This is a genomic window from Sphaerisporangium rubeum, from assembly GCF_014207705.1.
Lineage (GTDB): Bacteria > Actinomycetota > Actinomycetes > Streptosporangiales > Streptosporangiaceae > Sphaerisporangium > Sphaerisporangium rubeum.
Genome location: NZ_JACHIU010000001.1, coordinates 285,515 through 400,857, shown reverse-complemented (window position 1 = coordinate 400,857; position 115,343 = coordinate 285,515). Strand labels below are relative to the sequence as shown.

General features: G+C 70.3%; 83 protein-coding genes and 1 riboswitch (1 of these 84 cut by a window edge). Of the genes, 39 read left to right on the top strand and 44 right to left on the bottom strand.

The genetic code is table 11. From position 1 onward, the window contains the following. The 3 genes in view from BJ992_RS01655 to BJ992_RS01645 are tightly spaced (each overlapping or abutting the next) and all read left to right on the top strand, a layout consistent with a single transcriptional unit that may run on beyond the window. Positions 1-685 carry the 3' portion of an NADH-quinone oxidoreductase subunit B family protein gene (locus BJ992_RS01655; RefSeq protein ID WP_184978197.1) on the top strand. The gene continues 98 nt to the left of window position 1, outside the view, so only the last 685 of its 783 coding nucleotides appear in the window; its start codon lies beyond the left edge, outside the window; the stop codon is at positions 683-685. Continuing rightward, positions 675-1,964 carry a nickel-dependent hydrogenase large subunit gene (locus BJ992_RS01650; protein WP_184978196.1) on the top strand — a complete coding sequence of 430 codons (1,290 nt, stop codon included), beginning with the start codon at positions 675-677 and terminating at the stop codon, positions 1,962-1,964. Before BJ992_RS01655 ends, BJ992_RS01650 begins: the two co-directional genes overlap by 11 nt. Further along, on the top strand, positions 1,954-2,403 hold the full coding sequence (locus BJ992_RS01645) for a hydrogenase maturation protease (protein ID WP_184978195.1): 450 nt from the start codon (positions 1,954-1,956) through the stop codon (positions 2,401-2,403). Before BJ992_RS01650 ends, BJ992_RS01645 begins: the two co-directional genes overlap by 11 nt. Before the next feature lie 33 nt (positions 2,404-2,436). Here the strand turns inward: BJ992_RS01645 and BJ992_RS01640 are convergent, their stop codons facing one another. Together BJ992_RS01640 and BJ992_RS01635 are read right to left on the bottom strand one after the other, a co-directional pair. Next, complete coding sequence (locus tag BJ992_RS01640) at positions 2,437-3,723, bottom strand: SLC13 family permease (RefSeq protein WP_184978194.1); 1,287 nt, start codon at positions 3,721-3,723, stop codon at positions 2,437-2,439. Beyond that, on the bottom strand, positions 3,720-4,163 hold the full coding sequence (locus tag BJ992_RS01635) for a CBS domain-containing protein (RefSeq protein ID WP_184978193.1): 444 nt from the start codon (positions 4,161-4,163) through the stop codon (positions 3,720-3,722). The genes BJ992_RS01640 and BJ992_RS01635 overlap by 4 nt, the downstream gene beginning before the upstream one ends. A 313-nt stretch (positions 4,164-4,476) precedes the next feature. Here BJ992_RS01635 and nhaA point away from each other — a divergent pair, with 313 nt between their 5' ends. Beyond that, a complete protein-coding gene (gene nhaA / locus BJ992_RS01630; protein WP_184978192.1) occupies positions 4,477-5,751 on the top strand; it encodes a Na+/H+ antiporter NhaA in 1,275 nt (424 codons plus the stop codon). On the opposite strand, the gene BJ992_RS01625 is transcribed toward nhaA, so the two are convergent. The 6 genes from BJ992_RS01625 to BJ992_RS01600 form a co-directional block, all read right to left on the bottom strand. Beyond that, on the bottom strand, positions 5,708-6,925 hold the full coding sequence (locus BJ992_RS01625) for a PP2C family protein-serine/threonine phosphatase (protein WP_343072451.1): 1,218 nt from the start codon (positions 6,923-6,925) through the stop codon (positions 5,708-5,710). The two genes, nhaA and BJ992_RS01625, sit on opposite strands and share 44 nt — an antisense overlap. Positions 6,926-7,132: 207 nt before the next feature. Further along, the gene (locus tag BJ992_RS01620) at positions 7,133-7,504 is read right to left on the bottom strand and encodes a nuclear transport factor 2 family protein (RefSeq protein ID WP_343072450.1); all 372 of its coding nucleotides are present in this window, start codon (positions 7,502-7,504) and stop codon (positions 7,133-7,135) included. Positions 7,505-7,557: 53 nt separating this feature from the next. Then, positions 7,558-8,514 carry a TIGR03885 family FMN-dependent LLM class oxidoreductase gene (locus BJ992_RS01615; RefSeq protein ID WP_184978191.1) on the bottom strand — a complete coding sequence of 319 codons (957 nt, stop codon included), beginning with the start codon at positions 8,512-8,514 and terminating at the stop codon, positions 7,558-7,560. Positions 8,515-8,567: 53 nt separating this feature from the next. Beyond that, positions 8,568-11,441 carry a DUF4153 domain-containing protein gene (locus BJ992_RS01610; RefSeq protein ID WP_184978190.1) on the bottom strand — a complete coding sequence of 958 codons (2,874 nt, stop codon included), beginning with the start codon at positions 11,439-11,441 and terminating at the stop codon, positions 8,568-8,570. Between the two features lie 25 nt (positions 11,442-11,466). Then, positions 11,467-12,156, bottom strand: a complete 690-nt coding sequence (locus BJ992_RS01605; RefSeq protein ID WP_184978189.1) for a response regulator transcription factor — start codon at positions 12,154-12,156, stop codon at positions 11,467-11,469. Between the two features lie 115 nt (positions 12,157-12,271). Further along, on the bottom strand, positions 12,272-13,375 hold the full coding sequence (locus tag BJ992_RS01600) for a DUF3103 family protein (protein WP_184978188.1): 1,104 nt from the start codon (positions 13,373-13,375) through the stop codon (positions 12,272-12,274). Positions 13,376-13,848: 473 nt separating this feature from the next. Between BJ992_RS01600 and BJ992_RS01595 the strand changes: the two genes are divergently transcribed. Genes BJ992_RS01595 through BJ992_RS01585 form a run of 3 tightly spaced genes read left to right on the top strand, consistent with a single transcriptional unit; the run spans position 13,849 to position 16,422 of the window. Continuing rightward, on the top strand, positions 13,849-14,703 hold the full coding sequence (locus tag BJ992_RS01595; RefSeq protein ID WP_184978187.1) for a copper resistance protein CopC: 855 nt from the start codon (positions 13,849-13,851) through the stop codon (positions 14,701-14,703). 25 nt (positions 14,704-14,728) lie between these two features. After that, complete coding sequence (locus BJ992_RS01590; RefSeq protein ID WP_184978186.1) at positions 14,729-15,103, top strand: cupredoxin domain-containing protein; 375 nt, start codon at positions 14,729-14,731, stop codon at positions 15,101-15,103. Then, positions 15,100-16,422 (top strand): hypothetical protein, encoded by a 1,323-nt coding sequence (locus BJ992_RS01585; protein WP_184978185.1) that lies wholly within the window; start codon positions 15,100-15,102, stop codon positions 16,420-16,422. The genes BJ992_RS01590 and BJ992_RS01585 overlap by 4 nt, the downstream gene beginning before the upstream one ends. Before the next feature lie 44 nt (positions 16,423-16,466). Here BJ992_RS01585 and BJ992_RS01580 read toward each other — a convergent pair whose 3' ends face one another. The 6 genes from BJ992_RS01580 to BJ992_RS01555 form a co-directional block, all read right to left on the bottom strand. After that, positions 16,467-17,486 carry a ribonucleotide-diphosphate reductase subunit beta gene (locus BJ992_RS01580; protein WP_343072449.1) on the bottom strand — a complete coding sequence of 340 codons (1,020 nt, stop codon included), beginning with the start codon at positions 17,484-17,486 and terminating at the stop codon, positions 16,467-16,469. Next, the gene (locus BJ992_RS01575; protein ID WP_343072448.1) at positions 17,483-19,765 is read right to left on the bottom strand and encodes a ribonucleoside-diphosphate reductase subunit alpha; all 2,283 of its coding nucleotides are present in this window, start codon (positions 19,763-19,765) and stop codon (positions 17,483-17,485) included. The genes BJ992_RS01580 and BJ992_RS01575 overlap by 4 nt, the downstream gene beginning before the upstream one ends. Before the next feature lie 127 nt (positions 19,766-19,892). Then, positions 19,893-20,099, bottom strand: a riboswitch (cobalamin riboswitch). 60 nt (positions 20,100-20,159) lie between these two features. Then, a complete protein-coding gene (locus BJ992_RS01570; protein ID WP_184978183.1) occupies positions 20,160-21,014 on the bottom strand; it encodes an ABC transporter permease subunit in 855 nt (284 codons plus the stop codon). Then, positions 21,011-22,345 carry an ABC transporter ATP-binding protein gene (locus tag BJ992_RS01565; protein WP_221474638.1) on the bottom strand — a complete coding sequence of 445 codons (1,335 nt, stop codon included), beginning with the start codon at positions 22,343-22,345 and terminating at the stop codon, positions 21,011-21,013. Before BJ992_RS01565 ends, BJ992_RS01570 begins: the two co-directional genes overlap by 4 nt. Continuing rightward, positions 22,342-23,445, bottom strand: a complete 1,104-nt coding sequence (locus tag BJ992_RS01560) for a hypothetical protein (protein WP_184978182.1) — start codon at positions 23,443-23,445, stop codon at positions 22,342-22,344. The genes BJ992_RS01565 and BJ992_RS01560 overlap by 4 nt, the downstream gene beginning before the upstream one ends. Then, the gene (locus BJ992_RS01555; RefSeq protein ID WP_221474637.1) at positions 23,429-24,055 is read right to left on the bottom strand and encodes a sigma-70 family RNA polymerase sigma factor; all 627 of its coding nucleotides are present in this window, start codon (positions 24,053-24,055) and stop codon (positions 23,429-23,431) included. Before BJ992_RS01555 ends, BJ992_RS01560 begins: the two co-directional genes overlap by 17 nt. Positions 24,056-24,411: 356 nt before the next feature. Here BJ992_RS01555 and BJ992_RS01550 point away from each other — a divergent pair, with 356 nt between their 5' ends. After that, positions 24,412-25,356, top strand: coding sequence for a GNAT family N-acetyltransferase (locus tag BJ992_RS01550; protein ID WP_184978180.1), 945 nt, complete (start codon positions 24,412-24,414; stop codon positions 25,354-25,356). Between the two features lie 183 nt (positions 25,357-25,539). Here BJ992_RS01550 and BJ992_RS01545 read toward each other — a convergent pair whose 3' ends face one another. The 3 genes from BJ992_RS01545 to chrA all read right to left on the bottom strand — a co-directional run bounded on the left by BJ992_RS01545 (position 25,540) and on the right by chrA (position 28,699). Further along, positions 25,540-26,907, bottom strand: coding sequence for a YncE family protein (locus tag BJ992_RS01545; protein WP_184978179.1), 1,368 nt, complete (start codon positions 26,905-26,907; stop codon positions 25,540-25,542). Next, on the bottom strand, positions 26,904-27,443 hold the full coding sequence (locus BJ992_RS01540; protein ID WP_343072447.1) for a SigE family RNA polymerase sigma factor: 540 nt from the start codon (positions 27,441-27,443) through the stop codon (positions 26,904-26,906). Before BJ992_RS01540 ends, BJ992_RS01545 begins: the two co-directional genes overlap by 4 nt. A 113-nt stretch (positions 27,444-27,556) precedes the next feature. Continuing rightward, on the bottom strand, positions 27,557-28,699 hold the full coding sequence (chrA, locus tag BJ992_RS01535) for a chromate efflux transporter (protein WP_343072446.1): 1,143 nt from the start codon (positions 28,697-28,699) through the stop codon (positions 27,557-27,559). A gap of 99 nt (positions 28,700-28,798) precedes the next feature. Here chrA and BJ992_RS01530 point away from each other — a divergent pair, with 99 nt between their 5' ends. The 11 genes from BJ992_RS01530 to BJ992_RS01480 all read left to right on the top strand — a co-directional run bounded on the left by BJ992_RS01530 (position 28,799) and on the right by BJ992_RS01480 (position 39,017). After that, on the top strand, positions 28,799-29,692 hold the full coding sequence (locus BJ992_RS01530) for a diacylglycerol/lipid kinase family protein (RefSeq protein WP_184978177.1): 894 nt from the start codon (positions 28,799-28,801) through the stop codon (positions 29,690-29,692). Positions 29,693-29,875: 183 nt separating this feature from the next. Then, the gene (locus BJ992_RS01525) at positions 29,876-30,352 is read left to right on the top strand and encodes a hypothetical protein (RefSeq protein ID WP_184978176.1); all 477 of its coding nucleotides are present in this window, start codon (positions 29,876-29,878) and stop codon (positions 30,350-30,352) included. Between the two features lie 118 nt (positions 30,353-30,470). Further along, entirely contained in the window at positions 30,471-30,893 is a 423-nt protein-coding gene (locus BJ992_RS01520) for a cellulose binding domain-containing protein (protein WP_184978175.1), read from the top strand. Positions 30,894-31,137: 244 nt separating this feature from the next. Continuing rightward, complete coding sequence (locus BJ992_RS01515; RefSeq protein ID WP_184978174.1) at positions 31,138-31,683, top strand: snapalysin family zinc-dependent metalloprotease; 546 nt, start codon at positions 31,138-31,140, stop codon at positions 31,681-31,683. A gap of 152 nt (positions 31,684-31,835) precedes the next feature. Further along, positions 31,836-32,378, top strand: a complete 543-nt coding sequence (locus tag BJ992_RS01510; protein ID WP_184978173.1) for an SRPBCC family protein — start codon at positions 31,836-31,838, stop codon at positions 32,376-32,378. Next, positions 32,375-33,550 (top strand): zinc-dependent alcohol dehydrogenase, encoded by a 1,176-nt coding sequence (locus BJ992_RS01505; protein WP_184978172.1) that lies wholly within the window; start codon positions 32,375-32,377, stop codon positions 33,548-33,550. The genes BJ992_RS01510 and BJ992_RS01505 overlap by 4 nt, the downstream gene beginning before the upstream one ends. 198 nt (positions 33,551-33,748) lie before the next feature. After that, positions 33,749-34,576, top strand: coding sequence for an SAM-dependent methyltransferase (locus BJ992_RS01500; protein WP_184978171.1), 828 nt, complete (start codon positions 33,749-33,751; stop codon positions 34,574-34,576). A gap of 334 nt (positions 34,577-34,910) precedes the next feature. Beyond that, positions 34,911-37,631: a nitrate- and nitrite sensing domain-containing protein gene (locus BJ992_RS33570; RefSeq protein WP_184978170.1), complete on the top strand. Its 2,721-nt coding sequence runs from the start codon at positions 34,911-34,913 to the stop codon at positions 37,629-37,631. 39 nt (positions 37,632-37,670) lie between these two features. Beyond that, positions 37,671-38,096 carry a roadblock/LC7 domain-containing protein gene (locus BJ992_RS01490; protein ID WP_184978169.1) on the top strand — a complete coding sequence of 142 codons (426 nt, stop codon included), beginning with the start codon at positions 37,671-37,673 and terminating at the stop codon, positions 38,094-38,096. Beyond that, on the top strand, positions 38,093-38,443 hold the full coding sequence (locus BJ992_RS01485; protein WP_221474636.1) for a DUF742 domain-containing protein: 351 nt from the start codon (positions 38,093-38,095) through the stop codon (positions 38,441-38,443). The genes BJ992_RS01490 and BJ992_RS01485 overlap by 4 nt, the downstream gene beginning before the upstream one ends. Beyond that, on the top strand, positions 38,424-39,017 hold the full coding sequence (locus tag BJ992_RS01480; RefSeq protein ID WP_184978168.1) for a GTP-binding protein: 594 nt from the start codon (positions 38,424-38,426) through the stop codon (positions 39,015-39,017). Before BJ992_RS01485 ends, BJ992_RS01480 begins: the two co-directional genes overlap by 20 nt. 123 nt (positions 39,018-39,140) lie before the next feature. Here the strand turns inward: BJ992_RS01480 and BJ992_RS32020 are convergent, their stop codons facing one another. Further along, positions 39,141-39,971, bottom strand: a complete 831-nt coding sequence (locus BJ992_RS32020; RefSeq protein WP_221474635.1) for an NlpC/P60 family protein — start codon at positions 39,969-39,971, stop codon at positions 39,141-39,143. Between the two features lie 578 nt (positions 39,972-40,549). On the opposite strand from BJ992_RS32020, the gene BJ992_RS01470 reads away from it, so the two are divergent. Then, complete coding sequence (locus tag BJ992_RS01470; protein ID WP_184978167.1) at positions 40,550-42,031, top strand: arabinofuranosidase catalytic domain-containing protein; 1,482 nt, start codon at positions 40,550-40,552, stop codon at positions 42,029-42,031. Positions 42,032-42,143: 112 nt separating this feature from the next. On the opposite strand, the gene BJ992_RS01465 is transcribed toward BJ992_RS01470, so the two are convergent. Further along, entirely contained in the window at positions 42,144-42,755 is a 612-nt protein-coding gene (locus tag BJ992_RS01465; protein ID WP_184978166.1) for a TetR/AcrR family transcriptional regulator, read from the bottom strand. Positions 42,756-42,966: 211 nt separating this feature from the next. Between BJ992_RS01465 and groL the strand changes: the two genes are divergently transcribed. Next, positions 42,967-44,592 carry a chaperonin GroEL gene (gene groL / locus BJ992_RS01460; RefSeq protein ID WP_184978165.1) on the top strand — a complete coding sequence of 542 codons (1,626 nt, stop codon included), beginning with the start codon at positions 42,967-42,969 and terminating at the stop codon, positions 44,590-44,592. On the opposite strand, the gene BJ992_RS01455 is transcribed toward groL, so the two are convergent. Both BJ992_RS01455 and BJ992_RS34100 read right to left on the bottom strand, forming a co-directional pair. Continuing rightward, positions 44,589-45,320 (bottom strand): response regulator transcription factor, encoded by a 732-nt coding sequence (locus BJ992_RS01455; protein ID WP_343072445.1) that lies wholly within the window; start codon positions 45,318-45,320, stop codon positions 44,589-44,591. The genes groL and BJ992_RS01455 overlap by 4 nt on opposite strands. Next, entirely contained in the window at positions 45,313-47,337 is a 2,025-nt protein-coding gene (locus tag BJ992_RS34100; protein WP_184978164.1) for a histidine kinase, read from the bottom strand. The genes BJ992_RS01455 and BJ992_RS34100 overlap by 8 nt, the downstream gene beginning before the upstream one ends. A 156-nt stretch (positions 47,338-47,493) precedes the next feature. On the opposite strand from BJ992_RS34100, the gene BJ992_RS01445 reads away from it, so the two are divergent. After that, complete coding sequence (locus BJ992_RS01445; protein WP_184978163.1) at positions 47,494-48,153, top strand: hypothetical protein; 660 nt, start codon at positions 47,494-47,496, stop codon at positions 48,151-48,153. A 62-nt stretch (positions 48,154-48,215) separates the two neighbouring features. Here the strand turns inward: BJ992_RS01445 and BJ992_RS01440 are convergent, their stop codons facing one another. From BJ992_RS01440 to BJ992_RS01415, 6 genes are all read right to left on the bottom strand, one after another. Beyond that, entirely contained in the window at positions 48,216-48,830 is a 615-nt protein-coding gene (locus BJ992_RS01440; RefSeq protein ID WP_184978162.1) for a hypothetical protein, read from the bottom strand. Further along, positions 48,827-49,504 carry a hypothetical protein gene (locus tag BJ992_RS01435; RefSeq protein ID WP_184978161.1) on the bottom strand — a complete coding sequence of 226 codons (678 nt, stop codon included), beginning with the start codon at positions 49,502-49,504 and terminating at the stop codon, positions 48,827-48,829. The genes BJ992_RS01440 and BJ992_RS01435 overlap by 4 nt, the downstream gene beginning before the upstream one ends. 79 nt (positions 49,505-49,583) lie before the next feature. Further along, on the bottom strand, positions 49,584-50,624 hold the full coding sequence (locus BJ992_RS01430; protein WP_184978160.1) for a WxL protein peptidoglycan domain-containing protein: 1,041 nt from the start codon (positions 50,622-50,624) through the stop codon (positions 49,584-49,586). A 101-nt stretch (positions 50,625-50,725) separates the two neighbouring features. After that, entirely contained in the window at positions 50,726-51,367 is a 642-nt protein-coding gene (locus BJ992_RS01425; RefSeq protein WP_184978159.1) for a hypothetical protein, read from the bottom strand. Between the two features lie 114 nt (positions 51,368-51,481). Next, positions 51,482-56,725, bottom strand: a complete 5,244-nt coding sequence (locus tag BJ992_RS01420) for a ThuA domain-containing protein (RefSeq protein WP_184978158.1) — start codon at positions 56,723-56,725, stop codon at positions 51,482-51,484. Positions 56,726-56,908: 183 nt separating this feature from the next. Further along, complete coding sequence (locus BJ992_RS01415; RefSeq protein ID WP_184978157.1) at positions 56,909-58,177, bottom strand: ROK family protein; 1,269 nt, start codon at positions 58,175-58,177, stop codon at positions 56,909-56,911. 440 nt (positions 58,178-58,617) lie between these two features. Here BJ992_RS01415 and BJ992_RS01410 point away from each other — a divergent pair, with 440 nt between their 5' ends. The 4 genes from BJ992_RS01410 (at position 58,618) to BJ992_RS01395 (ending at position 64,819) form a co-directional block, all read left to right on the top strand. Beyond that, positions 58,618-59,700: an ROK family protein gene (locus BJ992_RS01410; RefSeq protein WP_343072444.1), complete on the top strand. Its 1,083-nt coding sequence runs from the start codon at positions 58,618-58,620 to the stop codon at positions 59,698-59,700. 175 nt (positions 59,701-59,875) lie between these two features. Beyond that, complete coding sequence (locus BJ992_RS01405; protein WP_184978155.1) at positions 59,876-60,934, top strand: ABC transporter substrate-binding protein; 1,059 nt, start codon at positions 59,876-59,878, stop codon at positions 60,932-60,934. A 397-nt stretch (positions 60,935-61,331) separates the two neighbouring features. Then, entirely contained in the window at positions 61,332-62,696 is a 1,365-nt protein-coding gene (locus tag BJ992_RS01400) for a pectate lyase family protein (RefSeq protein WP_184978154.1), read from the top strand. Between the two features lie 869 nt (positions 62,697-63,565). Next, positions 63,566-64,819 carry a zinc metalloprotease gene (locus BJ992_RS01395; protein ID WP_184978153.1) on the top strand — a complete coding sequence of 418 codons (1,254 nt, stop codon included), beginning with the start codon at positions 63,566-63,568 and terminating at the stop codon, positions 64,817-64,819. 55 nt (positions 64,820-64,874) lie between these two features. Here BJ992_RS01395 and BJ992_RS01390 read toward each other — a convergent pair whose 3' ends face one another. From BJ992_RS01390 to BJ992_RS01355, 8 genes are all read right to left on the bottom strand, one after another. After that, positions 64,875-66,662, bottom strand: a complete 1,788-nt coding sequence (locus BJ992_RS01390; protein ID WP_184978152.1) for a hypothetical protein — start codon at positions 66,660-66,662, stop codon at positions 64,875-64,877. After that, a complete protein-coding gene (locus tag BJ992_RS01385; protein ID WP_184978151.1) occupies positions 66,655-70,995 on the bottom strand; it encodes a DUF6603 domain-containing protein in 4,341 nt (1,446 codons plus the stop codon). Before BJ992_RS01385 ends, BJ992_RS01390 begins: the two co-directional genes overlap by 8 nt. Further along, a complete protein-coding gene (locus tag BJ992_RS01380; protein WP_184978150.1) occupies positions 70,992-72,284 on the bottom strand; it encodes a ComEC/Rec2 family competence protein in 1,293 nt (430 codons plus the stop codon). The genes BJ992_RS01385 and BJ992_RS01380 overlap by 4 nt, the downstream gene beginning before the upstream one ends. Positions 72,285-72,313: 29 nt before the next feature. Further along, on the bottom strand, positions 72,314-74,914 hold the full coding sequence (locus BJ992_RS01375; RefSeq protein WP_184978149.1) for a LamG domain-containing protein: 2,601 nt from the start codon (positions 74,912-74,914) through the stop codon (positions 72,314-72,316). Next, entirely contained in the window at positions 74,911-75,081 is a 171-nt protein-coding gene (locus BJ992_RS01370; RefSeq protein WP_184978148.1) for a hypothetical protein, read from the bottom strand. Before BJ992_RS01370 ends, BJ992_RS01375 begins: the two co-directional genes overlap by 4 nt. A 30-nt stretch (positions 75,082-75,111) precedes the next feature. Beyond that, a complete protein-coding gene (locus BJ992_RS01365; protein ID WP_184978147.1) occupies positions 75,112-78,519 on the bottom strand; it encodes a hypothetical protein in 3,408 nt (1,135 codons plus the stop codon). Positions 78,520-78,617: 98 nt separating this feature from the next. Continuing rightward, positions 78,618-79,859, bottom strand: a complete 1,242-nt coding sequence (locus BJ992_RS01360) for an FAD-dependent oxidoreductase (protein ID WP_184978146.1) — start codon at positions 79,857-79,859, stop codon at positions 78,618-78,620. A gap of 167 nt (positions 79,860-80,026) precedes the next feature. After that, complete coding sequence (locus BJ992_RS01355) at positions 80,027-80,674, bottom strand: helix-turn-helix transcriptional regulator (RefSeq protein WP_184978145.1); 648 nt, start codon at positions 80,672-80,674, stop codon at positions 80,027-80,029. 196 nt (positions 80,675-80,870) lie between these two features. Here BJ992_RS01355 and BJ992_RS01350 point away from each other — a divergent pair, with 196 nt between their 5' ends. Genes BJ992_RS01350 through BJ992_RS01340 form a run of 3 tightly spaced genes read left to right on the top strand, consistent with a single transcriptional unit; the run spans position 80,871 to position 86,466 of the window. Then, complete coding sequence (locus BJ992_RS01350; RefSeq protein ID WP_246496490.1) at positions 80,871-81,518, top strand: CBS domain-containing protein; 648 nt, start codon at positions 80,871-80,873, stop codon at positions 81,516-81,518. 10 nt (positions 81,519-81,528) lie between these two features. Beyond that, the gene (locus BJ992_RS01345) at positions 81,529-84,564 is read left to right on the top strand and encodes a pyridoxamine 5'-phosphate oxidase family protein (RefSeq protein ID WP_184978143.1); all 3,036 of its coding nucleotides are present in this window, start codon (positions 81,529-81,531) and stop codon (positions 84,562-84,564) included. A 30-nt stretch (positions 84,565-84,594) separates the two neighbouring features. Continuing rightward, the gene (locus BJ992_RS01340) at positions 84,595-86,466 is read left to right on the top strand and encodes a multicopper oxidase family protein (protein WP_184978142.1); all 1,872 of its coding nucleotides are present in this window, start codon (positions 84,595-84,597) and stop codon (positions 86,464-86,466) included. A gap of 86 nt (positions 86,467-86,552) precedes the next feature. On the opposite strand, the gene BJ992_RS01335 is transcribed toward BJ992_RS01340, so the two are convergent. The 3 genes from BJ992_RS01335 to BJ992_RS32420 all read right to left on the bottom strand — a co-directional run bounded on the left by BJ992_RS01335 (position 86,553) and on the right by BJ992_RS32420 (position 91,419). Next, complete coding sequence (locus BJ992_RS01335) at positions 86,553-88,016, bottom strand: non-reducing end alpha-L-arabinofuranosidase family hydrolase (protein ID WP_246496899.1); 1,464 nt, start codon at positions 88,014-88,016, stop codon at positions 86,553-86,555. A gap of 175 nt (positions 88,017-88,191) precedes the next feature. Continuing rightward, on the bottom strand, positions 88,192-90,240 hold the full coding sequence (locus BJ992_RS01330; RefSeq protein ID WP_221474634.1) for a family 43 glycosylhydrolase: 2,049 nt from the start codon (positions 90,238-90,240) through the stop codon (positions 88,192-88,194). A 27-nt stretch (positions 90,241-90,267) separates the two neighbouring features. Further along, positions 90,268-91,419, bottom strand: coding sequence for a cellulose binding domain-containing protein (locus BJ992_RS32420; protein ID WP_343072443.1), 1,152 nt, complete (start codon positions 91,417-91,419; stop codon positions 90,268-90,270). Between the two features lie 775 nt (positions 91,420-92,194). Between BJ992_RS32420 and BJ992_RS01320 the strand changes: the two genes are divergently transcribed. Both BJ992_RS01320 and BJ992_RS01315 read left to right on the top strand, forming a co-directional pair. After that, positions 92,195-93,655, top strand: coding sequence for a glycoside hydrolase family 10 protein (locus BJ992_RS01320; protein ID WP_184978139.1), 1,461 nt, complete (start codon positions 92,195-92,197; stop codon positions 93,653-93,655). A 203-nt stretch (positions 93,656-93,858) separates the two neighbouring features. Further along, the gene (locus BJ992_RS01315; RefSeq protein ID WP_246496489.1) at positions 93,859-95,571 is read left to right on the top strand and encodes a glycoside hydrolase family 27 protein; all 1,713 of its coding nucleotides are present in this window, start codon (positions 93,859-93,861) and stop codon (positions 95,569-95,571) included. Between the two features lie 54 nt (positions 95,572-95,625). Here the strand turns inward: BJ992_RS01315 and BJ992_RS01310 are convergent, their stop codons facing one another. Beyond that, the gene (locus BJ992_RS01310; RefSeq protein WP_184978138.1) at positions 95,626-98,367 is read right to left on the bottom strand and encodes a beta-L-arabinofuranosidase domain-containing protein; all 2,742 of its coding nucleotides are present in this window, start codon (positions 98,365-98,367) and stop codon (positions 95,626-95,628) included. 632 nt (positions 98,368-98,999) lie between these two features. On the opposite strand from BJ992_RS01310, the gene BJ992_RS01305 reads away from it, so the two are divergent. Continuing rightward, the gene (locus BJ992_RS01305) at positions 99,000-99,998 is read left to right on the top strand and encodes an ABC transporter substrate-binding protein (protein WP_184978137.1); all 999 of its coding nucleotides are present in this window, start codon (positions 99,000-99,002) and stop codon (positions 99,996-99,998) included. Positions 99,999-100,121: 123 nt separating this feature from the next. Here the strand turns inward: BJ992_RS01305 and BJ992_RS01300 are convergent, their stop codons facing one another. After that, positions 100,122-101,183 carry a substrate-binding domain-containing protein gene (locus tag BJ992_RS01300; RefSeq protein ID WP_184978136.1) on the bottom strand — a complete coding sequence of 354 codons (1,062 nt, stop codon included), beginning with the start codon at positions 101,181-101,183 and terminating at the stop codon, positions 100,122-100,124. A gap of 189 nt (positions 101,184-101,372) precedes the next feature. Here BJ992_RS01300 and BJ992_RS01295 point away from each other — a divergent pair, with 189 nt between their 5' ends. From BJ992_RS01295 to BJ992_RS01275, 5 genes are read left to right on the top strand one after another with little or no spacing between them, the layout of a single operon-like run. After that, positions 101,373-102,695, top strand: a complete 1,323-nt coding sequence (locus BJ992_RS01295; RefSeq protein WP_221474633.1) for an extracellular solute-binding protein — start codon at positions 101,373-101,375, stop codon at positions 102,693-102,695. A 6-nt stretch (positions 102,696-102,701) separates the two neighbouring features. Next, on the top strand, positions 102,702-103,652 hold the full coding sequence (locus BJ992_RS01290; protein ID WP_184978134.1) for a carbohydrate ABC transporter permease: 951 nt from the start codon (positions 102,702-102,704) through the stop codon (positions 103,650-103,652). A gap of 5 nt (positions 103,653-103,657) precedes the next feature. Further along, positions 103,658-104,482, top strand: a complete 825-nt coding sequence (locus tag BJ992_RS01285) for a carbohydrate ABC transporter permease (protein WP_184978133.1) — start codon at positions 103,658-103,660, stop codon at positions 104,480-104,482. Beyond that, positions 104,482-105,372: an ROK family protein gene (locus tag BJ992_RS01280; protein ID WP_184978132.1), complete on the top strand. Its 891-nt coding sequence runs from the start codon at positions 104,482-104,484 to the stop codon at positions 105,370-105,372. Before BJ992_RS01285 ends, BJ992_RS01280 begins: the two co-directional genes overlap by 1 nt. Next, positions 105,369-106,496, top strand: a complete 1,128-nt coding sequence (locus tag BJ992_RS01275) for a glycoside hydrolase family 68 protein (protein WP_184978131.1) — start codon at positions 105,369-105,371, stop codon at positions 106,494-106,496. The genes BJ992_RS01280 and BJ992_RS01275 overlap by 4 nt, the downstream gene beginning before the upstream one ends. 52 nt (positions 106,497-106,548) lie before the next feature. On the opposite strand, the gene BJ992_RS01270 is transcribed toward BJ992_RS01275, so the two are convergent. After that, positions 106,549-108,648: a family 43 glycosylhydrolase gene (locus tag BJ992_RS01270; RefSeq protein WP_221474632.1), complete on the bottom strand. Its 2,100-nt coding sequence runs from the start codon at positions 108,646-108,648 to the stop codon at positions 106,549-106,551. A gap of 312 nt (positions 108,649-108,960) precedes the next feature. On the opposite strand from BJ992_RS01270, the gene BJ992_RS01265 reads away from it, so the two are divergent. Next, the gene (locus tag BJ992_RS01265) at positions 108,961-110,331 is read left to right on the top strand and encodes a glycoside hydrolase family 43 protein (protein ID WP_184978129.1); all 1,371 of its coding nucleotides are present in this window, start codon (positions 108,961-108,963) and stop codon (positions 110,329-110,331) included. Positions 110,332-110,352: 21 nt separating this feature from the next. Here the strand turns inward: BJ992_RS01265 and BJ992_RS01260 are convergent, their stop codons facing one another. Beyond that, a complete protein-coding gene (locus BJ992_RS01260) occupies positions 110,353-111,567 on the bottom strand; it encodes an acyltransferase family protein (protein WP_184978128.1) in 1,215 nt (404 codons plus the stop codon). Positions 111,568-111,868: 301 nt separating this feature from the next. On the opposite strand from BJ992_RS01260, the gene BJ992_RS01255 reads away from it, so the two are divergent. Continuing rightward, complete coding sequence (locus BJ992_RS01255; protein ID WP_184978127.1) at positions 111,869-113,419, top strand: glycosyl hydrolase family 18 protein; 1,551 nt, start codon at positions 111,869-111,871, stop codon at positions 113,417-113,419. A gap of 41 nt (positions 113,420-113,460) precedes the next feature. On the opposite strand, the gene BJ992_RS01250 is transcribed toward BJ992_RS01255, so the two are convergent. Both BJ992_RS01250 and BJ992_RS01245 read right to left on the bottom strand, forming a co-directional pair. Then, the gene (locus BJ992_RS01250) at positions 113,461-114,630 is read right to left on the bottom strand and encodes a zinc-dependent alcohol dehydrogenase (protein ID WP_184978126.1); all 1,170 of its coding nucleotides are present in this window, start codon (positions 114,628-114,630) and stop codon (positions 113,461-113,463) included. Between the two features lie 42 nt (positions 114,631-114,672). Continuing rightward, complete coding sequence (locus BJ992_RS01245; RefSeq protein WP_184978125.1) at positions 114,673-115,302, bottom strand: SRPBCC family protein; 630 nt, start codon at positions 115,300-115,302, stop codon at positions 114,673-114,675. Positions 115,303-115,343 lie beyond the last annotated feature (41 nt).

Below are 115,343 nucleotides of genomic sequence, written 5' to 3'. Positions count from 1 at the left end.
GGCGGCCGAGGTCGAGATCGCCTACTTCCTCGAGGCGTCGAGCGCTCCAGGGCCCGGCCCCTACGACCTGTCGCTGGTGGAGGGGTCGGTCACCACCCCCGCGGACGCCGAACGCATCCGGCACGTGCGCCGCGTCTCCAGGCGCCTGGTCACGATCGGGGCCTGCGCGACGGCCGGCGGCATCCAGGCCCTGCGGGACTTCGCCGACGTGCGGGAGTTCGCCTCGGTGGTCTACGCGCGGCCGGAGTACATCGCGACCCTGGAGCGGTCGACCGCGATCTCCGCCAACGTGCCGGTGGACTTCGAGCTGCGTGGCTGTCCGATCGACAAGCGCCAGCTCCTTGAGGTCATCACGGCGTTCCTCGCCGGCCGGCGTCCCGTCGTCCCCCGGCACAGCGTGTGCGTGGAGTGCAAGGCCCGCGGCAACGTCTGCGTGCTCGTCGCGCACGGCACCCCCTGCCTCGGTCCGGTCACCCAGGCCGGCTGCGGCGCGCTCTGTCCGGCGTACAACCGGGGCTGCTACGGCTGTTTCGGCCCGTCGGAGACCACCAACACCGCGGCGCTGAACACGCGGCTGCGCGAGCTCGGGATGAGCGACCCCGAACTGGTGCGGGTCTACCGCACCTTCAACGCCACGGAGGAACCGTTCCTGCGCGCGTCGGAGGAGGCGGAGGGTGACGCATAAGACGATCCGCGTCGGGGGCCTGACCCGGGTGGAAGGCGAAGGCGCACTCGTGGTGCGCGCGCGCGACGGCCGCGTCGTGGACCTGCGGCTGAGCATCTACGAGCCGCCGAGGTTCTTCGAGGCCCTGTTGCGTGGCCGCGCCTACACCGAGCCTCCCGACATCACCGCGCGCATCTGCGGCATCTGTCCGGTCGCCTACCAGATGAGCGCCTGCCAGGCCATCGAGGCCGCCTGCGGCGTCGAGGTGACCGGACCGCTGCGCGACCTGCGGCTCCTGCTCTACTACGGCGAGTGGATCGAGTCCCACGCGCTGCACATCTACCTGCTGCACGCGCCGGACTTCCTCGGGTACGACAGCGGCATCGCCATGGCCGCGGACCACCGTGTCCACGTGGAACGCGGCCTCGCGCTGAAGAAGGCGGGGAACGAACTGGTGGCGACGCTCGGCGGCCGGGCCATCCACCCGGTCAACGTGCGGGTCGGCGGCTTCCACCGCGTGCCGCGCCGCCAGGAGCTCGCCGGGGTGGCCGAGCGGCTGCGTGAGGCCAGGGAGCACGCGCTGGCCACCGTGGCATGGGTCGGCGGGTTCGACTTCCCCGACGTCGAGCACGACTACCGGTTCCTCGCGCTACGGCACCCCGGCGAGTACGCCATCCTGTCCGGGTCCGTCGCGACCGGTGACGGCGGCGGCTTCCCGGTCGAGCGGTGGCCCGAGCACGTGGCCGAGGAGCAGGTGCCGGGTACCACGGCCATGCACGCCAGGCTGGACGGCGCCGCCGGCTACCTGGTGGGGGCCATGGCGCGCTACTCGCTCAACTCCGGCAGCCTCTCCCCCCTGGCCCGCGCCGCGGCGCGCGACGCCGGGCTCGGCGACGTCTGCCGCAACCCGTTCCGCAGCATCGTGGTCCGTGCCGTCGAGATCGTGCACGCCTGTGACGAGGCCCTGCGGATCATCGGCGGCTACACCGAGCCGGACGCGCCGGCCGTCCCCGTCGAACCCCGGCCCGGCACCGGCCACGGCGCGTCGGAGGCCCCGCGCGGCACCCTCTACCACCGCTACCGCATCGACGCCGACGGCCTGATCGCGGCGGCGGACATCGTGCCGCCGACCTCCCAGAACCAGGCCCGCATCGAGGAGGACCTGCGTGACCTGGTCGAGCCGCGCCTCGGCCTGCCGCGCGAGGAGCTGGTGGCCCTGTGCGAACGCGTGGTGCGCAACCACGACCCATGTATCTCCTGCGCCACCCACTTCCTCGATCTGTGTCTCGATGCGCGCTGACCGGGTCGTGATCGGCGTCGGCGGCGACTCGCGCGGCGACGACGCGGCCGGCCTGGAGGTCGTCCGCCTGCTGCGCGGCAGACTGCCGCCGTCGGTCGCACTCACCGAGAGCCCCGGCGACCCGATGCACCTGGTCACGACCTGGCGCGGCGCACGCCTCGCCATCGTCGTCGACGCCGTCTCCTCCGGCGCGGTCCCCGGCACCGTCCACCACGACGCGCGACCCGGCCCCGCACCCGCCTGGCGCGCCAGCTCACACGCGCTCGGCCTGGCCGACGCCATAGCCCTCGGCGAAGCCCTCGGATCCCTGCCGGACGAACTGGTCGTCTTCGGCGTGGAAGGCGGCGACTTCGGCGTGGACGCGCCGGTGACCCCACCGGTCCGCGCGGCGATCCGCGCGACCGCCGAGGCGGTCAGGCGGCGCCTGGACCAGGCGTAGCCGTCACAGGTGGCGCCGTCACAGGTGGCGCCGTCACAGGTAGCGCAGCCACAGGTACGGCGCGACCAGGGTGACGGTGACCACGGTGACGATCAGGCCGTACTTGGTGAACTCCCAGAAGCTGATCGGGGTGCCGTTGCGTGCCGCGATGCCGAGGACGACGACGTTGGCGGCGGCGCCGACGGCGGTGGCGTTGCCGCCGAGGTCGGCGCCGAAGGCGAGGGCCCACCAGAGGACCTGGCCGTCGCCGGGGCCGGCGGCCTGGACGAGTTGCTCGACGATGGGGCTCATCGTGGCGACGTACGGGATGTTGTCCACGATCGCCGACAGGCCGGCCGACGCGCCGAGCAGGCCCATGGCGGTCAGCTCGGGGTGGCCCGCGGTCGCGCCGACGGCGAGCTCGGAGAGCTGTCCGATGACGCCGGTCTCCACCAAGGCGCCGACCATGACGAAAAGGCCGGCGAAGAACACCAGGGTGGGCCATTCGACCTCGGCCAGGGCCTCCTCGGTGGTGACCCGGGTGAGTGCCACAAGGACGCCGGCGCCGAGCAGCGCCACCACCGAGGGCTCGTAGTGCAGCACCGGGTGGAGCACGAAGGCGGCCATCACCAGGACCAGCACGACCAGGCTCTGCCACAGCAGCCGCCGGTCGCCGATGGCCTCGCGCTCGTCCAGTGCCATGATCTCGCCGGCCCGCTCGGGGTCGTAGCGCAGGCGGCGGCCGAACATCACCCAGCACAGGCCGATGAAGACGACCATGAGGATGATCACCATGGGTGCCATGTGGATCAGGAAATCGTTGAAGGTCAGCCCGCCGCGGCTGGCGATGATGATGTTCGGCGGGTCGCCGACCAGCGTGGCCGCGCCGCCGATGTTGGACGCCATCGCCTCGGCGATCAGGAACGGCGTCACCGGCAGGGCCAGCCGTCCGCACACCAGGAAGGTCACCGGCGCGACGAGCAGCACAGTCGTGACGTTGTCGAGCAACGCCGACGCGGCGGCGGTGATCAGCACCAGCAGCACCATGAGCCGGAACGGACGGCCGCGTGCGCGTTTGGCGGCCCAGATCGCCAGGTAGTCGAATACGCCGGTCTCCTTGAGCACCCCGACGATGATCATCATGCCGAGCAGCAGGAACACGACGTTCCAGTCCACACCGGAGTGCGTGGAGAAGAACGCCGACTCCGCGCCGGTCGCGTGGATCAGGAACATGATCGCGGCGCCGCCGAGGGCCGCCGCGACCCGGTGGATGCGTTCGGTCGCGATGAGCGCGTAGGCGCCGAGGAAGACCGCGACCGACAGCCACGCGGTGACGGTCACGTGTCCAGCGCCTTGGCGAGGAGCGTCTGCAGGGTCACCGCGCCGAGCAGCCTGTCGTCGTCCACGATGGCCACCAGGGGACTGCGGGTGCGCGCCATCAACGCGGCCAGTTCGAGCAACGTCGCGTCCGGATCGGAGACAGGCAGCTCACGCGGCTTGGCCGGCAGCGCCTCGCGTACGGTCCTGTCGCCGAGCGAGGTGAGGAAAGTGTCGGCGTGCCGCTCGTCCACCACCCGCGCGAGCGCCGGATCGTCCTGGCAGTATCCGGGAACGGCCAGCCACAACACCTGCGGGCCCGGCAGGATCGCCTGCGGGGACCCCGCGCCGTCCACGACCATCAGACCGGGAAGCCCCTGCTCGGCCAGCAGGCGAGCGGCTTCGATCACGGGGGTGTCGAGAGCGACGGTGGGGAACTCGACGAGCAGGTCGCGAGCGCGCACGGCACATCCTTCAGGGGTCGGCGACGACAACTGCCGACCAGCCTTCCCGGCGCACCTCCAGGAAACCTATCAACCCGGCCGCCGATCCGCACGACCGGCCGGCCCCTCCGCCGGTGCGCACCGGTCACCGCCGGGCCCTCCGCGTGCCGGCTCGGCCCTGGCCCGGCAACCCCTGACCGATCGCCTCCGGCGATCTCCACAGGCCGGTGGACGGTACGCGGCACATGCCTTGTCTTGATACGTTGTTCAGCGGAGTGCCGGGAAGACGGGTCGGCGGATGTACGTCCTGTCGTCTTCCGTCGAGCGGAGTCCCATGCCTGGTACCACTTCCGGCCAGACCCCCAGCCGTCTCTTCTCCGGCACCTTGGCCGAAGCCAGACGCATCGCCGACATCCTGCGCGGCGAGACCATCGGGGGAGCGTTGCTGCTGGTCGCGGCGGTCGCCGCGCTGGTGTGGGCCAACTCGCCGTGGAGTGAGGGGTACGAGGCGCTGCGGAGCGTCGAGATCGGCCCCGCCTCACTGCACCTGGACCTGGACCTGGCGACCTGGGCCGCCGACGGGTTGCTCGCGATCTTCTTCTTCGTCGCGGGCCTGGAGCTCAAGCGTGAGTTCGTCGCCGGAGACCTGCGGGACGTACGGCGGGCCGCGGTGCCGGTGGCGGCCGCCGCCGGAGGTGTCGTGGTGCCGGCGGCGGTCTATCTGGCGATCGCCGGCGGGGACGCCGCTCAGGGCTGGGCCATCCCCACCGCCACTGACATCGCCTTCGCGCTCGCGGTGCTCGCGGTGGCCGGCCGGTTCCTGCCGTCCGCGCCGCGCACCTTCCTGCTGACCCTGGCGGTCGTGGACGACCTGATCGCCATCGTCATCATCGCGGCGTTCTACACCACGAGCCTGTCGGTGCCGCTGCTGCTGTGCGCGGCGGTGCCGCTCGCCGTCTTCGCCGTCCTCGTCCAGCGCAGGGTGCGGGCCTGGTGGCTGCTGCTGCCGCTCGCCTTCGCCACCTGGACGCTCGTCCACGCCTCCGGGGTGCACGCCACCGTCGCCGGCGTGCTGCTCGCGCTGACCGTTCCCGTCCTGCCGTGGACGCGGACCGGCAAGCCGGACCCCGGGCTGGCCGAGCACTTCGAGCACCGCTTCCGGCCGCTGTCGGCGAGCGTCGCCGTCCCGGTGTTCGCGTTCCTCTCCGCCGGGGTCGCGGTCGGCGGGCTCGGCGGGCTCGCCGGGACGCTGACCGACCCGGTGGCGATGGGGATCGTGGCCGGGTTGCTGATCGGCAAGCCGGTCGGCGTCCTGGCCGCCACCTGGCTGGTGGCCCGGTTCACCCGCGCCACTTTGAACGAGGGCCTGTCATGGGCCGACGTGGCCGGGCTCGCCGTCCTCGCCGGGATCGGGTTCACGGTGTCCCTGCTCATCGGGGAACTGGCCTTCGCCGGGGACTCCGCCGCGCAGGACGGGGTCAAGGTCGCCGTGCTGGCCGGCTCACTGGCCTCCGCCGCCGTGGCCGCGGTCATTCTGCGGCTGCGGGCCGGCGTCCACCGGCGCGTCACACGGAGAGACGGCTCGGGGCCGGACCGAGCCATTCGGTGAGCAGGACGGTGGCGTCGTCCTGAAGGTTGCCGCCGTGGTGGGCCATCAAGTTGTGGATCAGGCGGCGGAGGGTCTCCGGCACCGGCAGGTGGTCGGCGTTGTGGCGCACGATGAATTCGACGAACCGGTCGAGGCCGAACTCGCGGCCCTTGGGGTCGCGGGCCTCGGTGATGCCGTCGGTGTAGAACAGCACGCGGTCGCCTGGTTCCAGTCGCTCATGGCACAAGGTGATCGGCAGGCCCATGTCCAGGCCCATGGGGTGAGCGGGCCGGCAGCGCAAGCCGATGATCTTGTGTTCGCCTCGGATCACCACAGGCGGAGGGTGGCCGCGGTTGACCCAGGACAGGACGCCGGTCACGAGGTTCAGGCGGGCCAGGATGGCGGTGACGAACCGGGTGCCGCGGCCGAACTGCTCGATGAGGATGCGCTCGATCGCCTCACTGGTCTCGACCAGATCGGTTCCCTGCCGGCGGTTGTTACGGCACGCGGCCGTCGCGAGGGACGCGGTCAGCCCGGCCGAGACGTCGTGGCCCATCGCGTCGAAGATCGCCAGGTGCGCGTGCGAGCCGGTCAGCGCGTAGTCGAAGGCGTCCCCGCCGATCTCGTACGCCGGTTCGAGCGCCGCGCTGATCGCCACGCGCTCGGCGGCGAACGTCAGCGGCGGCATCAGGTTCCACTGCATCTCCGCACCCACGTGCATCGGCCTGGTGCGCACGAGTCTCGCGTAGGCGTCGCTGGAGGGACGCTTGCTCACGATCATGAGTGCCATCAGCGACGCCAGGGCCTTCATGTCGTCCACCGTCGGCCCGGCGGCGTCCGGCGTGACGATCAGCGCCATCCCCAGGCGTTCCGTGCCGTCGAGCAGAGGCACCCACCACTGGTGCCGCGTCCCGTCGGCGTCCGGCTGGTCGAAGATCCGGATCTCCTGGAACGCCTCCCCCACCGGTGTCTTGTCGATCCGGATCTCCGAGGTCCGCAGGAGTTCGTCACCGTACCCGTCGACGACGAGGAGACGCAGCACGTCCTGCTGGAGGTCGGCGAGATAGATCCGCACGTCGAGCACGCCGATCTCGGCCGCGTGCCGCCGGGCCAGCCACGGCACCTGCTCCAACCCGGCGAGGTGGCTGGCTTCGAGCAGGCCGGCCAGCATCCGCGCCGTACCGGCGTCTACCACGCCGTCGTCTCCATGCGACCACCTACTACATCCGTAGGACCAACAGGGTGTCGTACCCCGGCGTGCTCTGGTACACACCGGGGTCAACCTCCTGCTTCGAGTGCCGACCGGTCTCCGGTTGCCTGCCGGCATGACGATCAAGTGCCGGTGGGTAGCGCCTGAGTACGAGAAGTGAGACGGTCACGGCCCTGGTGACCGCGGGTGGAACTAGGCGGGGCTGACGTGCGCTGCGACGAGACGCCAGCCGTGGCCGGCGGTGTGGATCCAGGTCCGCGTGTAGCGGACCCTGGCGGTGAACTCCTGGCCCTTGAACACCCCTTCGAGGGTGCCGAGGAACCACGTGACGCCGGTCCCGCCGGCCACCAGGACCCGCAGCTCCTCCTCGTCCACGCGGGTGAGGCTCTGGTCCCCGGTGCGCTGGATCTCCAGGTCGTCCTCCTTGGAGTACAGCACGCCGTCGGGGCCGGTGAAGACGAGCCGGTCGTCGATCAGCGCGTCGAGGGCCGAGGCGTCGGCGGCGAGCTGGGCCGCCTGCAGACGGCGCTCGGCCTCGCGCAACTGTGTGGTCAGATCGTCCACCGGCTCACCTTTCGCGACGCTGTGGACGATCACTATAGGACGGCCGGACGGCCCTAGCGCAGGGCCGGCAGGACCTTGCCGCCGAAGGCGTCGATGAACGGCGACAGGTCCTGGCCGACGTGGTGCAGGTAGATCCGATCGAAGCCCAGGGCCGCGTAGCCGCGCAGCCAGTCGATGTGCCGTTCGAGGTCGGCGGAGACGTTGACCACGTGGCGCACCTGCTCCATGGTGACGTGCTCGGAGACGACGTCGAAGTGCTCCACGAGCTCCAGGTCCCAGCAGACCGGCGGGCCGAAGACGTTGCTGCGCCACTGGTCGTGTGCGATCGTCTCGGCCTCCTCCTCGGTCGGGGCCCAGCTCACGTGGACCTGAAGGCAGACCGGGCCGCGTCCCCCGGCGTCGCGGTACGCGGCGATCATCTCGCGGAGGTGGTCCTCGGGTGCGTTGACCGTGACCATGCCGTCGGCCCATTCGGCGCACCTGGCCGCCGTGGCGGTGCTGACCGCGGCGCCGATCAGCGGCGGCGGCGTCTCGGGCCGGGTCCACAGCCTGGCGCGGTCCACGGTCACCAGTCCGTCGTGGGTGACGTTCTCGCCGTTGAGCAGCGCACGGATGACGTCCACGCACTCACGCAGCCGCGCGTCGCGTACGTCCTTGCGTGGCCACGGGTCGCCGGTGATGTGCTCGTTGCTGAACTCGCCGCTGCCGAGCGCGGCCCAGAACCGGCCGGGGAACATCGCGCCGAGCGTGCCGATGGCCTGCGCGATGATCGCGGGGTGGTAACGCTGGCCGGGAGCGTTGACGACACCGAAGGTCAGGTCGGTCGCCTGCAGTGCGGCACCGAGCCAGGCCCAGGCGAAACCTGAGTGGCCCTGCCGCTTGCTCCATGGGGAGAAGTGGTCGGAACACATGGCGGTGTCGAAACCGGCGCGTTCTGCGGCCACCATCGCGTCGAGGAGGGCGGCCGGGGGGATCTGCTCGTGGGATGCGTGGATTCCATACTCCGTCATGCGCGACCTGGCTACCCAGGACGGCGGCGGCCAACCACGGAGGCCGCCTCACGTCAGTCGGGATAGCCGCCGTCGTCGCGGGACGGACAGTCCGGCCGTGCGAGCACCGGGTGGCGTTCCAGCACCTCGCGAGCGCGGACACGGGCCAGGTTCCAGGCGTTCCAGGGGTCGGGGTGGTCGAGCCGGTTCACCGAGACGACGTCACGCAGCACGCAACTGCGGGCCGGTTCCGGCAGCCGGTCGAGGACCGGTACGGCCTCCGGGCCGAGGTCGCCGAGGTAGTCCTGGTCGAGCAGGGACACCCCTCGGACGGCCATCTGGGTCTCCGCGACACGGGCCTCGGGGTTCCAGACGGCGAACGTGAACACCGTCACGCCGGTCAGCAGCACCAGCATCCGGGGCAACCACGTCACGCGCGCGTCCGTCAGCCGCGCGACGCCGGCGGCGATGACGACGACGAACACCGCGGCGAGCCACCAGATGGCCGCCGCGACGGCGGCGCGCAGGCGCGACAGCCCGTACGCGTCGGTGTAGAGATCCAGGCGGTGCAGCGCGGAAGCGAGGACGACCAAGGTCAACGCGCACAGCAGACCGAGCAGGACGGTCAGCGGCCAGCGGTCCCCCGGCCTGGTGGGCCGCAGCAGCATGGTGGACGCCGCCACGATCCCGAGCACGAAGACGCTGACCGTCACCAGTTCGAAGAATCCGGACCTGGCGTACTCGGCGTAGGTCAGCCCCGCCGTGGACAGCACCCGCCGGCTGCCGCCGAACAGGACGGTGATCTGCACGGCCACGAACGCCGCGAACAGCAGGTTCAGTGCTGTCAGCGGCATCATCCAGACGGCACGATCCAGCCTGACCCGCAGGTCGGGGGCCTGGGGTTCCGCGGCAGGACGCAGCGTCACCAGCACACCCGCGCAGGTGAGAACCGCGAACACGAGGAGGAGGAAGACGCGGGAAGGCAGCCGGTCCACCCACTCCGGCGCCTGCAGCAGACCGCTCACGTACGAGTGGAACACCGCGTCGGCGGACCCGAACAGCAGGCCGAAGACGCTGAGGAGGACCACCGTGATCGCGGTGCCGGCCAGCACGGGGACGACTCTGCGGCTGCCGCGCAGGCGCTTCAGCGGCGTGGCGAGGAACCATGGCAGCAGGAGCGTGGACAGCGCGACGGACGCGGCGCCGATCAGCAACCCCGGCCATCCCCGTCCCGCGCCTGACAGTCCGAGTGCCGCGATGCCGAAGGCCAGCAGGAGGGCCGGGGCCACGACCCAGTCGGTGTCCCGGTAGAGCGTCAGCGACACCAGCGCGTACGCGAGGACGCCGAAGGTCACCGTCCACGGGGTGAGCCGGCCGCGCCGCAGGGGAAGCAGCGCGGGGAAGATCGCCGCGCCGAGCGCGACCGCGGTCAGCACCAGGCCGAGGCCGGTCGAGGGGTCGGGGAGTGCCACGGTGGCCACGAGTCCCACGGCGGCGGCGGCCGGGAGAAGCCAGTCAGGCACCCCGGGCAGTTCCGGTCTCGGGAAGATCGGCGGCGGCACGTACACGGCGGGGACCGTCCGGGCCGGCTCGTCCTGTCGCGAAGGGCCGGCTGAGGCCGGGACCTGCTGTTCGGACGCGGGTCCTTGCATGATGTCTCCTTTCGTGACGCCGGAGCCCGGTGGCTGAGCAAGCCGCCGGACCGGCACGTCGGAGGCGGGTTCGGGGCCGCGCCGCGCGCCTTCCCCCGTGGCGGACTCGGTGGCGGGCTCCGTGGCAGGCTCAGTGACGGGCCCAATGGCGGGCTCAGCGACGGGCCCAATGGCGGGCTCTGTGACAAGCTCGGTGGCGGTCTCAGTGACGGGTTCCACGGCCGGGGTGCGCGGCGCCGTTCCCGCGCCGGGACGGGTCTCGGTGACCGCCGGCAGGACGGTTCCCGCGAGTGCCGCGGGAAGGGTGACGACCATGCGGCACCCCCCTGTGCCGCCGCTACCCGCGGGTGGCGCGCCGGTGACGGAGATGGAGCCGTCGTGAAGTTCCACGATCTCCTTGGCGATGGCGAGACCGAGGCCGGCGCCTCCCGCGCCGGCCGCGCGGCCGGCGTCCAGCCGGGAGAAGCGTTCGAAGACCCGGGTCCGTTCCGCCACCGGGATGCCGGGGCCCTGGTCGATGACGCTGATCTCGACGACCGGCCCGGCGTGGCGGGCCGCGATCCGGACCGTGCCGCCTGGGGGGCTGTGCCGTACGGCGTTGTCGAGCAGGTTGGCGAGCACCTGCGCGAGCAGTGCGGGGTCGGCGGACAGGGATGCCTCGCCTACCGTGCTCACGACCGTGACGTCGTCGCGGCCGAACGCGGCCTCCGAGGCGGCCTGGTGGCACAGGGACGCGAGGTCCACCGCTTCGGGTTCGATCAGCCTGGCACCGGAGTCGAGCCGGGACAGGTCGAGGAGCTGCGTGGTGAGACGGCCGAGGCGCTGCGTCTGGGCCAGTGCGGTGCCGAGGGTGCCGAGGTCGGGGGTGGAGACGCCGTCGACGATGTTCTCCAGCACGGCCTGGAGGCCGGCGATCGGCGTGCGGAGCTCGTGGCTGACGTTCGCCACCAGCTCGCGCCGCTGCCTGTCCACTTCGCCGAGGTCGGCGGCCATGGCGTTGAACGCACGTGCGAGCTCCCCCACCTCGTCCCTGGACGTGGCGCTGACACGCAGGCCGTACCGGCCCTTGGCGATGGTCTGCGCGGCCGCCGCCATCTCGCGCAGCGGCCGGGTCATCCCCATGGCGAGAAGCTGCACCATGATCAGCGCGAGTACGGCGGCGACGGCGATCCTGGCGTCGCGCGGCCAGCCGGCGCCGATGCCGACCTCGTTCACGGCGAACGCCGTCACGACGGTGAGCACGATGACGATGCCGAGCTTGACCTTGATCCGTCCGAGGAAGTCGAGCGGCCTCATCGTGTCGCCTCCCGCTCGCCGACGATCATGGACGGGCCAGTGCGTAGCCGACTCCGTGAACCGTCCTGACCACGCCGGGGCCGAGTTTGCGGCGCAGCGCGCGCACGTGGCTGTCGACGGTCCTGGTCGCGGCGGCCTCGGAGAACCCCCAGATGTCCGACAGCAGCCGCTCGCGCTCGAGCACCTGGCCCGGCCGTTCCGCGAGCCTGCGGAGCAGGTCGAACTCGGTCCTGGTGAGCTGCGCCTCGGCGCCTCGGACGAAGACCCGGCGCTCGGCCGTGTCGATCTCGACGTCGCCGACGCGGATCACCGTGTCCTCGTGCGCGAGCAGACCGGCGCGTTCCACCCGCCGCAGCAGCGCGTGGATCCTCGCGACGAGTTCGCGCATGCTGAACGGCTTGGTGATGTAGTCGTCCGCACCCACGCCGAGGCCGACCAGGACATCGGTCTCCTCGCCGAGCGCGGTGAGCATGAGCACCGGGACGGGACGCGCGGCCTGCATGCGGCGGCAGACCTCGAGGCCGTCGAGGCCCGGCAGCAGCCGGTCGAGCACGACGAGGTCCGGCTCCGCCTTGGCGTACTGGGTGAGCGCCGTCCCGCCGTCACCGGCGATCCGTACGTCGAAGCCCTCGGCTGTCAGCCGGAGCGACACCGCGTCGGCGATCGTCTGGTCGTCCTCGACCACGAGGACGCGCCGCTGCCTGGGGGTGGCCATGGACGAGAGCGTAGGGCTCTCCCGTGCAGACGGACGGTACCGAGATGTGCAGATCCCGTGCACCTCCGCCGGGGAGCCCGGCCGGGACGTGTCACGCCACGGCCGGGCTCCGAGGTCACAGCTGGGACACCCAGTAGGGGGTCACGTCCATCCAGCCGTTGCCGCGCGCGCCGTTCAGCCGGCCGCCGGCCGTGGTGGACAGGGTGTACCAGGAGTCCACGTAGTCGGGGTCGTCGGTCCACCAGGAGGTGGGGATGGCGGAGAGGATCGCGTTGACCAGCGGGACGTAGACGCCGCCGTCGGCGATGGTCAGCAGCGCCGTGGCGATGGCCTGCGCGAGGGCCTGGTAGTTGGTGTCGCCGTCGTCCTCCATCATCACGACGTCGGCCAGGTTGTACTTGTAGCCGTTGAAGTGGACGAGGAGCTGGTTCGGGTAGTACGTCGTCTGGTCGTTGTCGAGGTACGGCATCTGCACGATGCTCACGGTCGCCTTGCCGTCCAGGCCGAAGCCGCCGACGACGCTGTAGATCTCGGCGTCCCCCTTGATCCACGGCTCCTGGTCGTCCGACAGGCGGACCGCGGTGACCTTGGTGGCCCAGTACCCGGTGTTGGCCTGGCGGGCCGCGAGCGGCCTCGCCTCGGTCAGGCCGCGCGCGGACAGCGTCCTGCGCATGAGGTCGATCCCCATCGGCAGCGCCTTGGCCACGTCGACCTCGACCACCAGCACCGGCCGCGCGGGGGCCTTGGCCGGGTCGAGGGCCACCTGACCGCCGAGCGGGTCGTAGGCGGTGATCGAGGTGACCTCGTCGTCGGTGGGGGCCGCCGCGACGAGTGGCACCTCGCCACGGGAGAGGCCGGCCCGCATCGCGTCGGTGGCGAGGCGCAGCCGCAGGAGCGATCCGCCGTCCGCGGGGAGGCCCTTGGCGGCGAGCACGGCCTGGTTGGCCGTGCGGACGGCGCCGGCGAGGCCGGTGCCCGCGCTGAGCGTCAGCAGGTCGGCGGCCCGCGAGACAGTGGCCCGCGAGACAGTGGCGGCCACGGCGCGGTCACGGAACCCGCGGTCGGCCAGTGCCGCGGCGACCCGCGCGGCGAGGCGGCCGGTGACGGCGGACACACCGTCCGCGGCCGGTGCCGGGTCGGGGGGAGCGGCCAGTGCGGTTCCGCTGAACAGCGCCAGCGCGGCCACCGTGACGACGGCGGCCCTGAGGACTCGGATCACGAGTCTTCTCCTTCGGTCAGGGTCCCGGCCAGGAAGGGGTGTCCTGACCGGAGCGGCGAGACAAATGGAGAGTGACAAGCCCCGGCCGTTCGTGACATATGGAGACCTGACGACGGCCCATCCGTCTTTTAGCGGCTTTACGCAGTCGCAACTGCCGCAGTCAGTGGCACGGCGAGGACCGTACCGCGCCTCCGCCGCACCGAGAAGGTCTTCTGCCTGTTCGCGGCCTTGTTTTGAGGAAAGCGCGAAGAACAGAGGGCTCCGCCTGGAGAGCGGACGAGCCCGCGGGGGTCCTCGGATGACGGTGGCCAGGGGTGACGAGGTGGGTGCGGATCGCAGTCCGGTCGGGAAGCCGGTCTGACCGCAGACGTCGGATTTCCCCCAGGTTTCGTCAGATCAGGCGAAACTTCTGTTCAGACGGAGCTGGAAAGGTTAACCTCGCGAGAAAAGTGAGGCGGACAGCGGAGGTGCCTGTGAGGCGCGTAGTGACCCGTCTGCTGGCCGTTGTCGTGTCAGCCCTGGTCGCGATGGGTTTGAGCGTCTTCGTCCTCGGGGCTCCGGCGGCGTACGCGCACGGCCGTCTCGTCGTCTCCACACCGGCGGAAGGCAGCAAGCTCGACGAGCCGGTCGAGTCGCTGTCACTGGCCTTCACCGAGAAGCCCGCGTCGTTCGCGTACTTCACCGTGACGGCGCCGAACGGCCAGCGGGTCGACCAGCGCTGGTGGCACTCCGAGCCGTTCCCCCTCGACGAGCCGGTGCGCGAGCTGAACCTCGTGAACGGGGTGTGGGAACCGCAGTTCTACCACACCGGGTTCCCCGTGACCGTCCCCGTGAGCCACTGGCCGGGGAAGGGCACCTACGTGGCCCGGTACAAGACCGTGGCCTCCGACGGCGAGAAGGTCGAAGGCGAACTCCGCTTCACCTACACCGGCCGCGTCACCGCGGCGCCACCCGGCTGGCAGCCCCCCGCCGACGAACCGCTGCCGGAACTGCTCGCCGCCATCGAGCAGGGTCCGTCCAGCGCGGCGCCGCAGGCCACCTCACAGCAGGCGCAGCCGCAGCAGGCCCCGTCGCAGCAGCCGCAGACGCAGCAGCCGCAGAGGAGCCCCGTGTCGCAGGACGGCGACGGCGTCTCGGTCTGGCTCGTGCCGGTCCTGCTGGTCGCCGGGGCCGGCGTCCTGATCGCCTGGCCCGCGCTCCGCCGTCCCCGTGCCGCCTCTCGTGTCCCCGGGCCCCGGGGACGCCGTCCCGGTCCCACCTCTCGTTCCCCCGGGTCGAAGGGCCGCCGTCCGGCGAGCGCCTCCGCGGCGCGCAAACGCCGGCAGTAGTACCGACCCCGTTCCTGGAGCCCCCATGAATCACCCCCGGCGGTCCGCCGCCGCGACCCTGGCGATGCTCGCCCTCACCCTGCTTCTGGCCGTGACGGCGTGCGGCGGCGGCACGCCGGCCCCGGCCGCCACCGGGCCGGTGAAGGAGATGGTGATCACCATCGCCGGCGGCGCCGTGTCCCCGCCGTTCACGCGGGTCGAGGTGACGCGCGGCCAGGCCATGAGGATCACCGTGACGAGCGACGTCGCCGACCAGGCGCATGTCCACGGTTTCGACAAGAGGCTGGACCTCACGCCGGGGGTCGCCGGCACCATCGAGTTCGTGGCCGACGCGCCGGGGATCTACGAGGTCGAGGTCCACAAGCAGGAGCTCCCGTTGTTCCAGCTCCTCGTCCGGTGACCGGGGTGCTGCTCGCGCACGGCGTCGGAGAACGCCAGGACCTTCCCATCCCCTTCGGTCTCGCGCTGACCGGCGCGCTGGTCGCGCTGGTGGTGTCGTTCGCCGCGCTCGGCCTGCTGTGGCGCGAGCCCCGGCTCGGCGGCGAGGCGGCCGACCCGCGGCCCCTGCCGTCCTGGCTGCGGCGCGCCGCGGACTCCCCCGCCTGGCCCTGGGTGTGGCGGCTCGTGGGCCTCGCCGCGACCGTCTACTTCCTGATCGGCTTCGCCGGGCCGCATACCGCGGAGAACCCCACGGCCGGGGTGGTGTACGTCCTGTTCTGGGTCGGCCTGCTGCCGCTGTCGCTGGTGTTCGGCCCGGTGTGGCGGGCCCTGAACCCGCTGCGCACCGTGCACCTGCTGGTGTGCCTGGCCCTGCGGCGCGACCCGCTGCGCGGCCCGCGTGAGCTCCCCGCCGGGCTCGGCTACTGGCCGGCCGCCGCCGGGTTGTTCGCCTTCGTCTGGCTGGAGCTGGTGGCGCCGCAGCGCGCGACCCTTCCCGTGCTCGGCGTGTGGCTCGGCGTGTACGCGCTCGCCATGCTCGCCGGCGCGGCCGTGTACGGATCGCGATGGTTCGACCGCGGTGACGCGTTCGAGGCCTACAGCGCCGTCGCGGGCCGGCTGGCTCTGGTGGCGCGGCGCGAGGACGGGACACTCGTCTGGCGGCATCCGCTCGACGGCATCGCGGGCCTGCGACCGGCCCCCGGCCTCGTGGCGTTCGTCGTGGTGCTGCTCGGGTCCACGATGTACGACAGCCTGTCCAACGCACCGGTGTGGGTCCGCGTGCTGCAGAACGGCATCGTCCCCGCGCCGGTGGCCGGCACGGCGGGCCTGATGCTGGTGATCGCCTTCGTGCTCGCCGCGTACCTCGCCACGACCGGCCTCGCCGCGAGACGCACCGGCCGGTCCGCGCGCGAACTCGCCGGTGAACTGGCGCACTCGATCGTCCCGATCGCCGTCGGCTACCTCGTGGCGCACTACTTCACCCTGTTCGTCCTGGAAGGACAGCGCACCCTGGCCCTGCTGTCCGACCCGCTCGGCACCGGAGCGAACTGGCTCGGCACCGGCGGGTGGAAGGTCCAGGCGTTCGGGACGTCACCGGCGGGGACGGCCATGCTCCAGGTGACGGTGATCGTCATCGGCCACGTCCTCGGCACCGTGCTCGCGCACGACCGCGCGCTCCGCCTGTTCGACCGCAGGACCGCGGTCGCGGGCCAGGTCCCGCTGCTGGTGCTGATGCTGCTGTACACCGCCTTGGGCCTGTTCCTGCTGTTCGCCACCTGACCGTCGCCGCGGCGGCACCCCTCCAGGCGCCGCCGCGGGGCCTTTCAGAAGTCGGCGTCGAAGGAGACGCTTCCGGTGACGGCGACCTGGTAGGACGACACCCGGCGCTCGAAGAAGTTGGACAGCTCCTGCACGTCCTGCAGCTCCATGAACGTGAAGGGGTTGCGCGACCCGTACAGCGGGGGAATGCCGAGCTGGGCCAGGCGGCGGTCGGCGACGTGCTCCAGGTAGGCGCGCATGCCGGCCAGGGACAGGCCGGGGACGCCGTGGCCGAGCAGGTCCTCGGCGAACTGCGCCTCGCAGTCCACGGCCTCGGCCAGCATGCGCCGCACGTCGGCCTTGAGGTCGTCGTCGAACAGGTCCGGTTCCTCGGCGCGTGCCACGTCGATGACGTCGAAGGCGAAGGCCATGTGCATGGACTCGTCGCGGAAGACCCAGTTGGTGCCGGAGGCGAGGCCGTTGAGCAGGCCCCGCGAACGCAGGAAGTACACGTACGCGAAGGCGCCGTAGAAGAACAGGCCCTCGATGCAGGCGGCGAAACAGATGAGGTTCAGCAGGAACGCGCGCCGGTCCTGCTTGGTGGACAGGGTCCGCAGGCCGGCCAGGGAGTCGATCCAGCGGAAACAGAACTCGGCCTTGCGCCGGATGGACGGGATGTTCTCCACCGCGGCGAACGCCTCGGCGCGTTCGGTCTCGTCGGGGACGTAGGTGTCGAGCAGGTTCAGGTAGAACTGGACGTGCACGGCCTCCTCGAAGAGCTGGCGCGACAGGTACAGCCGGGCCTCCGGCGCGTTGACGTGCTGGTACAGGTTGAGCACCAGGTTGTTGGCGACGATGGTGTCGCCGGTGGCGAAGAACGCCACGAGGCGGCCGACCAGGTGCCGTTCCGCCGGGGACAGCCGGTCGAGGTCGGCGAGGTCGGAGTGCAGGTCCACCTCCTCCACGGTCCAGGTGTTCTTGATCGCGTCGCGGAAGCGGTCGAAGAACAGTGGGTAGCGCATGGGCCGCAGCGTGAGGTTCATGCCGGGGTCGAGCAGCATCGGGGTCTCCTGTGTCGCGGTCACTGGCACGCCTCGCAGGACTCGGGGTTCTCCAGCGAGCACGCGACGGTCTCCTCGGCGATCGGCACGGTGGCCTGCTGGATGCGGGTGGCGGGCCGGGACCGCAGGTAGTAGGTGGTCTTCAGGCCCGACTTCCAGGCGTACAGGTACATCGAGGACAGCTTGTCGATGGTGGGGGAGGCCAGGAACAGGTTGAGCGACTGGCTCTGGTCGATGTACGGCGCGCGGGCCGCCGCCATGTCGATCAGAGCGCGCTGCGGCAGTTCCCACGCCGTGCGGAACAGGTGCCGCACCTCGGCCGGCAACCCGGTGACGTCCCGCACCGAGCCCTCGGCCCGCCGGATCGCGGCCCGCACCCGCTCGGTCCACAGCCCTCTGGATTTCAGCTCGGCCACCAGCGCGTTGTTGATCTGCAGGAATTCGCCGCTGAGGGTCTCGCGCTTGAACAGGTTGGACACCTGCGGCTCGACGCACTCGTGGCAGCCGGCGATGGAGGCGATGGTCGCGGTCGGCGCGATCGCCACCAGCAGGCTGTTGCGCAGCCCGTGCTCGGCGATCTTGGCCCGTACCTCGTCCCAGCGCGGGGACGGCGGCAGGCTCCACAGGTCCGGCTGGAGTCGTCCCCTGGCGGCCCAGGTCTGCCGGTACGCCGGATGCGGGCCGAAGCGCGCCGCGAGGTCCGCGGAGGTGTCCAGCGCGGCCAGGTAGATCTCCTCGGCGATCCGGGTGGACAGCTCCTTGGCCTCGGCGGAGTCGAACGGCAGGCGCAGCGCGAAGAACACGTCCTGCAACCCCATGACGCCGAGCCCCACCGGCCGCCAGCGCGGGTTGCTCGCCGCGGCCTCCTCGCTGGGGTAGTAGTTGACGTCGATCACACGGTCCAGGAACGTGACGGCGGTGCGCACCGTCGCGCGCAGCCGGTCCCAGTCCATGCCGCCGGCGCCGAGGTGGGCCGCCAGGTTGACCGAGCCGAGGTTGCACACCGCGGTCTCGGTGTCGCTCGACACCTCGATGATCTCGGTGCACAGGTTCGACAGGTGCACCACGTTGCCGGGCTCTGCGGCCTGGTTGCACAGCCGGTTCGCGGTGTCCTTGAACGTCATCCAGCCGTTGCCGGTCTGCGCCAGCGTGCGCATCATCTTGGCGTACAGGTCGCGGGCCGCCACCTGCCGCACGTACCGTCCCGCGGCCTCCGCCTCACGGTACGCGGCGTCGAACTCGTCACCCCACAGGTCGGGAAGCTCCGGCACCTCGTCGGGGTCGAACAGCGACCACACGCCGCCGGCCTCCACGCGGCGCATGAACTCGTCAGGCACCCAGTTGGCGAGGTTCAGGTTGTGCGTACGGCGCGCGTGCTCGCCGGTGTTGTCCCGCAGTTCGAGGAACTCCTCGACGTCCGGGTGCCACGGCTCCAGGTAGACGCACGCGGCGCCTTTGCGGCGTCCCCCCTGGTTGACGGCCGCCACCGAGGCGTCCAGTGTGCGCAGCCACGGCACGATGCCGTTGGACCGGCCGTTGGTGCCGCGGATCAGCGCGCCGCGCGACCGCACCCGCGACCACGAGATCCCGATGCCGCCGGCGAACTTCGACAGGTGCGCCACCTGCGTGTAGCGGCTGTAGATCGAGCCGAGGTCGTCACGCGGCGAGTCGACCAGGTAGCACGAGGACATCTGGGTGTGCCGGGTGCCGGAGTTGAACAGCGTCGGCGAACTCGGCAGGTACGCCAGCGACGACATCAGCCGGTAGAACCCGATCGCCTCGGCCGGCGACCCGGCCAGCCCGCACGCCACCCGCAGCAGCCAGTACTGCGGCGTCTCGACCACCAGCCGCGTCACCGGGTGCCGCAGCAGGTACCTGTCGTGCACCGTCCGCAGCCCGAAGTACTCGAACCGCAGGTCGGCCGCGGTGTCCACCGCGCCGTCCAGCTCCGCCGCGTGCGCCGCGACGAACCGCGCCGTCGGGTCGCCGACGAGCCCCAGCCGGTGGCCGAGACCGATCGCCTCGCTGAACGACCGCGGCCCCTGGCCGCGCACCTCGTCGCCGATCCGCGCCGCCAGCAGCCGCGCGGCCAGCCGCGAGTACTGAGGCTCCTCGCCGGTCAGCTCCGCGGCCGTCTGGATCGTCAGCAGTTCCACCTCGCCGGCGCTCGCGCCGTCGTGCAGCCCGGCGGCCGTCCTCGCCGCCACCCGGCGCGGGTCGACGTCCGGCAGGCCGTCCGTCCACCGCTCCACGGCCCGCAGGACCGCGTCGTGCGCCGTCAACTCTTGCTCGGTGACCGTCACCGTTCTCTCCTCGCGAACTCGGCCGACGTGGCCGGGCACGCGCGAGGAGGCGCCGCCGGGGAACCCTCCCCCGTGCCGGAGCCGCGGGCCGTCCCGCGCGACCCCGGACCTGCCGCGCGCCGATGAGCGGCACGCGGCGCGACCGGCAGGTCTTCGGACTCGCGGGCACCTTGCTCGTTCCTACTGGCCGTCGCTTCCCGGGCCCGGAGGCCCAGTGCGTGGTGACGGCGGTCGTTCCCACTCACCGCTGCGGGGCAGTCCCGGACTTCCACCGGGTTCCCTCTTGCCCCGGCCCTCCTTGACGGACGGCCGGACCGGACGCACGGAAACCATATATAGGCGCCTCGGACTTGTCACGTCCAACATGTAGTGGCGGGGTGCGGCAGGGGTCAGGTCACAGGTCGCGGCGTGCGAAGGCCATGGCGGCGAGGCAGAACACCAGCGCGATCCACAGGACGGTCCACGTCAGGTAGGCGGCGGTGAGCGGCGCCACGCTCAGGAAGGGGAACCCGCCGCGCACGGCGGGGCCGCCGAACCGCGCGAGAGCCGCCGGGTCCTGGAAGGCGTGCATGGCGCCGCGCCACAGGCCGTCGGTCGGCAGCAGGATCCGGGAGACGGTGCCGACCCGCGCCACCCCTTCGTTGCTCATCGCCTGGCCGAGGCCGCCGATCACCCCGGCGATCCACGTGGCGCCGAACAGGCCGACGGCCACGATCCCCGACGCCATCGGCGAGATCACGGTGGACAGCAGCAACGCCAGGGTGAGCAGCACGGTCGTCTGCGTCACCAGGAGCGCGAGACCGGTCGCGGCCTGCGGGGGCCAGTAGCCGAGGGTGGCCCACATGATGAGGAACTCGGCGAGTCCCGCCGCCACCACGAAGGCGGCGCCGAAGGCCACGAGACCGAGCCACTTGCCGAGGAGCACCGCGGGCCGGCGGATCGGCCGCGCCAGGATCGACAGCGCCGTACCCGACTCGATCTCGCCTGCCATGGTGGGGCCGGACAGGAACGCGGTGCCGAGCGCCGCGATCAGGCTGAAGCCGAACATCACCAGGTTGAGCACCTGAGCGGCCACCAGCCTGGCCTCCCCTGTGGTGAGCGCCGCGAGCTCGACGGCCAGCCGGGAGAGCCCCCAGGCGCTGAGCCCGAGCAGCGCGGCCGTCATGGCGGCGACCGCCAGCAGCACACGGCGGCGCGAGGCCTCCTTGAGCGTGAGCACGGCGACGGTCGCCACGGTCCTTCCGGTCATGCGCGGTCACCACTCCGGTCGGCGGTCTGGTCGGATGTCCGGTCCGAAGTCCGGCCGAAAGTCCGGCGGGTGCTTCGGCCGGCACTCTGGCCGGAAGCCCTGTCGGCGGTCTGGCCGGTGCTCTGGCCGGTGGTCTGGCCGGTGCTCTGGCCGGTGCTCTGGCCGGTGCTGTGGTCGGTGCGGAGGATGTCGAGCAGGCGTTCCTCAAGGGTGACGCGGCCCGGTTCGACCGCGTGGACACGGACGCCGAGTGCGACGAGGCCGGCCACGAGGTCCGGTACGGCCGAGTCGTCCTCGCCGGGAGGCAGCGTGACGGTGTAGCGGTCCCCCTCGGCGGTGAGGCGGCCGGCGGCGGCGAGCCGGGCCTGCGCCTCGGGGCCGACGCCGTCGAGCCGCAGCCGCAGTTCGCGGCGGCCGAGCAGCTCGGCGAGGCTTCCCGACGCGGCGACCCGGCCCTTGTCGAGGATGACGACCCGGTCGCAGACCCGTTCGACCTCACCGATGAGGTGCGAGTTGAGCAGGACCGCGACCCCGCGCTCCTTGAGCGAGAGCACGAGGTCACGGACGTCGGCGCGGCCGAGGGGGTCCAGCGCGCTGGTCGGCTCGTCCAGCACGACCAGCTCGGGCCGGGCCACGAGCGCGACGGCGAGCCCGAGGCGCTGCTGCATCCCCTTGGAGAACCCCCCGACCCGGTCACGCGCGCGGTCGGCGAGCCCCACGGCGGCGAGGCACTCGCGCCGCTCGCTCTCCGGCACCGAGGCGCCGGAGAGCCGGACATGCAGGGCCAGCACCTCGGCGGGACTGAGCCACGGCTGGTACCTGAACAGCTCAGGCAGGTAGCCGACCCGGGCCCTGGCCCGCGGATCCCGTCCCGGCCGGCCGAGCAGCATCACGTCACCGGCGTCCGGCCTGACCAGCCCGAGCAGCATCTTGATGACGGTGGTCTTCCCCGCGCCGTTCGGCCCGAGCAGCCCCACCACCTCGCCGCGGCCGACGGTGAGGGACACACCGTCGACCGCGGTACGCCGCCGGTACCGCTTGCGCAGCCCCGAGCACCACACCGCAGGCGCCGGAGGCAGTCCGGCGACCAGCCGCTCGGCGTCGTCGAGCGCGGGTCCGGTCGCGGGTCCGGTCGCGGGTCCGGTCGCGGGTCCGGTCGCGGGTCCGGTCGCGGGTCCTGTCGCGGGTCCTGTCGCGGGTCCGGTCGCGGATCCTGTCGCGGATCCTGTCGCGGATCCTGTCGCGGATCCTGTCGCGGGTCCGGTCACGGATGGCGCCGTGGACCCGGTCGCGGACTCGGCCGTGGGTCCGGCCGTGGGGTCGGCGGTCATCGGTCCCACCTCAGCCCGCGTGCCACCGACAGGGCCTCGCCGGTGCTGAGGGAGCCCGCCACGGCGGTGACGGCGCCGTCGCGTACCCAGACCACGGCCGCCACCGAGCCGTCCCGGGTGGCGATCACCGTGGCCGGCGTACCGCCGACGTCGGCGGTGGACGTCGTCACCTCGTCGATCGACGTGAACACCGGCAGCGTCGCCGCGTCACCGCCGAAGGCCCGCAGCTGTGACGCGACGCTCTCCGGCATGAGCCCCAGCGACAGCAGGTAGTCGCGCGCCGCGGCGAACGGCACCCCTGAGGAGTACGCGACGGGGGCCACCGCGCGTCCCACGATCAGCGCCGGCACGGGACGGCCCCGCGACCACACCGCGGCGAGACCGGGGCCCGCGACCAGCCGGAACTGGCTGCCGTCGAGCCCGGCAGGCGCCGGTGGGATCGCCTTGCCGGCCGCGGCGGCGGTCCGTGCCGTCGTCGCGGCCGAGAAGGTGAACACCGCGCTCATCCGGCCGAGCACGTGGTAGGTGGGTTCCCCGGTGACGCCGCGCGGCAGCGACCCCACCCGAGGCACGGAAAGACCCGCGGCCTGGCGCGCGGCGTCGGGGCCCGCGACCTTGCGCACGTTCATCTTCTCCGTCACGTCGAGCCTGCCGAAGGCCGACAGGTCCGGCACCTGCACCAGTTCGGCCTCAGGGGCCCGGACCGGCGCTATCTGCTTGGCACGGAAGATCTGCAGCCAGTCCCCCGCCGCCGCGGCCCCCGCGCCGGTCAGCAGCACGACGACACCGAACACGGCGACCACGGGGCTGCGCAGCAGCGCGCGCCACCGGCGTGCGGAGGCCGAGCTCGCGGCCCCCCGTTCCTCGGCGGCGACCGCGTGCGAGAGGCGGCGCCACGCCGCGTCCACGTCGGCGTCCGCGTCCGTGCGCTCGGCGAACTCGACGTCCAGCGCGGCGCGTGCGGCCAGCGCGTCCTGCCTGGCCGTCGCGAGCCCGGACAGGCAGGCGGCGCAGCCGGTGACGTGCGCGCGGTCGGCGTCGGCGACACCGGCCGGCTCGTCGAGGAGCCGGCGCAGCGTGCCGTCAGTCGGATGACGCATGACGGTTCAACTCCTTACGCAATGCGGACTCGGCGCGCCGGACGGTGGTCCCCACGCTGCCGGGAGAAAGATCGAGAGCGGCGGCGACCTCGGCGTAACTGAGGCCGCTGTGCCGCAGTACCAGCGCGACCGCCTGCTTGCGCGGCAGCCGCGCCAAGGCGGCACGCACACGGCGGCGCTCCTCGCGCGCCATGACCGTGTCGGCGACGTCCGGGGACACCGCGTCACCGGGGTCGGCCGCCTCCTCGCGGGAGGCCCGGCGGCGGCCGGAACGCAGATGGTTCAACGCGGTGTGCGCCGCGGCGACGGTCAGCCAGCCGAGCGCCTCCCCGGCGGGGACCGAGGACCGGCCGAACGTCAGGAACACCTCCTGAGCGACGTCCTCGGCCTCGTCCCGCGAGCCGAGCACCCTGGCGGCGACCCCCACGACCCGCGGATAGGCCGTACGGAAGACCTGCTCCAGGTCGGCGCGGACGGCCTTGCCACCCCTCGGACCCGCCACCGCCTCGCCGTCCTTCCCCTCGGCCCGCCTGACCACCCCGGCGCGGCCCTGACCCGGCGGTGCGGCCGTCCGCGCGACGACCGGTGTGCCTTGCGCTGCGACATTCACATCCATGAAGCACCGCCGGAGCGCCACATGTGACATCACACCGCCGCGACCACACGCGCGCCGCGGCGATCCCGCCGCCGGAACCGCACAGCACCACACAGCGTCATACCGATCCGCCACCGGAACCACACGGCACCGCACAGCGTCGTACCGATCCGGCCGCCGGTAAATCGTTTGCGGGGCCGCCGGAGCGGCCGGTAGAACTGGCACCCACACCTCGCGTGCCTCGTGGCGCGCGCCGAGCGCGGAAGGAGGGCAGGCCATGATCACCGGAATCGTCGCGCGCCGGTCTTCCCGGGCGGGTTCGAACCGCTGACCGGGGGCGGCACGGCGCGACTCCCCCTAAGGAACGCGTCTTGACCGCAGTATCGTCACAGTACCCGCTCGGCCTCACCGTCCGTCCCATCACGGGACCGGACGAGGTCGAGCTGTTCAACCAGCTCCGTTACGCCTTCGACCACGAGATCGCCGGGGACCTGCGCGCGGGCCGGCGGCGGCCTGAGTGGCTGTGGGTCGCCTTGTCCGAGGGCCGGGTCGTGGCCCGGGCCGGCTGGTGGTGCCGGACCGGCGACGAACGACCCCTGCTCTTCGACATCTTCGACTGCGCCGACGGCCACGAGGCCGCGGCCCGTCACCTCCTCCGTACCGCGCAGGCCGCGGTCACCGGCGAGGGAACGCCGGTGCAGTACCTGCGGTTCGTCCCCGGCGACTGGCGGGACGACCCGGCCGTACGGCGCGGCGTGGACCGCCTCGTCGGGCTGATCGAGGAGCAGGGAGCCAGGCCGTTCGTGGAGCGGCTGCGCTTCCAGTGGGAACCGGGGACACCCGTCCCGGACCCCGGCGAGCGGCTCTCGTTCCGTCCCGTCGCCGGACGCGAGGAACTGGTCGGCCTGATGACCGAGATCCTCGACGGCACCCTCGACGCGCACAGCGTGCGCGACCTGCGGACCATGACGCCGCGTGAGGCGGCGGTGGAGCAGTACGACGACGAGATGGAGAAGTACACCACTCCGCGCGACTGGTGGCGCGTCGGTGTGCTGCCGGACGGCGAACCCGTGGGTTTCGTCATCGCGGCGCGGAACAACTACAACGCGGTCATCGCCTACATCGGCGTGCGGCCGGCGCACCGCGGCCGGGGGTACGTCGACGCGCTGCTCGCCGAAGGCACCCGGATCCTCGCCGGGACCGGCGCACCGCGGATCCGCGCCACCACCGACGTCGGCAACACGCCGATGGCGGCGGCGTTCCTGCGTGCGGGGTACGTCAACCACGAGCGTGAGATCCACTACGCCTGGTCCTGAGACAGGTCCGCCGGGTTCGGCCCGCGTCCCCTGACACGGGCCGAACCCCGGCGGATACCGGGTCGTCGCGGAGTCGTCGCGGAGTCGTCGCGGAGTCGGCGCGGAGTCGGCGCGGAGTCGTCGCGGAGTCGGCGCGGAGTCGGCGCGGAGTCGGCGCGGGGTCAGCGCGGGGTCGGCGCGGGGTCAGCGCGGAGTCAGCACCGGATACCAGCTCCCTGGACGCTGGCTGTTCAGGATGTCGCCGGAGATCGGGACGGCCTTGGAGCCGTCCACGGTGACGACCACGAGACGCGCGTCGAACTCGTCCTTGCACGTGCCGAGGCACTGGAGGCCGATGAGATGGCCGTCGTCGGCCCACGCGCGCAACTGGAGCATCTCCTGCCAGCCGACGAGACGGCCGGTGGCCACGTCGTACACGGTGGTCAGCGGTCCGTGTGGCTTCCCCGAGGCGTTCCTCATCCTCTCGGACTCCTGCGGTGTGACCGTCTTGAGCGGTCCGGGGGCGATGTCGAGGAACAAGCCGCTGTACAGCTTCCCGTCAGGCGAGTAACCCGGCCCGCCGAACAGCTCGAAGTCGCGTTCGGGTGCGGCGTGCGGCCGGCCGTCCAGGTCGTAGTACAGCCTTTCCGGCGGCTGTGCGGCACCCGGAGGCGGCGGCTCGTCGGCCGCGCGGTTCGGCTCGCTGATGAGGGTGCCGTCCATGTTCCATCGGAAGGAACCGGTGCGGAACGGGTTGGCGAGATTCTCCACCCTGTCACGGAAGACGGCCTGTCCCGTGGCCGCGTCCACGATGTGGTAGCCGAGCTGCTTGACCGGCGGGATGATCGCGCTCCTGCCGTTGTCCCTGATCCGCTCACGGATCGACGGGTCCTTGTCGAAGCTCGTGACCAGGATCCGCGCACCGTCCGGTGACCAGGCCACGTCGACCGCGGGCCGTGACAGGTCGATCCAGCGCACCTGCCGGGTCGCCAGGTCGACGATTCCCATCCGCCGGGCCGGCAGGTCGCGTTCCAGCACCGCCGCGTACTTCAGGCCGGGTGCGACGTCCACCTTCGACCAGTCGGTCCATTCATAGGTGCCGGTGCCGGGGTTGTACACATACCAGGTGTCGTGAGCGCGGTCGCTGCCCTTGCCGGTCTTTTCCCTCGCGGTGAGGTAGTAGGCCGAGACCGCGACCCGTCCCGCGGCGATCAGGTTCTTCGGCGGGGAGTTCCCCGTGTCGGTGCGGATGTCCAGCGACGCCGGCAGTTCCGCGGCGGTGACCTCGGCGGGTGGCGACATGGGGACGGAGGTGTCGACAGGCGTGGGAGCGGGATAGGTGGCCGCCGGCTGCTTGGCGGGGCCCGGCGCGGCGCCGATCAGGCGCGGCACGAGTACGCCGCCGGCGACGACGGCGGCGGTCGCGGCGGCGGCGAGCGCCACGGTGACCCACCGGCGGCGCGCCGCGCGCGGCGTACGGCCGCTCAGGGCCCGGTCGGCCAGGTCCTGCGGCACACGGGCCTCCTCGGCCCACTCTTTGAACGTCTCACGCAGCAGGGGGTCCAGAGTCATGAGGTGACCTCCTCGAACGGGGGCCGGCGGTTGGCGCCGAGGTCGGCCAGCTCCGGTGCGAGCACCCGCAGCCGGCCGAGCGAGCGGTGGACCGTGCTGCGGACGGTGCCGACGGAGCAGCCCATGATCTGAGCCACCTCGGCCTCCGGCAGATCCTCGAAGAAACGCAGCACCAAGGCGGCGCGCTGCCGCGCGGTCAGCCTGGTCAGCGCGTGACGGAGCACGAGTTTCAGCTCGGCCGCGTGCGTCTCGTCGCGGCCCGGCACGTCCGGCGCCTCGGCGACCACGGTCTCCCGCCGCCGCGAGGCGACGCGCCATAAGCTCACCTGCTGCCGGTACATGGCCCGCCGGACGTACGGCTCGGGGTCGTCGATGCGTCCCCACCGCGCGGCGGCCCGCGCCAGCACGGTCTGCAGCAGGTCTTCCGCCGCGTGCTGGTCCCCGCCGGTCAGCAGATAGCCGAGTCTCATGAGCGCCGGTGAGCGCGACGCCACGAACTCGCGGAAACGCCGCTCCTCGGCAACGTCCACGATCACCTCCGGAGGATTCGATGTCCTCCTGTTGACGCGGTGGACACCCCGTCGCTATGCCGGTCCCCGGTCGTCACGGTACAGCGGTACCTCCGAACGCGGAGGCTTCCGGTGAGGCCTCAGGTGAGGAAGGTGTGCGCCAGGCCGATGACGGCCCCTGCCCCGATGTACCAGGCGTTGTTGAGCCTGGTGCGCCACAGCAGGACCAGCGTGACCACGGCGATCGCGGCGGTCAGCGGGTCGATGACCGCCGTGCGCGCGAGCTGGTAGGAGACCCCCGCCATCAGGGCCAGCGCGGCGGCGTTCAGGCCGTCGAGGAGCGCGGCGGTCCACACGCTCGACCGGAGCCTGTGGGTGATCCTGGTGAGCAGGCCGACGAGGACGAAGGACGGCAGGAAGATCGCGACCGTGGCGAGGAAGGCCCCGACGGGCCCGGCGACCAGATATCCGACGAAGGTCGCGGTGGTGAAGACCGGGCCGGGGGTGACCTGGCCGATGGACACCGCGTCGATGAGCTGCTGGTCGGTGATCCAGCCGAGACGCTCGACGAAGTCGCCGCGCAGGAAGGCCAGCAGCACGTAGCCGCTGCCGTACAGCACCGAACCGATCTTCAGCATGGTGCCGAAGAGCTGCGCGAGCTGGCCCCACGTCGGGTCGGGGAACAACGGCAGGCCGAGGACCGCCACGGCCGGCAGGCGGCCGTCCGGCGGCCGGCGGGCCAGGCGCGCGGCGGCGGCGATGAGCGCTCCGGCGGCCAGGATCAGCAGTTCGTTGACGCCGAGCAGGTAGGCGGCGAGCGCGGCGACGGCCAGCGCGGCGAGCCAGACGTTCTTGATCACGGTGCTCAGCAGGCCGAACAGCGCGTGCGCGACGATCGCGATGACGGCCGGCACGATGCCGTACAGCAGGCCCTCGACGGCCGGGGTGCGGCCGTAGGTGACGTACCCCCAGGCCAGCGCGGTGACGATGAGCGCGGCCGGCAGGATGAAGCACACACCTGCGGCGATCAGGCCGCGCCGGCCGGCCCGGTCGTGACCGAGGTGGATGGCCAGCTCGGTGGAGTTCGGTCCGGGGATGAGGTTGGTGGCCGCCATGAGGTCCACGAACCGCTGGTCGTCCACCCAGCCGCGGCGGCGCACGAGCTCGTCGCGCATCATCGCGATGTGCGCCACCGGCCCGCCGAACGCGATGACACCGAGCTTCAGGAAGACCAGTGTCACCTCACGCAGATGCCGCACCGCCTCGGGTCTCCGCTCGTCCACGAGCCCAAGCATCCCGTACCCCCTCCCCGTGTGACGCGGAGGGTGGCGCGTATCGAAATCCCACGCCTTAACTGCGGTTCTCTGGGTAGTCGTCACCGCATGCCTACGCAGGTCGCGGTCATCGCGCACAAGAAGAAGACGCTCGGCGGCGGGCTTGATCGGCTTCGTGTCGTCCTGTCCGAGTACGACGTCGGAGAGCTGCTCTGGTACGAGGTGCCGAAGAGCAAGAAAGCCCCCAAGAAGGTGAAGAAGGCGCTGAAGAAAGGCGCCGAACTGGTTTTCGTGTGGGGCGGCGACGGCATGGTGCAGCGCTGCGCCGACACCATGGCCGGGTCCGGGGTGCCGATGGCCGTCCTCCCGGCCGGCACTGGGAACCTGTTCGCCGGGAACATGGGAATCCCGGTGGACCTTGAGGAGAGCGTGCGCATCGGGTTCCACGGTGAGCGCAGGAAGCTCGACCTCGGTGTGCTGAACGGCGAGCATTTCGCCGTCATGGCCGGGGCCGGTTTCGAGGCCGACATGGTGGCCGACGTGGACCGGGCCGCCAAGGGCAAGCTCGGCAAGCTCGCCTACTTCCGTGCGGCGGCGCGGCACGTCGGCGGCAACCCCGTGCCGATGGAGGTCAAGGTGGACGGCGTGCCGTGGTTCAAGGACGAGGCGAGCTGTCTCATGCTCGCCAACGTCGGCACCATCACCGGCGGCATCGAGGCCTTCGACGACGCGCGGCCCGACGACGGCTGGCTGGACGTGGGGGTCTCCACGGCCAAGGGCCCGATCCAGTGGGCCCGCGTGTTCACCACGATGGCCACCGGCCGGTCGGAGGACTCACCGTTCATCCGCGTCACCAGGGCCAGAGAGGTCACGGCGCGGTTCGAGTCCCCGATGACGTACGAACTGGACGGCGGCGACCGCGACGCGACGACCGAGATGAAGGCGACGGTCGCGCGCGGCGCACTCACTCTCTGTGTTCCCGAGCGCCGGCCGTCTGAGTGAATCTTCATACGGCGCGGGCCCTCGTCCTCGCGTGAAACCCCAGGCCAGGCCAGGCGTGATCTGTTTTCCGCCAGGCCTGGCCGCCGGTTTCGGTAGGGCGTAAACCGAGCGGCGTTGACCGCCGCCGGAGCGCGTGGCTCCATCACTCTCAATGCTCGGCAGCCATGAGAGGGGATGGTCAGTATGAGATCGCTCCGGAGGGTACTCGCGCTCGCGTCCACGCTCGTCACGAGTGGAGCGTTGCTGGCGGTGGCCGTGCAACAGCCGGCCGCCGCCGCCGCCGTCACGTTGACGGGAACGATCCGCTGCCAGAACGTCAACTACTACGGGGACACGACCCGCTGGTACCCGAACAGCGTCGGCATGTCCAGCGCGCCGTCCGGCCCGGCGCTGTCGCCTGGCGAGCTGGTCGCGGTCCCCTACCCCACGTACGGCTTCAGGTTCACCCGGACGCTGCCGAACGGCGCCACATCGGTGGCGGCGACCGCGCTGTGCAGCAGCGGCCACTCCCCGTACGGCGACTGGTCCCAGGCCGGCGGCAGCATCGCCATCCCCGCCTGGGCCACCAGCGCGACCATCGCCTGGAGCTGCTACACGGCCCCGGTCAACCCCGGCCCGTGGATGACCACCTGTTCCGTGGAATCGTCCTCGTTCAGCTGACCAGGACGGCCGCGGGCCGTCCGGTGGGACGGCGATCCCCTCCTCCGCCGTCCCACCGCCGCTCGACCGTGATCCCGGGTTCTCACGCGGACGAAACCGTCCGGCAGAAGGGCTGCTCATGCGACTTCTCAACCGCCTCGCGGCCATCGGCACAGCGGGCCTGCTCGCGACCGCACTGTGGGGTGGCGGCACCGCGCACGCCATGGACCCGCTGGCGGTCTTCTCGTGCGACGTCGACCTCACCATCACCAGCGAATGGCCCACCGGGTACGTCGCGACCCTTCGCTACACCAACACCGGCACCGAGCCCTTCTCCCCGTGGATCGGCCACTTCGAGCTTCCCGCCGGTGACACCTTCGGCACGGCCTGGAACGGGGTCTTCGCCACGGCGCCACCGATCGTGCAGGTGAAGGCCGCTCCCTGGGCCGGCCCCGGCATGGCGGCGGGAAGCTGGGCCGAGGTGGGCTTCGTCGTATCGCGCACCGCGGCGCACGGACCACCGATCAACTACAAGCTGAACGGCGTGGTCTGCACCGTATGACCCTCCACATGACCGTCCACGGCGCGGCACGCACGTCCCGTCGTGCGCGCCGCGCCGTGGTCGCCGTGCTCGCTGTGGTCCCATAACACGGCAGTAGGGGACAACTGGCGTGTCCCCGGGACGGCTCGCCGAGCGTACGTTGACGGGAGCCCCACCCGAGGACTCCAGCGATCATCGGCCCACCCGTGCCGGTGATCCGTCCAGTGCGCCTCGCGGTGGTCATCCCCGACCGAGGAGACCCCCGATGCACCTCAGAAGGTTCCTCCGCACCCTCTCGGCCCTCGTCCTGGGCCTCGCCGTCCTGTCCTCCGTCACCCCCGCTCAGGCGTCGGCGGTGCGCGTGCTTCGGTACGACGCCAGCCGTGCCGCGGAGTTCCGCACCGTGGTCGACCAGGCCGCGCAGGTCTGGAACGCGAGCGTCACCAACGTCCGGCTCGTGGCGGGGACCCCCGCCGACTTCGTGGTGCTCGCCGACGACGGCTGGCCCCGGGCCCAGGTCCGCAGCCTCGGCAAGGGCACCATCTGGATGGGGAGGGAGGCCGTGGGCCAGGGGTACTACCCCCTGCGCATCGCCACTCATGAGATGGGCCACATCCTCGGCCTCCCCGACCGGCGCACCGGCCGCTGCACCGACCTGATGTCCGGGTCCAGCGCACCGGTGAGCTGCACCAACGCCAACCCCAACTCGGCGGAGCGCGCCGAGGTCAACGCGAACTTCGCCGGGTTCTCCGCGCTCACCGAGATCGACCGGCTCTACGTCGACGACGCCGGCCTGGTCCCCGCGCCGTAGCGGGTCACGACGGCGCGTCCCCGTCCCTGTCCGGTCACGCCGGCGGGGACGGGGTTCCGGCCATCTGGAATGAACAGATTTTGAAGTACTTCTCCCCGGCACGCCTACTCCCCCCTGCTTTCGGTAGCGGGTGAGAGGAGGAGGGAGAAGCCATGGAACTGACAGCCGCGACGACCGTGCGCAAACCCGCGCGAGAGGTGTACGCGTACTGGCGTCGCCTGGAAAGCCTTCCGGAGTTCATGGGCCACCTCGACGAGGTGCGGTCCACGGGGCAACGGACGAGTCACTGGACCGCCTCGGCGCCGTTCGGCCGGACGGTCGAGTGGGACGCCGAGATCACCGACGACGTGCCGGGGGAGCGGCTCGCGTGGCGCTCGGCCGGTGAGGCCGACGTGCCGAACGCCGGGGAGGTGCGGTTTCGGCCGGCCCCCGACGGGGTGAGCACCGAGGTGCACGTGCGGATGACGTACGAGATCCCCGGCGGGAGACTCGGCAAGGCGGTCGCCGAGTACTTCGGCGAGGAGCCGCACCAGCAGCTCGACGACGACCTGCGCCGGTTCAAGCAGGTGCTGGAGACCGGTGAGGTGATGCGGTCCGACGGGGCTCCCTGGGGCAAACGGGCCCGGCACGAGTTCCCGCAGCGACCGGCGCAGCCGCTGACGACCGAGGAACTGGAGAAGGGGGTGAAGGCATGAGGGCCAACACCTGGGCGGGACGCAACAAGGTCGAGGTCCGCGACGTGCCGGATCCCGCGATACTCAACAGCCGTGACGCCATCGTGCGGATCACCTCGACCGCCGTCTGCGGCTCCGACCTGCACCTGGTCGACGGATACGTGCCGACCATGCGGGACGGCGACGTGCTCGGCCACGAGTTCATGGGTGAGGTCGTCGAGGTCGGCCCCGGGGTGGACCCGGGCCGGCTGCGGGCCGGCGACCGCGTCGTGGTGCCGTTCCCCATCGCCTGCGGCGCCTGCGCGGCGTGCGCGGCGGAGCTGTACTCGTGCTGCGAGAACAGCAACCCCAACGCGGGGATGGCGGAGAAGATGTTCGGCCATCCGCTCGCCGGGATCTTCGGGTACTCGCACCTCACCGGCGGGTTCGCCGGCGGCCAGGCGCAGTACGCGCGGGTGCCGTTCGCCGACGTCGGGCCCATGAAGATCGAGTCGGACCTGACGGACGAGCAGGTGCTGTTCCTGTCCGACATCCTGCCGACCGGTTACATGGGTGCCGAGATGTGCGACATCCAGCCGGGTGACGTCGTCGCCGTCTGGGGTGCGGGCCCGGTGGGACAGCTCGCCATGGACTGCGCTCGGCTGCTCGGCGCGGCGCGGGTCATCGGGATCGACAAGGAGCCGTACCGGTTGCGCATGGCGGAGGAGGCGGGGCACACCGTCGTCGACTTCGAGGACACCGACGTGCGCTCGCGGCTGCTGGAGCTGACCGGCGGCCGTGGTCCTGACAAGTGCATCGACGCGGTCGGTCTCGAGGCCGACCACGGCAGCGCGCACATCAGCGCGTACGACCGCGTCAAGCAGGCGGTGCGCTCGGAGACCGACCGGCCGCACGCGCTGCGGCAGGCCATCATGTCGTGCCGCAGCGGCGGCGTCGTGTCGGTCATCGGCGTGTACGGCGGGATGATCGACAAGTTCCCGGCCGGCGCGTGGATGAACCGGGGGCTGACCCTGCGTACCGGCCAGTGCCACGTGCAGCGGTACATGGGACCGCTGCTCGAGCGGATCGAACGAGGCGAGCTGGACCCGGCGCGCGTCATCACGCACACGCTGCCGCTCGAAGAGGCGGCGCACGGCTTCGAGATCTTCAAGAACAAGCAGGACGGCTGCGAGAAGGTCGTTCTCAAGCCCTGACATCGCCGTCCGGCGGCCCGACCGGCGCGTTCTCCCCAGGGACGCGCCGGTCGCCGTGCCGGCGCCGGACACCACCGGTCTGCCCGGCGCCGAAGGCCGCGCGGCTCATTGACGTGTCCATTGACCTCACACAGGATGGTGTTTGCCCAAGCGTTTGTTAGCGCTAACACAACAGCCGTGAGAAAGCAGTGATCATCCGTGGACGACTCGACCGAAGCCCAGGCCCGCCTGCTTGAGCGGATCAACACCAAGATCCCCCATTCGGCACGCATCTACGACTACCTGTTAGGCGGCAAGGACAACTTCGCCGCCGACCGCGAGGCGGCCGAGCAGCTCATGCGGCTCTCCCCCGGCACACGTGAGGGTGTCCTCGCGCACCGCGCCTTCCTGCGCAGAGCGGTGCGTCACCTCGCCGCCGACGTGGGGGTCACCCAGTTCCTCGACATCGGCACCGGCATCCCCACCCAGGGCAACACCCACGAGATCGCTCAGCTGGCGAACCCGCAGGCGCATGTCGCCTATGTGGACAACGACCCCATCGTCCTGGTCCACGGCCGTGCTCTGCTGACCGGCACCGCGGAAGGCAGGACCACGGTGATCGAGGCGGACCTGCGGCAGCCGAAGGAGATCCTTTCCCACCCCCAGGTCCAGGAAGTGATCGACTTCAACCGTCCGGTGGCCGTCGTGCTCGCCGGGGTCATGCACTTCATCACCGACGACGAGGACCCCTTCGGCCTGGTCGAGCAGTACAAGGCCGCCGTCCCGCCGGGGAGCCACCTGCTGCTGTCGCACATCACGATGGACTTCGCCCCCGAGGTGCGGGACGCGTTCACCAAGCCGTACGACAAGAGCACCGCACCCATGGTGCCGCGCACGCTGTCCGACGTGGTGCGCTTCTTCGACGGCTGGCGGGTGATCGACCCCGGCGTGGTCGAGGTGGTGAGGTGGCGGCCGGACGCGAACCGTGATCGCATCCCAGGGGACGGGCACGCCTGGGCTTACGGCGGCGTCGCCGTCAAGCCGTGACCGTGGCGACCGGTACCGGCCATCCTGTCCGGTACCGGTCCTGACTGTGATCTATCACAGCTGTCGGGTGACGTTTCGTGATGCTTCTCCGGCTTTGGTGACGCAGCGCAAGAAAAATGCCGCTCACGAGCCACATCGATATGGAAACTTCGTATTGTCGTCTTGAGGCACGTATGTCCCAGTGGCATCGTTAGGCCGGTCATAGGCGCACCTGCCGTGGGGGGAGCCCGGGGAAGGCGTCGGCCCGCGGTCGCCTGCCGCGCACTGCAACGCATATTGGACTTGATGGATGAGCTCACCCCGACCGATCCGCACGAAGCTACTCAGGATCCTCGTGCTTCCCCTGGTCTCCATGGTCGCACTGTGGGGTGTGATCGCGTACGCCAGCATCCAGGAACTCACGGAGATCAACCGCACCCAGAGCCGCTGGCAGACCATCGGCTCCCCGGTGCTGCAACTCGTGTACGAACTCCAGCGGGAACGCCAGGCCTCCGCTCAGGCCAGCAGCGGCACCGCCGGCGACACGGCACTCGCCGACCAGCGGCGGACGACCGACGAGCAGGTCAGACGGCTGCGCCAGGTCATCGGCCCGGGAAGCGCACGCGCGAACACCGAACCCCCCGCCGCCATGCGCGCACTGCTCGGCAGCCTTGAATCGCTCCAGTCGCTCCGGCAGTCCGCCGACAACGGCACGCTCTCGCCACGCCTGAGGGTCATCGAGGCCTACAACAGGCTGGTCGACGACGCGCTCGGCCAACTCAACGACGAAGAGACCCTCAGCGACGTGCCGTCGTACCGCGCCGTGCGCGGCATGGCCGCCTACATCGAGGCCGCCGAGTACCTGAGCCGGGAGAACGCGGTCCTGTCCAGCGCGATCACACAGGGACGCATGACCCCCGCCGGCCGCTCGGCCTTCGTCTCCGCCATGACCGGCCGCCGCATCGCCATGGCCGACGCCGGCCGCGACCTGAAGCCCACCCTCGGCGTCTACTACGAGAACATGGTGCGTAGCCTGCCGTACCGGCGCCTGCAGGCGGTGGAGGACCGGATCCACAATTGGAACGCGGCAGGCACTCCCCCGCTTGACGCCGGCCTCTACAAGAGCGACGCCGACCTGCTCGGCGTGAGCATCGTGCGCGACACGCAGTACGAACTGTTCTGGTCGGAGGAGGCACGGCAGACCGACAAGGTCGCGACGTACTGGCGCATCGGACTGATCCTCGGTGTCGGCCTGCTCGCCGTCGTCGCGTCGATCGTGCTGTCCTACCGCTTCGGCCTCTCCCTGATCAGGGAGCTGAGGCGCCTGCAGAGCTCCGCGGCCGAACTCGCGGAACGGCGGCTGCCGCGTCTCGTCGAGCGGCTGCGCCGAGGTGACGACGTGGACCCCGCCACGGAGGCACCGGAGCTGGAGTCCGCCGGTACGGCCGAGGTGGAGCGGCTGGTGGAGGCGTTCTCCGCCGTCCAGAGCACCGCCGTCGGCGCCGCGGTCGACCAGGCGAGGCTGCGCAAGGGTGTCGGCCAGGTGTTCCTCAACCTGGCGTGGCGCAACCAGGCGCTGCTCCACCGCCAGCTCACGCTCCTCGACACCATGGAACGCCGGGTCGAGGAACCGGAGATCCTCGAGGACCTGTTCCGGCTCGACCACCTGACGACCCGCATGCGGCGGCACGCGGAGAACCTCGTCATCCTGTCCGACGCGACCCCCGCGCGCCGCTGGCGGGACCCGGTGTCGATCTTCGACGTGGTGCGCAGCGCCGTGCTGGAGGTCGAGGACTACACCCGCGTCATCGTGCCCCCCATGCCGCAGGCCCCGCCGCTGCTCGGTGTCGCGGTCGCCGACGTCATCCACCTGGTCGCCGAGCTGGTGGAGAACGCCACGGTGTTCTCGCCGCCGGAGACCAGCGTGGCCGTGCGCGGCATGCCGGCGGCCAACGGCTTCGCGCTGGAGGTCGAGGACCGCGGGCTCGGGCTGAGCCAGGCGGTGCTCGACGAGCTCAACGCCAAGCTGTCGGAGCCGCCGGAGTTCGACCTGGTGGACAGCGACCGGCTCGGCCTGTTCGTGGTGGCGCGGCTCGCCGCGCGGCACGGCATCAAGATCTCGCTGCGCCGCTCGCCGTACGAGGGCACCACAGCCATCGTGCTGCTGCCTCCCTCCCTGCTGGCCGTCCCCGAGCCCCTGGCCCCCGCCGCGGCGGGGTCCGGCTCCGCCGACACCGCCACCTGGGAACCCGTCGCCCCCGAGGGCCCCACCACGGTGGCCCGTCAGGTGCGAGCCCTCACCACGGCCTCCCCGGCGGGTCCGCGCACCCTGTCCGGCGTCGCCGAACCGACCGGCCTGGAGACCGTCAACGGCGCGTACCACGGACCCGGCGGACCCGGCGGGCCGGCTCTTCCTGGCGGTCCGGACGGACCCGGCGGTCCGGCGGGGTACGGCGGCGGACCCACCGGCCCCCACGGACCCGGCGGATTCGACGGACCCGGCGGATTCGACGGACCCGGCGGATTCGACGGCGGGCCACCCGCAGGCGGCCCCGGTGACCCCGGCGGGTACGCCGGCGGACCCGCCGGATACCACGGCAACGGCGGAAACGGCGCGCCTGAAGGGTTCGAAGGGAACGCACCCGTCGAACACCGGCCGGCGCCGTACCTCGAACCGGCGTCCGACTGGTTCCAGGCCGCTCCCCGGCCCCCTCGGGAGTCCGGGCCGCCGTCACCGGCGGCGTCTCCGCCGGCCCTGGCCCAGCCACCGGGCCCCGCTCAGCCACCGGGCCCCGCTCAGCCGGCGCCGCCGCGGCGGGTGACACCGCCGCACGAGCAGACGACCTCCGCGACGTCGTTCCCCCGGCCGCAGGCATATGTGCCGACCGGTGAGGACGAAGACCTGGACGGGCTGCCGATGCGTGTGCGGCAGGCCAGCCTGGCTCCGCAGTTGCGCACCTCCCGGCCCTCCGAGCAGCGCGACGTCACCTCCCGCTCACCGGAGGAACTGTTCACCATCATGTCGTCCATGCAGCGGGGCTGGCAGCAGGGCCGCGACGAGACCGGCAAGAAGTAGATGAAGACGATGAACGCGGTATCGAAAGGAGGGCCTCCCATGCCCGATCACCGACCCGAGCTGAGCTGGCTGCTGGACGACCTGACTCAGCGAGTGCGCGGCATCCGGCACGTCATCGTGCTGTCCGCCGACGGTCTTGCCATGGGTGGCTCACGAGGACTGACCCGTGAGGACTCAGAACACCTGTCCGCCATCTCCGCGGGAAGCCACAGCCTCGCGCTCGGCGCGGGACGCCACTTCGGTCTCGGTGGCGTCCGGCAGACGATCATCGAGCTGGAGGACGGCTTCCTGTTCGTGACCGCCGCGGGGCAGGGTGCACGGCTCGCGGTGATCGCCACAGGGGACGCCGAGCTCGGCATGGTCACGTACGAGATGGCGCTGCTCGTCAAGCGGGTCGGCGAGCACCTGTCCACGTTGCCGAGGGGTGCCGCTCCGGCACCCGCCTGGAATGGCTCCAGGCCGTGACAGGTGAGGATCCCGGGCCGCTGGTCAGGCTTTTCGGCCTGACCGGCGGCCGTGCACGCCCCCCGGGTGAGGCCTTCAATCTGGTGGCCATCGTCACGACCGTCGCTATTCCTTACGAGCAACCGGACCTGACCCCGGAGTACCTCGCCGTCCTCGCGACATGCCGCCGGCCCATACCGGTGGCGGACCTCGCAGCGCATCTCCGCCTCCCGCTCAACATCATCCGGGTGATCCTCGGTGACCTGCGGCGTGAAGGCCTCGTGACCATCGAACGACCGCAGCCTGCCGCACAGGCGATCGACGAACGCATCTACAGGGAAGTACTGCATGCGCTACGCAGCCTCTGACCGGACCGCTGCCACCGGCGCACCGCCGGCGATGGCCATCAAGATCCTCATCGCCGGCGGTTTCGGGGTCGGCAAGACGACCATGGTCGGCACGATCAGCGAGATTCGTCCCCTGCACACCGAAGAGTTGCTCAGCGATCGCGGGGTCGGCGTCGACGACCTCTCCGGAGTGGAGACCAAGACCACCACGACGGTGGCGCTGGACTTCGGCCGCATCACCGTGCGGGAAGGGCTGTGGCTCTACCTGTTCGGCACACCGGGACAGGACAGGTTCTGGTTCATGTGGGACGAGCTGTCGCTCGGCGCACTCGGCGCCGTGGTGCTCGCCGACACGCGCCGGTTGCAGGACTGCTTCCCCGCGGTGGACTACTTCGAGCAGCGCGGCCTGCCGTTCGTGGTCGCGGTCAACTGCTTCGACGGTGCGCGCCGCCACGACCCGCACAAGATCCGCCGTGCGCTCGGCCTGGACGGCGTGGCGCCGATCGTGCTGTGCGACGTCCGCGACAAGAACTCGGTCAAGGAGGTGCTGACGACCCTCGTCACCTACGCGGTCGGCGGCAACTTCTCCGGATGACGAGACCCGTCTCCGCCCGGCCCAAGGCTCCGGGCGGAGACGGGTGGTCCCCGGTGCGGCGGCCCCGCCGTGCAGTCGCCGGAGGGCACGGCGTGCGGTCCACCGTCCGGGTGCTCGGCGGGTTCAGCAGTTCGGGATGTCCCGGCCCGCGTTGTCCTTGGCCTCGTCGTTGCCCCACTTGGCGAGGTAGTACGCCGAGACGTAGGCGCCGCGGCCGTTCTTGCCGGGGTCGGTGCGGTCGAGGTCGGTGCGCAGCCACCAGTGGTTGACGTCACCGCCGTGCCGGACCTCGGCACCCCAGGTCCGGCAGTACACGTAGTTGGTGCCCTTGTCGAGCGTGCCCTGCGGGTCGCCGGTGTTCGGCTCGCGGTAGCCGGTCGCGGCGGCGAACGTGTCGACCCAGTACTTCCCGCCGGGCCCCGGGGCCCCACCGCCGCCGAGCACCTTGGGACGGTAGGCGTGGAACTGGCTGCCGCCGCTCAGCCCGTAGCCGAGGACGCGGTGGTCGGTCCCGTAGCCGCCGCGCTGCTCGTAGGCCCAGTAGGACGTGTGGCCCGCGTCGGCCCACTGCTCGAAGATGACGACGTGGCGGGAGTCGCTGTCACCGATGGGGTCGATGACGAGGTCGCCGGGCAGCAGCGCGGACATGGCGATGGGACTGCTGACCGACGCCGAGGCGAGCGTCACGGTGTTCGGCCCCGGCGCCTTGAGTCCGAGCGCCATCGAGGCGTAGCCGGAGCAGTCGGTGCGGTAGCCGTTGTGGTACTTGTTCTGGCTGTACGGCACGCGCTGAGGTGTGCCGGGATTCCAGGTCTTCGCGCGGTCGATGACCTGCTGCCGGGTCACGTCCACCGCGGTGACGTGCGCGGGGGCCGCGGCCGCCTCGGCGAACGCGGCGGTCGCGCCGAGCGGCACCGGGGACGTCGCGGCGGCACCGAGAATCGCGAGATTCATGAAAAACTGCTTAGTGGACATATCACCCCTTGTGATTACGCTCTTTCGACCTGGTGAATGCTATAGCCATGTCCAGCGATTCCTCTCGCGCCGGCCATGCGAATTCCGGCGGCCGGTGCAGGAATCACCAACCCGGTAAGCGATGTGCACAGCCAGGGTGCACGAAATCCCAACGCCGATTTCCGAATTACCCGGCGTTCCATGAGTTGTGACCGTTAAGCCTTTTCTTCGCGCGAAATGTGGCGAGGACGGTGATCTCATGACGCCGTGCCGACAGCGTGTCGACATCGCGCCGGCCGTTCACCGTCCGCGTCCGGCGCCACGCGCCGTACCGTCGCGCGCACCGGGCCGCGCCGTCCCCCGAGGGCCGTCACACGATGAAAGTTGCGCACAGTCCCGATCATGTCCATGTGAGCGTTCCCAGCGAGAGCGGCCAGTCCGCGTGCGGGGAGCACCGCGACACAGGCAGGGGTGTTGACGGTCGCCATCGCGTCGTATTCGCTCCCGGCACGACCGATGCGCATCACGATTGTGAGCGCTAACAGAGGAATGTCCCCGTACCCGCACGTGGAGTCACCATGAAACCTCGCTCACGGCCCCGGCTCGCCGCCGGGGTGACCGCCGCGCTCACCACGGTGCTCGTCGCGGTACTCGCCGTCACAGGCGCGCTGACCGCTCCCGCCGGCGCGGCCGCCGGATGCCGCGTGGACTACACCGTGTCCAGCCAGTGGCCCGGCGGGTTCGGCGCGAACGTGTCCGTCACCAACCTGGGTGACGCGATCACCGGCTGGCGGCTGACGTGGTCGTTCACCGGCGGACAGACGATCACCCAGATCTGGAACGCCACCCACACGCAGTCCGGCGCGCAGGTCACCGCGACCAACGTGTCCTACAACGGGTCGCTGGCCACCGGCGCGAGCACGTCCTTCGGCTTCAACGGCAGCACGTCCGGCGCGAACCCCACGCCGACGAACTTCGCGCTGAACGGCACGAACTGCACCGGCGTGCCGACCGGCTCCCCCAGCACGTCCCCGTCACCTTCGGTGTCACCGTCCCCGTCGCCGTCACAGACGCCGTCCCCGTCCCCGTCGCAGACACCGCAGGCCGCCGACCGGCCGTGTGACATCTACGCCGCGGGTGGCACACCGTGCGTCGCGGCCCACAGCCTCGTACGCGCGCTCTACCGTTCGTACAACGGCAACCTGTACCAGGTGCGGCGATCCTCCGACAACACGACCAGGAACATCGGCGTGCTCAGCGCCGGCGGCGCGGCCAACGCCGCGTCCCAGGACTCGTTCTGCTCCGGCACCTCGTGTGTCGTCACCGTCATCTACGACCAGTCGGGTCGCGGCAACAACCTCGGCTACCAGGGATCCGGCGGGGTCGGCGGCGCCGCCAGCCCCGCGAACGCGACCACCGAGTCGCTGACGGTGCTCGGCAGCAAGGCGTACTCCCTCTACATCAACCAGGGCAACAGCTACTGGCGTGACGGCCACACGACCGGTGTCCCCACCGGCAGCGCACCCGAGGGCATGTACATGGTGACCAGCGGCACGCACTACAACAGCGGCTGCTGCTTCGACTACGGCAACAGCGAGACGACGCGGCGGGCCGACGGCGCGGGGGCCATGGACGCGATCTACTTCGGGTCGAGCTGCTGGTTCGGCGGGTGCTCGGGGTCCGGGCCCTGGGTCCAGGCCGACCTCGAGTACGGCCTCTACCCCGGCGGCAGCTCCTCCTGGAACCCGAACCAGCGGACGTTCCCCAACAAGTTCGTCACCGCGATGCTCAAGAACAACGGCACCTCACGGTTCGCCATCAAGGGTGGCAACGCGCAGTCCGGCGGCATGACCACCCTGTGGGACGGCGCGCTCCCCCGCGGCTACAGCCCCATGAGGAAGCAAGGCGCCATCATCCTCGGCAGCGGTGGCGACTGCTGCATCGACAACCGCAACCTGAGCGTCGGCACCTTCTACGAAGGCGCGATGGTCGCGGGCTACCCGTCCGACGCGACGGACAACGCGGTCCAGGCCGCCGTCGTCGCCGCCGGTTACCGCTGAGTCGAACGACCGCACCAGGCGGCACGGAGAAGCGGCCTCTGGACCACCCGGCGATGCCGGGAAACACGGACCAGGGGCCGCATTCCACTGATATCCGGCACTTTTCTCACCCTTACTGCTCTGTGTCATCCGGTTTCTCCGGAGAAAGCACATGAGAAAGCGCCGTACGCAGAATGTCGGCGAAGGATTCCGCGGTACCCGGACTGAGCCAGTGCCGGCCCGCGACACGGATGGCACCCGCGACGGCGGCGGCGGTGACGGCGGGGAAGAGGTCGCGCGCCGGGTCGGTGCCGGTGCGGGCCGCGATGGCCTCGGTGAGCGGGGGCTCGGCCATGGTGAACGCCTTCAGCGCCTCACCTTCGAGCTCGGGGGTCTGCATGATCATGCGGAGGCCGGCCCTGTCGGGTTCCGGGCCGGTGTAGAGCTCGATCACCGCCGCGACGACCGCCTGGTCGAACGGCTCGGTGGCCGGCCTCGCACGCAGCGCCTCGCCGAGGCGGCGCGCCTGGTCGGCCTGGAGCGCGCAGATCGCCTCCTCTCTGCTGGAGAAGTAGTTGTTGTAGGTGCGGGGGGAGACACCCGCGGCTTCGGCGATGTCGGCGACGCGCACGAGGGCCAGCCCGTGGGGGCCCTGCTCGATGGCCAGGCGCAGCGCGGCGTTGCCGATCGCCTCACGGGTCGCACGCCGGTTGCGCGTGCGCAGGTCCATCGCGTCGTCGTTCATGAGCCGACTCTATCCGATAGTGCGCGCCACGCAATATATGCGTGGCGCGCAACTTAGGGGTACAGTCGTGACGACGCCTGGCACTCGCCCCCGGAGAGTGCCAACCACATGGTGTGGCCGGGACGGCGAGGTCGCCGGCGGTGCCGCCGGCGTGCCGTCCGTCGCGGGCGCCGTCCCGGAGCACACCTGATCGACGGACAAGGGAGTGGCGATGGCTTCGAAGATGATCGCGTTCAATGAGGACGCCAGGCGCGGTCTTGAGCGTGGCATGAATCAGCTCGCTGACGCCGTGAAGGTGACTTTGGGTCCCAAGGGCCGCAACGTCGTGCTGGAGAAGAAGTGGGGTGCTCCCACGATCACCAACGACGGTGTGTCGATCGCCAAGGAGATCGAGCTGGAGGATCCTTGGGAGAAGATCGGCGCGGAGCTGGTCAAGGAGGTCGCCAAGAAGACCGATGACGTGGCCGGTGACGGCACCACGACGGCGACGGTGCTGGCGCAGGCGCTGGTTCGTGAGGGTCTGCGCAATGTCGCGGCCGGTGCGAACCCGATGGCGTTGAAGAAGGGGATCGAGGCGGCGGTCGAGCGGGTCAGCGAGGAGCTGTCCAAGATCGCCAAGGATGTCGAGACCAAGGAGCAGATCGCGTCGACGGCGTCGATCTCGGCCGGTGACACGCAGATCGGCGAGATGATCGCCGAGGCGATGGACAAGGTCGGCAAGGAAGGCGTCATCACCGTCGAGGAGAGCAACGCCTTCGGCCTGGAGCTCGAGCTCACCGAGGGCATGCGCTTCGACAAGGGCTACATCTCCGGCTACTTCGTCACCGACTCCGAGCGCATGGAGGCCGTCCTCGACGACCCGTACGTGCTGCTCGTCAACGGCAAGGTCTCCGCCAACAGGGACGTCGTGCCGCTGCTCGACAAGGTCGTGCAGTCCGGCAGGCCGCTTCTGGTCATCGCGGAGGACGTCGAAGGGGAGGCGCTCGCGACCCTGATCGTCAACCGCATGAAGGGGGTCTTCCGCTCTGTCGCCGTGAAGGCCCCGGGTTTCGGTGACCGCCGCAAGGCCATGCTGGCGGACATCGCGACCCTGACCGGTGGTCAGGTGATCAGCGAGGATGTGGGTCTGAAGCTGGAGACCGCGTCGCTCGATCTGCTGGGCCGGGCTCGTCAGGTCATCGTGACCAAGGACGAGACGACCATCGTCGACGGCGCCGGCGACCCCGAGCAGATCGCCGGCCGGGTGAACCAGATCCGCGCCGAGATCGAGAACACCGATTCCGACTACGACCGTGAGAAGCTGCAGGAGCGGCTGGCCAAGCTGGCCGGCGGCGTCGCGGTGATCAAGGCCGGTGCGGCGACCGAGGTCGAGCTCAAAGAGCGCAAGCACCGCATCGAGGACGCCGTGCGCAACGCCAAGGCCGCCGTCGAGGAGGGCATCGTCCCCGGTGGCGGTGTCGCGCTGATCCAGGCCGGCGCCAAGGCGTTCGACAAGCTGGAGCTGTTCAACGACGAGGCCACCGGCGCCGCCATCGTGCGCAAGGCCCTGGAGGAACCGCTCAAGCAGATCGCCGTCAACGCCGGCCTCGAAGGCGGCGTGGTCGTCGAGCGCGTCCGCAACCTGGAGCAGGGTGTCGGCCTCAACGCCGCCACCGGCGACTACGTCAACATGCTGGAGTCCGGCATCATCGACCCCGCCAAGGTCACCCGCTCGGCCCTGCAGAACGCCGCCTCCATCGCGGCCCTGTTCCTCACCACCGAGGCCGTCATCGCCGAGAAGCCCGAGAAGACCCCCGCCGCCCCCGCCATGCCCGGCGGCGGCGACATGGACTTCTAGGTCCCCTGTGCCCCCGCGCGTGACCCGGTCGTCGGTGACCCCGTGTCGCGCGCGGGGGTGGTGCCGCCGAGGCCGGCCTCGCGGGCCTGCACGATGGCTTCCGCGCGGCCCGCCACGTGCAGCTTGGCGAAGATCGTGGAGACGTTGTTGCGCACCGTCTTCGGCGAGAGGAACAGTGCCGAGGCGATCTGGGTGTTGGAACGGCCAGCCGCGATCAGGGAGAGGATCTCCAGCTCACGCGGCGTGAGCTGGGGGAAGACCTGGCCGTGCGGCGGGGCCGCGGTCGCGCCTGCGGCGAAGAAGTCGGCGACGCGGCGCGCGATCGCCGGGCCGAAGATCGCCTCGCCGTGCGCGACGGCGACGATCGCGCGGACGATCTCGGCCTGGTTGGCGCCTTTGAGCAGGTAGCCGCGCGCGCCGGCGCGCATCGCGGCGAACAGCGTGGCGTCCTCCTCGGACATGGTGAGCACGAGCACACCGACGCCGGGGCTGTCGGCGACGATCCGGCGGGTGGCCTCGATGCCGTCGAGGCCCGGCATGCGCACGTCCATCACGACCACGTCGGGCCGCAGCTCGGCGGTGCGCGCGACGGCCTCGCCGCCGTCGGCCGCCGTACCCGCCACCTCAAGGCCCGGCAGTGAGCCGAGCAGCATCGCGAGGCCGTCGCGGTAGACCGGGTGGTCGTCGGCGAGCAGCACCCGGATCACCTCGCCGGCCGCCTCAGACACCGGCCGCCTCCAGCGGCAGCCGCGCCGAGACGAGGGTGCCGCCGCCTGGCGGACAGCTCACCTGGCAGTCGCCGCCGAGCTCGGCGGCGCGTTCGCGTATGGACAGCATGCCGACCCCCGCGGCCACGTCGGGACCGATGCCGGCGCCGTCGTCGCGCACCGTCACCTCCAGTCTTCCGTCCCGCACGCCGAGCGCGATGTCGCACCGGGCCGCGCCTGCGTGCTTGACGACGTTGGCGAGCGCCTCCGACACGATGCGGTACGCCGCCACCTCGACCGCCGCGGGCAGCGCGTCAAGGGTATCGTCACCGCCGACGCGCACGTCGAGGCCGGCCGCGCGGAAGCGGTCCGCCTGCTGCTCGATGGCGCGCCGCACGCCGAGCTCGTCGAGCGCCGGCGGACGCAGGTCGTGCACGAGCCTGCGCACGTCGGACAGCACACCGCCGATCTCCGACACCGCCTGGTCGAGGATGCGGCCCGCCTGCTCGGGTGCGCCGCCTGAGATGTTGCGCGCCGCCTCGATGCGCAGCGCCACCGCGCCGAGGCTCGGGCCGAGCCCGTCGTGCAGGTCACGCCGGATCCTGCGGCGTTCCTCCTCGCGTGCGCGCACCAGCTCGGCGCGGATGCGTGCGAGGCTCGTGCTCAGCTCGACGGCCCTGGCCGCCGCGGCGGCCTGCCGCACGAGATCGCCGAGCAGCCGCTGGTCGCGTTCGGTCAGGTCGGCTCCGTAGAGGGTCAGCCGGCCGACGGCCTCACCCCGGTAGGCGACCGGCAGCGTCACCACCGGCCCCCGCGGCGTGCCGTGCTCCACCACAGAACGCGCGCCTTCCGGCCGTTCGATCTCCACGCGGACGTACGACAGCTTGAACGCCTCGGCGAGCGTCGTGGCGACCGCGACGAGCTGCTCGTCGGGGTCGGTGGCGAGTTCCAGCCGCGCCGCCAGCGTGGAGACGGCGGCGTACGGGTCGTCGCGTGAGCCGCGCACCAGCCGCCACACGGTGCGGCTGAGCCACGTGCGCAGCGGCGCGTACACCACCGCGACGAGCGCGAGCGCGGCGAGCGCGGAGTCGCGTTCCCCGAGAACGCTGCCGGCGAGCGCGAACACCGCGACGTCCACCAGCACCACCATGGCCGCGAGCACGCCGTAGGCGACGGTCGCCGACAACAGGCGGTCGATGTCGTACAGCCGGTACTTGGTGACGGCGACCACCACGGCGGCCGAGGTGAGCGCGACGGCCACCCCGAGGAGGACGAAGGTCACCTGCGGCGCCACCCGGAACGGCAGCAGGATCAGCAGATCGACGAACGCGGCCCACATCAGCCACTTGATCTGCGCGCGCCGTTCGGTGTCCGCCGCGCGGTAGCGGTGCACCGCCACGGCGAACGGCACCACCAGGCTCACCACCACGGCTCCGTACGCCACACGCAACGCGGGTTCCCACACCGCGTACGGCAGCGGGACGGAGAACGGGTCGAGGCTCAGGCGCGCGATCTCCGGCGGCAGCGGCTGCGCGTGGAAACGCTCCATCACCGCGACCGGCGCCACGATCAGCAGCATCCACATCAGGCCGGTGAGCGCCAGGCTGACCACCGACAACCGGCGCCAGAACGGCCGCGCGGGGAGCCTGCCGTCGGGGAAGAGCAGGATGAGCAGCGGCAGGCCGAGCATCAGCGACGCGCCGAACCGCGAGTAGAACCAGTAGCCGGCCGACGTCCCCGGCAGGCCGGGTGACACGTACACCCCGTACGTGGCCCAGCTCACCGCGAGCCCGTCCAGCAACCACAGCAGCCCGAAGACGGTCAGCACCCACGCCACGGGGTGACGCGGCAGCGCGCGCAGCAGCAGGACGCCTGGCACGAACTGCGCCAGCCCGTACACCGCCGACGGCCATCCGGCCTCGAGGCCCGCGGCGACGGGGATCGGCACGCCGGCCGCACGCAGGTCGAGCGCCACGGTCGCGACCGTGATCGCCGCACCCGCGGTCGCGAGCCACCACGTCAGGCCGTTTTTCCGCACGTCACGTATTACATCCGATTCATGTCCCGATGTCCCGGGACCGGTGTCCCGGCGATTCCAGGGACGCCGGCCTCTGCCTGCCTGGGATCTTCCGGCACCAGCATCGGCATCACGAGAACGGCGCCACGGACGGCGCCGGAACGGACAGGAGAGATCATGGACGCGCACGTCACCACCACCCCGGCCACGGCCAGGACCGACCTTCCGAGGCAGGAGCCCGCGCACGGCTCGCGGTCGCTCACGCCTCGGCGGGTACGCCGGCTCGGCCTCACCCTCACGGCCGGCACGCTCCTGTGGGCCGCGTCCATCTTCGCGTTCGGCACCCTCAGCGGCGGGATCGAGGGACGGATCGGCGACCTGACCGGGCTCGCGTTCCAGATCGGCGTGCTGTCCCTGCTCACCGTGCAGATCCGCACCCAGGCGACCGGCACGTCACGGGCCGCGCGGGTCATGCTCAAGGTCGAGCTGGTGCTCCTCGTCCTCGCGAGCATCTGGTCGTTCCTGCACGGCGTGCTTCCCGAGCCGGCGCAGAACAGCCTGCCGATCATGATCCTGGACGTCTTCTGGCCGCTGTCCATGCTCGGCATGATGGTCATCGGCATCAAGCTGGCGTTCGCCGGCCGCTGGCGCGGCCTGCTGCGCTGGTGGCCGCTGATCGCCGAGACCTGGGCCTTGGTCACGATCCCGGCGTCCATCGTCCTCGGTGAGGACGGCGCCACCTGGGTCGGCGGCGGCCACCTCGTCATCGGCTACGCCACCCTCGGCGTCCTGCTGGCGCTGCGTCCGCACCTGGTGCTCCAGCAGGACAACTCCTGAGCTCCCCGGCGGGACGCCACACGTCCCACCGGCCGAGCGGCCGCAGGCGGCGACCCGGACCTCTAGGCCGGGCCGTCCCTGCGGCCGAGGCGCATCCAGGTGACGACGCCGACGGCGAGCGCGAGGGTGGCGACACCGATGATCAGCAACGTGCCGAGCGGGCCACCGTCCTCCGCCGCGCCGGACGCGGCCGCGTCCTTCTGGCCGGAGGCGTTCGCGCCGTCCTTGCCGGGGGTCGCGGCGTCACCCTGCGCGGGGCCCGCCGAGCCGTCCTGCGGGGAGGTGGCCGCCGCCGCGACCACGGCGGGGTCCTTCGCGATCGCGGTGAACGTCTTGCGGGCCTTGGCCGGCTTGCTCACCTTCACCGTGACCTTCCACTCACCGGTCGGCAGGGCCTCGGCGGCGTGGTAGAGGTTCTGGCCCTCAGGGGACGAGCGCAGTTCGACCGGACCGTAGGACCGGCCGTCCTTGGACTTCGCGGTCAGCGTGCCGGCGACGATCTCGGTGACGGGACGGTCGTCCTTCTTCCAGGTCACCAGCACGTTGACGTTGTCGGCGCCGTCCCCCGTCACCTCCAGCTCGATCGCTCCACCGGACGCGGAGGCCGCGGGTGCGCCGAGGAGAAGCGTGAGCCCGGCGAGCAGCGCGGTCACGGCGTATCTGAGTGTCTTGCTCACGAGTGGTGGACCCCCTCGGGTTCGGCGTCCGGGGTGAGCGCCCCGTCACCGTCTGACTGCAGGAATATGTGCTGGTGGCCGTACCCGGCGTCGACGTTGAGCGCGTCGAGCGCCGTGGCGCCGACCGACCAGGTGAAGACGGCGTCGGTGCGCTGGCGTACGGCCAGTTCCAGCGTGCGTGCCGCGTCGTCCCCGCTGAGCTTCTGGAACTCGGCGTACGTGTCGACGGTGGTGGCGAGCTGCCGTACCGCCGAGGTGAGACTGGCCCGCGCCACATTGGTCGCGGTCATGCCGGACGGCGGGTCGGCGAAGCCGTCGACGGCCGCGGTGGCCGCCTTCCGCCAGTTCTCGACATCGGCCGCGGTCACCGCGGCGGGACCCGCGGTCGCCTCGGCCGGCATGGCCTTGGCCAGTCCCTCCAGCACAGGGGCCAGCCGGTCCCGCGTGGCCCTGGCCAGTTCGGTGAGCTCCTTGATCTGCGTCTTGTCGCGAGCCGCGTCCTCGGCCCTGATCTGGTCCACCGGGCTCGGCCTGGTCGCGGCGAGGACCACTCCACCCGCGAGGATCGCGCCGACCGCGAACGCGGCGAGGAGCTTCCAGACCACGGACGGGCCTTTCGCCGGCGAGTACCGGACCTGCCGGGGGTTCCTGGCAAGTGTCGCCTTCTTGGTCATGCCGGCGTGCCACCTCCTCGGGATGCTTGACGGGATGTGCCGATCGGGGAACGGATGTCGCACCGCACGCGTGCCTCCCTCACACCCGCTGACGTCCTAGAGCTCCGCCGCCTCTGCTGTGCAGGGCGATCAGCTTCTCCAGGTGCCTGCGGCGCCGCGCACGGTTCCACCGCAGGACGAGGAAGGCGAGGACGAGCAGGACGACGAACAGCAATTGCGGCAACGGGATGGCCCAGACCGTGACGCCGGACGACACCCGGTCGGCGGTGATGCCGGGGAGCGGCCGGCCGGCGGGTGAGGGGATGGTCATGAGCTTCGCGGAGACCGGCCCGAGCGGCCAGACACCGTTGACCCGCGCGGTGAACTCACGGCTCGCACCCGGCATGATCTCCCGGGCCTTGGCCTCCGAGGTGTCCGTCCAGTCGCCGTCCCCGCCGAGCGCCGACGTCCGGACCCTGGCGTCGGGGGCGAGCCGGAGATTGCCGAGGTTGGCGACGGTGTAGGTCACGTCCACCGACCCGGCGGCGAAGGGGTTCCACGACCAGGTGTACGCGGCGCTGATGCCGGTCACGTCGAGCTTGGCCACGTAGTCGCCGGACACGCGGATGTTCAGCCGGACACCGACCCGGTTGTGCACCCGTACCTGGCCGGAGATCGTGTCGACCGAAGCGGTGACCCCGGCGGGGTGGTCCCCCGGCGTGGCGTTCTGCGGGATCGTGACCTTGACCGGCACGACGGTCGTGGCCCCCGCGGCGACGGTCACCGTCTCCGGGACCGCGACCCACGCGCCGCCGTCGACGGGGGTGGCCTCGGCGGGCCGCATGTCGAAGTAGCCCTTGGCCGTCAGGTAGCCGTCGTTGGCGTCGATCGCGAAGGCGACCGGTTTGACGGAACGGTTGGTGACCGCGACGTGCTCGGTCACCGCCTGCCCCGGCGCGAGTTCGATGTCGATGTCGCCGCGACCGTCGGGGCCGTTGGCGTTGGCCGGTACGACCGACCAGGTGGTGTCGATTCTGGCGGTGGCCTGTGCCGGGCCGGCGATTGCCACCACGGCGACCAAGGCGATGGCGCCGGCGGCGTGAAGCACGGCCACGGCGTACCGCGAACTGCTCTTGGCCACAGAGGTGTCTCCTGTCTCATTGTGGACATCCGGGACGAGGGTCAGGGTGGCATACGTCCCGGATGTCCACCAGAGTGCCGAGGTGGCGTTTTACCTGCGGCTCAGTTCTGGTTGAAGAGGGAAAGCGTCAGGGTCGAGTGGTACTCGCCGGCGGCGACGTCGGCCTGGGTGCGCAGCGCGAGGTCGGCCTTCACCTGCCAGGTGCCGATCTCGTCCGCGGAGTTCGCGGCCGACACGAGCAGTTCCTGCCCCTGCAGACCCACGTTCGGCGCACCGGTGCCGTCGGAGATGACGCTGGACACCGGCTCACCGGCCGCCACCGCGCCGGTCTGCGAACCGGTCAGCAGCTGCGGCTTCCAGCCGAGGTACTCCGGGCCGATGGTCTTGGACGCGTCGCCGGTCGCGACGAACTGGCTGGCCTGACCGACGACGGCCCAGTACTCGCCGGCGGGGATCTGGTCGGGGCTGCGGGTGTCGCTCACCGTGACCGTCGGCAGCGCGCCGGTGAACTGACGCGCGGTGGCGGTGGACCCGTTCTCCGACAGGGTGACGCCGGTGTTGTCCGCCACGGTCATGGTCAGCTCGCCTGGCTGGACGATCGGCGCGATGTTCACCGACACGTCGACGCCGTCGTCGGGCCCGTCGGCCGCGGCCGCGGTGCCGGACAGACCGGACAGGCCGAGCAGCGTGAAGCCGAGCACCGACGCGGCAAGCAACTGAGTGGTTCTTCTCTTGGTTCTCATCTTGATGGCTCCATATGCCATTTATGGGGGTCGGGGCCGGCCGGTCGTGCGACCGGCCGGCCCCGGTTCAACTGTCGATGTGGCCCGGCGTGCGCCGGATCACGGGGGTCGCGGTCAGCGGCAGCTGATCGCGGAGTAGGCGACTTCGTACGGCGTGGTGACCTGCTTGCCACCGATCGTCGCGGTACCGGTCACGGTCACCGTGCCGGCGCCGAGCTGTCCGAGTCGCGTGTTGAAGGACTGGTACGCCTGCTTGCCGGTCGTCACGTCGGTCACGGTCTTGTTCCCGTACGGGGTGGTGAGCGTGATCGAAGCGGTCTCGGCACCGTCGTTCACGGCGGTCACGGCGAGGTACGCGGTGGTACCCACGCAGCGAGCCGACGCGGTGACGGTCAGGTTGACCTTCGGGGTGGCCGGGGTGGTGATGGTCAGGTTGAGGACCTTCGCCTCCTCGACGTTGCCCGCCTTGTCGACCGAGCGGTAGGAGAAGGTGTGGTCACCGTCGCCGGTGATGTCGACCGGTGCCGTGTAGGCCGTCCAGTTCCCACTGTCCAGCTTGTACTCGGTGCGGTCCACCCCACTGCCGTTCGCCTCGTCGGCCGCGGTCAGCGTGACCTTGACCGGCCCGGTGAACGGACCGGTCGCCGGGTCGGTGACCGCGGTGGTCACCGGCGCCGTCTTGTCCGCCGCGGGCTTGACGAGGTGGAAGAAGTCGAACTTGGCGGTCTTGGACGCCGTCTGGTTGCCGCCGAAGGCGAACAACCCGATCTTGGCGCCACTGGCGACCGCTGCGTTCGTCACCGGAGTGTTCGCGGCGACCTCGGTCCAGGCGGTGCCGTCCGCGGAGTAGTAGCCGCGGAACGAGCTGCCGGTCTTGACCAGGCGCAGGAACCACACACCGGAGGTGAGGTTGCCGGCCTGAGGCTGCGGGTCCTGAACGGTCCCGCCGACCTCGCTGCGCAGCTCGATCCGCCGCGCCACCGTGGAGCCCGCGGTGTTGTCGGTGATGTAGTCGAGCTTCACGTAGTTGTCGTCGTCGCCGTAGACCATGAGGCCGGCCTGCTGGTACTGCTCGTTCAGCGCCGAACCGTCGACCTTCGTCTCCAGCGTCCAGTCGCCGGCAGGCGCCTTCTGCAGGATGAAGTTCTTCGCTCCGGTGTTGTCGGTCCCGTAGACGTCACCCTTCTCGGTGTCGATCTGCAGCGCACCGTCGGTCACCCGTGACGTCGTGGCGTCGCGACGCACCGACTCGGTCCAGCGGCAGGTGTCCAGGGACGTGCCGTTGAACTCGTCGTCAGGCGCGGGGCCCGTCGCCTTGTCGTCGGGGGTGATGCTGAACCAGTCGAACGCCGCGTCCACGACGGGACGGGTGTTGCCGGTGCTGGCCAGTGAGAGCAGGCCGATCCTCGGGTTGGTGATCCCGGCGAGGGCCTTGGTCTGCGGCATGGCGGTGAAGGTGACACCGTCGGACGAGTAGTGCGCGGTGATGTTGGTGCCGTCGGTGATGAAGCGGACGTACACCGTGTCGGGGTAGGCGTCACCGAGCTGTGCGGTGTTGCTCGCCGTCACCTCGTTGGTGGCGCCGTTCTCCTCACGGATGAACTGGAAGACGCGGTTGGCGTGGTTGTTCGTCCCACGCGCCCCGAACACCATCTTGGCGTAGTTGTTGTCGTCGCCGTAGATGATCAGACCGGCCTGCTGGTACGCGTCGCGCGCGTTCAGCGTGACCTTGGTCGTGGCCGTCCAGGCACCGGCAGGCGCCGGCTGGAGGACGATGTTCGGCGTCAGCGTGCCGGTACCCGTGCCGTAGATGTCACTCTGCGACGTCGGGATGATCAGCTTGCCGTCCACGACCCGCAGGTCCTGGTTCTCCCGGACGACCGACCAGCGGTCCCGGTCGAGGGTCGTCCCGAGGAAGTCGTCGGAACGGCCGCTGAAGCACTGCGTGGTCGGAGCGTCGACCTTGACCGAGACCTGCGCCGTGCCGGCCGCACCCTTGGAGTCGGTCACCGTGACGGTCGCGGTGTAGGTACCCGGCGCCTCGTAGGTGTAGCTGGCGTCGGCGGTCGTGGGCTGCGGCGCGCCGTTCACGCCGAAGTTCCACTTGTAGGTCAGCGGCGTGTCACCCTCGGGGTCGGTCGCCGTGGACTTGAAGTCGACCTTCAGCGGCGAGACACCGGCCACCGGGGTGGCCGTCGCGGTCACCGTCGGACGCTGGTTCTCGGTGACACCCTTGCCGATGAAGTCCATCCAGTTGACGTTCAGCAGGTAGGCGTCGTTCGCCGCACTCGCCGGCTTGCGCACGACGAAGTACAGCGGAGCGGTCGTGGTCGGCGGAGCCGTCAGGTTGACGTTGAAGTCACTGAAGGTCTGCCAGCCACCGGTGGCCGCGATGTCGACGGAACCGAGCAGGGTGCCGGTCTCGGGGTTGCCGGACCGGATCTGCACGGTGCCGCCGCTGCCGCCGGACGCCGCACGCAGACGGATCGCGGTGATGCCCGTCAGGTTCGCCGGGGTGAAGCCCCACCAGTCGCCGTCCTGGACGAACGCGACGGCCTTGGTGCCGCCCTGCGGGTCGGTGGTGTCCTCGGCCGCGACACCAGGGGTGTCGGTGCCGACGCCACCGGTCACACGGCCGGTCTCGGTGAAGTGCTCGGCCTGCTTGCGCTTGGGCTGCAGGATGACCTGACCCCGGCCGGTGAGCGACTTGGCCGCGCCTGCGCCCTTGTCGGCGTAGGTCGCCTCAAGGATGTAGAACAGGTTGTCGTCGGTGCCGTGGCCGCTGTCGGTGAGCGTCTGGAAGACACCCTCACAGCCCTGCTTCTCGTCGAGCGGGTGGCCGTGGCTGTCGTGACCGAGGAACGCCTGCACCTTGACGTTGGCGCAGTCGATGGTGCCGTCCTCGGGGTCGGTGACGGCGACCTTGTACTTCACCTGGTCACCGAACTGGAAGAACCCTCCGTCCGGCGGCGGGGACAGCGAGACGGTCGGCCGGGTGTTGCCGGCGACGATCGGCACGCTGGCGGTGGCGCTGACGCCGTCCGGGTTCGTGATCTTCAGGACGGCGCTGTAGTTGCCGGCCGTGCTGTAGGTGTACGACGGGTTCGGGCTGGTCGAGTCGACCGTGCCGTTGTCGTCGAAGTCCCAGGCGAAGGTGAGCGGCTTGCCGTCCGGGTCCACCGAGCCCGCGCTGGAGAACTGGACGGTCAGCGGCACGGGTCCGTCGGTCTTGTCCGCCGAGGCGCGCGCGACCGGCGGCCGGGTGCCCTTGACGTAGTCGATCCGGTAGATGCCGGAGTCGGCGTTGTCGCCACCGAAGCCGGAACCCCACTCGATGAGGTACAGCGCGCCGTCCGGACCGAACTTGAGGTCCATGGGCCGCTTGAAGCTCATCGTCTTGAGAACCTGGTTGATCTTGACGAGCGAGGTGACGTTCTCGTTGAGCTGGAACGAGAACATCTTGTTGGTGTTCCACTCACCGAAGATCGCCTTGCCGTCCCAGTACGCCGGCCACTTGGTGGTCGACGGGTTGTCGGCGTCGAAGCGGTAGACGGGGCCGGCCATCGGCGCGCCGCCGTTGAGCTCGGGGAAGTTCGCCGTGTCGGTGTTGTAGTGGTACCAGACCGTCGCCGGGGTCATCGCCGGCGGGTTGGTGAGACCCGTGTTGTTCGGCGAGTCGTTGACCGGAGCGGCGCAGTTGAACGCCGAACCAGAGGTACCCGTGGCGAAGTTGTAGTCGATGTACGGCCGGTTGTTGGCGACACAGTAGGGCCAGCCGTAGTTACCCGGCTTGTCCATCAGGTTCCACTCGACGCTGTTCTCCGGACCGCGCGTGGCGCTGGCGGAGTTGGCGTCGGGTCCGTAGTCGGCGACCAGCGGGTAGCCGGTCTTCGGGTCAAGACCCATGCGGAACGGGTTACGCATACCCATCGCGTAGATCTCGGGCTTGGTCTTCGCCGTGCCCGGAGCGAACAGGTTGCCGGCCGGCACGGTGTAGGTGCCGTTGGCCTCCGGGTGGATGCGGAGCACCTTGCCGCTCAGGTCGTTGGTGTTGCCTGCGGTGCGCTGAGCGTCCCAGGACGAACGACCCGACTGCTCGTCGATCGGCGCGTAGCCGTTGGAGGCGAACGGGTTGGTGTTGTCACCGGTGGCGAGCCACAGGTTTCCGGTCTTGTGGTCCATGGCCATGCCGCCGCCGTGGTGGCAGCACTCGGCACGCTGGACCGGCACGTCGAGGATCGTCTTCTCGCTCGTCAGGTCGAGGGTGTCACCGTTGACGGTGAACCTGCTCAGCCGGTCGACGTTCACACCGGTCGGCGAGTAGTAGAGGTAGATCCACTTGGTGGTGTCGAAGTCCTTGTCCAGCGCCATGCCGAGCAGGCCGCTCTCGTTGGCGGTGAAGACGTTGAGACGACCGGCGGTCACGGTGCTGCCGTTCGTCTTCACGATCTTGACGTCACCGAGACGGTCGATGTAGAAGACCCGGCCGTCCTTGGCGATGTCCAGCATCATCGGGTTCGACGTGTTGTCGTCGAGGGTGACCTTCTCGTAGCTCTGGCTCTGCGAGGCCGAGCAGTCGGCCTTCACGGCGCCGGCGGCGGTCTGGATGCCGCCGAGGAGCATGCTCAGGAACTGCGGCTCGGCGAAGCTCGACTTGCTGTGGCCGAGGCCGGTGTACCACGAGCGGCCGCCGTCGAAGTCCTGGCACCACACCGTCGGGTGGTCGATGCCCATGGTGGCGCCGGTGTAGGACTTCTCGTCCATCGAGGCCAGCACGTGCACGGTGCCGCGGGGGTTGGACCGGTAGTCGTACCACTCGTCGGTACGGACCCAGGACGTCGGCAGACCCTTCGTCGAGGGGTGCGCCGGGTCCTCGACCTTGATCGTGGCCTGCTGGATCGCCGGGTGCGACTTGAAGTACGCGCCGACGAGCTGGCCGTACCAGGCCCAGTCGTAGCCGCTGTCGGACGCGGCGTGGACGCCGGCGTAGCCGCCACCGGCACGGATGTAGCGCTGGAAGGCGTCCTTCTGAGCCTGCGTGCTCACCGGGTCGCCGGTCGTCGACATGAAGATGACGGCCTGGTACTGCGCCAGGTTCTCGTCGGTGAACGCCGCGCTGTCCTCGGTCGTGTCGACCGCGAAGTTGTTCTCCTGGCCGAGCTTCTGCACGGCCGCGATCCCCTCAGGGATCGAGTCGTGCCGGAAGCCGGTGGTCTTGGAGAACACAAGGACCTTGAACGCCGGGTCCGCGGCGGCCGCGGCGCTCGCGGCACTTGCCGGGATCGCAGCGAACGCAAGGAACGGCAGGACGATGGCGAGGGCCATCGTGGCCGCCGTCCCTCGCCTGGAACGGTGCATTCTGACCATGGTGGACGCACTGCGCCACCGGGCCCACGTTCGAGAACGTGGAGACATGAAAGCCTTCTTTCCTGACCAGGGGGGACTGTCAGGCAAGGCGCGCGCCGCCGCGCTTGTTGCCATCTGCTAGCGGTGGACGGGTGGGGTGCTGGAGGGTACCGTCTCCAGGTCTTCGGGGGCCCGTCAGGGAGCCGCGGGCCGGGGTAAGGGAGTCATGATCATGGACGGGTCGTCGATGAGACGGCTGATCACCATGCTCGCGGCGCCGCGGGATGCGGCGCCGAAGCCGAGATCAGAGGCGGCGAACCAGCACGGACCGGCCTGACGTGCCACGACCAGCCGTTCCAGTTCCGCCTGTGCGTGCGGCAGCAGCCACTCCGCCAGGGTGGCGAAGTAACCGCCGACGACGATCACTCGCGGGTTGAACAGGTTGGCAACGATCGAGCCGCCGAGCCCGAGCCATCGCCCCACCTGTGCCGCCGCGTCGTGCGTTCGCGGGTCACCCGCGGCGAGTCCCGCCGCGATCTGCGCCGCGCGCTCTTCGGGGTCGAGCACATGCGGGCCCGATCCCTCCGGCAGGGCCGCGCGCGTCAGCGCCTCCAGCCCCACCTTGGTCTCCCAGCAGCCGCGCCTGCCGCAGCCGCAGCGCTCGCCGGCGGGGTCCACCGGCAGGTGGCCGACCTCGCCGGAGAAGCCGTCGGCGCCGCGCAGCAGCCTGCCGTCGATGATGATGCCGCCGCCGACCCCGACCTCGCCGGTGAGGTAGACCATGTGCGGCGTACCCGCGGCGACGCCTGAGGTGTACTCGGCCAGGGCCGCGAGGTTGGCGTCGTTGTCCACCGTCACCGGCAGGCTCAGCGGGCCGAGGGCTTCGGTGAGCTGGTCGGCCAGCGGCAGGTCGTACCACTCGAGGTTCGGTGCGAGCGCGACGACGCCGCGTGCCACGTCGACCAGCGCGGGAACCGCCACGCCGATCCCGGCGGGGACGGCGCCGGCCTGCCGCATCGCCTTGATGGCCTCCCCGGCCACGATGCCGAGCCGGCGCAGGGAACGTTCCGGACCGCTGCCGACGGCGTCGAACCCGATGCTACGTTCCACAACGGCCCGGCCGCTGAGGTCACAGCCGTACACCGAGATGTGGCCGACGTTGATCTCCAGGCCGAGCGCGCCGACGTGCGCGCCGTGCAACGCCACCGCGCGACGTGGCCGGCCGACCGCGCCGACGTGCTCGATGCCGACCTCGCGCGCGAGCCGCCGGTCGAGGAGCTCGGCCACCAGATTGGAGACCGTCGCGCGGTGCAGGCCGGTCGAGTCCGCGATGTCGGCCCGGGAGCGGGACGCGTGGTCGCGCAGCTGGCGCAGCACGAGCGACAGGTTCGACTTGCGCATCGTGGTGTTGCTCGTCGGCGAGACGGCGCCGCCGATGGCGCGGGCCTGATGCTCCTGCGTCACGCGGTCACCGCCTCTCCCGTTTGTCTCTGTGATCAATTAATGAGGGTTGTAACACGCAGATGTCCGTTCTGCACCCATATATCAGGTAACGAGTTGACATCGGCGGACATCGTCCCAGGTCAGCGCGAAAATCCGCTCGCGTTACGCGAAAGTTACAGAGAAGCTCACCTGGGCTCTCTTGCCTGGTGCGGGTGATGTGTGTCATTAATTCGGCCAGCCATGCAAACCAATTAGGGAGGGTCGTGGAACGCCGGGAAGATCACGGCCACACCGGCGGGCCGGGATTCACCGGCAGGTCGAGGGGGATCCCCGCTGACCAGGCCACGATTCGCCGTTCGAATCTTTCGCTCGTTCTGCGGCATGTCAGCGAGCGCGGTCAGAGTTCCCGGTCCGCGGTCGCCCTCGCCACCGGACTGAACAAGACCACGATCACCAGCCTGGTGAATGAGTTACAAGCGCGCGGCCTGCTCAAGGAGATCGGGCCGAGGCACGCGGGTTCCGTCGGACGTCCGAGCCTTGTGCTCGCTCTCGACGGCTCCCGGACCGGCGCGCTCGGAATGGAAGTGAACGTTGACTACATCGCAGCCTTCGCCACCGACCTAGCGGGCCGCGTGCTCATCGACCGGAGGATCGGCTTCGACGCCATGGAGGCCGGCCCCGATCGATCGCTCGACAAACTCGCCACCGTCATCTCACGTGCGGTCGCCGACCTCGATCGGCTCGGGGTCGCGCTGTCCGGCGTCACCGTCGCCGTACCCGGCCTCATCGAGGCCTCCACCTGCACCGTCACGCTCGCCCCGAACCTCGGGTGGCGCGAGGTGCCGGTGGCGGACCGCCTGGTGGCCGCCGGTGTCCCCGCGGACGTGCCCATCACCATCGACAACGACGCCAATCTCGCCGCGCTGGCCGAGTGCAGCTCAGGTGTCGCGATGGGGGTGTCCGACCTGGTCTACCTGACCGGTGAGGTCGGCGTCGGCTGCGGGATCATCTCCGGCGGCCGGCCCTACCGCGGCGCCGACGGGTTCGCCGGTGAGGTCGGCCACGTCGTGGTCGACCCGGCGGGAGAGCTGTGCGGCTGCGGCAGGACCGGATGCTGGGAGACGAAGGTGGGACTGGCGGCGCTCGTGCGCATGGCGACGCCGGACCACGCCTACGGCACGGACCAGCGGTTCGTGCGCGACCCGGAGGAACGGCTCGCCGAGATAGAGCAGCGACGCGCCGAAGGCGACCTCAGGGTCGACGCGGCCGTCATCGAGGTGGGCAGGTGGCTCGGCCGCGGCGCCGCGCTGCTGGTCAACTTGTTCAACCCACGGATGATCGTGCTCGGCGGCTACTTCGCCAGGCTCGCCGACCGGCTCATCCCCGTAGCACAGAAGGAGTTGGAACGGTCAAGTGTCGCGATGGCGGCCGGACGCTGCCGCTTCGCCATCTCGGAATTCGGCTTCGGCGCGGCCTCCCGCGGCGCCGCGCACGTCGTGACCGAGCGGGTGCTGTCCAACCCCACCACCATCGCGATCCGCTAGTCCACTCCCGTCCCCACCCCCACAGACATCCCGTTCGCCCGGCCGGCCAGAGCCGTGGCGGCATCGTTCACGCCGACTTCGGTGCCGCCTCGGTCGTGCCGACTGGTCCGGCCGAGCGGACGGGATCCTTCTTCGCCACCCCGGCGCGCATCAGCGGTACCCAAGGAGACAAATCATGGAAAAGAACGTTGCCCGGCGCGGCTTCCTGATCAGCGGCGCCGTCGTCGGCGCCGGTGCGCTGGTGAGCGCCTGCACCAGCAATGAGCCGGCTGCGGCTCCGAGTTCGGCTGCTCCGCAGGCGACGACGGCGGGTACCGACAATGATCAGCCGGGTGAGAAGGTCGTCATCGGGTTCTCGGCTCCGGCGGCGGACCATGGGTGGATCGCGGCGATCGCCAAGAACGCCGAGGCTCAGGCCAAGCAGTACAGCGATGTGGAGTTCAAGCCGGTCGAGCCGACCAATGACATCAACCAGCAGATCTCGGCGGTGGAGTCGCTGATCCAGGCGAAGGTGAACGCGCTGGTGATTCTGCCGAACGATGGTGAGCAGTTGAACCAGGTGGCGCGGCGGGCCACGGACGCGGGGATCCCGGTGATCAATTTGGACCGGGTGTTCCCGGACAAGTTGTCGTACCGGACGTGGATCGGCGGGGACAACTACGGCATGGGGGTGGCGGCGGGTCATTTCATCGGTGACCGGCTGAAGCAGGCGGGGGTGTCGAATCCGGTGATCCTGGAGATCCAGGGGATCGCGACGCTGCCGTTGACGCAGGATCGCAGCAAGGGGTTCGCCGATGCGCTGAAGACCTACGGGTTCAGTGTGACCGCGCAGCAGGACGCGAAGTTCACGGTGGAGTCGGGGACGCAGGTGGCGAGCAATCTGCTGCAGGCGCACAAGAAGATCGATGCGATCTGGAACCACGACGACGACCAGGGCATCGGTGTGCTGGCGGCGATCAAGGAGGCCGGTCGGGATGAGTTCTTCATGGTCGGTGGTGCGGGGTCGGCGAACGCGATGCGGGACATCCAGGCCGACAGTGGTGTGCTGAAGGCGACGGTGACCTACAGCCCGACGATGGCGTCGTCGGCGATCAAGCTGGCTCGTCTGATCGCGCAGGGCAAGGGCATGAGCGACCTGGTGGAGCAGCAGGTTCCCCAGTCGATCACCCTGGCGTCGGAGACCATCACCAAGGACAACGCCGCCCAGTACCTGCCCCTGGGCTTCGAATCCTGACCCAGGAAGCGTGTCCCCACCGGCCGTGAGCGCTCACGCCGGTCGGACGAGGGGCCCGCGCGGCCGGTGTGCGAGGGATCGCACGGGCCGTGCGGGCCCCTTGTCATGCGCTGTCACGCGCTGTCACGCGCTGAAAGATTCACCGGCGGGGATCGCCGCGGTGAGGCCGGTCGCAGGGGTGCGGACCTGCCGGGACGCCGCGGCGGCACGAAGGGTGAGGCGCCGGCGCGAGGCGCGCGCCTGGCAGGACCTTTGACGGTCGTACCCGGCACGCCGATGCTCGTCTCAAAGTATCCCCGGACCGCCGGTCAGGTGCGGCTCACGGCTTCGGGGCCCACCGAATTGTTAGCGCTAACATCATCCGCATCCCAGGCGCGGACCCGGAGAAGGAGCAGGTATGTCCGCACGAAGAATCCTGGCGGTGCTCGGCGGCGCGACCGCCGCGCTCTGCCTGGTCACGGGATTCGTCACGGCCCAGGCGTCGGCCGCGGCCGGCTGCCGCGTCGCGTACTCCGTGGCCTCCGAGTGGGGCGGGGGGTTCGGGGCCAACGTCACCATCACCAACCTCGGTGATCCGCTGAGCTCATGGCAGCTCCGGTGGTCGTTCACCGCGGGGCAGACCGTCACGCAAGGCTGGAACGCGACCTTCTCGCAGAGCGGGAGCACGGTCACCGCCGCCAACGTCGATTACAACGGCAGCCTGGGGACCAACGCCTCCACGACGATCGGCTTCAACGGAAGCTGGACCGGTTCCAACCCCGTGCCGTCCTCCTTCACCCTGAACGGCGTGACCTGCACCGGCTCGGTCACCGGCCAGCCGTCGCCGAGCAGCACCCCGACGCCGACTCCGACACGCACCCCGACCCCGACGCCGACTCCGACGCCGAGCGGGCCGCCTCCCGGCAACCCCGGCGGGCTGGTCGGCTGGGCCACGCAAGGCGGCGGCACCACCGGCGGCGGCAACGCCTCGGCCACCACCGTCACCAGCTCCTCGGCCCTGACCACCGCCGCCGCCGGCACCAACGCCGCGGTGATCCGCGTGTCCGGCACCATCTCCTGCTCCGGCATGCTCCGGGTCGGCTCCAACAAGACCATCATCGGCAACTCCGGCGCCACCCTGGCCGGCTGCGGACTGAACGTCAGCAACGCCTCCAACGTCATCATCCGCAACCTGACCTTCCGCAACTGGGACGACGACGCGGTCAACGTGCAGTACTCCACCCGCGTGTGGATCGACCACAACAGCCTGTCCAACGGCTACGACGGCGCGATCGACATCAAGCGCGGCAGCGACTACGTCACCGTCTCCTGGAACCGTGTCTCCAGCCACGACAAGACCATGCTGCTCGGCCACGACGACGGCAACGGCGCCGAGGACCGCGGCCACCTGCGCGTCACCTACCACCACAACTGGTTCGACGGCACCAACCAGCGCCACCCCCGCGTCCGGTTCGGCAACCCCGTCCACGTCTACAACAACTACTACGGCGGAGTGCGCAGCTACGGCGTCGCCTCCACCGTCGGCGCCGGCGTGCTGGTCGAGTGCAACTACTTCGAGAACACCCCCGACCCCTACCACCTCGGCGAAGGCGACTCCGGCCCCGGCACCCTGGTCGCGCGCAACAACCACATGGTGAACTCCGGCGCCGGCCAGACCGGCGGCAGCGTGGCGAGCATCCCCTACGGCTACACCTGCGACACCCCGTCCCAGGTCAAGTCCATCGTCACCGGCGGCGCAGGCGCCGGCCGGATCAACATCTGACCCCGCAGCGTCACCGCTCCGGCCGTCCGGCGACCCCGCCGGACGGCCGGACCGCTTCGCGACCGGTGTCCCGTGCCGCGAATTCCGGCCGCCCGGCCTGTTTTGTGCTCACTATTCCCGCACCCGGGACAACGGGCCATGAAAACCTTTCCGCCAGGCTGTTCCCATGGCGTTGAAGTCAATCTGCCGCGAACGTCGAATTTCGGCCACGGCGTAATCGGAATTCGCCTGGCGCAAGAGGCGTGCGAGTGTACATCCCCCTGCGCCCCACGTCACCACTTCAGCGTGTCGAATCACGAAGTGCCAGTTCAGAACCGGTAGACGTCAGCGGCGGAGACGACAACCCGCATTTACCGCGATCTGACAGACTCCGTACAGCAATTTGGAAGATGTAGGGGTTCACCCCTACCGTGCAATCTGATCTCAGACGCCACACGGTGAGCCGGAAGGAGAAATCAGATGCATCGCTCCAATAAGCGTACGCGATTCCTTCCGCACCGTGTGCGACCCCGTGCCGGCGGAATTCCTCCCGGAGATTCCGGGTGACCCGCGAACGGCACTACTCCGCGTGACATTCCGGCGCCGCCGGAACGGTACGCGGATCCGTCGACTCACCGTCCGGTTCCGGCCGGTGTCAGCGCACGACCCGAGAAGGAGGTGTACAAGATGATCAAGAAGAAGACCCTGCCCGTGCGCCGGCTGGAGTCGGTCAAGGCCAGCTCCCCGGTTGACGTCTGCGTCGTCCAGCCGACCGCCTGACGGAACGTTCCACACAAGCAGGCGGGAGCCCATCCCCAGGGCTCCCGCCTCCGCACTCGTCGTCCCCCGGCATCGCTCACCCCCCGGCCCGCCTCCCGAAGGGCACAGCCATGAACCGTTACCCACCTGACGCGCCGGTCGAGGTGCGTCCCTACCAGTCGCGACGGGAAGGCGACACGGCCGTGATCGGGGACGACCTGCGCGGCGTGTACCTCTCCATCCCCATAGAAGGCCTGGACATCCTGGACTCGCTGGCGCGGGGCCGTACCGTCGGCGAGACCGTGCGCAGCTACGAGGACAAACACCAGGAGTCCCCCGACATCGAGCCGTTCCTCGACGCGCTGGCCGAGGAGGGATTCGTCAACCCGTCGCGCGCGGACGCCGTCGCGCCGCCGAAGAAGGAACGGCAGAAGTGGTGGAACCTGGACTGGGTGTCGCAGAAGGCCGCGAAGCGCCTGGTGAACACTCCGGTCATCCTGCTCGGCTTCGCCATCATCGCGACGGGGATCTGGCTGGCGTCCACCACCCCCGGCCTGATGCCGGACGCGACGGCGCTGCAGTTCAAGGACCACTACTGGATGTACATCGTGGTGCTGTCGATCGTGTCGATGGCCACGGTGTTCCTGCACGAGCTCGCGCACGTGCTCGCCGCGCGCAGCGTCGGGGTGAAGGCCCGCATCGAGATCGGCAACCAGCTGTACCTGATCGTCGGCCAGACCGACATGTCGGGGGTGTGGCTGCTGCCGAGGCGCAAGCGTCTGCTCGCCGTTGTCGCCGGCGTGCTGTTCGACCTGACGGCCATGTCCACGCTGCTCATCGTGCTGTGGCTGGACCACTCAGGCGTCGCGCCGCTGCCTGAACCGGTGCGCGTCGTGCTCAACGCGCTGGTGTTCAGCTACGTGATCCGCTTCATCGTGCAGTGCTACATGTTCGTGCGCACCGACCTGTACTACGCCGTCGCCATCGCGCTCAACACCCGCAGCCTGATGGCCGACACCGAGGCGTACCTGCTGAACCTGTGGCGCCGTGTCCGCCGGGCCCGCGTGCGGATCGACCAGTCCGCCGTGCGGCGCAAGGAGATGTGGGCCATCCGCCTGTACGCGGTGCTCTGGGTGGTGGGACGCCTCGCCGCGATCGCGTCGCTGGTCTTCATCACCATCCCGCTGATCATCTACTACGGCGGCCTGCTGGGAACGCTGCTGTTCACCGGCACGGGAGCCAACGGCTTCGGCCTGCTCGACATGCTGTCGATCTCGCTGCTCTTCACGCTGTACAACGGCGGCGGCGTCGTGATGTGGATCAACAGCCTGGTCAAGACCCGGCGCAGGCGCAAGGCGCACCCGGACCGCGTCCTCGTCACGTGACCCGCGCGTTCCCCCGCGCACCGGCCCGTGTCCCGGAGGGGACACGGGCCGTCGGTCATGTCCGGACGAACGTGACGCGCTCCGCGGTCTCGATCATGTGGCGCGCGAACACGGCGGAGTCGACGGTGGTCGCGGGGACGCCGAGCGCGGTGGCCATCGCGCCGGCGAGCGCCGTGACCGGGACCGTGCGGGACGCGCCGAGCTCCAGCGGCGTGATCGACGCGCCGGCCGAGCCGTCGGCCGCGCGCAGGGTCTTGCCGATGCGTCCCGGCGACACCTCCACGGCGAAATGCTGCTCCTCAGGAGGCTGCCGCAGGTCGAGCCGGCCGAGCTCACCGCAGAACAGGCAGAGCAGGACCGTCGGCGACAGGCGTTCCGACCGGAGCAGGGTGAGCCGGTCGGTACCCGCGGCGTCACCGTAGCCGTCGATCAGCAGACCGGGGTAGCCGGGGATCAGCGCCGAGCGGATCAGCGCGCCGGTGACCGGAGAGGTGTCGACCTTCGGCGGGTTCCGCCGGTCGCGTTCGGCGTCGGCGCTGGTCACCCGGCCGATGCTGGTCGCGCCGTCCAGCAGGTGCGCGATCCACTTGGGGTCGATCCGCAGGAAACGGATCGTCTCATCGGGAAGCAGGCGCTCGTCCGGCACCAGGTAGCGGTACGGCACGCCGCGCAGCGTGGCCAGGCCGCCGAGGAAGTCGGTGACGTCGCCTGGCATCGCGTCGTCGATCTCCGCGATCTCCAGAGGGTGGCCGGACGGCTCGTCGCGCAGGTCCGCCATGGCGCGGCGCCGTTTCCAGGTGTAGACGCCGCGCCCCACCGTGGTGTGCTGGAGCGTCAGCATGCGGCCGAGCTGCCACGCGGCGGCGTACCCGACGTCGAGCATGCCGGACGACGGATGGTAACGCAGCAGCTCGTCGGACGTCCTGACGCCGAACCGCGGGTCGTCGGGGGCCTCTCCCGTGACGAACGGCCCCCGGTACCACGACGCCGTCACGCCACCCTGCCGCAGCCGGTGCGCCACCGGCACGTACCCCTGCCGAAGGAACGGCTCGGCCGCCGGTTCGCCGCTGTCCGGCAGCCGGAACGGCCGTCCCCCCTTGGCCAGCGAACGCACCAGGTAGGGGAAGGTGTGGTCGTCCGACAGGCAGGAGAAGCGCCAGCTCGCCAGCGTCACCAGCCGCACCGGTCCGCCGGTCCCGAGGTCGAACCCGGTCGCGCCGTAGCGTCCCTCCACCGAGACCAGGTGGACGGTGGACGACACGCCGGCGGCCGGCAGCCGGTTCGCGATGACGACCGCCAGGTCGTCGCCGGCCCGCCGGACGTGCGCGAGCCGCGCCAGGTCGTCCGGCGCCGGCAGGATGGACGCGGCGAGCGCGCGCGGCACGTCGATGACGTTCACCGGGTCGGCCGCGGCCTGTCCCCGCTCCAGCGTCTGGGCCGGCATGGCCACCCCGCCGGACGCGAGCGTCCCCGCCGTGACGGTCGTCGTCGGCGGCTGCTCGTCGCCGCTGAACACCAGCAGCGCGAGCCACGGCCGCGCGGCCGGCGACCCCGGGCCCGCGACCCGTTCCCACGGCAGCGTGGGCCGCTCGAGCACGATGTGCGGCAGCACCTCGGAGTGCTCGCCGAGGCTGCCGTCCGGCGGGAAGACCGACCGCACCGTCCCCGGCGGCAGCGTGAACCTGTCCCCGCCGACGGTGAAGGATCTGCTGGTCTCGAAGATCGTGGTGTCCACGGTCGTCGCGGGTGCGACGTTCGCGAGCTCCTGCCGTACGGCGACGGTGTACTCGCCGAACGGCAGCGTGGGCCGCCGGTATCCGACGAAGGTCAGGTCCTCAGCCATTGGCGGCCACCTCCGGGGCCTGCAGGAAGTCGGCGGCGCTCAGCCCGTGCAGGTCGAGCGTCAGGCCGGGGAGGAGCGTGCCGGCGATGGCCGTGCGCGCCGCCGCGCCGGCCTCGAAGCTCAGCCGCTGGTCGGCGGCCCTGGTGAACCGCGGCAGCGGCGACCACGAGATGACGGGGTCGGTGGACAACGAGGTGGCGGCGGTCAGCGCCGCCATCGGCAGCCGCTGCGTGACCGTGGGCTCCGCCGGGGGGTTCGGCCGGATGACGTACCCGGTGAGCAGGTTCTCCCGCAACTGAGGCGCGTCAGGTGAGGGTGTGAGCCGGTCTCCCCAGAGCGCGGCGGGGAGGTTCTTGCCGACCGGCTCGAAACGGAAGTCGCCGTTCGCGCCGGCCGTCCCGCGCTTGATCGTGATGGTCTGCGTCGAGCTGAAGGTGCCAGGCGCGACGCCGGCCGGTGCGACGCCGAACGGCGCGGCCCCCGTGGTGGCGAGCGGCGTGCCGGCCGACGACCCCGCGGTGGCCGGCACGGCGGAGTCGGTGAGCAGTTCCAGCTCGGCCGGGTTCACCGCGCCGAGATAGGTGCCTGAGGCGTCCTTCGGCGCTCCGCCGCGCAGCACCACGGTGACGCCGTCGGCGGCGGCGGGAAGCTGCGCGGTGCGGAACCTGCTCCACGGGACGGGCTTCGCGGTGGCGCCTGTGGAGGAGCCGAACGAGATGGTGAACGAGATGACGTCCAGGTCGATCGTGGCGGTCCCGCCGAACTCCGGCCCCCAGAACCGCACGTCGGTGCCGACGTGCACGCTGATGGTGTGCGTGCCGAAGAACTCGAACGTGTACGACGCGCCGACCGTGATGTGCAGCCCGGCCTCGTAGTGGTACGGCTGCCAGGCGATGAGGAAGTCCATGGCGGCGTCGAACCACGCGCGCAGCGACCCGTCCTCGTACACGGCGCTCAACGCTGCCCCCGCCATCAGCGCACCCGGCGTCAGCGCGTAGTACGCCGACCCCTTCATGCTGAGCTGCGGCGTCACCTGCCACGAGAACCCGAGCCGGGGGACCGACGGGTAGTGCGACGGCACGGGGAAGTGCGGGTGGTAGCCGCCGACGGTGAGCACGAAGTCCCCTTGGTGCTCCTCGCCGAACCACGTGACGAACGCGAACCCGCCGGTGAGGCGGCACGCTCGCGACAGCAGGTAGGAATCGCCGGTGAGCTGCGCCAGCAGCGAGAAGTAGCCGTCGTCCGGCGCGAACGTGGCCTTGAGCGCGAGCTGGATCTCCGCGATCGGCGTGACGGTCCCCGCGCCGGCGTCCGGCACCGGCAGCACCAGCGTGGACAGGCCGATGACGTTCAGCTCGAACCGGTGGCCGAACTGCGCGGTCACCAGCAGGAACGAGTCGATCATCTTGAACGACGTGAAGTGGATCCCCGCCGCGAAGAAGAAGTCCCCCGGCGACGGGGGGATGTCGTCCTGGAGCCGCGCCAGCTCACCCTGGAGCGTGCCGGGTGTCATCGTGCCGAGGGCCTCGGCGACGAGAGGGAAGCTCGCCACCTGTGCCACGGACGGCGCGACCAGCCTGCGGTTGTAGCCGAACCCGGCCGCGACGCCTTCGACGAAGAAGAACGCGGGCCCGCCGATCGGGTAGTCGAGGAACGCGTACACGAACAGCGACGGGCCCTCGGGGAGCTGCATGTACGAGCCGAGCGCGCCGATGGTGAGGACCTCGGTGGAGATGACCGCCTTGCCGCTGTACGCGGCGACGTTCTTTCCCTGGTGGACGACGGTGTTCGCGAGGAAGGCCCCGCTCACCGTCACCGGCCCGCCGGTGTACGACACGCCGAGCCCGGACAGGCCGAACTCCGGCAGCGCCAGCGGGTCCGACAGCGACACCGACGCCGACAGCCCGTCGCAGGACAACGTCAGGCCACCGGCCGAGATCGCCGCGTCCACCAGGACGGCCAGCCGCGCCGGCTGTCCCTGGACGTGCCGGTACGCCAGACCGACCCGTGCGACGTGCACGGGCCCGAAGTCGACCCCGGCCTTGTACCACAGCACGTCGTCGGCGGTCTTGGCCTGCGCCGAGGGGGTCGCCGGGGTGCTCGGGGTGATCGTGGCCGGGGTGCCGACCGGCAGCGTGACCCCCTGCTCCAGCGGGCCGAGCCGCAGCCTGCCGCTGAAGGAGAAGCCCTTGGGGTACTCGCTCGCGTCCAGCCTCGCCACGCCGGCGGGAAGCAGGCTGTTGAGTGCCGTCACCTGCGCGGCCGTGAGGGGGCCGGTGGCGGCGAGCACCCGCAGCGGGTCGAAGCCGACGACCTGGTCGCCTTTCAGCCGCTCGCCGACGACGGGGAGCTCGGACAGGTCGACCTTGGCGGTGAGGTCCACCTCGAACACGTTCGTGCCGTCCTCGACGGCGAGCAGCGCGTCGTCGATCCCGACGACGATGCCGGCGGGGATGTCCTGCGCCGCGGACGGCGCCAGCGCCGCCACGAGCTCCTTGAGCGTCGGCGCGGCCCCGCCTCTTCTGTACGTGGCGACGAAGCGCTTCGCGCCGGCCTGCTTGGCGAAGTACACCGCGAAGTCCAGTTCGAGGCCCGGACGCACGAGGACCGCGACGGTGCCGGAGTACGTCCCCGCCGCGGTGTCGATCGCGACGACCAGGTCGACCTCGGTGGTGTCGATCGGGAAGCGGACCTCGCCGGTGACGAACAGCCGTCCGGGGCCGGTGGCGACCTCCGCCGCGAGGTTGCCGATGCTCAGCCCCGCGAGCGGCTGCGGCAGCACCAGCCCGGCGTGGTCGGCGGCCAGCTCGGCGGCGAACGGGCCGATCGGGACGAACTCACCGGCCCCGGTGCGTCCGCTGAACGTCCACCCGTCCTGCGGGTCGTGGCCGGCGGCGACCGCCACCATCACACCGCCGACGAGGAAGGCCGCACGCGCCGTGAAGATCACGTCGGTGCCGGCGTCGACGTCGAACCCCACGTCGCTCAGCGTGATCGTGTCGGTGATCGGCCAGCTTCCCTCCAGACCGAGCGCCGCCTGGTAGGCGAAGGAGCGTCCGTCCCCCGGCAGGGTCACGAACATCTCGAACCGCTTGACCTCCAGGTCCGGCAGGTGACCCGCGTCGCTGTGCGTCAGCTCGGTGAAGACCTCGCGGACGCTCAGCGGGCCGTCGTCCTCGCGCAGCGCTCCCCCGAGTGAGCGTTCGGTGAAGTCGGCGGCCAGTTCGAGCACGCCGTTCCGGCCGATGCCGACCAGGCCGTGGACGGCCCCGCTCAGCCAGGGGCTCCCCAGGGGATCGTTGACCCGGAAGATCACGTCGACCGCCTGGAGGACGATCGGCCCGCTGATCGTCCACTCCTCCGCCGTCTCCAGGGTGACGGTCACGTACCTCACCTTCAGGTCGCGGGAGACCAGGAGACTGACCTCGGTCGGCACGACCGGGCTGGTGATGTCCACGTCGAACGGGATGGCGAGCTCGGACGGGTCCCGTCCGGCGAACCGGGCCACGTCCGCGAGGCTGACGGCGCCGAGACCGCTGAAGTCGGCCCGCAGCAGCAGTTCGTCACCCCAGTCGGCGACACCGAGGGAGAGCGCGGCCTCCACCGTGCGTGCGCCGATGTGGAACGGCACGTACGCGGTGACGTTCGCACGGCTCACCACGTCGTAGTCGGCGGTCTCGAAGTTGAAGCGCGGCAGTGCGAGCAGTTCGTACCTGACGCGCGAGATACGCATGAGGCCGAGGTCCGGCCCCGGCGACTCGTCGGGGCCGAACAGGCTGACCACGGGGACGCGCCGGATCGGCACGGTCATGCCGGCGGGCTGCGGCATGATCACGATCTCGCCGGTGATGTCGTGCGAGGAGTCGAACAGCAGGTCCAGCACGGCGAGCCGCGTCGTGACGACCAGCGTGCCGTCGAAGCTCATCGGCACCGTGGTCGTTCCCGCACGCGGCGGGGTGACCGAGCTCAGGCGCAGCCGGGGCCCGGTGAACCGCAGGTCGTCCCACAGGGTCCCCGCGAGGTCGGGGAACGCGGCGGGGAACGACCACGACCGGTCGCCGGTGCCGGTCAGCGCGACGGTCACGTCGGAAGGGCCGGCGGTGAGCTCGGCCGTGACGCTCATGCCGGTGAACGGCCCGGCGCCGGTCCCGGTGACGGTGACCCCGTCGGCCGTCTCGGTGCGCGTGGCGGAGGTGAGCACCAGCCGGCCCGACGGCAGGAACGGCCCGAGCACGGTGGTGACGGCGGCCGAGCCGAGGTCGGCGAGCGCGAGGTCGAGCCGGGTGCCGTCCAGGCGGACCGCGGCCTTGAGCTGACCGGCGGTGAGGGTCATGTGATCACCCCGGCCGGGGAGATGTCGAAGTACAGGGTGCCGCTCGACCCGGTGGAGTACACCGGCTGCGTGACGTCCACCGACAGCGGGTCGGCCGACGTGCCGAACGGCCCCCACGCCGACACGACGTGCGCCACGGCGTCCGCGGCGTGGCCGCTGGCGACGAACCGCTGCACGTACCGGTCGACGACGTCCTTACCCGGCAGGTGGTGCTTGGGGTTGCCTCTCCGGCCCGCGCTGATGACGGCGCGGTGCCGCGGTCGCACGGTGTCCACGAACGTCTGGCCGGAGGACGTCACGTTGCTGCCGTGGTGACCCACCTGGATGATGTCGACGTCGTTGAGCGCCGTGCGCCGTGCGGCGTCGAGCATCATGAACCGTTCGGTGCTGCGGGTGGCGTCGCCGCAGATGAGGATCTTCTTGGTGAAGGTCTCGACGAGCGTCACGACGCTTCCCCGGTTGCGGTGCGTGCCGGTGTCGTCGTCCCCCTTGCCGGTCTCGTCGGTGTAGTCGTGGTCCACCCCGGCCGCCATCAGTGTGATCTTGCAGCCCGCACCCTCGTCGAAGACCACGAGACCACGCGCGCCTTCCATCTTGTCGATCTTGGAGCCCATGGCGGGAGCCGCCGCGATGAGCTCCGGCACCAGCTTGTCCCCTGGTTGCATCGTGTTCGCGCCACGGCCTCCGGCGGGATCGCGGCTCAGGAACAGGCGACGCCGGAAGCGCGCGTCCGTCGCGTGGTTGTGCACCCACGAGCTGGTCACGGTGCCGTAGTCGCCGAGCGCGGCGCTGTGGTAGACGAGCTCCACGGTGACGGCGTCCGGCAGGACCTCCCCGAGGCGGTTGTAGTGGTCCTTGTCGGGATGGGTGAGGATCAGGACGTTGATCACATTGGTGGCCGCGAGGAACCGCACGCCGGTCAGCACCGCGGCGATCCGGTCCTTGTACGCCGCGCCGTTCTCCAGGTCCTTGGAGTTGGTGCCGCAGTCGATCAAGATGATCTTGCCGGCCGGGGTGCTCATGACGGCGCAGTCCCCCTGCCCCATCTGGACGAACGCGATGTGGAAGTTGCCGTCACCGCGGTTGCCGGCCGCCGCCGGGGCCAGGCCGAGCGCCTGCGTGGCGAGCCTGGCGCGTTCGGCGTCGCGTTGCGCGCGCGCCAGCTCGTCGGCGACCCGCTGGCTCTCCGCGATCGCCTGCATGATCTGCTCACGCTCGCTGAGCCTCGGCGGCGCGGTGGGGTCGAACCGCGCGCCTGTGATCTTCTTCTTCCTCTCGATCTTCGGCATGTGCTGTCACCTCCTTCGGCCGGTCACGGTCAGCTCGGATTGTGGATGCGCCAGCGACCCTGCAGGACCGGCGTCTTGCGCCGCCAGGTGTAGACGTAGCGCCGGTCGTTGTCCCTCGGCTCGTAGTCGGCCGCGTAGATGTACTCCTGCTGCGCGACGTTCCACAGGTCGAACTCGAGCTGGCCCTGGATGAGATGTTGCAGCGCGCGCAGCTCCGCCTCGCCGATGGTGACGCCGCCGATCCTGATGTTCTGCGCGACGACCGTGCGCGTGTGGATGTCGATGAGCTGGTCGCTCGGGATGTTGCCGTCCTTGAACTTGATCCCGTCGGGGTGACCCTCGATGCGGTGCCAGAACTTGTTGCCGTGGTGGAAGCGGATCGACGGATAGGTGACGGCCGCGCCGGAGGTGGTGTCCTGGAACAGCTCCAGGTACAGGATCTGGCCTCCGCCTCCCTGCGCGGCGTCCCTGCGCAGTTGCAGGTGGTTGCCGTCGGCCTTGACCGTCGCCTTGCCCTCGGCCGGCCCTGTGGTGCCGATCCGCAGCCCCGACGCGTTGACCGTCCTCGCCGTGATGTCCACCAGGCCCTCACCCGGCGTGGGCCCGTCCTTGAAGAAGAAGCCTTCCGGACGGCCCTCGATCCGGTTCCAGAACTTGTTGGCGTGGTGGAACCGCAGGTTCGGATAGGTGACGTTCGCACCGGCGGTGTCCTGCTGGAACAGCTCCAGGTACACCACCTGGCCACCCGCGCCGGCCCCGGTGTCCCGCCGCAGCTGCAGGTGCATGCCGGCGGGCTCGACGACCGTGACCCGGCTGTCCAGCGGACCTGTGGTGCCGATGCCGACCCGGTTGCCCATGGGGTTGATCGCCAGCGGCAGGTTGGCGTGCGACTGGATCCACGTGTGGTCGGTGGCGTACCCGAGACGCAGGTTCTGCTCGGTCTTCTTGCCGATCACCAGCGCGTCGCCGTTGGCGTTCTGCGGCGTGTGGACGATCTGGAACCGCGCGTCGATCTTGTCGGCGGCGATGTTCACCCCCGCGGAGGACCGCGCGAACAGCAGCGGTGTGCGGTCCACCATCGCCGTCGTCGAGCCGTCGGCGTATCCGGGGATGTTGGAGTACTCGACGAGCACCGGCGCGTGACCCGGCTTCGGCAGCGCGAGGATCGCACCGAGGGTGATCTCGACGTACTCCCCCGGCGCGAGCACCAGATCGGCCGCCGGGGTGATCTGCCACGTCCTGACCCTGTCCGGCAGTTTGCGCGCGTTCCACCGCGTGCCGGCCACCGAGAGCGTGACGCCGCCGGCCGCGGCGGCCTTGGTGAGGGCCCACGGCGTCTTGTCGTCGCCGTCCGCCTCGGCGTCGAACGACACGACGAACGCCGAGGTGGGGAGGGCCTTCTGGAACACGATGCCTTTGCCGGAACGCATCGTGCAGGCGATGTGCAGCGTCAGCGTGTTCGGCGTCACACCGTCGCAGAGCACCCGGTCCCCGCCGACGAAACGCACGTCGAGCGGGATGTCGTACAACCCCCGGTGGTTCACCACGTCGAGGTACTGGATGCGTGTCCCGGTCAGCGGCGGCTGACCCACGTACCGGACGTTCCGGTACTCCAGCTCCACCTGTGTGCCGTGCGTCCCGTCGGTGCCGTCGGCGTTCAGCCCCGCGATCTCGATCGCGATGCTCTCGCCGGCCTGGATGCGCAATGGGGTCTTCCACTGGAAGTACAGTGCCGTGCCGTCCGCCTCGGCCACCATGGCCCAGTCGGTGGAGTTCACCGCCGGGGTGAGCCCCGAGGCGAGCGTCCCCTTACGCAGCCGCAGCGCGAAGTGGTAGGAGCCGGAGGAGACACCGGGAAGCATCGACGTTTCGATGTCGGTACGTGAGGTGTTGGTGATCCGCAGCGTCATCGTCTGGCGCTTGACGTCGTCGATGTACAGCACCGGCTGGTCGTCGGCGTTGACGAACACGAAGTCCAGCGGATAGGTGCGGACGAAGTCGTCCAGCGGCGACTGGTCGTCGGCCATGTCCCGCTGGACCTCCGCCGGCGTCAGCGCGCGGTCGTACACACGCAAGTGCGCGACCATGCCGGCGTAGGCGAGGGTGCCGTTCCCCGACCCCAGGTAGAACTCCTCCTGATCGGCGACGCGCACGTTGAACGTGGCCCCCTCGGCCACGACCACGCCGTCCACGAGGATCCGCGCGGTGGTGCCGTCATGCGTGACGGCGACGTGGTGCCACGTGTTCTGCCGGACGGTCCCCGGGCCCGTCCGCACCGTCTCCAGACCTGTGCCGCCGCGCACTCCCCACATGTGCTCAAGGGAGCCGTCGCCTTCCAGGCGCAGCCGGATGTTCGGGGACCGCTTGCCGAAGACCGCCGTGGTCGGGCCGCCGGGCCAGTTGATCCACGCCGACACGGTGTAGGTGGTCAGCCCGAGCAGCGGCTGACCGGACGGCACGACCGCGTACTGGCTGCCGCCGCCGAGGCGCAGGCACGGGAACTTGGGGTCGGTGGCGAGCGTCGGCGGCGTGGCGAACGTCCCGGTGATCTGGTTCTGACCGCTGTCGAGGACCTTGCCGCCTGGCGCGAGCGTGTCCAGCGGCCAGTGCAGGACGAGCGGGTCGCTCATCCGTGCCGCTCCTCGGGGACGGAGGCGAGGCCGAGCTGGCTCTGCGCCTGCTGCTGTATGGTCCCGACGAGCTCGTAGACCTGCGCGTAGGGGAGAGCGCCGAGCGCGTCCAGGATCTGGTTGACCTCGGCGATGGTCAGCGATAAGTCGATCTTCTTGGGGTTCACAGGGGTTCCTGCCTGGTCGGTGTGCTCGGTCTACTCGGGATCGGGGACGAGGATGAGCCACCCCTCGCGTGCGGTCGGTACGGCCGGTGCGCCGGCGTCGTCGTGCACCGGGTCGAGCGGCCGGTCGAGCCACGCCGACGGTGTGCGTTCGCGCCAGCTCCAGTGGTGGCCGGGGACGTCCGGCACCGGCAGCGGCAGTCCGTCGCCGTCCACCAGCACAGGAGCGGCGAACTCCGGCACGCGCAGCGTGTCCATCGCGGCCCGGTAGTGCTCGGCCGGCAGCGACACCGCCTTGGCCGGCAGGAAACCCGACACCACGTGCACCGGCGCGCGGGGGTCGGCCAGCAGGGTGAACGTCCGCGCCGCGTCGTCCACCGACACGGTGACCGGCGGCGCGGTCGTGACCGGCTGGAAACCGGCGAGACCCTGCGGCGCGGCCGGGTCCTCCGGCCAGTAGCCGACGAGGCCGTCGTTCAGCCGGCTCGCCGCGCCGATCCGCACCGGCAGCGCGACCGCGGTGAACCCCGCCGTGTCGCGGGTGGCGCTCCGCATGTCCCGCCGGAACACGTTCCAGTCCTGCTGCGCGACCGGCGGCCCCATGATCTGCAGGTTCAGCTCGGCACGCAGGACGGCGAGCGGCCGCGCGGTGAGCACGTCCAGGCTGTGGTCCTCCGGCTCGACCCCGGCGGTCAGCGCGTCGAGCGTGGCGAGGAACCGCGCGAACGGGTCGGGGCCGAGCGCCTTGACGCGGGCCGCCACCGCGCGCAGGTGCGCGTTGCCGATGCCGTCCACGCCTGCGACGCCGCCACCCGGCGCCGGCTGCCAGCGGGCCTGCCGCGGGTCGGCCGGGTCGGGGGTCGCGGTGAGCAGGCCGAGCATGGCGCCGTCGGCCTCGTAGAAGGCCAGGCCGTCGTCGAGGTCGTCCGGCACCACCCACCCGCACACCGGGGACGTCGCGGGGACGTCGTTCATCTCGCGCAGGTCGTGGCCCGCGTCCAGCCAGCGGAACGACAGCCGCGCGGGCTGGGCCAGGCGGGGTGGCATCGCGGCCCACCCGGGACGGTCCGGCACACGCAGGCGGGTCGTGGTGGTCGCGGCGTCGGTGCCGACGTCGCGGGCCAGGCCGAAGTTGTCGACGATCCGCAGCCGGGTCAGGCGCATCACGCCGGCCCGGATCGGGTTGAACGGCGAGAGCGGCTCAGGCGCGTGCCGGGTGTCGTCGCCGACGGCCCGCGCGACCTTCTCGGCGAAGTCCTGGTAGGGAGGGAAGCCGAGCGGGTCGGCGACGGGGAGCTGCCGCACGAGACGCCGCATGATCAGTGCGTCGTTGAACCCGCCGAGCACCTGGCTGAGGGTGCCGCTCTCCCCGGACGCCAGATACCGGTAGATCTTGATGACGGTCATGAGCCGGGGGTCGGCGCCGTCGGCGGTGTACCACGTGAGCACCGGCTCCGGCGCGGCCTGGAAGTCGTCCGGCGTGACCGCCGTGGCCGCCGCGTCGTTGTAGGCGCTGAGCACGTTCCCCGCGAGGTACCGCAGGATGCGCGCCGACATGACGGTGCCGGCGCTCCGCGACAGCACCGTGGTCCCGGTGTACACGCCGGCGGTCCTGGTCGGCGCCTCGAACCCGGGCCTGGTGCGCAGGTCCGGGGTGTCCGGTGGCAGCTCGTAGGCCTCGGTGACGAACGCCGGGTCGTACGCCGGACGGTCGGGCCCGAGGTTGTCGCCGCCACCGGTCCCGAGGAACTCGGCCTCCCAGTGCAGCAGCACCGGGTGCCAGGGGTTGCGGGCCCAGACCTGCGGCGCGATGCCGAGCTTCGGCAGTTCCCGCTGGAGGGTCGCGGGGTCGCGCGGGTCGGCGAGGCCGGCGACCAGGCACGGCAGCAGGCCACCCGGCTGTCCCGCGCCGTCCTGGCCGTGGCGGTCCGACGGCGTCGCCGCGTCGCCGGTCAGCAACACGACCGGCTCGGCCGGCAGGTAGTACTGCGGCGCGGGGACGCCGTCCACGACGAAACGCGCACCCACGGGGACGGCGGTCGCGGTGTTGTACGCGGCGAGCGCGGTGTCCAGCGCGCCGCGCGCGGCGGTGACGGCGGTCCTCAGTGCCACCGCCTCGCGTGCGCCGTCGTCCAGGTGGTCGATGTGCCACTCGATGTAGCCGCGCACCTCGTCGGGGTCGGGGTGGCTCTCCCGGTCCCCGGCGCGCGGGTAGGCGCACAGCATGTACCTGTACCAGTCGGTGAAAAGCTGCTCACGCAGTCCGATCAGCGCCTGCTCGGAACGTTCCAGGTTCTCCTGCGCGATGTTGAGCCGGTTGAGCAGGTCGCCGATCTCCTGCGGCACCTCCAGTGCCTCGCGGCGCTCGCGTGCCGCCGCGTCCGCCGCCGCGTCGTCCTCGCGCCGTACCCGCCACAGCGACCCCGGCGGCAGCGGCCGGAAGCCGTCGGCGTGCCGCTGCTCGGCGAGCTTCACGCCGACGTCCAGCGGTTTGGTCTCCAGCTCGTCGGCGTAGGCGAGCGCTTCGAGCAGGCTCTCGGCCTCGTCGGGTGCGACGCCGTCCAGCGCGGTGCCGATGCACGCGGCGAGCGCCTCGGTGGCGGTGCCGCCGACGAACACCTGCGGGTCGGCGCCGGTCAGCAGGGAACTGAAGGCGCCGCCGTCCGGCCGGAAGAGCACCGAGGCGAAGCAGATGAGGGACCCGGGCCGCGCGGCGCCGGCCGGCGCACCCCATTTGTACTCGTCGGCGAGCGTGTCCTTCCATCCGGCGCCGGTGTCGAGCTCCGCGAGCGCGTCCTGAGCGGCCGCCGAGTACCAGCCGGCCACCTCGTAGCTCGTGCCGCTCGGCGGCCGTGCGGCGGAGAAGTCGGTGTCGTGGAACCCGAACACGCTGTGACACGCCGGGTAGAACGCCGCGAACGCCGGGTCGCCGTGGCCGACGGCCGTGACCCGGCCGAGCCGGTCACCCGGCAGGTCCTTGCGCCAGTTCGCCAGCGGCACGGCGCGTCCGAGCCTGCGGTACGGCACGCCGCCTCCGGTCGCGGGGAACGGGACCCCCGTGGCCGAGGTGTCGCCAGGCGGCGCGAGGTAGTCGCTCTCTACCACCCAGGAACGTTCCACGACGCCGTCGCGCCGCCGCGTGACCAGCCAGCGGTCGGGAACGGCGGGAACCCGCGTCCCGCCGTCCCGCTGCACCAGGCGCGTCAACGCGTCCGGCAGCGACCAGTGCAGATGCACCCCCGCGCCGAGCAGATGGTCCTGGTCCTCGAACGGCTCCGGCAGGATCGCGTCGCTGACGTACGGCGTCCCCGCGTGGACGTCTCGTCCCGTCACCGGGTCGACGTACGGCAACCGCGAGAAGTCGACGGGCTCGACGACCCCGACGTCCTGCACCAGGTGGAGCGCCGCCAACCGCACCGGAACCACGAGCGCATCCGCCATCGGCGCCTCTCAGCCGTACGTCACAGCCCGACGGACGCAGATTACCGATTTTCCTTTATGCCGGATAGCCTGAATTTTTGCATGAGATAACTTAACGGCTAATTATTACCCGCTACCCCATAAGTCTTATTCATCCCCACTTTAAGGTCTTCGTCGGACACCGGGGCCGGCCAGTCGATGACGTGGCGCTGCTCAGGCGCGAGGGTCTTCTCGGGGTTCATGACCGTCTTCAGCATCAGCGGCATGAGGAGCGGCATCAGGCGCCTCGCCACCGGACCGGGGGCCTTGGCGTGGTTGAGGCGCGCGGCACGGGCCGCGATCCGCTCGACGCGGGGCCGGCGCAGACGTTCGTAGGCGGCGAAGGCCGAAGGGACGTCGGGAAGGTCGCGCAGGCAGCGGGCCAGCTGGATCGCGCTCTCCAGGGCCAGGGAAGCACCCTGGCCGGAGCTGTTGGACGGCGCGTGCGCCGAGTCACCCACGAGCACCATGCGGTCGCGGTGCCAGTGGCGCAGCGGCGGCATGATCAGCAGTGACCCGGTCACCTGGAGATCGTCCGCGTCGCTGGTCCGCATGAGGTCGTGTCCGGGGGTGTCGGCGGCATAGGCGGCGCGCAGCCGGTCCATCCATTCGGACGCCGGCACCGCGCGGGCCTCGACGAGGGTCATCGGCCGGTCCTGCGGCAGGTTCACCCCCCACCGTGTGCCGCCGCCGGGCTCGGGCCAGTACAGGTAATAGCCGCCTTTGCCGAAGGTGAAGGTCATGGTGCCGGGGGCCGCGCCGGTCTCGTGGCGTGCCACGGCCTCGAAACCGAGGAGTCCGGTGTACCGCGGGCCCGCCGCGCCGGGGTCGATGAGGCCCCGGACGGTGGAGCGGATGCCGTCGGCCCCGACGAGGACGTCGGCCGTGACGGTGCCGCCGTCGGCGAAGACCGCGGTGACGCCGGCGGCGGTCTCGCGCACACCGACCAGGCGTCTGCCGTACTCGACCGGCACTCCACCCGCGACGGCGACGTCGCGCAGCTCCCGGTGCAGCGCGCCGCGGTGCACGACCTGGAGCGGCGGCAGCCCCGCGACGACCGGCAGGTCGAAACGCCTGGCGCCGATGGCGAGGACGTTCCTCGTGATGGGGGTGGCGATGGCGCGCACGGCGTCGTCGGCGCCGAGGACGCGCAGGGCCGCGAGGCCGTTCGGCGCCAGAGCGAGGGTGCCGCCGACGCCGTCGGCGACGCTCGGGTACGCCTCGTACACGGTGGCCGCGATGCCTGCCTTGCGCAGCGCCAGCGCCGCCATCGGACCGGCGATGCCGCCGCCGACGACGACGGCCGTCTTGACCGTGGTCATGGTGCTCTCCTTGGTGATCGGTTCTGGTGGTGACAGAACCGGCCCTGGAGGGAGACCCGGCTATTCTCTGGTTGCCGCCTCGTGCCGGGACGCCTTCCGCAGGCGCGGTTCGGGGTAGGGCCCCGGCGTGGTGTTGGCGCACCACGCCGGGGCCGCGTGTCAGCGTGTCATCGTGTGTCCCGCTTCTGCTCGGCGAGGTCGGCGAGCTCGGCCGGTATCTCACCGGTCTCGTGCGCCACACGCCACGCGCCGAGGTCCGGGTACTCCTCCGAGGTCAGCTCGGCGAGCAGCGAACCCACCCACGCCGCCTCGGCCTCCTGCATGGCGATGTCGTACTCCTCCTCCACGAGGAACAGGCGCGGCACGGATCTCAGGTGCTCCGCGAGCACGGCACGCGCGGTGGTGAGCGCGTCGTCGAGCAACTCGCGCCGCCGCGTCAGCAGCCGCACGGCCTCGTCGGGGTGCAGCGCCGCGAGCACCGAGAGCCCCGCGCGGAAGTGCGGGTGCTCACGCACGGGAGTGGAGACCAGCTCACCGGCCCAGTCGACCATCTCCGCACGGCCCGCCTCGGTGATGCGGTAGACGGTGCGCTCGGGCCTGCGGCCTTCGCGCACGCTCTCGACCGCCTCGATGAGGCCGTGCTTGTCCATGTTGCGGACGACCGTGTAGAAGGACCCCCACTTGAGGTCCATGTCACGGTCCTTCCCCCAGCCGCGCAGCTCCGTCGCGATCTCGTAGGGGTGCATGGGCCGCTGGGTGAGCGCCGACAACACGGCCAGCGCCAGCAGATTGCCGACCTTCCGCCGCTTCGCCACTCGACCCTCCCGGTGAACTCGCCAACGATTACTTGTGAACGAGTATATGTACGCGAGTATGCCGGAGCAACCTTAGCCACCGGGAAGTTCGGCGGACGGCGCGTGCGGGCATGAGCGCAACGAGGGCCGCGTGCGCCGGGGGGACGGCGCGCGCGACCGGGGGGAGCCGATCATGCACAAAAAGGTTCGGGACGTGATGACCAGACAGGTCGCCTCGGTCAACGGGACCACGCCGTTCAAGGACGTCGCCGAGGTCATGGTGCGCCACGGGGTGAGCGCCGTTCCCGTGGTGGACGGCGAGGGCCATGTCATCGGGGTGATCTCCGAGGCCGACCTGCTGCGCAAGGAGGAGTTCAGGGAGCAGTACTACGGCGAGGACTACCGTCCACCGCTGCGGGCCAGGCTGCGGCGCCTCGGCCGGGCCGGCACGGAGGAGAAGGCGCACGGCGACACGGCCGCCGACCTGATGAGCACGCCGGCGATCACCGTCAGGCCGTACGCCAACGTGGTGGCGGCGGCCCGCGCCATGGACGTGAACGGGATCAAACGGCTACCCGTGATCGACGACGAGGGCCGCCTCGAAGGCATCGTCAGCCGGCACGACCTGCTCAAGGTCTTCACGCGCGGTGACGTGGACATCGAGGCCGAGATCCGCGACGACATCCTCGAAGGCCCGCTGTGGATGGACACCTCGGGGATCCGCGTCTCGGTGTCGCAGGGGGTCGTCACCGTCGGCGGCGAGATCGGCCGGCACCACGACGCGAGAGTGATCATCCGCATGATCGAACGGGTCAACGGCGTCGTGGACGTCCTCGACAAGCTCGAATGGCGGCAGGACGACTGACCGGCGACCGGTGGACGACGCGTGGACCCTTGAGTACGACCGCTTCGACCCGGCCGAGGAGAGGCGGCGCGAGACCCTGTGCGCGCTCGGCAACGGCCGCTTCGCCACACGAGGCGCCGCACCGGAGGCCGCGGCCGGCGACGTCCACTACCCCGGTACGTACGTCGCGGGATGCTACAACCGGCTGACGTCGGTCGTGGCGGGACACGCCGTCACCAACGAAGAGCTCGTCAACATGCCGAACTGGCTGCCGCTGACCTTCGCCACCCCCGGCTGCGGATGGTTCCTGCCGGAGACCGCCGACCTGCTGGACTTCCGGCAGGAACTCGACATGCGGCACGGCGTGCTGCGCCGCACCCTGCGGTACCGCGACGACCGGGACCGGGTGACGCTGGTACGGCAGCGCCGCCTGGTGTCCATGGACGACCCCCGGCTCGCCGCGCTGGAGACGACCTTCACGGCCGAGAACTGGGAGGGGGTGATGCGCGTGCGCACCGCACTCGACGGCAAGGTGGCCAACCGCGGCGTCGAACGCTACCGCGAGCTGCGCGGCGACCACCTGACCGGCCAGGAGACCGGTCTGTGCGACGGTCTCACCTGGCTCAGCGCGCACACCACCTCCTCGCGGATCACCGTGGCCCTGGCCGCGCGCACCGAGGCAGGCGACGCGCCGGCCCGCACGGTGCGCGAACCCGGCCTGATCGCCACCGTGCACGAGCTCCACCTGGACCAGGGCCGGCCGGCGACCGTCGTGAAGATCGTCGCGCTCGCCACCTCGCGCGACCCCGCCGTGGCGGAGGCCGTCCCCGCCGCCGTGCGCTGGGCCGCGCGGGCCCCCTGCTTCGACCACCTGCTGAGCCTGCACGAACTCGCCTGGGACCGGCTGTGGACCCGCGCCAGGATGGCGGTCGACGACCCCGCCGAGACCCGGGTCATCCACCTGCACACCTTCCACCTGCTGCAGACGCTCTCCCCGCACAGCGCCGACCTCGACGTCGGGGTGCCGGCCCGCGGGCTGCACGGCGAGGCGTACCGGGGACACGTGTTCTGGGACGAGCTGTTCGTCATGCCGTGGCTCAACGTGCGCTTCCCCGAGACCGCGCGTGCGCTGCTGCGGTACCGCCACCGGCGGCTGCCTGAGGCACGGGCCGTCGCGCGGGCCGCCGGCCTGACCGGCGCGCTGTTCCCCTGGCAGAGCGGCGGCGACGGCCAGGAGAGCACGCCGCTCCTCCACCTCAACCCGCGCTCGGGCCGCTGGAACCCCGACAGCTCCCACCTCCAGCGGCACGTCGGGCTGGCCGTCGCCTGCAACGTCTGGCGGCACTACACGGCCACCGACGACATCGAGTTCCTGACCGAGTTCGGCGCCGAACTGATCGTCGAGACCGCCAGGCTCTTCGCCGCGCTGTCCCGGCTCGATCCGGTCTCGGGACGCTACGAGATCCACGGCGTCATGGGACCCGACGAGTACCACGACGCCTACCCCGGCGCCACCCGGCCCGGCCTGGACAACAACGCCTACACCAACATCATGACGGTGTGGCTGCTGCTGCGCGCGCGCCAGACCCTCGACCTGCTCCCCGGACGCGACCGGGAGGAGCTCGTCGCGCGGCTGTCACTGGAGCCCGCCGAGCTGGAACGGTGGACGGCGATCACCCACGGCATGCGGGTCGACTTCCACGACGGAGTGATCAGCCAGTTCACCGGGTACGGCGATCTGCTGGAACTCGACTGGGACCGCTACCGGGGTGTGCGGCGGCTCGACCGGGTCCTCGACGCCGAAGGCGACAGCCCGAACCGGTACCGCGCCTCCAAGCAGGCCGACGTCCTCATGCTGTTCTACCTGCTCACCGCCGGCGAGCTGCTCGGCATCCTCGAACGCCTCGGCTACCCGTGCGAACCCGAGCTGATCCCGAGGACGATCCGCTACTACCTGCGGCGCACCTCGCACGGCTCGACGCTCAGCGCCGTCGTCCACGCCTGGGTGCTGTCGCGTTCCGACCGCGCGCGGTCGTGGCGGTTCTTCACCGAGGCGCTCGGCAGCGACGTCAACGACGTGCAGGGTGGCACGACGTGCGAAGGCATCCATCTCGGCGCCATGGCAGGCAGCCTCGACCTGGTGCAGCGGTGCTACCTCGGCCTCGCCGTCGGCCATCAGGGCCTCCACCTCGACCCCCTGCTCCCCGACCGGCTCTCCTCGCTGTCGCTGGCGCTCAAGGTGCACGGCGCCTGGCTGTCGGTCGAGGCCACGCACGACCTCGTCACGGTGTCCCGGGCCGACGACGGGCCGGTGAGCCTGCCGGTGACGGCCGCGGGCCACCACGCCGCCGTGCACCGCGACGGCACCTGCCGTTTCCCGCTCGCCGCCGAAGGGAGGAGGACGATGACACAGCGATCCACACCCGGCGACCTCGGCCGCCGCGTCACCCGCCTGCGGGAGGACCTCGGGCTCACCGAGGAGGAACTGGCCGAGCGCGCGGGGATGGCACCCGGGTTCGTGCACTACCTGGAGTGCAGACCGTCGGTTCCCGACATGGGAAGCCTGGTACGGCTGGCCGCGGCACTGCGCACGACGACGGACGCGCTGCTCGGCGGGGACGTCGACCAGCCGTCTGGCCGTGGCCGTCCCCCGGCCCACCCGGTCCTGTCGGCGCTGGAACCGGAGGAGTGCCTGCGGCTGATCTCCCCCGGCGGCGTCGGCAGGGTCGCCTTCGGCGACGAGGACGGTCCCACGGTCCTGCCGGTCAACTACGTCTACCGGGACGAGGCGATCGTCTTCCGCACCGGCACCGGCGGCCCGGTCGACCGCGAGCTGTGTGCGGGGGACGACACCGGATCACCGATCACCTTCGAGGTCGACCACTTCGACGACGCGCGGCGGGCCGGCTGGAGCGTGCTGGTGCACGGGACGGCGCACCGTCTCACGGCGGAGGAGCCGTCCCGGACAGGGGAACCAGGGCCCGAACCATGGGCCGGCGGCGAACGGGACGTGTACGTGCGCGTCGACCCGCACGAGATCACCGGACGACGCGTCGACGGCTTCTGATCCCCGCCGGCACCGCGGAGGTGAGGCAACATGATCACACGACGGAGGTTCCTCCAGGCCGGCGCCGCAGCGCTGCTCGCCGGTCGGCGGTTCCTGCCCGCGGGGATACTCGACCCCGCCTCGGTGGCAAAGTATGTGACACCGCTGACCGTTCCGCCGATGATGCCGGCGCTGCCGGCGGACGGACCCGGCGATCACTACCTGATCGGTGTCCGGCGGTTCCGGCAGCAGATACTGCCGTCCGGCAGCCCGCCGACCACCGTCTGGGGGTACGGCTCGGTCCGGCATCCGCGCACCTTCAACAGCCCCGGCTTCACCGTGGAGGCGACCGCCGGACGTCCGGTGCGGATCGAATGGGTCAACGAACTGGTGGACCGGGACGGCAACCACCTGGAGCACCTGCTGCCGGTGGACCCCACGCTGCACTGGGCCAACCCGCCGGGTGGCGCCGAGCGTCGGGACTCGCGGCCCGCGTTCACCGCCACCCCCGGCCGCTACCGCGGGCCGGTCCCCATCGTCACCCACCTGCACGGCGGGCACAGCGACGACGAGAGCGACGGCTACCCGGAGGCGTGGTACCTGCCGGTGGCCAAGGACATCCCGTCCGGGTACGCGACCGAAGGCACGTGGTACGCGACGTTCCGCGACAAGTTCGCCGCGGCGTACGGCACGAGGTGGGCCCCCGGCACCGCGGTGGCCCACTACGCCAACGACCAGCGTCCGGCCACGCTGTGGTACCACGACCACGCGCTCGGGATCACCCGGCTCAACGTCTACGCGGGACTCGCCGGTTTCTACCTGCTGCGCGGCGGCCCCGAGGACCTTCCCGCCGGTGTCCTGCCGGGCCCGTCCCCCGGCGCCAACGGCACGCGGCACCACGAGATCCCCGTCGTCGTGCAGGACAGGTCGTTCGCCGCCGACGGTTCCCTGTACTACCCCGGCCGTCGCCGCGGGTTCACCGGCCCCTACGTTCCGCACAGCGACGTGCCGCCGATCTGGAACCCGGAGTTCTTCGCCGCCGCCATGACGGTCAACGGCAGCACCTGGCCGTACCTGGACGTCGAGCCGCGCCGCTACCGGCTGCGCTTCCTCAACGGGTGCAACGGCCGCGTGCTCGACCTGAAGATCGTGACCGATCCCGTCGCGCGGCGGCCGGCGCCGCCGGTGCTGCCGTTCTGGCAGATCGGCTCGGACGGTGGATACCTCCCCGCGCCGGTGCGGCTCGACCGGCTGCTGATGGCCCCGGCCGAGCGGGCCGACGTCATCGTGGACTTCACGGGCCTGCGGGCCGGCACGGAGTTCTACCTGATCAACGAAGGACCCGACGGTCCGTTCCAAGGCGACCCGCGGGCCGCTCCCGCCGACCCCGAGACCACCGGCCAGGTGATGAAGTTCGTCGTCGGCCGCCTCACGGGCCCCGACCGGACCGTGCCACCCGACCGGCTCACGCTCCCCCGGTTCACCCCGGTCGGCGCGGCGACGGCGACACGGAGCCTGGGCCTGGTCGAGAAGCGCTCCACGGTGCGCGGCGCGGGGCCGGTCGCGAACGTGCTCGCCACCGTCGTAGGGGACCGTGCCACGGTGAGGATGTGGAGCGACCCCGTCACCGAGAACCCCGCCGTGGGGAGCGTCGAGATATGGGAGATCCGGAACCTCACGGCCGACGCGCACCCCATCCACATCCACGAGGTGCAGTTCCAGGTCGTCGACCGGCGGCCGTTCACCGGCGGCGTCCTGCCTCCCGAGCCGTGGGAGAGGGGGCTCAAGGACACGGTGATCGCCTACCCGCGGCAGGTCACGCGGGTCAGGGCCTCGTTCGACCGGGCCGGCCGGTTCGTGTGGCACTGCCATCTGCTGGAACACGAGGACAACGAGATGATGCGTCCCTACGTCATCGGGTGATCCCGCGCTCCCGCCTGGCCGGCGGGAGCGCGGGATGCGGCGTGGACACGGATCCGGCAGGCACGGGCCGGATCCGCGTCACTCCTTTAGCGCTGCTGGGTCAGCAGGCCGGGGCGGTACGGCAGGAGGCCGTAGTCGACGCCGTTGGAGCTCGGGCTGCGGCCCTGGTAGAGCAGCTGCAGGTTGCAGGGGTCGACGGTGAAGGTCTGGTCGGCGCTGACGCGGATCAACTCACCGTGGCTGATGTCGTTGGTCCAGGTGGCGCCGCTGTTGGCCTTACCCGCGAACGGGTTGCTCTCGGTGGCGGCGTTGGGGGTCCAGGTGCCGCCGAGGCTGGTGGCGGTGAACGACCGGAAGTAGCGGCCCTGCGAGCCGATGGCCTCGACCAGCATCAGGTAGCGCTGCTGGTTCTGGAGCTTGTAGACCTGGACGGCCTCGAACAGGTTGTTGGTGGAGTCGGTCATGATGGTGGTGTAGTTGGAGCCGAAGTTGCCGGGGAAGTTCCCGATCGGCATGCTGGCCCGGTACACCCGGCCGTTGTCACCGGTGAAGAACAGGTACATGTTCTGGTCGTCGGCGATGAGGGTCTGGTCGATCGGCCCGGTCTGGGAGTTGGAGATGCTGCCGGTGAACAGGGTCTGTGCCGCCGACCAGCCGTTGGGGTTGGTGGGGTTGGTGGAGGTCTTGTAGGAGAACGCGCTGCCTCCCCACTGGTAGGCCAGCACCCAGATGTTCTTCGGCGCGTGGTAGAACAGCGTCGGCGCGACGGTGCCCTGGTTCATGCCGGTCTGGGTGGCCGAGCCCATCTCCGACCAGTTGGTGAAGGTGCTGAAGTTCATCGAGCCCCAGCTGGAGCCGAAGTCGTGCGTGGTCGCGTACACCAGGTGCTTGCCCTGGTACGGCGCCACGGTGAAGTCCTTCAGCGACACCCAGCCCGACTTCGGCTGCGCGAGCGCACCGGTCGAGGTCCACCGGTACGACGACGGCAGCTGGCAGGTGCCACCGGTCGGGGTCACCGTCGGGGTGGGGGTCGGCGTGGGGTTGGGGTTGCCGCCGCCGATCTGGACGAGCTGCCACTGCTGGTTGTTGCCGCCCCAGTCGTCGTACTGCACGATGTTGCCGCCGTCGGCCGTGGAGGCCCCCTGGACTTCCATGACCCGGTTGCTGTTGCGGTTGATCAGCCGCACGTAGCCGCCGGCGGAGTCGGCGAGGCGGAACTGCTGGTTGGTGCCGTTGTGGTCGCTCCACTGGATGATCGCGGCGCCGTTGGCCGTGGAGGCGCCGTTGACGTCCAGCACCTTGCCCGACAACCGGGACTTCAGCCGGTAGTAGCCGCCGCCGGAGTCGACGAACTGCCACTGCTGCTGGTTGCCGTCGTTACGGCTCCACTGGGTGATGCGCGCGCCGTCGGCGGTGGACAGGTTGTACACGTCCAGCGCCTTGCCGCTGTTGCGATTGATCAGGACGTACCAGGCGTTGGTGTCCACGGTCGCGGCCGACGCGGACTGCGTGCCGAGGGTGACCATGGAGGCGCCGAGGATCGCCGTCATGATGACGGCGATCAGCGACAGCCGGCTTCGCCGCCGCGGGAGCACCCGCGGGACGTTGCCAAGTCCGGACATTGACCTTCTCCTTCTATCGGGGACGAACCAGCCGGTCGTGCGGACACGGCGGGCTGTGGCGAAGCCGGCCGGGTCACACCCGGCCGGCTTCTGGTACGAGCACTTATGGCGTGGTCAGGGAGAACTGGCGTACCGTGACCGAGCCGCCGAGGGCCTGGGTGGCGTAGTTGAAGATGCCGAACCGGTGCCCGGGGAAGAAGTTCCAGGCATTGCCGAGCGTCATCGCCTGGCCGAACGAGGTGAAGTTCACCCCGTCGGTGCTGTAAGAGAACCGCGCCTGCCGGCCCGTACCCGGCCGGATGTCGGCATTGGCCCGCAACCAGATCCGGCCACCCGACACCGCCGTCGACGCGACCTCGGTACCGGTACTGGAGGTGTTCCAACTACTGTTCATCGCCAGCCCGTTGGTCATCACCAACCTCGTCGCACCGTTGTCCCGCCGCACCCCGATCCACGCCGACGAATCCCGCAAGATCGCCAACCCCGTCCGGTCACCGTCACGCATCGTCGAGTAATCCAGCTCGATCGTCGCCGTCGACGTCGGACCCTGCGTGCGGTGCGTCAACGTGTTGCGCGCGGTGTACAGATCGTTGGTCACGGTGGCGGTCTGCAGACGCAAGCCGTTGTTCACCGAGAACTTCGTGGTGTCGGGGTTGTGGTTCCACTCCCACTGCGGACCCAGGGTCGTCCCGGAGAACGTGTCCGTGCCGGTCAGCGGTTTCACCGGACGCCACGGCAGGTTCGGCCGCTGATAACTGGCTCCCCAGCCGCCGTTGACGGTGGTCACGGTCGGCCAGCCGTCGGAGGTCCAGGTGATCGGCGCCATCGCCGGCACCCGGCCACCCGGATAGGCGTCCACGAACGCCATGTAGTACCACTGACCGTTCTGCGTCTGCACCAGCCCACCCTGATGCGGCACACCGCCACCAGAGATCGGACTCGGCATGTTCAGCAGCACCTGACGCATCTCATACGGACCGAACGGACCATTGGTCGACTTCAACACGTACTGACCATTGGCCGGACGCGTCAGCCAGATGTAATAGGCACCATTGCGCTTGTAGAACCGCGCACCCTCCAACGTCCCGACACTGGAAGGAGTACTGAACACCTGCTGCGACCGCACCTCACTGGTACCGTCCGCCGACAACTGCGCCACACTGATCTGCGTGTTCCCGTACGCCACATACATCGTGTCGTTGTCGTCCACCAGCAGACCAGCGTCGTAGTAACACTTGTTGATCGTGGAACGCCGCTGCCAGGGACCCTCCACCGTCGAGGACGAGTACACATACGTCCGGGCGAAGTCGATGCACCCCAGCCAGTAGAACTGGTTGTTACTCGGACGGTGCGCGAACGCCGAGGCCCAGATCCCGTCCACATACGCACGCTCACCCACCATGCTGTACTTGTTGCCGAAGTCCAGCGTCGGCACCGAGTGACCCGCGAACTCCCAGTTCACCAGGTCATACGACCGAAGAATCGGCGCACCAGGCGAATAGTGGAACGTCGACGACGACATGTAGTACGCCTCACCGACACGGATGATGTCCACATCCGGGAAGTCCTGCCACACCACCGGGTTGTTGTACGACGCGCTAGGCGTCGGAGTGGGAGTCGGCGTCGGTGTCGGGGTGGGAGTCGGTGTCGGAGTCGGGGTGGGTGTCGGAGTCGGTGTCGGCGTGGGGGTGGGAGTCGGGGTCGGGGTGACCGTCGGCGTCGGGGTCGGGGACGGGCCGGTGGTGCCGGTGCAGGTGGTGCCGTTGAGCGCGAAGCTCGACGGCACGGGGTTGCTGCCGGTCCACGAGCCGTTGAAGCCGAACGAGACGTTGCCGTTCGTGGGGATGCTTCCGTTGTACGCGGCGTTGGTGACGGTGACCTGCGAGCCGGACTGCGCGACGGTCCCGTTCCACAACTGGGTGACGGTCTGGCCGGCGGCGAACGACCAGGTCAGCCGCCAGCCGTTGACCGGGTCACCGAGGTTGTCGATGACGACGTTCGCGCCGAAGCCGCCACCCCATTCATTGGTCACCGTGTAGGTGACGCGGCATCCGACGGCGGCGTTCGCCGAGACGGCGTTGACGAGTCCTAGCGTGGTCAGCATCGCCGCGACCACGGCCGCGAATCTGCGGCGGTAGGGAGTGACGCGCACTGTGTTCCTCCAGCGGGTGGGTCGGGGTCAGGCCGCGGTACAGGACGGCACAGGCGCGCTGTTGGTGCCGTTCCATGAGCCGAGGAACCCGAACTGTGCTTTCGCGCCGGCACCGAGCGCGCCGTTGTAGTCGACGTTGCGCGCGGTGACGTCGGCACCGCTGCTGGTGATCGTGGCGCTCCACGACTGGGTGACGGCCTGGCCGTTGGCGAACCGCCACGTCACCGTCCACGACGAGATCGGCGCGCTGCCGGCGGTGACGACCACGTCGGCCTGGAAACCGCCGCCCCACTGGCCGGTGATCGCGTACGTCGCCGTGCACGACTTGCCGCCGGGGGTCGGCGTGGGAGTCGGAGTCGGCGTGGGAGTCGGCGTCGGCGTGGGGGTGGGGGTCGGTGTCGGCGTGGGGGTCGGCGTCGGGGTCGGGCTGCTGCCCCCGGGCTGGCCGATGCTGCCGGAGACCGACTGGAGTGCGCGGTACCAGGTGGCGGCCATCTTGTCGTAGCCGCCTGCGGTGGGGTGGATGCCGTCGATGAGGTCGCCGGTGGTCAGCGTGGCGTGCATGTCGACCAGGTGGACCTTCTTGCCGCTGTTGACCTTGCCCTGCACGATCCCCGGGATCTGCGCGTTGAAGTTGCGCGCCGCGTTCTCCTGACCGGAGTTCGACAACGGGATGATCGTCGCCACGAACACATCCGCGTTCGGCACCGTGGAGGTGATCTTGTCGATCAGCGACGACAACCGGCCCGGCGCACCACTGACGTTGTAGTTCTGCAGAATGTCGTTGGTCCCGATGTGCAACAGCACCGACCGCGGGTTCTGCGTCCGCAGCCACCCCTGCACATTCGCGTCGATCTGATCGATCCGCCACCCCGGATGACCCTGATGATCATGATCACCCAGACTCGACGGACCGTTGAACTGCGACCCCACGAAATCCACCGTGTACCGGCCACTCACCAGCCGCTGCCACAGCCCGATCCGGTACCCACCAGGAACCTGCGTCCCCTCGGTGATCGAGTCACCGAGCGGCATCACCCGCGTCCCGCCGTTGGACTCCGCGCTCGCGGCGCCGGACCAGAAGGCGAACCCGGTGACGGCGAGGGCCAGGGACAGCAGGACGGCGGCCGAGCGGCGGCTGAGCGCGCCGGGCCGGCGGCGACGAGTTAGCGTTAACACCCGGCACCGCCAGTAGCCGGTGCGGAAGCGGACGGGACGGCCGCGAACGGCGGGGGGACATCCCAAGTGGACACGGAAAACCTCCATGACGAGATCGGTGACCGATCAGGTTCCGGCGGCCGATCCTGCGCCCGGGTGAGGGGGAGGTCGCGGCTCGGTGCCGTGCCGAGGCTCTCGCGGAGGCGCCGACCGGGCCGAGGTCGGGTCGGTCCGGTGCAGGCGTCCGTACGAGGCTTCGATCTGTTAGCGCTAACAACTCCCGCTGTTCCGCTTGCTCCTTTCCACCGGAGGGAGGTGGTGGTGAGCGGAGCTAATACGTTCGGTCAGACCGGCGTCAAGGGTGGTGATCACTCGCGTCAGCGACCCGGACTCTCCGGTAACGCGCCGATCTGCTGCGAAAGCCGGACGATCGCACCACGTCACAGCGACGCCGTGATGAAACGTTCATCCCTGGTGAGGAGCCTGCACCGCGATCGGCCGAGGCGTACGGAAGCCGCCGCGACCAGCCTCGGCACCACCGCGCCGTGCCGCCGCCGGTCGCGCGGTGACGGCCACGACCCTCCGGTCACCGCCTTGACACGTTTCCGCGACATTTCCACACTGAGTCACCAGCGGCCTCCTCCTGCCGGGGTCGGTGGTGAGCGGCAGGGGCCGCGATTCGCGACGCAGGCGTACACCGCACACCCTCCCGCTGAGGTGGCGAGCTCGCCGGGTGTCCACTCCTACCGCGTGCGTCTCGCGCGCGCTCGAACTCAGTGACGCAGGAGGCTCAGGCATGCCTGGAACCGCCATCCCCCCGCCTCGTACCGGCAGGTCCGGTCGTGGCAACCGCCGTGCGGTGATCGCCGCGGCACTCGGCGCCGCGGGCCTGGCCACCGCGCTCGCGGTGCCGGTCCCCGCCGGCGCCGCCGCGAGCACCCTCGGCGCCGCAGCCGCGCAAAGCGGCCGCTACTACGGCGCCGCCGTCGCGGTGAACCGCCTCAGCGAGTCGGCCTACACCACCGTCCTCAACCGCGAGTTCAACTCGGTCACCGCCGAGAACGAGATGAAATGGGCCTCCATCGAGCCCTCCCGCAACTCGTTCAGCTTCTCCGCCGGCGACCGCCTGGTCACCAACGCACAGAACAACGGCCAGTCCGTCCGCGGCCACACCCTGGTCTGGCACGCGCAATACCCCGGCTGGGTCGAGAACCTGCAGACCAACGACCTGCGCAGCGCCATGATCAACCACATCAACGGCGTCATGAACCACTACAAGGGCAAGATCTACGCCTGGGACGTCGTCAACGAGGCCTTCGCCGACGGCGGCGCCGTCGGCACCCTGCGCAGCAGCATCTTCACCCAGCGCCTCGGCAACGGCTTCATCGAAGAAGCCTTCCGCGCCGCACGCGCCGCCGACCCCGCCGCCAAACTCTGCTACAACGACTACAACATCGACGACGCCAACGCCAACAAGACCCGCGGCGTCTACAACATGATCCGCGACTTCAAACAACGCGGCGTCCCCATCGACTGCGTCGGCCTGCAGTCCCACTTCGGCAACCCCCCCAGCAACTACCAGCAGAACATCGAGCAGTTCGCCGCACTCGGCGTCGACGTCCAGATCACCGAACTCGACATCGGCGGTTCGGGCTCCACCCAGGCCGACGCCTACCGCCGCGTCACCCAGGCCTGCGTCAACGTCCCCCGCTGCACCGGCATCACCGTCTGGGGAGTCACCGACCGCTACTCCTGGCGCAGCGGCGACACCCCGCTGCTGTTCGACGGCAACTACAACAAGAAGCAGGCCTACAACTCCGTACTCACCGTCCTGAACAACGCCACACCCCGTCCGACGCCGACCCCGACGCCGACCCCCACGGTGACCCCGACCCCCACGCCGACCCCCACCCCGACGCCGACCCCCACCCCGACGCCGACACCGACACCGACACCGGTCCCCGGAGGGTGCTCGGCGACGATCGCGACCACCAACTCCTGGCCCGGCGGGTTCCAGAGCACGGTGACCGTGCGGGCCGGCAACGCGGCGGTCAACGGGTGGACGGTGCGGTGGACCTGGCCGAGCGGTCAGACCATCAGCAGCCTGTGGAGCGGTGAGCACACCGTGTCCGGTTCCAGCGTGACCGTGCGCAACGCCAACTACAACGGCTCGCTGTCCGCCGGCGGCTCCACGACGTTCGGGTTCACCGCGAACGGCACCGCCGCCACCCCGACCGCGACCTGCAGCAGTCCGTGACGGCTCCATAGAACGAGCATGAGGAGGAGGACCCGGCCGCGCCTGCCGCGGCACGCGGGCCCGCTCGCGCGGACCGGCTCTCCTTCCGACTCATGCCACCGACCACCTCCCGTGCGGCGGAACCCGTCACGCCGCACGGGAGGTCGGCATGTCTCGGCGTGGTCGCCGACCGCGCGGTGCGATCCCCGATGAGGAGTGAGCAGATGCCCTTACGCAGACCTTCATGGCGACGACACCTCCACCGCGTCGCACACGGCTCTCTGCGCCGGGTGCGGCGCGGCGCCGTCACCGTCCAGATGGCCGTCCTGGCGGTGGCCGCAGCAGGAGGGATCGCCGTGGCCGACGCCGCCGAGGTACCCGCGCGGGCCGCCGCCGCGCCGTCCCCTGTGACGACACCGCCGATGGGCTGGGCCTCCTGGAACACCTTCGCGGCACAGATCAACTACAACGTGATCAAGGCCCAGGTGGACGCGATGGTGTCCTCCGGCATGAAGGACGCCGGCTACGAGTACGTCAACATCGACGAGGGCTGGTGGCAGGGCACCCGGGACGCGGCCGGCAACATCACGGTCGACACCAGGGAGTGGCCCGGCGGGATGAAGGCGATCGCCGACTACATCCACAGCAAGGGCCTCAAGGCCGGCATCTACACCGACGCCGGCCGTGACGGCTGCGGCTACTACTACCCGACGGGACGGCCCGCCGCTCCCGGCAGTGGCAGCGAGGGCCACTACGACCAGGACTTCCTGGCCTTCTCCCAGTGGGGCTTCGACTTCGTCAAGGTCGACTGGTGCGGCGGCCAGGCCGAAGGACTCGACTCGCGCACCACGTACCAGGCGATCAGCGACGCGATCACCAGGGCCACGGCGCAGACGGGACGGCCGATGGTGCTGTCGATCTGCAACTGGGGGGTCGCCTCCCCCTGGAACTGGGCTCCGTCGATGTCGACGATGTGGCGGACCAGCGGCGACATCATCTACTGGGGCCAGGCCGCGTCCATGGACCGTGTGCTCGCCAACTTCGACTCGGCGCAGCACCCCGAGGCGCAGAGCCCCGGCCGGTACAACGACCCCGACATGCTCATCGCCGGCATGCCGAACTTCACGGCCGCGCAGAACCGCACCCACATGGGGCTGTGGGCCGTCTCCGGCGCGCCGCTGCTCGCCGGCAACAACCTCGCCACCATGAGCGCCGAGACGCGGGCCATCCTCACCAACCGTGAGGTGATCGCGGTCGACCAGGACGCACTGTCGCGGCAAGGCGTGAAGGTCGCCGAGGACGCGACCGGACGCCAGGTGTACAGCAAGGTGCTGTCCGGCACCAACCGCAGGGCCGTGCTGCTGCTCAACCGCACCAACTCGGCCGCGTCCATCACCGCGCGCTGGTCCAGCCTCGGTCTTTCCGGCACCGGGACGGTCCGCAACCTGTGGACCGGCACCGACGCCGGCACGTTCACCGACTCCTACACCACCACCGTGCCGGCCCGCGAGGCGGTGCTGCTGCTCGTCACCGCGTCGTCGTCCGTCCCCGAGCCCACGACGACGTCCTTGCGCGGCGTAGGTTCCGGCCGCTGCCTCGACGCCGGTTCGCAGACCAACGGCACGCAGTCCCAGATCTGGGACTGCAACGGCCAGACGAACCAGCGCTGGACCCCCACCGCCTCCGGTGAGCTGCGCGTCTACGGCAACAAGTGCCTGGACGTCTACAACGCCGGCACCGCCGACAACAGCCGGGTCGTCATCTGGGACTGCAACGGACAGAACAACCAGAAGTGGCGGCTCAACTCCGACGGCAGCATCACCGCCGTCGGCGCGAACAAGTGCCTGGACGTGCCGAACAACGCCACGGCCAACGGCACGAAGCTCGTCATCTGGTCGTGCAACGGCGGCGCCAACCAGCGCTGGACCCGCGTCTGAGATGAAAAAGACCCCTTCGCCGGTGCGGCCCGCGCCGGCGAAGGGGTCTGCTCATCAGATGAAGCGCCAGAGACGGTCGTTCGAGGTGCCGTCGTCGGCGAGCACGATCTGCGCGCCTTGCGAGGTGGAGCCGCCACTCACGCCGAGCACCCGGCCACCCGCGGACTGGATGCGGAAGTAGCCGTTGGAGCCGTACCGCAGCCGCCACCGCTGGTCGCTCGCGCCGTTCTCCGTCCGCTGGACGATCCGCGACCCGGCGGCGGTGCCGCCGTTCTCCACGGAGATGACCTTGGCGCTGTTGGAGTTGCGCAGCCGCAGGTAGCCGCCGTCCACGACCGCGGTCCACAGGTGATCGTTGGTGCCGCTGTCGGCCCACTGGATCACCAGGCCCCCGTCGGCGGTGGACATGTTCTCCACGCCGAGCACCTGTCCGCTCGCCAGGTTCTGGATGCGCCGCGCGCCGTTCGGCACGAACCGCCACTGGTTGTCCAGGCCGCCGTTGTCGGAGTCCTGGACGGCCTGCGCGCCGTTGGCGGTGGAGTTGTTCTGAAGGCCGAGCAGCTTGCCGCTGTTGGCGTTGCGCACCTTGACGCCGTCGCCGGCGTCGACCAGGGTCCAGTTGTGGTCGGCGGTGCCGTTGTCGGCCCACTGCAGCACGCGCGCGTTGTCGGCGGTGGACATGTTCTCCACGCCGAGCACCTTGCCGCTGTTGACGTTGCGGAACCGCACCACGCTGCCGCTGACGATCAGTTCCCAGTTGTGGTCGGCGGTTCCGCTGTCGGTCCACTGCAGCGCGAGGCCGCCGTCGGCCGTGGACATGTTCTGGATGCCGAGCACCAGGCCGCTCGCCACGTTCTGCAGCCGGTAGTTCGCCGTGCCACCGCCGGGGTTGCTGCCGCCGGAGGCGTTCCAGTAGACGGTGTAGTTGAAGCCGTGCGCGTCGTAGAACGGCCCGAGGTTGACGGTGGCGTTGTTGGCGGTCGCGGTGAACGTCAGCGCCGACGTGCTGGTGCGGGTGATCGAGCCGGTGTTGAGCGTCGGCAGCGCCGACAGCGAGGTGTTGCCGTAGTTCCCCGACAGCACGACCGGGCCGTAGGTGATCGCCGACACGTTGGGGTTGTCGTTGGCGGCCTTCATGACCACCCGCATCGGCAGGCGGACGGACACGGTGTCGCCGGACGTCCAGGTGCGGGTCAGCGCCGCGTACGTGCCGGGGGTGGTGGCGACGCTCTGCTGTTCGCCGTTGACGCTGACGGTCGCGCCGGTGGCCCAGGCCGGGATGCGGATCCGCATGGTCCACGACCCGCTGACATTCCCGGTGACCTGCAACGACGTGGTGTCGCTCACCGGGTACGACGTGGTCTGCGTGACCGTGATGCCGCGCTGGGACCAGTTCAGCACCGACGGCATGAACAGGTTCACCGTCAGCGTGTCGCCGTTGTAGAAGTAGATGGAGTCCATCAGGTTGGTGTTGACCTCGACCCCGGACCCCTGGCAGCACCAGAACGAGCTGTAGTCGGTGCTCCACGTGCCGCCACCCCACGCGGGGCCGACGCCGCGCCGTCCGCCGGCCTTCAGCGGCGTGAAGTACGTGATGTGGCCGTGGCCGTCACTCGGGTTCTGCGCGCCGATGACGTGGTTGAGCAGGGCCTGTTCGAAGTAGTCCACGTAGGCGACCCGGTCGGGGTTCAGCAGCCACAGCTCGCGGGTCAGCTTGAGCATGTTGTAGGTGTTGCAGTGCTCGCAGGTGTCGTTGGTCAGGTAACCCGCGATCGCGTTCGGAGCCCTGAAGTGCTCGGCCTGGCTGTTGCCGCCGATCGCGTAGGTGTGCGCGCCGACGGTGATGTTCCACGCGTTGGTCGCGATGTCCCGGTACCGGGTCGTGCCGGTCGCTTTGTACTCACGTGCGGCGCCGATCCACTTCGGCACCTGCGTGTTGGCGTGCAGGCCGTTGAGCTGGTCGCTGTTGGAGGCCAGCGGGTTGAACACCGCGGCGTGGTCGAACCGCTGGGCCACGGTGAGCCAGCGCGAGTCGCCGGTCTGCTGGTAGATGTCGGTCAGCACGGCGTTCATGCCGCCGAACTCGGTGCCGAGCATGGACTGCATCTGGCTGGAGGACAGCCGGCCGGTGCGCCAGTCCACCCATCCGGCGAGGGCGAGCAGTACGGTCCGCGCCTGGGTGTTGCCGGTGTAGCGCCACACGTCGAGCAGGCCGGCCAGCGTCTTGTGGATGACGTAGTACGGCACGTTGCCGTTGCTCAGCGTGCGCGCTTCGAGCGCGTTGAAGTCCGACTCGGGGAACCCGGACAGGTACCCGGTGTTGAAGCCGGCGGCGCCGTTGTTGGCCTGGCATTTGGCCAGCTCGGCGACCATGTAGTTGGCCTTGTCCAGGCATGTGGTGTCGCCGAGCACGGCGTAGGCCTGGGCCCAGGCGGTGAGCAGGTGGCCCTGCATGTGGCTGCGGAAGGGGAAGGACGGCGCGTCCCATCCGCCGTTGGAGGCGGCGCCGTTGGTGGACAGCCTGTGGTTGGCCCGGAAGACGTACAGCATGCGGTTGACGTCGACGAACCGCAGGTACGACAGCGTGCGGTTCTGGTTGTCCATCCAGCGGCTCGCGGTCAGCCGCACCTGGCCGGGCTCGAAGCCGTACGCGGCCACGCCGGTGTCGGGCCTCGCCGGGGGGACGACCGCGGCCATGGCGGCGGGGGTTCCGACGGCCTGTGCGGCCGTGGACGCGACCACGGCGACGCCGGCCGCCTGGAACAGTTGACGGCGGCTGAGCGGTGAGGGGGGCACCTGACCTCCAGGGACGTGATAAGTACTACTTAGTTGTGAGCGCTAACAATCAACGTCGTGCGTTGGCGACGGCAGGATCGAAGGAGCGGTTCTCCGCGGACCGGCGCGAGCCGCCAGGCTTCAGGCCGCGATGGCAGCCAGTCTCGAAACCTCTACGAAACATGTCAAGACCACTGCCGTTCCGGCTGCTCCCCGGCATCGCCGACCGGCTCCAGCCTCGGCACGACACCGCACAGCCCAGCCCCCGGAAGCACACCGGAGAACCCGGAAGTCTCCGCCGGACGGGAAAGTCACGGCACGTGGCATAACCGTGAAAGTTTCAACAGCGTCGCGGTGGTAGTTACCGCTAACAAAGGATCGGCCACGGTATGTACAGGGCTCGGTGACACCCGGTCCCCGACCGTCCTCAGGGCCATTCATCATGCCGAGCCGCACAAGGTCCTGCTCAGAATGGCTGTCGTGACATGCGCGGACACCGCCGTCCGGCGGGGCCGCCGAGGCGGCTCCGCTCGTGACCCTGTTGTGACAGAAAGCCTCTTGACCCTTAGTTGTGTTAGCGCTCACAGTTCATGCACGGCGACTTTGAGCCGCCGGGATCCTCGCGAGAGGTCACAAGAAAGGACACCCCCCGCATGTTGCGAAAGATCTCTATATTCCTCCTTACCGGCGCGATCGCCGCTTCCATGTCCGCGTGCGGGGGGAGCAGCGGCGGCGGCGGTGGCGACACCGGTGCGAGCGCGGGTGCTGGTGACGGGAAGATCGTCATGGGCTTCTCTCAGGTGGGTGCGGAGAGTGGCTGGCGGACGGCGAACACCAAGTCGGTGCAGGAGTCGGCGAAGGCGGCGGGGATCGATCTGAAGTTCTCCGATGCTCAGCAGAAGCAGGAGAACCAGATCAAGGCGATCCGGTCGTTCATCCAGCAGAAGGTGGACGTGATCGCGTTCTCGCCGGTGGTGGAGTCGGGGTGGGACACGGTGCTGAAGGAGGCCAAGGCCGCCGACATCCCGGTGATTCTGACCGACCGTGCGGTGGACTCTCCGGACACGAGTCTGTACAAGACCTTCCTTGGGTCGGATTTCGTGGAGGAGGGGAAGAAGGCGGGTCAGTGGCTGGTGGATCAGTACAAGGACTCCAAGGATCCGGTGAAGATCGTGGAGTTGCAGGGGACGACGGGGTCGGCGCCGGCGAACGACCGTAAGGCGGGGTTCGGTGAGGTGATCAAGGCGGATCCGAAGTTCGAGATCGTGGCGTCGCAGACCGGTGACTTCACGCGTGCGAAGGGCAAGGAGGTCATGGAGGCGTTCTTGAAGTCGACGCCGAAGATCGATGTGCTGTTCGCGCACAACGATGACATGGGTCTTGGTGCGATCGAGGCGATCGAGGGTGCGGGGAAGGTCCCGGGCAAGGACATCAAGATCATTACGATCGACGCGGTCAAGGACGGGATGCAGGCCCTGGCCGACGGGAAGATCAACTACATCGTGGAGTGCAGCCCGCTGCTCGGCCCGCAACTGATGGACCTGGCCAAGAAGGTCGTCGGCGACGAGCAGGTCCCGCCGCGGGTGGTCACCGAGGAGACCACCTTCACGCAGGAGCAGGCCAAGGAAGCCCTCCCCAGCCGACAGTACTGATCTGAACCACGCCGCGGGTCCGGCTCGGCCGGACCCGCGCGACCGGACGCGAGCGTCCGCCATGAACGGCGGCCCGCGGGTGAGCGCTCACCTGCGGGCCGCTTCACGTCGTACCGGCCCCCATCAGTCCTCCCAGACGCGCGCGACGGAATCACGCTCGCGCACCGGCATGGGGACCCGGTGGACCACGGCCTCGCGCACGGCGCCGTCCCGGTGGTCGCCGATCTCGTCGAACAGCACGTCCACTGCTTTCCTGCCGAGCTCGTAATGCGGCAGCGCGACCGTGGTGAGCTTCGGGGACATCCACGAGGCGAGCGGATGGTCGTCGAACGAGACCACCGACACGTCGTCAGGCACCCGCAGGCCGTGCTCGCCGAGCGCCTGGTAGGCGCCGAAGGCGATCCGGTCGTTGAAGCAGATCAACGCGCGCGGCCGGTCGGACGCCAGCAGTTCGCGTGTCGCGTCGAGGCCGTACTCCGGCTGCCAGTCCGCGCACACCCGGCCGCTCGCGATCTTCACTCCGGCCTCGCCGAGGACCTCACGGATGCCGGCGAGCCGCTCCACTCCGGCGAGGGTGCCAGGCGGCACGTCGCGCGACCGGGGACCGGCGCCGATCAGGTGAATTCCGTCACGATGGCCCGCTTCGAGCAGCACGCGCGCCGCGGTGCGTCCCGCCTCGATCTCGTCGGGGAGGATCGACGGCAGCGGGGACGGCTGTCGCGGCAGCGCGTTGAGCAGGACGGCCGGCGCGGCCGTCATCTCCTTGGGTACCTTGATCGTCCGCGTGTACATCGCGGCCAGGATGATGCCGTCCACCTGGCGGTCGTGCATGGTGTGCAGCAGCCGCCGCTCCAGCTCGGGGTCACCCTCGGTCTCACCGATGAACAGCATCACGCCGCGGTCCCGCGCGGCTTCCAGCGCGCCTTTGATCATGTCGCCGGCGAGCCGCGACGTCGCGACGGTGTCGGAGACGAAGCCGATCGTCCTGGTCGTCCCGGTACGCAGACCCACGGACACGGCATTCGGACGGTACTGTAGCTCGTCCGCCGCCTTCATCACGCGCTGCTGGACCTCAAGAGAGATGCGCATCTCTCTCCCACGGCCCGAAAGGACCAGGGAGGCGCTGGTCGGGGAGACCCCGGCGGCCTTCGCGACATCGGCCAGCGTGACCCGTCGAGGGCTCACCGGCGGACCTCCAATGTTCAGGTTCGGTTACGGGGTCTTGACATCGGCGGAAACGTACGGTGAGACTATCGCACCGCTAATACGATTTAGCAACCAATCAGGGACTATCGGCGCAGGTCGGCGGTCCCATTGCACGGAGGAGACGCAATGCCGCGTCGAGCTCGCCCCCGCTGGCATGGGGCCGCGGTCGTGACCGTCATAGGGGGAGCGCTGGCCGCCGGCTGCGCCGCTCCTGGAAGCGACGCTCCCGAGGCCCAACCCACCAACGCCGCCACCCCGTCGACGGCCCCCGGCTGCGGCACGGAACCGATCACCCTCAAGGGGTACTTCGAGACCGGGTTCCCCCTGCCGAAGACCCTCACCGAGGAGTTCTCCAAGCAGTACCCCAACGTCAAGTGGGACATCCGCGAGGACCAGTTCGCGGTGATCACCCAGAACGCGCCGCGCGTGCTCGCCGACGACCCGCCGGACCTCATGCGGCTCCCGCAGGTCTCCGAGCTGGTCAAGGACAACCTGCTCAAGAACATGGACGGCTACGCTCAGGCGTTCGGCTGGGACAAGTGGCCGGCCTCGCAGCTGGAGCAGATGCGCCTGGCCCCCGGCGGCAAGGTCCGCGGCGAGGGCTCGCTGTACGCGATGGGCCTCAACTTCAGCATGACCGGCGTCTTCTACAACAAGAAGCTCGCCGAGAAGGTCGGCATGTCGGCCCCGCCTGCCACCCTGGCCGAGTTCGACGACCTGCTCGCCAAGGCCAAGGCCGCCGGCGTCGACCCCATCGCGCAGTTCAACGGCGGCGCGACCGGAGGCCTCGCCTTCCCGCTGCAGAACCTCATGGCGGCGTACGGCCCGGCGGGCCCGATCAACGAGTGGATCTACCAGAAGCCCGGCGCGACCATCGACACGCCGACCAACCTCCAGGCCGCGCGGCACCTGGAGAAGTGGATCAAGGCGGGGTACTTCTGGAAGGACGTCAACGCCGTCGACTACGCGACGATGATGAGCCGCTTCATCGACGGCAAGGGCCTGTTCATGTTCGACGGCGACTGGGAGTCGGGGAACCTCGACAAGCAGATGCCGGGTGACGCGGGCTTCTTCCTCATGCCGTCGGCGCAGGAAGGCGGCAAGCTGGCCGCGATGTCGGCGCCGCTCACGTTCGGCGTCGGCGCGCGCGCCAAGAACCCCGACTGCGCGGCGTTCTTCCTCAACTGGGTGGCGACCGACGACAAGGCCCGTGACATCGGCGTCGAGGTCGGCGGCTCGCACCCCATGGGCCCGGCGGACGCGCACATGCCGGACGTGAAGCCCGGCACGGTCACCGAGAGCACACTCGCGGCCGGCGCGAAGATCGCCGAGGACAACGGCGCGATGGACTTCATCGCCAACGCCACCGGCGCGATCTACGCCAAGAGCTGGACGCCGAACCTGCAGAAGATGGTCGCCGGCCAGCAGACCCCAGAAGGCCTGCTGAAGTCGGTGCAGAGCGACTACCAGAGCCAGACCGGAGGGAACTGAGCAGCCATGACCGGGCCGACTCCCGATGAAGCGGTCGATCTCGCCGAGAGCCGGCCCGGGCCGAGGAGCCGTAGGCGAAGCCCGCGCGGGGGGCTTCGCCGGCCGGGCCTCGTCGGCTGGCTGTTCATACTCCCCGCGCTCGCGTTCTACGTGGTCTTCGTGCTGCGGCCGATCGCGCTCACCTTCCAGTACTCCCTGTACACCTGGGACGGCATCGGTCCGTCCACCTGGGCCGGGTTCGCCAACTACGTGAAGGTGTTCACCGATCCCGACCTGTTCGCCTCCATACTCAACGCCATCAAGCTGATCGTGTTCTTCAGCGCGATCCCCGTGCTGCTCGGCCTCGCCATCGCCGCCACCATCCGGCAGATCGCCACCAGCAGGCTCGCGCTCGTCGCGCGGACCGTCATCTTCCTGCCGCAGGTCATCCCGCTGGTGGCGGCCGGCATCGCCTGGACCTGGCTGCTGTCGTCCACCGGTGTGATCAACCAGTTGCTCACCCTCGTCGGACTCGGCGACATCACGCGGGCCTGGCTCGGCGACTTCTCCACGGCGCTGCCGGCGGTCGGCCTGATCGGCGCGTGGGTGCTGCTCGGCCTGTGCACGCTGCTGCTGCTCGCCGGCATGAGCAAGATCGATCCGGCGCTGTACGAGGCCGCCAGGCTGGACGGCGCCGGTCCGCTGCGCGAGTTCCGGTCGATCACCCTGCCGAGCCTGCGGCAGGAGCTCGCGGTCTGCGTGACGGTCACGGTCATCGCGGCGCTCGCGAGCTTCGACATCATCTACATCTCGACGCAAGGCGGCCCGGGGAACTCGACCATGGTCCCCGGCCTGGAGATCTACTACCTGGCGTTCTCAGAAAGACAGATAGGCGTCGCCTCGGCGCTCGCCATGGTGCTCATGGTCATCGTCATCGCCGTCGCGCTCCCCATCCAACGGCTCACCAGGGACAGGTAGAAAACATGATCACTGCACGCCGGGAGGCGTGGACCGGGAGGGTGCTCCTCGTCCTGCTGATGGCGATCACGATCCTGCCGTTCCTCAGCCTGTTCGTGACGGCCCTGCACCCGTCGGGTACGTACCCGCCGGGGCTGAGCTGGCCAGGGGAGCCGCAGTGGGGGAACTTCCTCAAGGCGTTCCAGGCCGCGCGCATGGGTGAGCTGCTGAAGTCGAGCACGCTCATCGTGCTCGGGGTGGTGCCGATCGCGCTGGTGATCGCCACGATGGCCGGTTTCGCCATCGGCCACCTGCGGACGGCCGGCCGCAATGTCGTGTTCATCGCGTTCGTGCTCGGGCTGACGCTGCCGTTCGAAGGCATCATCACCCCGCTGTACTACCAGGTGCGCGACATGGGGCTGCTGAACACCCGGTGGGCCATCATCCTGCCGCTCATCGGGCTGTTCATGCCGTTCTCGGTGTTCTGGATGCGCGCGCACTTCGTGAACATGCCGGCGGAACTGTCGGAGAGCGCGCGGATCGACGGCGCGAACACGTGGCAGCTGTTCTGGCGGGTGCACGTGCCGCTGGCCATGCCGGCGATCTCGTCCCTGGCCATCCTGCTGTTCCTGTGGACGTGGAACCAGTTCCTGCTCGCGATCGTGCTGGTGGACGACCCGCTGAAACGCACCATGTCCGGTGCGCTCGGCGCCTTCCAAGGACAATGGGGCACCGACATCCCGCTGCTGTGCGCGGGGTCGCTGCTGATCCTGGCCCCTACCCTGGTGATATTCGTCATCTTCCAGCGCCGGTTCGTCACGGCGCTGCTCCAGGGTTCCTTGAAGGGCTGATGGACGACACCAGCGTTTACGGCGCGATCGAGGCCGGCGGCACCAAGTGGGTCTGCGCGGTCGTGGACTCCGGCGACCACCTGCTCGACACAGAAACCATCCCGACGACCACACCACGGCAGACCCTCGACGCCGCGATCGGTTTCCTGCGGCGGCACGGGCCGCTCGCGGCGGTCGGCGTCGGCACGTTCGGCCCCGTCGACCTGCGACCCGGCTCGCCGGCGTACGGCCACATCACGACCACACCGAAGCCCGGCTGGGCCCACACCGACGTGGTCTCGCCGCTGCGTGCCGCGCTCGGCGTGCCGGTCGGCCTGGACACCGACGTCAACGCCGCCGCGCTCGGCGAGTGGCGGCGCGGCGCGGGTGCGGGGCTCGGCACGGTCGCGTACATGACGGTCGGCACCGGCATCGGCATGGGTGCGGTGGTCGAGGGCCGGCCGCTGCACGGCTTCCTGCATCCGGAGTTCGGCCACATCCGGATTCCCCGCGACCCCGGTGACCCGTTCCCCGGTTCCTGTCCCTACCACGGCGACTGCCTGGAGGGACTCGCGTCCGGCACGGCGATGCGCACCCGCGCCGGCCGGCCCGCGCAGGAGCTCGACGACCCGCACGCCTGGGAGCTGGAAGCCGGCTACCTGGCCCTGGCGGTCGTCAACCTGGCGTACGCCTTGTCGCCTGAGCGGGTCGTCATCGGCGGCGGCGTCGCCAAACATCCGGGCCTGCTCGAGAGGGTGCGGGAACGGGTGGCCGAGCTCGCCGCGGGCTACCCGGACACGCCGAAGCTCGACGAGTACGTGGTCCCTCCGGCCCTCGGCGACCGTTCAGGCGTCGTCGGCGCGGCCGGGCTGGCACGGGACGCGCTGCGCGTCCCAGAGGAGAACGTGTGAACGACGTACGACCGGCGCGGTGGACGCGGCGGCACCTCGGCATGCTCACCCCGAGCGCCGCGACGACCGCACCGGCCCCGCCTGCCTGGCCGGCGCCGCGTGTGCTGCCGCACGACGACATCTGGGACATGTGGCCGATCCAGGACGAGGACGGCTCGCCGTCCACCGTGCTCGGCCAGGAGCTGTGGATGACGCTCGCGGCCCCGGCGGCCGGCCACCCCGAGGAGCGCCACGACGTGGCCCGCCTGCGCCTGCTCGGCCGGGACGCCGGTGGCTGGACCGACCTCGGGAACGTGTTCCCCGACGGCGCGTCCCTCGGCAGCCGCGAGTGGTCGGGTTCGGCGGTGCGGCGGCCCGACGGCACGGTCTCGGTCTTCTACACGGCGGCGGGCCGGCGTGGCGAGCCACGGCCGACGTTCTCGCAGCGGGTCGCCGAGGCCAGGCCCCGCCTGCTCACCGGTGACGGCCGCGTGGCACTGGCGTGGGACGCCGAGCACCGCGAGATCCTCGCCTCCGACGGCGTGACGTATCTGCCGGCCGACGAGGTCGACGGGGCACCGGGCCGCATCCGGGCCTTCCGCGACCCCGGCTGGTTCCGCGACCCCGCGACCGGACGTGAGCACCTGCTCGTCGCGGCGTCGGTGGCGTGGCAGGACGGCTTCATGGGGGCCGTCGCCATCGCGGACGCCGACGGCGACGGCTGGTCGCTCGGCGAGCCGCTGCTGGTGGCAGACGGCGTCAACCATGAGATCGAACGGCCGCACATCGTGGTGCACGACTCGACGTACTACTTGTTCTTCGTGACGCAACGCCTCGGTTTCCATCCCCCTGACGCCGCTCCCACCGGCCTGTACGGCTTCGCGGCGCCGTCACCGACCGGCCCGTACGAGCCGCTCAACGGCAGCGGCCTCGTGCTGGCCAACCCGCCTGAGCACCCCGACCTCGCCTACGCGTGGCTGGTGCTGAGCGATCTGCGTGTCGTGGGTTTCCTGAACTACCGCTCCACCGGCGGCGGATCGCTCGCGAAAGCCGGCCCGCTGGAGGCGCGGGCCGGCTTCGGCGGAACTGTCGCACCGGTGCTCAGGCTCGCGCTCGACGGGCTGAGCACCTCGGTGGTGGTGTGACGACCGGCGGCCGGTCTCGGCGTACACAACCGCCGGTCGTCAGATCAGGGGGTCACGGTGTCGTCAGGGAGAACTGGCGTACCGTGACCGAGCCGCCGAGGGCCTGGGTGGCGTAGTTGAAGATGCCGAACCGGTGTCCGGGGAAGAAGTTCCAGGCATTGCCGAGCGTCATCGCCTGGCCGAACGAGGTGAAGTTCACCCCGTCGGTGCTGTAAGAGAACCGCGCCTGCCGGCCCGTACCCGGCCGGATGTCGGCATTGGCCCGCAACCAGATCCGGCCACCCGACACCGCCGTCGACGCGACCTCGGTACCGGTACTGGAGGTGTTCCAACTACTGTTCATCGCCAGCCCGTTGGTCATCACCAGCCTCGTCGCACCGTTGTCCCGCCGCACCCCGATCCACGCCGACGAATCCCGCAAGATCGCCAACCCCGTCCGGTCACCGTCACGCATCGTCGAGTAATCCAGCTCGATCGTCGCTGTGGACGTCGGACCCTGCGTGCGATGCGTCAACGTGTTGCGCGCGGTGTACAAATCGTTGGTCACCGTCGCGGTCTGCAGCGTCAGGCCGTTGTTCACCGAGAACTTGGTGGTGTCGGGGTTGTGGTTCCACTCCCACTGCGGCCCGAGCGACGTGCCGGAGAAGGTGTCGGTACCCGTCAGCGGCTTCACCGGACGGATCGGCAGGTTGGGACGGGGGTAGGTCGCTCCCCAGCCGCCGTTGACGGTGGTGACGGTCGGCCAGCCGTCGGAGGTCCAGGTGATCGGCGCCATCGCCGGCACCCGGCCACCCGGATAGGCGTCCACGAACGCCATGTAGTACCACTGACCGTTCTGCGTCTGCACCAGCCCACCCTGATGCGGCACACCGCCACCAGAGATCGGACTCGGCATGTTCAGCAGCACCTGACGCATCTCATACGGACCGAACGGACCATTGGTCGACTTCAACACGTACTGACCATTGGCCGGACGCGTCAGCCAGATGTAATAGGCACCATTGCGCTTGTAGAACCGCGCACCCTCCAACGTCCCGACACTGGAAGGAGTACTGAACACCTGCTGCGACCGCACCTCACTGGTACCGTCCGCCGACAACTGCGCCACACTGATCTGCGTGTTCCCGTACGCCACATACATCGTGTCGTTGTCGTCCACCAGCAGACCAGCGTCGTAGTAACACTTGTTGATCGTGGAACGCCGCTGCCAGGGACCCTCCACCGTCGAGGACGAGTACACATACGTCCTGGCGAAGTCGATGCATCCGAGCCAGTAGAACTGGTTGTTGCTCGGACGATGGCCGAACGCCGAGGCCCAGATCCCGTCCACATAGGCGCGGTCACCGACCATGCTGTACTTGTTGCCGAAATCAAGCGTCGGCACCGAGTGACCCGCGAACTCCCAGTTCACCAAGTCATACGATCGAAGAATCGGCGCACCAGGCGAATAGTGGAACGTCGACGACGACATGTAGTACGCGTCACCGACACGGATGATGTCCACATCCGGGAAGTCCTGCCACACCACCGGGTTGTTGTACGTGCCACCGGGCCCGGACGGAGTCGGGGTCGGGGTCGCCGTGGGGGTGGGGGTCGGCGTGGGGTTGGTGCCGCCGATCTGGACGAGCTGCCACTGCTGGTTGTTGCCGCCGTGGTCGTCGTACTGCACGATGTTGCCGCCGTCCGCGGTGGAGGCGTTCTGGACCTCCATGACCCGGTTGCTGTTGCGGTTGATCAGCCGCACGTACCCGCCGGAGGAGTCCGCCAGCCGGAACTGCTGGTTGGTGCCGTTGTGGTCGCTCCACTGGATGATCGCGGCGCCGTTGGCCGTCGAAGCGCCGTTGACGTCCAGCACCTTCCCCGACAGCCGCGACTTCAGCCGGTAGTAGCCGCCGCCGGAGTCGACGAACTGCCACTGCTGCTGGTTGCCGTCGTTACGGCTCCACTGGGTGATGCGCGCGCCGTCGGCGGTGGACAGGTTGTACACGTCCAGCGCCTTGCCGCTGTTGCGGTTGATCAGGACGTACCAGGCGTTGGTGTCCACGGTCGCCGCGGAGGCGGTCGAGGAGTTCACCGCCGCGGCCGTGCCGCCGACGACGATCGCGATTACGGCCGCGGCGACCCGCGACCATAGACTTCGCCGCCTGGGCATGCGAATAGTGATCATGACTCTCCAGAGGGGGGACGAGAGGGTTCCAGGCGGCTCGATGACGACTGTGAGCGATAACAGAGTCGTAGTCAAGACGAAACATTCACGCCGCGCCGCGACCCCCACCCCCGGCAGGAAAGCCGCACTCCTCTGGTTTTCGCAGGTGAAACGTTCATTTTTCCGCCACCGTCCGCCGCGGTTCCGGCGGCTTTCCCCGATGAAACGTACGGACCTTGCGACCAGGTATCGAAGACCCTATGTTAGCGATCACAGGCGGCTCATGATCATTTGTTGCGGAGGAAAGGCCATTCCCCCATGACCTTGAGCAGACGCGCGTTCGCGCGTGCCGCCGTCTCCACCGCCGCGCTCGCCGCAGCGGGTGTGGCGACCACCAGGACGGCGTGGGCCGCCAACACCGCCTACGCGTTCGCGTACTTCACCGAGTCACCGAACAGAGTGGGTTCCGACTACGGCCTGCACCTGGCGGTCAGCCGCGACGGGCTCAACTGGACACCGCTCAACCAGAACAACCCCGTGGTGGTCCCCACCGCCGGACAGCAGGGGCTGCGCGACCCGTTCCTGTTCCGCAAGGCCGACGGCACGTTCCTGGTCATCGCCACCGACCTCAAGGGCACCAACTGGGACGCCGTCAGCCAGTACCTGCATGTGTGGGACTCGGTGAACCTGACGAACTTCACCGGCTACCGCCGCCTGCGCATGCAGACCACCAACGACCACACCTGGGCCCCCACGGTGTTCTGGAACGCCGCACGCGGCCAGTACGGCATCGTGTACTCCGCCGCGGAGATCCTGCGGGTCAACTGGACCAACGACTTCCAGAACGTCAGCGCGGCGCAGACCTTCTTCAGCCCCGGTCACGGCGTGCTCGACGGCGACATCGTCGTGGACGGCGGCACGACCTACCTGTACTACAAGAACCTCAACGACGGCCGCCTGTACGGTTCGCGCTCCTCCACCGGCAACCCGAACACCTTCACCACCTACACCAGCGGCCTGCTCCAGGGCAGTTCCATCGAGGCCCCGATGCTGGTGAAGACCAACGAAGGCGCCTGGCGGCTGTGGGGTGACTCCTTCAGCCCCGTCAACAACGACTACTACTGCTGGTCGTCGAACAACATCGGCGGCAATTCCTGGACCGTGATGAACCAGCGCGACTACACCCCGCCGCTGAACTCCAAGCACGGCTCGATCATCGGGATCAGCGACGCCGAGTACAACGCCATGGTCTCCCGCTGGGGCACCCCGAACTGGGTGCGGCTGAAGTGCTCCAACTACCCGGACTACTTCGTGCGCCACTACAACCGAGTCGGCCGCGTCGACCCCTATCCGTTCGACCCGTACCAGGACCAGATGTGGCGCATGGTCCCCGGCCTCGCCGACTCCGCCGGCGTGTCCTTCGAGTCGGTGAACTACCCGGGTTACTACCTGCGCCACTGGGACTACGCCATGCGCCTCGACCCGAGCGAGAACACCACGGTCTTCCGCGCCGACGCGACGTTCTACCGGGTCCCCGGCCTCGCCGACTCGTCGTGGTCGTCCTTCAGGTCGTACAACTTCCCCACGCGCTACCTGCGGCACTACGACTACCTGCTGCGCATCGACCCGCTCAGCTCGTCCTCCAGCGCCACGGACCGCCAGGACGCGACCTTTAAGGTCACGCCGTAACCCTTGCGGCCGGCCGGGACCTCACGACCCCGGCCGGTCGCCTGGCATCCCGAACAGCACACGGGTGACCCGCGTGCGGCGGACCAGCAGGTCGTACGCCGCGACCGTCAAGGCCAGCGAGACGACGACGATCACCGCGTACTTGACCGCCATCGGCGCGCTCCACCGCACCACGCCGTAGGCGACCGCGACCACGATGGGCTGGTGCAGGACGTACAGCGGCAGCGCGGCGACCGCCAGATAGGCGTAGACCTTCCCGCCGGCGGGCCTGGCGGGGACGTCGCCGCGGGCCGCCACGGCACGTCGGTCGAGCAGGCCGATGACGGCGGTCACCAGGAACCACCCGGTGGCGCCGTACAGCGCGCGTGCGCCTGCCGCGAGCGGGTCGAGGTCGGTGAACGGGTCAGCGCCTGGCACGCCGGCGGCGGTGAGGAACATGACCATCCCGACCGGGAAGATCACCAGAGCGAGCACCCCGGCCACCGGCGCGTCACGGCGCATCGCCACGCGGAACCGCTCGTCCGAGGCCAGCACGAAGCCGTACAGGAAGAACAGCAGGTAGGCCCACCGGTGCCACGCGGCGAACCCCTCCTCAAGGCCCGCCGCCGCGCTCACCGCCGCGACCGGCACGGCGGGAAGCAGCGCCGCGCCGCGCCGTTCCGCGAGCCCGGCGAGCACCGCACCGGCCCGCGCGGCGGCCTCGCCGGGGAACAGACGCACGACCGGCGCCAGCATGAGGGAGAACGCGAGCAGCAGGACGAGGAACCACAGGTGGCCGGTCTCGAAGTGCTCACCGGCGAGGACGAAGGGGAAGTCCGCGAGGTCCAGGCGCACGTCGAAGAACCGCGGCAGGAAGGCCAGGTACGACTCGTGGTACGCCGGGTCGGCCCTGAGCCGCAGCCACTGCGGGATCGGCACGATCGTGAGCGTGGCCACGACCAGCGGCACCCCGAGCCGTAACAGGCGTTTGACGGCGAATCCGCCGGGTCCGGACCGGCGCAGCGAGTGCCACGAGCCGAGACCGGCGATGAGGAACAGCGCCGGCATGGCCCACACCGCCGCGATGGCGGCGACGCTCGTGGTGAGGTCGGTGGTCTCGGCGTTCTTGACGTAGAAGTCGTCCCTGGTGTCGAACACCAGCCCCGCGTGGAAGAACACGAGGCCGAGCACCACGAGCGTCCGGATCGCGTCGAGTTCGGGCCGCCGTCGCGTCTGTTCCGGCTGTGTGACCACCATGCCGCCTCCAGTGTCACCGCCACGCGTGCGGACGGCGGTATCCGCTGCCGCTGCCAACGTAGAAGCCCGGCCGCTCCTTGGGAAGCGTCTCGCACGATCTTGTGGTGGTAGATGACGCTGTGGGCTCGACATCCGGTTTTGGGCCTTGTCGGACCTTTCGGTCAGGGTTACGATCGCCTCCAAACTCTTAAGAAACTTTCCTATAAGAAGCACCCACCTCGGGGTGACGTCCCAGGGTGGCCGCGTTCTCCGCCGCGCCGTCGAAGCCCGGTGAGCCGGGTGAAAGAAGGTTGAACCCCCCATGAGACAAACCACCCGCCTGCCGGCGACGGCCGTCGCGCTGCTCCTCGCGCTCCTCGGGGTCCTCGTCACGCAGACCTCCGCGCAGGCCGCCAACCTTCTCGCCAACCCGGGCTTCGAGACGGGGTCACTCGCACCGTGGTCCTGCACCGGCGGCCTCGGCTCCGTGGTCACCTCCCCGGTCCGGTCCGGCGGCCGTGCGCTCGCCGGCGCGGCGAGCGCGTCCGACAACGCCAGATGCTCGCAGACGGTGAGCGTGCGGCCGAGCACCGCCTACACGCTGACCGCCTGGGTGCGGGGGAACTACGTGTACCTCGGCGTGGACGGCGGCGCGTCCACCTGGACGTCCTCGGCGGCGTACACGCAGCTCACCGTCTCGTTCACCACGGCGTCGAGCCAGACGAGCGCGCAGATCTACCTGCACGGCTGGTACGGCCAGGGCACGTACTACGCCGACGACGTCACCTTCGACGGCCCCGGCACACCTCCGGCCACCCCCACCCCGACTCCGACCCTCACCAGGACCCCCACCCCCACACCGACGCCGACGGTCACGCCGACACCGACGCCGACGCCGAGCGTGACGCCGACCGGTGGCACCTGCGCGCTCAAGCCGAGGCCGAGCGGGAAGGTCCTGCAGGGGTACTGGGAGAACTGGGACGGCGCGGCCAACGGCGTGCACCCGCCGCTCGGCTGGATCCCGATCACCGACGCGCGCATCAAGGCGCACGGCTACAACGTCATCAACGCCGCGTTCCCCGTCATCCGCCCCGACGGCACGGTGCTGTGGGAGGACGGCATGGACGCCGGTGTGCGGGTCGCCACCCCGGCCGAGATGTGCCAGGCCAAGGCCGCGGGGGCCACGATCCTGCTGTCCATCGGCGGGGCCACCGCCGGCATCGACCTCAGTTCGAGCGCCGTCGCCGACCGCTTCGTCGCGACCGTCGTGCCGATCCTGAGGCGGTACAACTTCGACGGCATCGACATCGACATCGAGACCGGCCTCACCGGCAGCGGCGACATCAACCGGCTGTCCACCTCGCAGGCCAACCTCATCCGCATCATCGACGGCGTGCTCGCGCAGATGCCGTCCGGCTTCGGCCTCACCATGGCCCCCGAGACGGCGTACGTCACCGGCGGCGGCGTCGTCTACGGCTCCATCTGGGGTTCCTACCTGCCGATCATCAAGAAGTACGCCGACAACGGCCGCCTGTGGTGGCTGAACATGCAGTACTACAACGGCAGCATGTACGGCTGTGCCGGCGACTCCTACTCCGCAGGCACCGTGCAGGGCTTCACCGCGCAGACCACCTGCCTCAACAACGGCCTGGTCGTCCAGGGCACGACGATCAGGGTGCCGTACGACAAGCAGGTGCCGGGCCTGCCGGCGCAGAGCGGCGCGGGTGGCGGCTACATGACACCCTCGCTGGTGTCGCAGAGCTGGAACGCCTTCGGCGGTCAGCTCAAGGGCCTGATGACCTGGTCGATCAACTGGGACGGATCACGGAACTGGACCTTCGGCGACAACGTCAAGGCACTCCAGAGCCGCTGATCACGAACCACGGGCCGCTCCTGGCAGGAGCGGCCCGCCGGTCACCAGGGGCTCAGGACGACCTTGTTGCAGTAGTGCTCCTTGTTCTTGAACATCTCGAACGCGCGCGGCGCGTCCTCCAGTCGCATGTGGTGGGTGATGACGAACGACGGGTCGAAGCCCTCGCGGATCCGGTCGAGCAGCGGCTTCATGTACCGCTGCACGTGGCACTGACCGGTCCGCATGGTCAGTGAGCGGTTCATGAACGAACCCATCGGGAACTTGTCCACGAAGCCGCCGTACACGCCGATCACGGACACGATGCCGCCGTTGCGGCACGCCATGATGGCCTCGCGCAGCGCGTGCGGCCGGTCGGTCTCCAGGCGCGCCGCCTGCTTGGCGCGGTCGTACGCCTGCACGGCGGCCACCGGGTAGTGGGCCTCCATGCCGACGGCGTCGATGCAGGCGTCGGGGCCGCGGCCCGCGGTGATGTCGCGCAGCGCGTCGAGGACGTCGACCTCCTCGTAGTTGAGCGTCAGCGCGCCGGCCCGTCCGGCGATCTCCAGCCGGTACGGGAAGCGGTCGATGCTGACGACCTGTTCCGCGCCGAGCTGGAGCGCCGCGGCGGCGGCGAACTGGCCGACGGGGCCCGCACCCCAGACGGCGATCACGTCACCGGGCTTGATGTCGCACATCTCGGCACCCATCCAGCCGGTCGGCAGGATGTCGGAGAGGAACAGCACCTTCTCGTCCGGCAGGTCGTCGTCAATCTTGATCGGGCCGATGTCGGCGAACGGCACGCGCGCGTACTGCGCCTGGCCGCCGGGGTAGCCGCCGAGCATGTGCGAATACCCGAAGATGCCGGCCGGCGAGTGGCCCATCATCTTCTCCGCGAGCCCCGCGTTCGGGTTGGAGTTCTCGCACAGCGAGTACATGCCGTGCTCGCAGGCGAGGCAGGCGCCGCAGGCGATCGGGAACGGCACGACCACCCGGTCGCCGGGCCGCAGGTTCGCCACCCCGGGGCCGACCTCCACCACCTCCCCCATGAACTCGTGGCCGAGGACGTCCCCTTTCCGCATGGTGGGGATGTAGCCGTCGTACAGGTGCAGGTCGGAGCCGCAGATCGCGGTCGAGGTGACGCGGACGACGGCGTCGCGGGGATTCAGGATCCCCGGTTCCGGCACGTCCAGGACCTCCACCTTGTTGCGTCCCATCCAGCAGTTGGCCTTCATGGGTCCTCCTCATCTCGCCAGGAGACGACGGTTCGCAGCGGCTCAGCGGCTCGCGTGCTGAGCGGGCCGCCGCGCGTGCTCGGCGGGCTGGGCCTTGTGCTGGAAGAACTGCCGCCACGCGCGGGGGCCTTCCGGGCTGCCTGCCGAACGTGCCACCTCGCCGGTCTCCATGACTTGCTTGAAGCGGCGCAGGTCGTCGCGTACCTGCTGTTCGGGGTGCTCGCCGAACAGCCGCGCGACCACGAGGCCCGCTCTGCCGCCGGGTGTGCGGTACTCCATCTCGACCCGTACCTCGGTGCCGCGACCGCCTGGCGCGTCGGTGAAGCGCACCGAGCCTCGGTGCCGCGTGGCCGCGCCGCCGAGCGACCGCCACGAGATGAGCTCGTCCTCACGGTCGCGGGTGATCTCCGCGTCCCATTCGATGATCCGGTTCGCGGGTCCTCGTACCCGCCAGTGCGAGCCGCCGCCGGGAACGGTGACCACCGACTCGACGTGCGCCATGAACCGAGGCAGATTCTCCAGATCGCGCCAGAACCGGTACACCTCGTGGCGCGGCCGGTTGACCGTGATCGCCGCGTGCAGCCCTCCCGACGGCGTGAAGCGCACGACGTGCAGCCCTCGTTCCAGCGCCTCGGCGAGCCGGTGGGCCTGCCGATTGATCGTTGTGCTCATGTGGAACCTCACCTGGCCGGGCGGCCGGCGGCATCCCGCCG

What these genes read in the sequence shown, in the direction of transcription:
- BJ992_RS01645 (WP_184978195.1), top strand. Translation starts at nt 1,954, where the DNA reads ATGCGCGCTGACCGGGTCGTGATCGGCGTCGGCGGCGACTCGCGCGGC.
- nhaA (WP_184978192.1), top strand. Translation starts at nt 4,477, where the DNA reads ATGCCTGGTACCACTTCCGGCCAGACCCCCAGCCGTCTCTTCTCCGGC.
- BJ992_RS01615 (WP_184978191.1), bottom strand. Translation starts at nt 8,514, where the DNA reads ATGACGGAGTATGGAATCCACGCATCCCACGAGCAGATCCCCCCGGCC.
- BJ992_RS01610 (WP_184978190.1), bottom strand. Translation starts at nt 11,441, where the DNA reads ATGAGGCCGCTCGACTTCCTCGGACGGATCAAGGTCAAGCTCGGCATC.
- BJ992_RS01605 (WP_184978189.1), bottom strand. Translation starts at nt 12,156, where the DNA reads ATGGCCACCCCCAGGCAGCGGCGCGTCCTCGTGGTCGAGGACGACCAG.
- BJ992_RS01590 (WP_184978186.1), top strand. Translation starts at nt 14,729, where the DNA reads ATGAATCACCCCCGGCGGTCCGCCGCCGCGACCCTGGCGATGCTCGCC.
- BJ992_RS01570 (WP_184978183.1), bottom strand. Translation starts at nt 21,014, where the DNA reads ATGACCGGAAGGACCGTGGCGACCGTCGCCGTGCTCACGCTCAAGGAG.
- BJ992_RS01565 (WP_221474638.1), bottom strand. Translation starts at nt 22,345, where the DNA reads ATGACCGCCGACCCCACGGCCGGACCCACGGCCGAGTCCGCGACCGGG.
- BJ992_RS01560 (WP_184978182.1), bottom strand. Translation starts at nt 23,445, where the DNA reads ATGCGTCATCCGACTGACGGCACGCTGCGCCGGCTCCTCGACGAGCCG.
- BJ992_RS01545 (WP_184978179.1), bottom strand. Translation starts at nt 26,907, where the DNA reads ATGACTCTGGACCCCCTGCTGCGTGAGACGTTCAAAGAGTGGGCCGAG.
- BJ992_RS01530 (WP_184978177.1), top strand. Translation starts at nt 28,799, where the DNA reads ATGCCTACGCAGGTCGCGGTCATCGCGCACAAGAAGAAGACGCTCGGC.
- BJ992_RS01525 (WP_184978176.1), top strand. Translation starts at nt 29,876, where the DNA reads ATGAGATCGCTCCGGAGGGTACTCGCGCTCGCGTCCACGCTCGTCACG.
- BJ992_RS01520 (WP_184978175.1), top strand. Translation starts at nt 30,471, where the DNA reads ATGCGACTTCTCAACCGCCTCGCGGCCATCGGCACAGCGGGCCTGCTC.
- BJ992_RS01515 (WP_184978174.1), top strand. Translation starts at nt 31,138, where the DNA reads ATGCACCTCAGAAGGTTCCTCCGCACCCTCTCGGCCCTCGTCCTGGGC.
- BJ992_RS01510 (WP_184978173.1), top strand. Translation starts at nt 31,836, where the DNA reads ATGGAACTGACAGCCGCGACGACCGTGCGCAAACCCGCGCGAGAGGTG.
- BJ992_RS01505 (WP_184978172.1), top strand. Translation starts at nt 32,375, where the DNA reads ATGAGGGCCAACACCTGGGCGGGACGCAACAAGGTCGAGGTCCGCGAC.
- BJ992_RS01490 (WP_184978169.1), top strand. Translation starts at nt 37,671, where the DNA reads ATGCCCGATCACCGACCCGAGCTGAGCTGGCTGCTGGACGACCTGACT.
- BJ992_RS01480 (WP_184978168.1), top strand. Translation starts at nt 38,424, where the DNA reads ATGCGCTACGCAGCCTCTGACCGGACCGCTGCCACCGGCGCACCGCCG.
- BJ992_RS32020 (WP_221474635.1), bottom strand. Translation starts at nt 39,971, where the DNA reads ATGAATCTCGCGATTCTCGGTGCCGCCGCGACGTCCCCGGTGCCGCTC.
- BJ992_RS01470 (WP_184978167.1), top strand. Translation starts at nt 40,550, where the DNA reads ATGAAACCTCGCTCACGGCCCCGGCTCGCCGCCGGGGTGACCGCCGCG.
- BJ992_RS01465 (WP_184978166.1), bottom strand. Translation starts at nt 42,755, where the DNA reads ATGAACGACGACGCGATGGACCTGCGCACGCGCAACCGGCGTGCGACC.
- groL (WP_184978165.1), top strand. Translation starts at nt 42,967, where the DNA reads ATGGCTTCGAAGATGATCGCGTTCAATGAGGACGCCAGGCGCGGTCTT.
- BJ992_RS01445 (WP_184978163.1), top strand. Translation starts at nt 47,494, where the DNA reads ATGGACGCGCACGTCACCACCACCCCGGCCACGGCCAGGACCGACCTT.
- BJ992_RS01435 (WP_184978161.1), bottom strand. Translation starts at nt 49,504, where the DNA reads ATGACCAAGAAGGCGACACTTGCCAGGAACCCCCGGCAGGTCCGGTAC.
- BJ992_RS01425 (WP_184978159.1), bottom strand. Translation starts at nt 51,367, where the DNA reads ATGAGAACCAAGAGAAGAACCACTCAGTTGCTTGCCGCGTCGGTGCTC.
- BJ992_RS01420 (WP_184978158.1), bottom strand. Translation starts at nt 56,725, where the DNA reads ATGCACCGTTCCAGGCGAGGGACGGCGGCCACGATGGCCCTCGCCATC.
- BJ992_RS01405 (WP_184978155.1), top strand. Translation starts at nt 59,876, where the DNA reads ATGGAAAAGAACGTTGCCCGGCGCGGCTTCCTGATCAGCGGCGCCGTC.
- BJ992_RS01400 (WP_184978154.1), top strand. Translation starts at nt 61,332, where the DNA reads ATGTCCGCACGAAGAATCCTGGCGGTGCTCGGCGGCGCGACCGCCGCG.
- BJ992_RS01395 (WP_184978153.1), top strand. Translation starts at nt 63,566, where the DNA reads ATGAACCGTTACCCACCTGACGCGCCGGTCGAGGTGCGTCCCTACCAG.
- BJ992_RS01390 (WP_184978152.1), bottom strand. Translation starts at nt 66,662, where the DNA reads ATGGCTGAGGACCTGACCTTCGTCGGATACCGGCGGCCCACGCTGCCG.
- BJ992_RS01385 (WP_184978151.1), bottom strand. Translation starts at nt 70,995, where the DNA reads ATGACCCTCACCGCCGGTCAGCTCAAGGCCGCGGTCCGCCTGGACGGC.
- BJ992_RS01380 (WP_184978150.1), bottom strand. Translation starts at nt 72,284, where the DNA reads ATGCCGAAGATCGAGAGGAAGAAGAAGATCACAGGCGCGCGGTTCGAC.
- BJ992_RS01375 (WP_184978149.1), bottom strand. Translation starts at nt 74,914, where the DNA reads ATGAGCGACCCGCTCGTCCTGCACTGGCCGCTGGACACGCTCGCGCCA.
- BJ992_RS01365 (WP_184978147.1), bottom strand. Translation starts at nt 78,519, where the DNA reads ATGGCGGATGCGCTCGTGGTTCCGGTGCGGTTGGCGGCGCTCCACCTG.
- BJ992_RS01360 (WP_184978146.1), bottom strand. Translation starts at nt 79,859, where the DNA reads ATGACCACGGTCAAGACGGCCGTCGTCGTCGGCGGCGGCATCGCCGGT.
- BJ992_RS01350 (WP_246496490.1), top strand. Translation starts at nt 80,871, where the DNA reads ATGACCAGACAGGTCGCCTCGGTCAACGGGACCACGCCGTTCAAGGAC.
- BJ992_RS01340 (WP_184978142.1), top strand. Translation starts at nt 84,595, where the DNA reads ATGATCACACGACGGAGGTTCCTCCAGGCCGGCGCCGCAGCGCTGCTC.
- BJ992_RS01335 (WP_246496899.1), bottom strand. Translation starts at nt 88,016, where the DNA reads ATGACGGCGATCCTCGGCGCCTCCATGGTCACCCTCGGCACGCAGTCC.
- BJ992_RS01320 (WP_184978139.1), top strand. Translation starts at nt 92,195, where the DNA reads ATGCCTGGAACCGCCATCCCCCCGCCTCGTACCGGCAGGTCCGGTCGT.
- BJ992_RS01315 (WP_246496489.1), top strand. Translation starts at nt 93,859, where the DNA reads ATGCCCTTACGCAGACCTTCATGGCGACGACACCTCCACCGCGTCGCA.
- BJ992_RS01305 (WP_184978137.1), top strand. Translation starts at nt 99,000, where the DNA reads ATGTTGCGAAAGATCTCTATATTCCTCCTTACCGGCGCGATCGCCGCT.
- BJ992_RS01290 (WP_184978134.1), top strand. Translation starts at nt 102,702, where the DNA reads ATGACCGGGCCGACTCCCGATGAAGCGGTCGATCTCGCCGAGAGCCGG.
- BJ992_RS01285 (WP_184978133.1), top strand. Translation starts at nt 103,658, where the DNA reads ATGATCACTGCACGCCGGGAGGCGTGGACCGGGAGGGTGCTCCTCGTC.
- BJ992_RS01280 (WP_184978132.1), top strand. Translation starts at nt 104,482, where the DNA reads ATGGACGACACCAGCGTTTACGGCGCGATCGAGGCCGGCGGCACCAAG.
- BJ992_RS01270 (WP_221474632.1), bottom strand. Translation starts at nt 108,648, where the DNA reads ATGCCCAGGCGGCGAAGTCTATGGTCGCGGGTCGCCGCGGCCGTAATC.
- BJ992_RS01265 (WP_184978129.1), top strand. Translation starts at nt 108,961, where the DNA reads ATGACCTTGAGCAGACGCGCGTTCGCGCGTGCCGCCGTCTCCACCGCC.
- BJ992_RS01260 (WP_184978128.1), bottom strand. Translation starts at nt 111,567, where the DNA reads ATGGTGGTCACACAGCCGGAACAGACGCGACGGCGGCCCGAACTCGAC.
- BJ992_RS01255 (WP_184978127.1), top strand. Translation starts at nt 111,869, where the DNA reads ATGAGACAAACCACCCGCCTGCCGGCGACGGCCGTCGCGCTGCTCCTC.
- BJ992_RS01250 (WP_184978126.1), bottom strand. Translation starts at nt 114,630, where the DNA reads ATGAAGGCCAACTGCTGGATGGGACGCAACAAGGTGGAGGTCCTGGAC.
- BJ992_RS01245 (WP_184978125.1), bottom strand. Translation starts at nt 115,302, where the DNA reads ATGAGCACAACGATCAATCGGCAGGCCCACCGGCTCGCCGAGGCGCTG.